Genomic DNA, 111343 nt, shown 5'->3' with positions numbered 1-111343 from the left:
CCTGGCACGCGTTCGGCAAAGATCCGCCCCGGGCAATGGCCGCAGCGGAAGCGGCGAACCTGCACCCGCCACGTCACTGACCGGTCCTGCCAGGGCAGGTCGTCGAACGTCCGCCAATACCTGCTGTGCACCCGCACTGACGCCCGCCCGCAGACCCGACAGCAGGCTTGGGCTGCCGTGGTTCGGGCGGTGATCAGCAACCCGGACGTGTCCAGCGTCAGACCATCGACGTGCAGGCCGTCCGGGACCGACGGCAACGACGGGTTCGAGATCAACATCGCACTGCCCTCGGGCCAACATGCGAATCAACGTCCAAACCACCGCTCAGCACCGAAAGTGCGGAAGAACCAAGGTTCAACGCTGTTTGACAGCTTCATTTGGACCCCGTCTGATCGGACACCTTGTACCTTCGGGGACGACGAGTGCGATCCGCCTGGACGGCTCTCGCGTCGAGCGGCTTCGAACGGGTCGCGAAGAATGGCGCCGCATCGCCGCCCGTCGGGGGAAGCATGCCACACCTCTCGAAGGCGCGGCATGGCCGACCGACTTCAGCGACCGACCCGGCCGACGAACGGTGTCAGCCGCGGGCCGCTCCCTGCTCCAGGTCGCCCGCGAGCTGCCACGGGAGGCGTCCCGGATGAACAGGTGTTCCGGAAGAGGCCGACATCCGCGACGCCGGTCTCGGTTTCAGCCCAAGTCATAGGCCGGCATGCGGCCGATCGCGTCGAAGAGAGTTTCCGTGGGGAACCTGCCGTACCGCTCGCCCTCGGTCCGGGTCGCATGACCCTGGATCGCATCGAGGATGGCCGGATCGATGCCGGCTCGGCGTCCGATCGTCTTGAACCGATGCCGCCAGCCGTGATTGGGATCGACCCCCGGATCGTCCACGCCGAGGGACCGCACCCAAGACGCGAGGCGTTCGCCAACCTTCTTGTAGATCGGGTGCGCGTCGGAGCCGCCACGCCCACGCTCCGGGTCGTAGAAGAGCGGACCGTTTCCATGGGCACGGACGAATTCAGGAAATCCCTGGGCGACCAGGTCGAGGTGCAACGGAACGTCGCGCCAGCGGCTCGTCTTCACGCGTCCCGCCTCCGGCGTGACCCGGACGATCCAGATGCCCTTCTCCAGGCGGATGTCCTCCCCACGCAACTGGGTCATCTCGTTCACACGAGCTCCACCATAGGCGCAGAGCCATGGGATCCAGCGGCGGGCGGCCGCCTTTTCCCGGGATAGGCGGGCGCCGTGCGGTCCGAGCGCAGCCCGCAGGATCGTTTCGGCCTCCGCATCCGTGAACTCCCGATCCCGTGTTCGGGGCTTTTCCGGAGCCAGAACGACGACGCCAGCGGCAGGGTTTGCGCACAGGTGTCCGTTGGCGACCGCCCAGTTCATCAATGCCTTGACCGCTGCGACGTAGGCGTCGCGCACGGTGCGCGGGTCCCGGCCGGAGGCCAGGAGAGCGGATTTCCAGGCGATGAGATCGCGACGGGTGATCTTGCCGAGATCGTCCGTCTCCATCGCGCCTTCGAGCGCGACAAGCACGCCGGTCCAGCGCTTGATGGTCGAGGGCGCGAGCTTGGCTTCCGCCGCATAGGCCTCGAAGACGGGACGCCAGGGCACGGTCGGGCGGTGGGGTTCCACCTCCTCCGGGATCGGCGCCAAGCCGACGACGGGCTCCGAACGAAACGCGATGGAGCGTCCGGGCCATCCCACGGGGGATTGGGCAACGGGAGCTTCGGCGTCTCGACGGCGGAACGTCGTCTCGGCCGCGATCGGGCCCGACTCGAGAGCCGCCTCGCCGGAGCGCAGGCGGGACCAGCGCGCCTCGACTTCGGCCGCCTTCTCGAGATAGCGGGTCCTGGCGAGCGCCGGTTCCTTCGTCCCGAGGGTCTTCCGTTCCTCGTTCCTTCCGAGAAGGAACTGCAGTTCCTTCGGGACGCGTCGCCGGTACCAGTACATGCCGGTCTTCGGGTGACGCCACGGACGGGCCATCGCCAGAACCATCGTGTGTACCACCTTTGTGTACCACCGCGACGGCCGCAAGCATCTGAAATGCCTACGATTCTTTGATTTCAATGGCTTGGAATGGATAGTGGCGGAGAGGGGGGGATTCGAACCCCCGATGCCCTTGCAGGCATGCCGCATTTCGAGTGCGGTGCATTCAACCGCTCTGCCACCTCTCCGCGAGGTGCCTCAATGAGACGGGCGGTGCGTAGCACGCGGGGTCGGGCTTCACAAGCTGCGGCGTGGGCCGGTCAGACCACGATCGTGATCGCCTGCGCGGCCCGGGTGAGGCCGGTGTAGAGCCAGCGGGCACGGTGCTCGCGGAAGGCGTAGGATTCGTCGAACAAGGTCACCCGGTCCCATTGCGAACCCTGCGCCTTGTGGACGGTCAGCGCGTAGCCGTAGGTGAACTCGTCGGTCTCGCGACGCAGGAACAGCGGGATCTCCTCGTCCGTGCCCGAGATCATCGCGCGCAGCACCTTGATGTCGGTGGCGCGGCGGCGCAGCGCCGGGTCGTCCTCGGGCACGACGTCGAGGCGGATCAGGTCCGGGCGCGGCGGGGCGCGCAGGGCCTGCACTGTCCAGGTCGAGCCGTTGAGCAGGCCCTTCACCCGGTCGTTGCGCAGGCAGACCAGCTTCTCGCCCACCGCCGGCATCGGGTCGGTGTGGCCGGCGAGTTCCCGGAGCCGGTTGTTGTAGAGGCGGCGGGTCTTGTTGAGGCCGACCAGGACTTGGTCGCATTCCAGCACCTCGGCCGGGTCCAGCGTGCGCCGGGAGACGATCCGGCTCTGCCCGTAGGTCCCGAGTTCCAGCCGCCCGCCCTCGCGCACGGTCATGGCCATACGGACGATCGGGTCGTCCTTGGCCTGCCGGTGCACCTCGGTGAGCATCACGTCGGGCTCGGCCTCCGTGAAGAAGCCGCCGCCGCGCACGGGGGGCAGTTGCGCCGGGTCGCCCAGCACCAGCACCGGCCGGTCGAAGGACAGCAGGTCGTTGCCGAGGTCGGAATCGACCATCGAGCACTCGTCGATGATGATCAGGTCGGCCTTCGCGGCCGGGCCGGACCGGTTCAGCGTGAAGGTGGGGCCGCCCTCCTCCGCCTCCTTGGTGCGGTAGATCAGCGAGTGGATCGTGGCGGCGTCGTAGCAGCCCTTCTGGCGCATCACCGAGGCCGCCTTGCCGGTGAAGGCGCCGTAGACCACGGTGCCGTCGACATCCTCGGCGATCCGGCGGGCGAGCGTGGTCTTGCCGGTGCCGGCATAGCCGAACAGCCGGAACACCTGGCTTCCGCCGGCCTTCCGCCAGGCGGCGATGGCCTTCAGCGCCGCATCCTGCTGGGGCGCGAAAGCCGCCGGCAACCCGGCGCTCAACGGAACACCCTCATGGCCAGCGCACGGTGGGCGGCAGGGACGACAGGATCGAGGCGACGTTGCCGCCGGTCTTCAGCCCGAAGATCGTGCCCCGGTCGTAGAGCAGGTTGAACTCGACGTAGCGCCCGCGCCGGACCTGCTGCTCCTCGCGATCAGCCTCGGTCCAGGCGGTGTGGACGTTGTCGCGCACGATTTTCGGATACGCCTCAAGGAAGGCGCGCCCCACGTCGCGGGTGAAGGCCAGATCCGCCTGCGGATCTCCAGTCCAGCGATAGTCATAGAAGATACCGCCGATGCCGCGGGGCTCGTTGCGGTGCTTGAGATGGAAGTATTCGTCGCACCAAGCCTTGTAGGCCGCATGGTCGATGCCGTGGGCCGCGCAGGCGCGCTCCAGGCAGGCGTGGAAATGCCGGCTGTCAGGATCGTCCTGGCTGCGCCGCCGCACCAGAACGGGCGTGAGGTCGGCGCCGCCGCCGAACCACGCCTTCGTGGTCACCACGAAGCGGGTGTTCATGTGCACCGTCGGCACATGCGGGTTCCATGGATGCGCGATCAGCGAGATGCCGGTGGCGAAGAAGCGCGGATCCTCGGCGGCCCCGGGCATCTGGGCACGGAATTCCGGGGCGAACTCGCCGTGAACCGTGGAGATGTGGACGCCGGCCTTCTCGAACACCCGGCCCTTGAGCATCGCCATGACGCCGCCGCCGCCGGGCCGACCGGTATGGTCGGTGCGGCTCCAGGGCGTCTTCTCGAAGGTGCCGGGTCCCGTGGGGGCATCCGGATGGAACGGCCCATCGGCCTCGGCCTCCAGGGCCTCGAAGGCCGCCAGGATGTGGTCGCGCAGGGTCGCGAACCAAGCCGCGGCCTCGGATTTCATGGCCGTCACGTCGGCCTCGGACAGGGGGGCAGTCAGGGCTGCGCGGGCGGCGTCCGGCATGGTCATGCGGTAGGCTTTCCCACTGCGCCGATTGGGCGTCAATCGGTGGGCGTCAATTCGCCGAACCGGAACCGGCGTCAGCGCGGGGCGCCCTCGCCCACGGGCTTGAGCAGGCCGGTGGCGCTTGCCACCAGCTCGCCCTGCGCGTCGCGGATCTCGGCCTCGCAGAAGGTCACCGAGCGCCCGGCCCGGGTGACGCGCCCCTCCGCGATCAGGGTTCCGCGCCCCGGTGCGAGGAACCGGGTCTGCATGTCCAGGGTCACCACGGGCCGCCCGGCCTTCAGGCGGGCGGCGGTCCCGAGGGCGACATCGAGCAGCGTGCAGATCACGCCGCCATGGGCGATGCCGAGGTTGTTGGCGTGCTCGGGCCGCAGGACGAGGCGCAGCCGGGTGCGGCCCTCCCGCACGTCCAGGGCCTCGATCCCGCAATGGTCCACGAACGGGATGTGGGCGCCGAAGACCGTGCCCTGCTCCGATGGTTGATCCACGCCGCCATCCCCAGATCTGATTCCGCCGACATCGTCATCGGGCCGACAGTATACAATCCCGTGACCCGCTCACGCCCCGGATCCCGCCGCGTGCGACGTGTTTCCGGTTTGTTGCGAGACCGGGCAACGATTTTCTCAGACGAAGCCGCGGAATCGACGCGTCCCAAAGGCGTAACGCCTGCAGACCGCAAGGACCGGATCTCGTTCAAGTGCGGCTCGCCGCTGTCGCGTTGCTCGGCCGACGATTTCAGCTGCACCGACGGCTTGAGTAATATGCGTGTTCATGGCCGACGCATTATGTAAGGAAACTCTCGACGACGACTTGATTTTGTTGCACAGACGATAGAACCGTGCCCCACCGTCGGATAGAGGGAGTCATCGATGGACGACATCGCCACAGATCAGCAGCAGACCTTTATCGAGCAGGCCTCGGACATCGTGTCCGCGTATGTCTCGAACAATTCCGTCCCGATCAGCGAATTGCCCGCGCTCCTGGCCGGCGTTCACGCGGCTCTGGCAAAGCTCTCCGCTCCGGCGGCTGCCGTCACCGAGACGGCCGACAAGCCCACGCCGGCCCAGATCCGCAAGTCGGTGACCCCGGACGCGCTGATCTCGTTCATCGACGGCAAGCCCTACAAGACGCTGAAGCGTCACCTGTCGCGCAACGGCCTGACCATCGAGCAGTATCGCGAGCGCTTCGGCCTGCCGCGGGACTACCCCTCGACGGCCGCCAGCTACTCGGCGCAGCGTTCCGAGCTCGCCCGCAGCCTCGGCCTCGGCCAGCAGCGCCGCAAGTCCGCGGCGCCCGTGCAGGAGCCCGAGGAGGAGCCGGCCGAGAAGCCGAAGAAGGCGAGCCGTCCGCGCAAGGCCAAGGAAACCGCCTGATCCAGCCGGTCGCCCGGTCTCGGGCGGCCCCGATCCCGGAGCCTCGATCCGACTGATGGTTCGGGCGGCGCACATCCCGTGCGCCGCCCGAACCATATCTGCGTTCCGGGGGCCGCCCCGCGCACCGTGGAAACCGATCAGGCGAAGTCGGCGAGATCGTCGGCCACATCCCCCGCGGCGCGCTCCGTCTCGGCTTTCTCGGCCTCGCTCTTCTCAGGCTTGTCGGCCTCTGGCTGACGGCCGGGCGCCGTCGACAGCCCATCCGCGTCCGGCGCATCACCGCCCTGCCCGTCCTTGGTTCGGTCCGGCATCCGGCTCGACATGCTGCGCACTCCCATGGCCCGTTCGGCTGGGGTGCAAAGCCCCCAACGACACACCCGTTCCGAACCCACCACTGCGCGTCCGGTGACGGACAGGCTCTGCGTGATCCCGTTCGAGGCGTGCCCGCGCGGCGGCGGACCGGATCTCGACCCCGCGGCTCACCGGCCTGCCCGGGGTCGGCCGCTCCGCAGACCGGGCGGAACGCACACCGTATCGTGACGGCGGCGAGCCGGCCCGACCCGGCTGGCGCCGGATCTGAGATGCACCGGATGGGACCGATCGCGAAGGCTCGCGTTGACCGCCCGGCAACACGGGACGGGAGCGTGGATTGGGCAATCGCTACGGGTTGGAGATCCGCGCCGCCGCAGGGTCCGACGCTCCGGGTCTCGCCGAACTCCTGGGTGCGGCCGGTGTCGCGGTCGGCGCGGCGGATCTGACGGTCCGGCTCGACGCGCTCCAGGGCGGCGGCGGCACGGCCCTGGTGGCGGTGGAATGGGGCCCGCCGAGCGGCCTGATCGCGCTCAGTCCCGTCCGCACCCTGGAGGCGCCCAGGGCGACGAGCCTGATCACCACCCTGATCGTCGGGGCGGAGTCCCGGCGCCGGGGCATCGGCCGAGTGCTCCTGAAGGCGGCCGGGCGGGCGGCGCGCCAGGCCGGCTGCGACCGGCTGGTCCTGAGCGTCGGGCCCGGCCAGGACGACCTGCGCGCCTTCTGCGAGGCCGCCGGGTTCGTCGCCGACGGGCACAGCCTCGCGCGGCCCTTGCTGAAGCGCGGATCCGGCGAGACTTGAGATCCGCGACACCATGGGCGCAGCCGGCAGCGGATATCGGGCGTTGACCCGGAGATACTGGAGTTCCACCGATGCTGCTGAGATCCGAAACCCCGCCGTCACCCGGAAACCTTCAGGCCGATCCGCCGCCAGATTCGAATAACCCGACCTCGGCGCAGCTCAAGGGCGATATCGACAGCGGGCGAACCGGCGACAAGATTCCCCATGTCGATGTCGGCGCCGCCCCGCTCGGCACCTGCGAGGAGGCCGGAGGCGCACCGCCGACCTCCCAGGAAGTCCGCCTGGCGCGGCAGAACGAGCGCGCGCCCTCCGAGAAGGCGGCGGCCGGGATCATGCAGACGCGCACGCCCTGGATCACCCCGGCCTTCGCGGGCGCCATCGTGGCGATCGCGGTGGTGCTGACGGTGTCCCTCTGGCTGACGCATTAGGCCCGTTCCCGATCGCGTTGCGATCCGGAACGGCTCTCCGTCCTAGATCCGACGCGCTCGCTGAGGCCGAACCGGCATCTACGCCGGCGGCGAGCGCTCCGGGCCGGACCCCGCGGTGTCCCGGGATGATGCAGGACGACACGGCACCGCTGGAGGCGGCTTAAAGGTCGATTCACGTCGATGCGGTTAGCGTGAGCTTACTGCAGTCTTGCGTAAACCGATCCTCATGCCCCCATCCGTCGACGCTCCGCCGGACCTGTCCGGGCTCCTCGAATTGGCACGGATCGAGAATCTCGATCTCAAGCCGGTGATCCTCCGCGTGCAGACCGACTTGTTCGTTCGGGCACCCGGACGGGACCGGGCCGAGATCGAGATTTTCGAATCCCTCGCCTGCGGCCTGATCCCCACGGTGGACGACGAGACCGCCGAGGTCGTCGCCCGCAAGCTCGCCCCCTTCCCCGAGACGCCACCCACCGTCCTGGAGGCGCTCGCCCTCCGCGGCGGCGCCGTCCGCGACACGGTGGTGACGCTCGCCCCGGTCCTGAGCCACAGCCTGATCGAGGCCGCCCTCGCCGACGGATCCGACATCGCCGCCCGCATCGCCACCCGGGTTGGGCTGAGCCGCGAGGCGGTCGACGGACTGTCCCGCGAGGACCGCCTCGAGATCGACGTGGCGCTCGCCGCCAATGTCGGCATCATCCTGCGCGGTGCGGCGCTCGCCCGCCTCGTGAGCCGCGGCCGCGGCGTCGCCGACCTCGCGCACCGGCTCCTGGCCCGGCCGGATGTCTCGGCCGCCGACCTCGTGCCGCTCTACCTGCACGCCGATCCGATTCGCCGCGAGGTGATCGGCCGGACCGTCGAGGCGACCGCCGCCCTGCGCCCCTGCCCGCCGCCGCCGCGCGGCCTGGGCGAGACCCTGACCGGCCTCTCGGCGGCCCAGGACGTCCCGCGCTTCATCGCGGCCCTGGCCGACAGCCTCGGAATTGCCCACGACTTCCTCGCCGTCGTCACCGATCCCGGGGCACGCTACGACTTGCTGACGCTCGGGTTGCGCGCCGCCGGCCTGCACGAGGAGGAGGCGGTCTTCATCTTCCTCACCCTCAACCAGGGCGTCGCGCGCTCGGCCGAGCGTGTCTCCGGCCTGGTGCGCCTGTTCCGGACCGTGAGCCGGCCGGCCTCCCGCGACCTGATCGCGGCGATCCTCGATACGCCGCTGGCCGAGCGCGGACGCAGTGAAGCCCACCAGCCGCTGCACGGCCCGGAGGCAACGCTGCGCCAGGGCCCCGAGCGCGCCGGGGCACAGCGCCCGCCCCTGCCGATGCGTGCCTTCCGGGCGACCGGCGGCGAGGCCGGCTGAGCCATCGCGGTCAGGGATTCAGAAGGGCTCGGCCCTTTGGAAACCCGATATCAGTGCGGATCCGACGGGCCCCGCCAGGCGGGCTGCCGGTCGGAGGCTTCCAGCGTGTCGTTCGAGGCCGGCTCGGGCTCGTCAACGCCGGCGCGTCGGCTCAGCTCCGCCATCAGGCCCCGGGCCAGCACCGCACGCACCGCCCGGTCCCGGGTCTCCGCAGGGATTGCGTCGAGGGCGGCCGGAACCGCATTCCGAGCGTTCGCGGCGGCCGCGCCCGTGAGCTTGCGGGTATCCGCGGCCGGATCCGCGCCGGTGCGCAGCAGGGCGCAGTACGAGAGCGCGCCGATCACCAGCGCGGCGCGCAGCAGGAAAGTCATCGGGCGGGCTCCGTGGCGGATGTCGCGCGCTATCGAACGCGAAAATCCGTCCGGTTTCGTGAACTCCGCCTCAACCGGTTCGGTTTTCACGCGCCATGGTGAACGAAGCCCGCGCGTAGAATTCTGGTTACCTTACGGAAAGCATCCCGCGCATTCGGCCAAGTCGCGCAACACTCGTTTAAGCCGCCCCTGCGACTGTCCGGTAGTCGTTTTGAAGTCGAGCCGGAGGCGCGGGGAATGTCGATTGGCATTCACCGCGGCGCGTGTGAGCCTTGCCTGTTAAAAAAGCCCTGACTTCTCTGCTCGACGACCGTCTCGCGGGGCTCGTCCACGAATCCGTGGCGGACGATGCGAGCGTTCGGTTCCGGCATGAGCGCTTCCTGGTGTCTCGCCTCGCCACCGGCGTGGTGATGATGGCGGCGCTGCCGCCTTACCTGCTCTGGCGCGGGGTGCCGTCGGGCATCGAGGTGGTGGCGATCGCCAGCCTGCTGCTGCCGGTGCTGGCCGCCGTGCTGCTCGCCCGCACCGGGTGCCTCTGGATGGCGCACGCGATTTCGTCGGCCGGCCTGACCGGTCTGGTGGTCTGCCTCGCGGGCCTCACCGGCGGAGCCACATCCCCGGCAGCGGTCTGGCTGGTGGCGATCCCGCTGGAGGCCCTGGTGTCCGGCTCGATGCGGGCCACCGCCGCCGCGGCATTCCTGGCCGTCCTCGGCGTCCTGGGGGTGGTCTTCCTGGGCTCCTGGGGCGGCGCCGTCCCGCTGGTGGACATCTCCGCCAGCGTCGCCCTTCCGGTCTTCGCGATCACCGCGATCGGCCACGTCGCCGCCCAGGCCCTGGAGCACATGCGCAACGAGGGCACCTGGCGCGAGCGGCTGCGCGACAACGAGGCCCGCGACCGGTTGCTGTTGTCGGCGATCGACGACCTCGTGACCTGGCACGACCGCAACGGCCGCGTGCTCGAGGCGTCGGTCTCGGCGAGCCGGATGGTCGGCAGCGACGCGGCGCAGCTGCGCGGCCACGGCCTGCTGGAGCGGGTCCACGTCGCCGACCGTCCCGCCTTCCTCAAGGCGGTGAGCGACGTCGCCGCCAGCGGGCGCCCGGCCACGCTGCCGCTGCGCCTCCACGTCGAGCCCGCCGCCGGCCGGCCCGACGGCGCCCGCCTGATCCATGCCGAGATGCGCGCTCACCGGATCGCGCACGGCCCCCACGACACGGCCATGACGGTGGTGGCGGTGACCCGCGACATGACCGAGCATCACCGCCACGCCGAGGAGCTGGAGCGCGCCCGCGCCGAGGCCGAGCGCGCCGACGCGATCAAGGGGCGGTTCCTGGCCAACGTCACGCACGAGCTGCGCACGCCGCTCAACGCGATCATCGGCTTCTCGGAAGTGCTTGCCGGTGAAGGCGCGGTCAGCCTCAGCCCGGACCAGGCCCGGGAATATGCCGGGATCATCGGCTCCTCCGGCCACCACCTCCTCGGCGTCGTCAACACGCTCCTCGACATGAGCCGGATCCAGAGCGGCAACTTCGACTACGCGCCGGAGACGTTCGATGCCGCTGCGCTGGTGCAGACCTGCTGCGACCTGATGCGTCTCAAGGCCGAGACCGCAGGGGTCACGCTGGCGGCCTCCGTGCCGGGCCCGATCGAGATCACGGCCGATCCCAGCGCGTGCCGACAGGTGCTGATCAACCTGATCTCGAACGCGGTGAAGTTCACCCCGCGGGGCGGACGGGTCGACCTGTCCCTGCGCCGTGGCCCGGATGGCCTGGAGATCGTCGTCGCCGATACCGGCGTCGGCGTCGGCGAGGGCGACTTGCCCAAGCTCGGCACGCCGTTCTTCCAGGCCGGCAGCGGCGGCTACAAGCGCCAGCACGAGGGAACCGGCCTCGGCCTCTCGGTGGTGCAGGGCCTCGTCGGCCTGCACGGCGGCGCGATGCTGATCGAGAGCGCCCCGAGTGCCGGGACCGCCGTCACCGTGACGCTGCCTTTCGTCTGCCGGGATCCCGCGGCCGCCGCCGGCCCCGCCCCGATCCGCACGGCCGTGCGCGGCGCGGCCGCCCCGCGCCGGGCGGTGGTGCGCCTGCCGCTCGGCCTGTTCGACGCGGAACCCGGCGCCGCGTCGGAGCCGGCCCTGCGCCGCGCCGGCTGAGCCAGCGATCCGCGAGAAGGAGACACGATGTCAGGCTACCGCGAGATCACCGTCCCGGGCGAGGCACGCTCCGCCCGCCGTCCCGTCCAGCGGCGCGCCGCCCCGAGCGACTGGCGCGGCGTGCTCGTGGGGGCCATGAAGGCCACGGGCGCCTCGTGCCGGAACAGCCCCGGCACGGTGGTCAGCAGCCTCGTGGCCGTGGGGGCGGCCGGCTTCATCTGCTTCAACGCCCTCGGCCATCAATCCGGCCGCCATCCGGCGCCGATCCTGCCTAAGGTCGCGGCTCAGAAGGTCCCTGCCCCGCGCGAGGCGGCGGCGGCCCCGAAGGAGGCGATCCGGGATGTCGCCAAGGAGCCGGTGCAACCCGAACGCACCGCGGCCAAGCAGGCCGTCCGCGACCCGATCGCCGAGTTGATCCGCTCCGACGAGACGACCGCCTCGGTGACGCCCAGGGCCGTCCCGACCCGGTCTGCCGCGAAGCCGGCACCGAAGGAGACCGCCAAAGAGGCCCCGAAGACGGCCAAATCCGAAAAGGACGCCGATCCGGTGTTGCGCGCGCAGAAGGCGCTGTCGAAGCTCGGCTATCCGGTCAAGCCGGACGGTGCGATGGGGCCGGGCACCCGGGCGGCGATCGAAAAGTTCGAGCGCGGCGCCAAGCTGCCGGTGACCGGCGAGGCCGCGGGCCGGACCCTGCGCGCATTGCTGTCCCACGCCGGACAGGGTTGAGGCGCTCGCCGGCGCGGCGAGGGCCTATAGGAGCCGGCGAGAACCGGGCGAGGCCCGGATCCGCCGGCTTGGCGCACTCAGTATTGCGTGCCGGTGAAGCGGCAGATCGTCTTGCAGCGCGGGCCGCCATTACCCTGCCAGGACTTCGCATGGCCGATCGACCCGGTCATGTCCTGGGTCGGATTTCCCCCGGACCGATGGACCAGGATGTTGCAGGGGTCGCTCGCGGTCCGCTGATAGCGCGGGCAGGACCTCGACTCGCGGTTGCCCAGCAGATCCATCAGCGTTTCCGCCTTGACGTCGGCCGGTGCGCTGACCGCGCAGGCGAAGGACAGGATAAGTGCAGCAATCCAAGCGAATCTCGGCATGTAGATGCTCCTTTCCGCGCCGTCTCCTGCAAATCTGAGCGGCTTATGCTCAGTTAATCATCAGAATTCGGTGATTATGTGCGCAATAACACATCGATTGATCTTATTTTAATCCCGATCTTGACGGATTATTTTCTCGGATTACTCGGCCGACTTGATCGTTGTGCATCCGGTCGGGCGAAGGCCGGGTCTGGCGCGATGCGAGCGGTCCGATCCACGGTTGCTCAAGCGGCCGCTTTCGCGCATCCCGGGCGCTCGTCCGGGAGGCCCGACACGCATGCGCCTGCGCTCCGATTTCTGGGTCTCGGCCCACCTGCGCCGCCTCGGCATCGAGGGCATCCCGGCGGTCCAGCGGCGGCGCGGCTCTCCGGAGGCCGGCGCGATCTTCGTCAAGGTCGACCGCCTCGACGGCACCGCCGACCTCTACGGCCCTGCCCCCCAGGCCCTGTTCGAGGCTGAGGACAGCGGCGACCGCCGCTTCACCGCGCTCGTCACGGGCGGCACGCCGCTCGACGTGGAGGAGCGGCTGACCAAGGAGATCCGGTTCGATTCCGATCTCTGGATCGTCGAGATCGACGATCGACAGGGACGGCATGTTTTGGAATTGGCGGAGTAGTTTAGACGCTCTCAGCCCGGGAGATCGCCAATAATAATGTGAATGATAATCGTGTTATTCAGCTCAATACCGCCACCGGATTCAGGGCGGGGCGGTGAGCCATCACCCCGATCCTGTCGCTTCCCCTACCCCCACAATTCCGGCTCCGGCGGATGCACGATGCTGCCGTCGTAGTGCAGCGGCGGGGCGCGGTCGCGGGCGAGCAGCAGGGGGCCGTCGAGGTCGACGAAGTCGGCCTGGGACGCCAGCAGCGTGGCGGGCGCCATGCCGAGCGAGGTGCCGAGCATGCAGCCGACCATCACGGACAGGCCCCGGGCCCGGGCCTCGCGGGCGAGCAGCACCGCCTCGGTCAGGCCGCCGGTCTTGTCGAGCTTGATGTTGATCGCGTCGTAGCGGCCGGCCAGCCCGTCGAGGCCGGCGCGGTCGTGCAGGCTCTCGTCGGCGCAGACCGGGACCGGGTGCGGGATCTCGGCGAGCAACGCGTCGGCGTCGGCCGGCAGGGGCTGCTCGATCAGCGCGACGCCCGCCGCCAGGCAGGCCGCGAGGTTGGCCTCGACGGTCTCCGGCCGCCACGCCTCGTTGGCGTCGACGATCAGCCGGGCTTGCGGGGCGCCCGCCCGCACCGCTGCAATGCGCTCGGGGTCGCCGACGCCGCCGAGCTTCACCTTGAGCAGCGGCCGGTGGGACGCCGTGCGGGCGGCCTCGCCCATGCTCTCGGGCGTGCCGAGGCTCAGCGTGTAGGCGGTGACGGCCGGCTGCGGCGCCGGCAGCCCGGCGATCTCCCAGGCCCGGCGGCCCTGGAGCTTGGCCTCCAGGTCGAACAGGGCCGAGTCGAGGGCGTTGCGCGCCGCCCCCGCCTTCATCCGTGCGGTCAGCTCGTCTCGGCCGATCCCGGCGGCGATCGCCTCCGCCTGCCCCTCGATTAGCGCGACGACGCTCTCGACGCTTTCGCCGTAGCGCGGATAAGGCACGCACTCGCCGCGCCCGATCCCGTTCGCGTCCGTGATGGTCGCCACCACCACGGCGATCTCGGTGCGGCTGCCCCGGGAGATCGTGAACGCGCCGGCGATCGGGAAGCGCTCGACGGAGAGGGTCAGGCGGCGGGCCATGTCAGACCTCCGGGAAGTCGGCGACGATCCGGTCGACCAGCCCGGCGACGCCGAAGCGCACCGGGTCGGTGGCGGGCAGGCCGTGCTCGGCGGCGAGTTTGTCGAGAAGCGCCTTGGCCTCGCCCTCGCTGAGCGCCTGCGTGTTCACGGCAATGCCCACCGGGCGGATCGCCGGGTTGGTCAGGCTGCCGAGCTGCACGGTGAGGTCGATCACCTGCTGGAGGGTCGGCAACGGGTGTTTCACGCCCCGCATCGTGGTGCGGGTCGGCTCATGGCAGACCACGAAGGCGTCGGCCTGCGCACCGTGCAGGAGGCCCAGGCTGACCCCCGCGAAGGACGGGTGGAACAGCGAACCCTGCCCTTCCAGCAGGTCCCAGTGATTCGGGGCGGCCTCCGGCGAGATCGTCTCGACCGCACCGGAGATGAAGTCGGCCACCACCGCGTCGATGGCGACGCCCCGGCCGGAGATAAACACGCCGGTCTGTCCGGTGGCGCAGAAATCCGCGTCGAGGCCGCGCTCGCGCATGCCGCGCTCCAAGGCCAGCACGGTGTACTTCTTGCCGACCGAGCAGTCGGTGCCGACGGTGAGCAGGCGCCGGCCCGCGCGCTTGGTGCCCTTGCCGGTGGGGAAGCGCTCATCGGTGTGGCGGACGTCGTGGAGCTGGCGGCCGCGCCGGGCGGCGGCCTCCGCGATCGCCGGGACCGCACCGAGCTTGACATGCAGGCCGCTCGCCACGTCGAGACCGGCCTCGATCGCCGCCACGATCTCCTTGATCCAATGGTCCGGCAGCGTGCCGCCGGCGTTGACCACGCCGATCACCAGGGTCCGGCAGCCCTTGGCCAGGGCCTCCGGCAGGGTCATGTCGGGGATCCCCAGATCGGCCGCGCAGCCGGGGAGACGCATCTGGCCGACGCACCATTCCGGGCGCCAATCCTTGATGCCGTAGGCGGTCTTGGCCGCCAGCGTGTCGGGCACGTCACCCAGGAACATCAGATAGGGCGTGGCGATCTGCATCGGTCGAAAAGCCTTCTGGGGAAGCCGGCGGTCCGTCTATGCGGGATCGTGGCCGCCCGGCGCAATGCACGATGGCGGCCAGGGCGGTGGACGCCGCCCCTGTCCGGCGCATCGCCGGCATGTCCGGGCAGCGGTGGATTTCCCAGGCCGCTCCGTCCTTTCGGCCCGCGCGCCGGAACGGGCGGCATCCGCGCACGATTGCCGAGGGAGTCCCGCTCGCGATGGGCGGATTCTATCCGTCGAGCCGCCTTCCGCATCCGGAGGTCATCCGATGATCTTCATGACCGACGCTACAGGCGCCCTGACGTATGTCAGCTCCGAATGGCATGGCCTTACCGGGCAGGCCAGCCGCGACGCCGTCGGGCAGGGCTGGTTCGAGCGGCTCCACAGCGAGGACGGCGCAGTGCTGCGGGCGGTCATCAAGGAGGCCGCGGAGGCGCAGGCCGAGTTCACCGTCCAGTTCCGCCTGTCCAGCGAGGGCGGCGCGTCGATCTGGGCGATGGCCGGGGCGGTGCCTTCCTACGGGCCGCCCGGTCGAACCTTTCTGGGATTCCTGGGCTCGATCACCGAGATCACCCCCGGCAGCGAGGCCCTGCAGGCGCAGGGCGGCCTCGGGCGCTTCGTCCCGCCGCCGCCGAGTCCCTCCACGGCTCCGGTCTCGACCCTCGATCTCGTAGCCGACCATCTGCTGATCGCGCACGGCCTGATCGAAGAGGATGGCGGCAAGGCCGCGCTGGCGCCCCTGCAGGAGGCCCTGTTCCGGGTCGCGCAGGAGATCGCGCGGCTGATGGCGGTCTCGCCCGACGCATCCGGCGTCGGGGACGGCGAAACGGTTCACTGAGGCCGGCCCGGGCTCACCCGGACCGGCCGCGGCCATCAGGCGGCGCGTCGTCGCGCAACCACCGCCTCGTCCGCCACGGGCTCGACCGGGGCGATGACGCCCGTTGGCCGGACCATGCCCGCGGCGCCCGCGAGCCCCCCCTTGCGGAGTTCTAGTCCGAGGAAGCGCGCGCGCTCGAACGGACCCGGCAGGGTCAGCCCTTCGGTAAGCGCCTGGTCGAAGCCGAAGCGCGCGTAGTAGGGCGCGTCGCCGACGAGCAGCACCGCGCCGTGACCCAGCGATTCCGCCCGCCCGAGGGCGGCCTGCATCATCACCGAGCCGAGCCCCTGGCCCTGGATCGCCGGATCGACCGCGAGCGGCCCCAGCAGCAGCGCCGGGCGCGCGAGGCCGGCCTCGACGTGCCACAACCGCAGGGTGCCGACGAGGCGGCCGGCCCGGGTCGCCGCGAAGGCGAGGCCGCGGGCGGGACGCCGTCCCTCGCGCAGGCGCTCCGAGGTCCGGGCGCGTCGATTGCCGGCAAAACAGGCGTCCAGCAGGCGCTCGCGCGCCGGGACGTCGTGCAGGTGCTCTGCGCGGATCTCGATCATGGCAACGCCCTCCCCGGGCCGACAAGCGGGAGAAGCTATTTTTGGATGGCGGGCCGAGCGCCCTCCATCCCTGCGGCTTTCGAGATCGACGTCCGGCGGCCGTGGGCCACCGGAACGATCCGAAAAAAATCAGATGACGATCTGCTGGAGGGGCGGGAAGCCGTTGAAGGCCACCGCCGCGTAGGTCGTGGTGTAGGCGCCGGTGCCCTCGATCAGGACCTTGTCGCCGATCGAGAGCGAGACCGGCAGCGGGTAGAGCTGCCGCTCGTAGAGCACGTCCACCGAATCGCAGGTCGGGCCGGCGATGACACACGGCTCGGTCCGGTCCCCGTCCCGGGTGGTGCGGATCGGGTAGCGGATCGACTCGTCCATGGTCTCGGCGAGCCCGCCGAACTTGCCGATGTCGAGATAGACCCAGCGCACCTCGTCGGGATCGGCGGACTTCTTCGACACCAGCACGACTTCCGCCTCGATCAGGCCGGCATTGCCGACCATGCCGCGGCCTGGCTCGATGATCGTCTCCGGGATCTGGTTGCCGAAATGCTTGGTGAGGCCGCGGAAGATCGCCTCGCCGTAGCTCTCCACGCCCGGCACCGCCTTGAGGTACTTGGTCGGGAAACCGCCGCCGAGGTTGACCATCGACAGGCCGATGCCGCGCTCGGCGCATTCGCGGAAGATCGCCGCCGCGGAGCCCAGCGCGCCGTCCCAGGCCTCGGTGTTGCCCTGCTGCGAGCCGACGTGGAACGAGATGCCGTAGGCCTCCAGACCGTGCCGGTGGGCGTGCTCGAGCACGTCGGTCGCCATCTCGGGCACGCAGCCGAACTTGCGCGACAGCGGCCAGTCGGCGCCGGCGCCGTCGCACAGGATGCGGCAGAACACGCGCACGTCGGAGGCCGCGACCTCCACGGTCTCGGCGGCCCGGGCGATCTTGTCGACCTCGGCCTGGCAATCCACCGCGAACAGGCGGATGCCGAGCTTGAGCGCACGGCCGATGCAGCGCTCCTTCTTGATGGTGTTGCCGAAGGAGATCCGGTCCGGGGTGGCGCCGGCGGCCAGCGCCATCTCCATCTCGGCCACCGAGGCGGTATCGAAGCAGGAGCCCATCTCGGCGAGCAGGCGCAGCACCTCGGGGGCCGGATTGGCCTTCACGGCGTAGAACACGCGGGTGTCCGGCAGGGAGCGCGCGAAGGCGGTGTAGTTGTCGCGCACGACATCGAGGTCGAGGACCATCACGGGTCCCTCGTCCTGACCGAGGTCACGGCGCACGCGCAGGAAATCACGGATGCGATCGGTCATGGTCGTCTCCCGGCACGGGTTCGCGAGCGCCCGACTTGCGGGCGCGCTGTCGATGTGACGGCCCAACGGGCCGTCGGCGTCAGGGGGCGATGCGTCGCGCGGACCCACGCGCTTTGGAGACGCGTCGATCCATGCGGGCGCAGAGCACCCGGAAGCTGCCGTGGATTGGAAGGGAGGACCCCCACCGCACGCCGGGCAAAGAGAAACAAGCCTCTTCGGTGCCGGCCTTTGGAGGGCCGACGAGACCAAAAAAGCCCGTTCGTCGTTGCTTTAAGCTGCGTCCCCCGTGGAGAGCGGGGTTCGCCGGTTTCGCCTCCGGCTGCCGGTTGTTGTCGGGGTCCGGTGTTGCCACCTGGATGCCGGCCGTAGGGATCCACCCTTGCGACCATCGATCCTTTAAGACCCCTGGCGGCTGTCCGGCAGTTGACCGGATGCCCACCAACCGGCACGCGGCCACAGGCACGTGCGAAATTGGGCACCGCGCATATACGGAGAACGGCCCCCGACAACAAGGGGTTTCGGGCTCGATCGAGCCGTATTCCCCCGCGCGATCCGCCCACGGCCGCCGCCGTTGCAAAAACGCCGCATCCTGGACCAGCGGCCGGGTCGCGCGGGCTTCCCAAGCGGTCCGGAAGCGGGCATCTGACCGCCGGAGCGATGTCCTTAGTCGAGCGTGTGATGGCCGGGCCGAACAGATCGAGAGCGGTGCCGGATCGTCTCGCCATCGCGCCCGGCTCCGGCGCGGCGTCCTCATCATCCATCCGCACGGACCGAACCGGCTTCGGCGCCGGCACGACGGCCCAGGCGTGAGCGCCCCCGTGAACGCCCCCGTGAACGCCCCCCTGTGCATGAACGCGCGCAATCCTAGCGGAGACGGGCTCCCGGAGCCGGAGATCCGCACGGCCGGGCTCGCCGACCTCGACGCCCTCGTCGCCCTGGAACACGCCGCCTTCGCCACCGACCGGGCCGAGCGCCGGGCGATCCGCCACGCGATCCTGTCCCCGAGCATGGACGTCCTGGCGGCGCTGATCGCGGGGCCGGAGGGGGATGGCGATCCGGTCCTGGTCGGCGCGGCGGTGCTGGAGCGGCGACGCGGGAGCCGGATCGCCCGCCTCGCCTCGATCGCGGTGGCGCCCAACCGCGGCGGCCTCGGGCTCGGCGGCAAGCTCCTCGACGCCGCGGAGGCCCAGGCCCGCACCCATGGCTGCGACCGCCTGCGCCTCGAGGTCCGCGCGGACAACGGCGCCGGCATCCGTCTGTACCAGCGCCGGGGCTACACCCGCTTCGCCGTGCAGCCCGCCTATTACGAGGACGGGATGGAGGCCTGGCGCTACGAGCGCGGGCTGTAGGGAGCCGGTCGACGACGGGCGCAGGCCTGGGTTTGCGTTCGACCCGGCGATCGAGATGGACGCCCGCTCGAGCGCCGCGGCGACCCTGGCTTGGCGCCGCAGACCGACCCGCGACCCGTATGCGTCAAGCGACGGCGCGCGATGCGTCCCGCTCGGGGCCGGAGCCATTCAAGCCCGTCCGCTGGCTACGATCCATCGGCCCCTGCCGCAGCGCCAGCAAGAAGGCGCGGACCTGAGAATCGATCTGTACCGATTGCGACCGCATCGCGCGCGCGACCTCGAGGGCGCCGCCGGCCGCGCCCGCGGTTTCGCCGGCGACCGAGCGAACGCCCGAGATGCTTCCGGAGAGCTGGCTTGCCCCGTCCACGGCCTTCCGGACGTTGCGGGCGATCTCATGTGTCGCGGCATCCTGTTGCCCAATCGCCAAAGCCACGCTGGCGGCCGAGTCCAAGATGACGGCCATGACATCTGAGACCTGATCGTTGGCGACCACCGCACGGCGCGTACCGTCTTGGATCTCGGCGACGTGCGCGACGATGTCCTGCGTGGCCTTCGCCGTCTGGGCCGCGAGCGTCTTCACCTCGGCAGCCACCACGGCGAACCCCTTCCCCGCCTCGCCGGCGCGGGCCGCCTCGATGGTGGCGTTGAGCGCGAGCAGGTTCGTCTGTTCGGCGATCGCCTGCACCGAGGCCACGACCAGTCCGATACGCTCGCCCGTCGCGGCAAGGTCCCGCACTTGCCCGGCCGTTTCTCCGGCGGTGACGCTCCCCTGACGGACCGTTTGCGACATCCGGTCGATCTGCTGCGCGATCTCCTGGATCGACCCCGACAATTCCTGTGTGGCGGCGGATACGGCCGAGACATGCGCGGCGGTGTCGGTCGAGATCGTCGACGCGCTATCCGCCTCGCGGGCCGTCTGTGTCGAAATCGCCGTCAGCGCCTCCGCCATGTCGCCCATCTCGCGGGTGTTGCGGGCAACGGTCGTGACCACATCCTGCATGGCACCCTGGAAGCCGCTGAGCGTGTCCTCGAGCTGATCCAGGGTTCTGGCTTTCTCGACAGCGGCCATCTCGGCCTCCCGTTCGAGACGCTGGCGCGCCTGAGCGTCCATCTGCAGGATCTGCACGGCGCGCGCCATGGCGCCGACCTCGTCCCGACGCTGGGTGGCGGGGATGTCGCGGTCGAGATCCCCACGGCCGAGATCGATGAGGACATGGGTCAGTCTTCTGAGCGGCACCATCGCACGGTTCAGGACGCCCCAAAGAAGGGCGACGCTGACCAGGGTGATCGCGACACCGACGAGCACGGCGTGCTGCAACAACGCATCCAGGGTCGCCAGGAAGTCCGCCTTCTTCACGCCGACGTAGAGGATGCCGATCGTCTGGCCGCCGGCGTCCTGAATGGGCTCGTACCGGGTGAGATAGGCTGTGCCGAGAATATCCACCTCGCCGCGAAAGCCCCGGCCGTCACGCAGGACCGTGTCACGGGCGGCCCCGGCGGCGAGATGCGTTCCGATCGCGCGCCGGCCGTCCGGCGCCATCACATTGGTGGCGATCCGCGTATCGCCGAGGAACACGGTGGCGGTCCCTCCGAGAATGTCGCGGACACGATCGACCGCTGGATCGTCGGCGGCAATCGCGTGGCGCCCGATCACCAGCTGTCCGGTCGTGATCGCGAAGGCCGCCCCCGCCCCGCCCTCGTCGATGAGGGCTTGGCGAAGCAGGCGAAGATTGCTGTCGAGTGCCAGCTGGGCGCGATCCCGAAGTTCGCCACGCATCTCCGTCAGCATCAGGCCGGAAATGCTTGCGATCGACAATGCGATCAGCACGGTCACCAATATACCGACGCGAAAAGATATCGAATGTCTCGTATCTATCTCAAACATCGGTTATAAATATCCATATGACTGCCAATTTCTCGCAAGTCAATTTCACAGGCTCGAATTGATGTCAACATTTGAGTCATTTATACGGCTTACTGCCCGCAAAATGGCTTAATTTAATTCTCTACTCTGATGGATTTGAGATTATTTACAGCTCGGTCATTCGACCATCAATCGACGATCGAGCTGCTGTTTGCCGTATTTTGTATATCGCGCCTCCGAGATGGCGCGCCCGCGTCGAAACTGCGCGGCAGGCGAGCGGCGGCTTGCGGCCTGCACGCGGCCCCTCGCCCTGTTCCCGCCCTGTTAGGAGAGTCTTACGGGTCCGACCCTAAGCCCTGGGGCACCTTATGAAACCTCGCCGCGCATGAGGCGCCGTCCATGGCCGTGATCGCCGCCTTCGTGATCAATGCGGGGCTCAACTTCGTCCTCGGGCTGCTGATCGCACAGCTGCTCGGGCCCGCCGATTTCGGTCGGTTCGCGCTGGCGACCACCGGGGCGATCGTGCTCAACACGGTGCTGTTCGAGTGGCTGCGGCTGTCGGCGACGCGGTTCTACTCGGGGCGCGTGCGGGTGGACGAGCCCTGGATCCGCCATGGGCTCGACCGGGCCTACCTGCGCATCGGCCTGGTGCTGCTCTGCGCCGCCGCCCTGTGCGGGGCGTTCGGCTTCGGCGGCGGCGCGAGCGGGCGGGAGGCGGTCCTGTGCGGCACCGCCCTGGCCGCGCTCGGCATCGGGGTGTTCGACTACCACGCGGCCCTGGCGCGGGCGCGGTTCGACGGGAAGCTCTATCTCGGTCTCGTGGCGGTCAAGAACGTCTTGGCCTTCATCCTGATGGCGGCGGCCGCCTGGTGGCTGCCACAACCGGCCTGGGTGCTGGCGGCGGCGGGGCTCAGCCAGTTCGTCGCCGTGGTCCTGCTGCGCCACCCGCTGCGCGACCCGCGGAGTGCGTTCGAGCGGCCGCGCCTGACCGCGACCTGGCGGGTCTTCGCCCGCTACGGCCTGCCGCTGATCGCCGCCAACACCGCCTACCAATGCCTCGCCTTCGTGAACCGAGGCGCGATCGCCGGCCATGCGGGCTTCGCCGAGGCCGGCTACTTCGCGCTCGCCGCCGACGTGACCTCCCGCTCGCTGATGACGCTGGGCACCGCGCTGGACTTGCTGCTGTTCCAGTTCGCCGTGCAGGCCGAGGAGCAGCACGGCCGCGCGGCGGCCGAGGCGCAGGTGGCCGAGAATGCCGGAACCGTGTTCGCCCTGCTGGCACCCTGCGCGGTCGGCTTCTGGGCGGTGCTGCCGGCGCTCCAGGGGCTGGTGGTGCCCGATGCCTATCGCGGCCCGTTCGAGAGCTACAGCGTCGCGCTGATGCCCGGCCTGTTCTGCCTGGCGATGATGTTCTACGCCCTCAACCCGGTCTTCCAGATCCGCCGCCGGACCTTTCCGGTGATCGCGGCGGCCCTGGTCGGGCTCGCGGTCAACGGGGCCGGCCTCCTGCTCCTGCCCGACCGGATGGGCGGGATGGGCGTCGCCCTGGCCCAGACGCTGGGCCTCGCCGCCGCCGCGCTCTGGCTCGGCTGGCGGGCGCTGACCGGCCCGGAGCGGATCGTGCTGCCCTGGGGCCAGATCGGTGCGGCGACCCTCGCCTGCGGGGCGATGGGCCTGGCGCTCGCGCCGTTCCGGCACCTGCCGCCCGCCGCCGCCCTGGCGGTTCTGGTCCCGGCCGGGGCGGTCCTGTACGGGGCGCTGGTCTGGATCTTCGACATCGCCGGCCTGCGCCGGCAGGTCGCGTCGCGCCTGCGCCCGGACCGGACGATCGCGGCGGAGTAGCCGCCCCCGATGCTCAACGTCCACGCTTCGCCAAGCCCGCGACGCCACCTCCGCTTGAATCCGCCGCGCGTTCCGGCGAAACCGGGCCTGGAACGAGTCCAAAAAGAACCGGGGCGGAGACGATGGGCGGCTACGAGCCCGGCAGCGAGGCGGAAGCAAAGGACATCGTGCGCGCGGCCGCCGGGCGCGGCGAGCGCCTGCGGCTCGCCGGTGGCGGCACCGCGTCGGGGCTCGGCCGCCCGGCGCAGGACAATGCGACGCTCTCGGCCCGGAAGCTCGACGGCGTCACGCTCTATGAGCCCGCCGAGATGGTGGTGTCGGCGCGCGCGGGCACACCGCTCGCGGAGGTCGAGGCGCTGCTGGCCTCCCGGGGCCAGATGCTGCCGTTCGAGCCGATGGACTTTCGCACTCTCTACGGCACCGGCGGTGAGCCGACCCTGGGCGCGGTCGCCGCGACCAACAATGCCGGCCCCCGCCGGATCAATGCCGGGGCGGCCCGCGACAGCCTGATCGGCGTGCGCTTCGTCAACGGGCGTGGCGAGGCGATCAAGTCGGGCGGCCGGGTGATGAAGAACGTCACCGGGCTCGACCTAGTGAAGCTGATGGCCGGCGCCCACGGCACGCTCGGGCTGCTCACCGAAGTCACCTTCAAGGTGCTGCCGGCCTGCGAGCGCGTCGCCACCCTGGTGTTTCCCGGCCTGGACGATGCCCGCGCGGTCGCGGCCCTGGCGGCGGCCCTCGGCTCGCCGTTCGAGCTCACCGGCGCGGCGCACCTGCCGGCCGGGATCGGCGCCTCGGCGGCGCGGACGCTGATGCGCCTCGAAGGATTCGCGGAGTCGATCGACTACCGGACCGGCGAGTTGCGCCGCCTGCTCAAGCGCTTCGGAACGCCCGAGCTGGTGGAGGGCGAGGCCGGCACCGCCCTGTGGCAGGCGGTGCGGGATGCCGCCCCGCTCGCCGAGCCCCGGGAGGCCGCCCTGTGGCGGATCTCGACCGCGCCCAGTCAGGGCCCGGCCCTGGTGGCGGCGATCGCGGCCGAGCGCGCGGCACGCTGGTTCTACGATTGGGGCGGCGGCCTGATCTGGCTCGCCACGGAATCGGCCGGCGATGCCGGCGCCGCCGTCGTGCGCGCGGCCGTGCGGGCCCAGGGCGGCCATGCGACGCTGGTGCGCGCCCCCGATGCGGTCCGGGCCGCCGTGCCGGTGTTCCAGCCCCTGGCGGAGCCGCTGATGCGGATCACCGCCGGGATCAAGACGGCGCACGATCCCGCCGGGGTGCTGAACCCGGGCCGGATGTACGCGGGCGTGTGAGTCCGGTCCCCTCTCCGCCCGGAGAGGAGAGCAGCAGGAAGGCATCGTGCAGACCAATTTCAATCTCGCCCAGCTCGCCGATCCCGCCATGGCGGCGTCGGAAAAGATCCTGCGGACCTGCGTGCATTGCGGCTTCTGCACGGCGACCTGCCCGACCTACCTGCTGCTGGGTGACGAGCTCGATTCACCGCGCGGCCGGATCTACCTGATCAAGGATATGCTGGAGGGCGGGAAGCCTGCCTCGCAGGAGGTGGTGAAGCACATCGACCGCTGCCTTTCCTGCCTGTCCTGCATGACCACCTGCCCGTCCGGAGTGCATTACATGCACCTCGTCGACCACGCCCGGGCGCATATCGAGACGACCTTCGCGCGCCCGACGGACGATCGGTTCCTGCGCGCGCTGCTGGCGCAGGTCCTGCCCTATCCGAACCGGTTCCGGCTGGCGCTGGTCGCCGCCAAGCTCGGCGCGCCGTTCCGGGGGCTGGTGGCGCGGCTGCCGCGGGTGGGCAACCGGCTCGCCGCGATGCTCGACCTCGCCCCGGCGCGGCTGCCCGGACGCGAGCCGACCAACCGGGTCGGGCGCTTCCCGCCGGCGGGCGGCCAGGCGACGAGGCGCGTCGCCCTGCTGCGCGGCTGCGCCCAGAGCGTGCTGCGGCCGGACTTCAACGCGGCGGCGATCCGGCTGCTCAACCGGCACGGAGTCGAGGTCGTCCATGCCGAGGAGGGCTGCTGCGGGGCGCTGACCCACCACATGGGCAAGGAGGCCTCGTCCCACGCCCACGCCAAGCGGACGATCGATATCTGGGACGCGGAGATCGCCAAGGGTCTCGACGCGATCCTGGTCACGGCCTCGGGCTGCGGCACGACGATCAAGGATTACGGCTTCATGTTCCGCGACGACCCGGCCTACGCCGAGAAGGCGAAGCGGGTCTCGAGCCTCGCGAAGGACGTGACCGAGTACGTGGCGCAGCTCGATCTGGCGGCGACCGCGGAGAGCGACCTCGTGGTGGCCTACCACTCGGCCTGCTCGATGCAGCACGGCCAGGGCATCCGGACCGAGCCGAAGACGCTGCTCAAGCGCGCGGGCTTCACCGTGAAGGACGTGCCGGAGGGCCATATCTGCTGCGGCTCGGCCGGGACCTACAACATCCTGCAGCCCGAGCTCGCCGCCAAGCTGCGCGCCCGCAAGGTCGCCAACATCGAGCGCATCCGCCCCGACGTGATCGCCACCGGCAACATCGGCTGCGCCACGCAGATCGGCAAAGGCACCGGCATCCCGATCGTGCACACGGTGGAGCTGCTCGACTGGGCGACCGGCGGCCCAAGGCCCGCCGCGCTCGACGGCGTCACGCCGCGGCTGGAGGCGGCGGAGTAGGATTGCGGCCGGATGCGGGCGGCCCTCTCCCTCCCGCAGGGGGGAGGGCAACGCGCCTGGGTTCGGCCGTTGCCCTCAATCTGTCAGCGACGCGCGAACATCGTAGCTCTGCGGGATCGGGAGCGTGCGTGACCCGAGCGTCCGCTGTCGGACGCGATCTAAAAAAATCCCCCGACCGGTCCGAAGCACCGCGACCCACCGCCGTGACGATACCGTGACATCGTCCCGCGCTTGACCCTTGCCAAATCCCCGTGCCCGTCTGTAATGATACTGACCCTTCTCCGGTCCCGCCGGCCGTCGTAACGGCTTGCGGACGCGGCCGAATTCCTTCGAGAAAACGGACGCGGCGTCGCGGCGGGCCTGTTTGCCCGCCTGGCGGCGACGGGTGTTTTCCCGATCGGGCAGGTGTCGCACGACGCGGTGGAGCTGTTCCGCCGCATCCAGATTTCACGGCCGGTCCCATCCGGCCGAGATTGTTTCGCGAGGTCGGAACCAGGATGAACGGACGCACGGCTCAGCATGGCGCTGCGCGTGCCCCGGAGGCGCAGGATCTGCGTCGCACCGGCCCGTTCAGCCTACCGGCCAAGTTCAACCCCAGGCGCCCAGGGCGCCGAACGGCGGTTGACGGCAATTTCCCCTCGAACCCAGCCGCCTCGGCGACGAGGCCGGCTCCATGCGCGACCGTTCTGAGGTCGTGCGAGGCGCCGCCGGGACCACGGGCACGGAGAACGACGTCGGCCGCCATGCCGAGAGTCCGACATGGCCAACAAAATGCTGATCGACGCGATGCACCCGGAGGAGACCCGGGTCGTCACGGTCCACGGGTCTAGGGTCGAGGAGTTCGACTTCGAAGCCGCCAACCGGCGCCAGCTGCGCGGCAACATCTACCTCGCCAAGGTCACCCGGGTGGAGCCGTCGCTCCAGGCGGCCTTCGTCGAGTACGGCGGCAACCGCCACGGATTCCTCGCCTTCAACGAGATCCACCCCGACTATTACCAGATCCCGCTGGCCGACCGGCAGGCGCTGCTGGAGGACGAGGCGCGCGATGCCGAGGAGCACCGCGAGCGCGAGGAGCGCCGTCGCCGGTCGCCCCGCCGCTCCCGCGGACGCCGCGCCGAGGCGCGCTCGCGCACCGACGAGACGGTGAGCGCCGAGGACGCGTCCGAGGCCCCGCTGGGCCTGGACGCCCAGCAGGATTCGGGCTTCCAGCCGGCCGCCGAGACCGCGCACGCCGAGACCCCGCACGCGGACGCGTCGCAGGGCGAGGATCACACTGCGGCGCACGAGGCCGGGTCCGCCCCGGACGGGACGCCCGACACCCTCGCCGAGAACCCGGAAGCCGTGCAGGAGGCGATCACCTCCGAGACCGCCGCCGGCGACATCCCCGAGCATTCTGCCGAGGCGGCGCCGGCCGTCGAGGCCCACGCCGAGGCCGGCGAGCGGCAGACGGCCGACCATGACGACACGGTCGAGCCCGAGGCCGTGGTCGCCGTGGCCGAGGCCCTGACCGTCGCCGACGCGCCGGCCGAGACGATCGCCGAGGATGCCGTCGAGGCGTCCGGCCGCGGCGCGTCCGCGACGGGCGAGGCCGACGACGAGGCCGAGCTTGAGACCGACCTTGAGACCGACTTGGAGGACGAGGAGTCCGAGGACGACGAAGACGATTCGGACGAGGACGACTCGGACGACGAGGACGAGGACGAGTCCGACGAGGAATCGGATGAGGAGTCGGACGAGGATTCCGACGACCCCGATGCCGAGCCCCGGATCGCGCAGGTCGGCGGCAACGGCGACGCGCTGGCCGAGATCCCCGAGCGGCCGCGTCACTACCGCCGCCACTACAAGATCCAGGAGGTGATCAAGCGCCGCCAGATCATCCTGGTGCAGGTGGTCAAGGAAGAGCGCGGCACGAAGGGCGCGGCGCTCACCACCTACCTGTCGCTCGCCGGACGCTACTCGGTCCTGATGCCCAACACCGGCCGTGGCGGCGGCATCTCCCGCAAGATCACCTCGGCCGCCGACCGCAAGCGCCTCAAGGAGGTCGTGGCCGACCTGGAGGTGCCGGACGGCATGGGCGTGATCCTGCGCACCGCCGGCGCCTCGCGCTCCAAGCCCGAGATCGCCCGCGACTTCGAGTACCTGATGCGGCTCTGGGAATCGGTCCGCGAGCTGACCCTGACCTCGATGGCGCCGGCCCTGGTCTACGAGGAGGGATCGCTGATCAAGCGGGCCATCCGCGACCTCTACAACAAGGACCTGGACGAGGTTCTGGTCTCCGGCGAGGAGGCCTATGCCGAGGCCAAGGACTTCATGCGGATGCTGATGCCCGGCCAGTCCAAAGTCGTGAAGCCCTATCGCGACTCGACGCCGATCTTCGCCCGCTACGGCGTCGAGCAGCAGCTCGACGCGATGTTCTCGACCCACGTCTCGCTGAAGTCCGGCGGCTACCTGGTCATCAACCCGACCGAGGCGCTGGTCTCGATCGACGTGAACTCGGGCCGCTCGACCCGCGAGCACGACATCGAGGACACCGCGCTGCGGACGAACTTGGAGGCGGCCGAGGAGGTCGCCCGCCAACTGCGCCTGCGCGACCTCGCGGGCCTGATCGTCATCGACTTCATCGACATGGAGGAGAAGCGCAACAACCGCGCGGTCGAGAAGAAGCTCAACGACTGCCTGAAGAACGACCGCGCGCGCATCCAGGTCGGCCGGATCTCGCCCTTCGGCCTGATGGAGATGAGCCGCCAGCGCATCCGCACCGGCGTGCTCGAGTCGTCCTCGATTCCCTGCGTGCATTGCGGCGGCTCGGGCTACGTGCGGGCCACCGCCTCCGTGGCGCTGCACATCCTGCGCTCCATCGAGGAGGCGCTGCTCAAGTCGGCCTCCCACAACCTGATCCTGCGCACCAAGACCGAGGTGGCGCTGTACATCCTCAACCAGAAGCGCGGGCACCTGCGCGAGCTGGAAATACGCTTCGGCGTCACGCTCACGATCGCGGCCGACGAGCGGCTGCCGGTGACCACCGCGTTCCAGCTCGACCGCGGCGAGCCGGCCCAGCGGGCGGAGGGTCCGGTGACGGGCGTACGCGCGCAGGCGATCTCGCCCGCCATGGAGTTCGAGGACGAGGACGACGTCGAGGAGACCGACCTGGCCGAGGCTGAGTCCGAGGGTGACGCCGAAGAGGTGCGGACCGAGACTCGCGAGGACGGCTCATCGCGCGAGGACGGCGCCCGCGAGGACGAGACCCGCGACGAAGGCGACGGCCGTCGCCGCCGCCGTCGGCGTCGTCGGCGCGGCGGTCGCCAGGACGGTCGGTCCGAGGAGGGCCAGGCCGACGGCGAGCGTCAGGACTCCGACGACCCGGACGAGGAGCGTGGCACCGAGGACCCGTCCGATTCCGACGAGGCCGCCGAGGCCCCGATCGCGGCCGTGGCCGCCGAGGGAGCGGGGTCCGACGAGACCGTGGCCGTCGCGGACGAGTCCACCCGGTCCGAGGAGGACGGCACGCGCCGCCGTCGCCGCGGACGGCGGGGCGGTCGTGGTCGCGCCGAGGGTCGCACCCGCGAGGGTGGCGACGCGGAGGGTTCCGCGGAGGTGGATTCCGACGCGGTCGCCCTGTCGGCCGAGGAGCCGGTGAGCGCCGAGGCGGTGGCCGAGGCAGTCGAGGCCGCGCCGTCCCCCGTCCACGACGAGGTCGCCGTCGAGTTGCCGGTCGCGGCCGCTCCGGAGTCCGCGGAACGGTTCGAGAGGCAGGCTGCGGAGCGGTTCGAGACGCAGGCCGCGGAAGCCCCGCCCGAGGCGGCGCCGACGGAGGCCGCCCCGCCGCCGGAGCCGGTTGCGGTGGTGCTGACCCAGCCCAGCGATCCGGACCGGCCCAAGCGCGCCGGCTGGTGGTCCCGCACCAAGGCCGCCCTGACCGGCGAGTGAGATATGACGGCGCCCCCGGACGGTTTTCGTCCGGGGGCGCCGTCCGGGAAACGGGCGGCTTCGCCCAATTCCAATAAGGGCGGGTTATCCTTCATCTTCGGTTGAAGGTTCCGTGCAAATATGGCTCCCGAATCGACGTTCGCAGGAGCCCTCGCATGTTGAGTTTGCGCCGCAAGCGCCCGGCCCCGGAGCTGGCCGGGACCGCGGTGACGGCCGACGCCCAGACGTCCGCGCCCGTGTCGACGACCGTCCTGGAAAGCGTCCCGCAGGCTGCTGCCGCGCCCGACCGCGAATTGTTGGCGCTCCTGGCGCGCCTGTCGGCCGCGGCCTCGGATGCCGGCACCTCGATCGGCTGGATGACGCACGACGCCTCCGGCACCGCCGAGCAGGCCCGGCTGATCGCCGCCGCCAGCGAGGAACTCGCCGCCAGCACCAGCGAGATCGCGGCGCGCTCCTCCTCGGCGGCCGAGACCGCCGAGACCGCCCGCGCCGGCATCGCCACCTGCGTCGACGACCTCCAGCGCGCCAGCGACGGCATGCGCGGGATCGAGCAGGGCACCGACGAGATCGGCAGCCGGCTCGACAGCTTCTCGGCCGCCGCCCTGCGAATCGAGGAGATGGCCGGGACCATCGCGGCGATCTCGGCCCAGACCAACCTGCTGGCGCTCAACGCCACCATCGAGGCCGCCCGGGCCGGCGAGGCCGGCCGAGGCTTCGCGGTCGTGGCCGCGGAAGTGAAGATGCTCTCCGCGCAGACCGCGAAGGCGACGGACGAGATCCGCGCCCGGCTCGGCGGACTTCGTGAAGAAATGGCGGCGATGCAGGCGGCGGTCACGCGCAGCCGCAGCGCCGTGGAGACCGGCGCAGCCGCCATGGTGCGGGCCAACGTCCGGGTCGAGGTGGAGAGCGGCGCCGTCGCCACGGTGGCGGCCCAGATGCGCGAGGCCTCCGAGATCATGGGCCAGCAGATCCAGGCCACCGGTGAGATCGCCCGGAGCGTCGGCCGGATCGCGGAGGGCACCGACAAGGGCCGCCGGGAGATCGGCGACGCGCTCGGCCAGCTCGACCGGATCGAGGATCTCGGCCGCACCCTGCTCGACCGGCAGGCCGGGAGCGACACGGCGATGCGGCTCGCCCGCATCCCGGCGGATTGCGCGGCCTGGCGCCGGGCCATGGCGGCGACCCTGGTGGGGATGCGCCCGGCCGACACGCCGCCGGTCGGCATCCCCGCCGATCCGGCCCGACCGGCCGCCGTGGAATCGGCCCTCACCCGGGCCCGGGAGCTCGCCGCGGCCTTGGGCCGCCACGTGCGGGCCCACGCCTGGGACGAGGCCACAACGGCCTTCACCGGATTCGAGGCGGCCCTGGTCGAAGCGAAGGCGGCGGCGGAGGCTTGAGCCGGGTCAGGCCGAGACCAGCCCGTCGAGGCGCATGCGCGTGATCAGGGCGACCTCCTCGAGGGCGGTCGCCTCCTCGGCGGCCGGCTCCCGGGACAGGCGCGCCTCGAAGGCGGACAGGATCTCGGCCCGCCCGCGCCCGCGCACCGCGATGATGAACGGGAAGCCGAACCGGGCGCGATAGGCCGCGTTCAGGCGATCGAAGGCCGCGCCCTCCTGTGCATCCATGCGGTCGAGGCCGGCGCTACCCTGCTCGCGCGTCGAATCCTCCGTGAGGCGGCGTGCCCGGGCCTCCGGGCCGGCCAGCTCCGGGTGGTTGTTGAGGAAGGCGCGGCGGTGTTCCGTCGGCGCGGCACGGACCGCCTGCATCATCGCGTCGTGCAATGCGGCGCGGCTCGCGAAGGGCCGATGCGGCCAGGCGGCCTGCGCGACCCAGGGCGCGTGCTCGAACACGCCCCCGAGAAGCGCCACGAAGGCCTCTTCGTCCAGCCGGTTGATCGCCGCCAGATCTGGCATGGCGTCAGCTGCCGCGGTAGGTGGTGAAGCTCGCCGGCGCGCACAGCATCGGCACATGGTAGTGCTGCCCGGCATCGAAGATCGCGAAGCGCACCACCGGGTCGTCGATGAAGACGTCGCCCGGGTCGGTGCCCGGACGGTCCCGGAAATAATCCGCGACATGGAACGCCAGCTCGTACTGCCCGGTCCGGGCCTCGCCGGCCGGCAGGATCGGCGCGTCGGTGCGCCCATCCGCGTTGGTGACGACGCTCTTCACCAGCCGCCACGTCCCGTCCTCCAGGACCGAGAAGTCGATCCGCACGCCCGCGGCCGGGCGGCCGCGATCGGTATCGAGGACATGCGTCGAGATGCCGGCCATGGATGGGGGTCCCGTAAGGTTGGGCTCAGCTGCCCCGATAGTAGGAATAACCCCAGGGCGTGAACAGCACCGGCAGGTGGTAGCGCTGGCGCGCGTCGCGGATCTGGAAGCGGATCGGCACGAGGCTCAGGAAATTCGGGCTCGGCAGCGTCACCCCGAGGGTCGCGAAATACGCCCCGACATGCAGCAGCAGCTCGTAGCGGCCGGCCTTCAGCGCGTCGTCGACGAGGAGCGGTTCGGCCGGCCGGCCGTTGGCCGCCGTGGTGACCGTCTTGATCGGCCGGTAGACGCCGTCCTCGCGGATCGAGAGGTCGCAAACCAGTCCGGCCGCCGGGGTTCCATGGGCATTGTCGAGCGCGTGCAGGGTCAGCCGCGGCCCGAGCCCCGCCTGTGAGGTCGGGGCCACGGTGAGCGCCCCGGGCCGCCGCCCCCCGTCGCCCGGAGGGGCTGGCCCCGCCTGGGATCCGCCCGCGGCAGCCGCCATGGCCGCGCCACCGAGGCCGAGTTCAGCGAAGGCCCGGCGAGTCACGGTGCCCACATGCAGCTCCGGGCATCGCTCTGTCCCTGACGTCCCGGAACGGCGAGGCATGCCGTCCACGGAGGACGGCAAGGCCGGTCTGGCAGGTTTGCCGGTTCCATTCCGTCCCCTCGACATCGCCGGTTGCCGCTGAGGGCTGTCGCGGCGACCTGTCGCAAGGCCTGCGCCATCTGGCAAACCTGCGCCAGCCGTCGAGGAGCTCAAGACGACGGATCGGCCCAAGCGAGGCGCAGGGACCGCGTCGGCCTACTTGCGGCTGCGCTCCTTGCGCAGTTCCCGCTCCGCCAGCAGCCAGAACTCGATCTCGAAGCCCTCTGGCCGGTGGTTGCGCTCCCACAACTCGTAGGCGCGCTCCCGGATCTCCTCGAACGGGATCGCGTCCGGCGCGGATTTGTCTTCGGTCCGTGACGGGGGCGGCCGCGGTCCGCTCTCCGGGACCGCCGGCTCCGGGGCAGCGGGGTCCGGAGCAGGCCGTGCGTCGCGACCGGGTTCCGACGACTCGGCTTTCATCACGAGGCCGGCTTGTCGAGATAGGCGGCGACGCTGGTGATCCGGCTCCCCACCATGGTCACGGCCTTGCGCAACCGCTCCTCGCTGACACCGAAGCGCTGCGCCCATTCTTCGCGCATGACCCGGTCGTAGATGTCGATATGCGTCTTGCCTCTGAATTCGATGGACATGGTTCACATGCTCTGGATTGCCGCCCAGCCGTGCGAGGCCGAGCCGTCTGGAGAGACAACCGGACTCGGCGGGATCGGTTGCCAGTCCTCGTCCGATCGACGGCGGCCTGTGGATGCGGAACGCGCGGGCGTCAGATGCCGCGGGAACGCCGCGTTCCGTCCCGGCCCGGCTCCTCCGGGCGGTCGGCCCCGAGCGCAACCGCCTCGCAGGCGAAGGGCGACGGCGGGGCCTCGACGCCGCGCCAGCGGGCATAGGCCCAGGGGCGGTACCAGACGCTCCCGCCGGGTAGCCGCTCGGGTACGAGATCGATGCCGTGGGTCCCGAACGGACCGCAGCGGCAGATCCGCGCGAAGCCCATCCAGGCGCCTGGCCAGAAGCCGTGCTGGGTGATGGCCTGGTCGGCGTATTCGGAGCAGCTCGGCCAGTGGCGGCACTGGCGGCCGATCAATCCCGACAGGGTCAGCTGGTAGGTGCGAATCGCCCAATGCGCGGCGCGGCGAACCATCGGACCCTACGCGTCGGCCGTCGCCGCGGTGGCCTGCTGCCCGGTGCCCTGTTCTCCGCCGGATCGGCGCTTGGCGGCGATCTGGTCGAGGGCGTCGACCACCGCGTCGAAGGTCAGCAGGGTCGAGGCGTGGCGCGCCTTGAACTCCCGCACCGGCTCCAGGACCGCGAGGTCCGCCCAGGCCCCGCCGGGCGCGGGGCCGTTGGCCTTGAGCATCGCCCGCATGGCCTCGCGGACGCCGCGCAGCTCGTTTTCGGTGGCGCCGACCACGTGGCGGCCCATCAGCGACGAGGAGGCCTGCCCCAGGGCGCAGGCGCGGACCTCCTGCGCGAAATCGGCCACGCGGCCGTCCGCGCCGAGGACGACGTCGACCGTGACCGTCGAACCGCACAGGCGGGAATGCGCGGTGGCGCTGGCATCGGGCCGCTCCAGGCGCCCCAGATGCGGGATGTCGGCGGCCAGTTCGAGGATACGGCGGTTGTAGATGTCGTCGAGCATCGGGGCCTCGGGCGGGTGCGTCATCCGATCGAGCTATTGCCCATCGGGATTCTGCCGCGCGACCCGTGCATTGCGTGTTGCCGCGCGAACAATGATATAGGCCCCCTACGGTCGCTTCGCGAGGAGGCGGTTCGTCGACCAGGGTCGCGCCCACGGCCAAGGTAGTTCCCACGGCTCTAGTCCAACCGGGGCGCCGGCTCGAATTCGTTTCGAGCCCGGGATCTCCCTCACAAGCCCGACGCGATCCGACGATGTATGCCAAGCCTGACAGCACCACGATGAAGTCCCGTGTGGCGCGGGCCGGAGATGCCATGGATGCCGCGCTTAAATCATTGTCCTATCGAGGCGAAGGACACGGTCTGGACCGGGGCGGCGTCGATGGGCGGGATCTGGGACAGAGTCTGACCGGCATGCGCAACGACAACCGACCGGTCGATGACGGCCGCCCCGCAGCGGTCGAGATCGCGCCGCAGCCCGCCTCCGCAACCCGTGTGCCCGAGGGGATCGAGACCGGCCGCCCGAGCCGCGCCGAGGCCGAGGCCGCGGTGCGCACGCTCCTGCGCTGGGCCGGCGACGATCCGACCCGCGAGGGCCTGCGCGACACGCCGGCCCGGGTCACCAAGGCCTTCGGGCAGCTGTTCGGCGGCTACGAGATGGATGCCGAGGCCTTGCTGGCCCGCGTCTTCGAGGAGGTCGAGGGCTATTCGGACATCGTGCTGGTGCGCGACATCCCGTTCTACTCCCACTGCGAGCACCACATGGTGCCGTTCATGGGGCTCGCCCACATCGCCTATTACCCGACCCGCGGCGTCGTCGGACTCTCGAAGCTCGCCCGCGTGGTCGATACCTTCGCGCGCCGCCTGCAGACGCAGGAGACGATGACCGCGCAGATCGCCGACGTGATCGAGAGCATCCTCAAGCCCCGGGGCGTCGCCGTGATGGTGGAGGCCGAGCACCTCTGCATGGCGATGCGCGGCGTGCAGAAGGCCGGCGTCTCGACGATCACCAGCCAGTTCCGCGGCGTCTTCAAGGACGATGCCAGCGAGCAGGTGCGCTTCCTCACCCTGGTGCGCGGCGGGACCAAGTAACCGCAGGCCGGATGGCCCGATCGGGCGGCCACCGTCATGCGGTCTTCATCGATCGGGCTACACCCAATAGCCTCGACTCAAGCTTCACCGGACTCGCTTCTGCCGCCATGACCGCAAGCGACATCGCTTTCGATCCCCCCGGCACCCGGGCCGAGGTCGAGGAAGGCGCGGCCTTCACCCCGCGCTTCGACCGGGACGGCCTGGTCGCCTGCATCGCGGTCGACGCGCAGGACGGGCGTGTGCTGATGCTCGCCTACATGAACGCCGAATCGCTGGCCCGGACCGTCGCGACCGGGGAAGCCTGGTACTGGTCGCGGTCCCGGCAGGAACTCTGGCACAAGGGCGCGACCAGCGGGCAGATCCAGCGCGTCGTCGAGATGCGGGTCGATTGCGACCAGGACGCGCTGCTGATCCGCGTGGAGGTCGGCGGCGACGGCGGCTGCTGCCACACCGGCCGCCGCGCCTGCTTCTATCGCCGGGTCGTCCGCGGGCCGGATGGCGCCGTCACCCTGGAGGCCGCCGGGGCATGAGCGCGTCCCTTGCCTTGCAATGGCAAGAATGTCCGGCCGTCCCCTATTTCCTCCCCGGAACCGTCGAGCCGATCCGGCCCCTGCCCGCTGCCGGCCCCCGCATCGGCCTGGCGCTCGGCGGTGGTTCGGCCCGGGGCTGGGCCCATATCGGGGTGATCCGCGCCCTCGAGGAGGGCGGCATCCATCCCACCGTGGTGGCGGGCTGCTCGATCGGCGCCGTGGTCGGCGCCTGCTACGCCGCCGGGCGCCTCGACCGCCTGGAGAGCTTCGCGCGGGAACTCACCCGGCACCGGGTAGTCCGGCTGATCGACCCGCGCTTTCCCGGTTCCGGGCTGATCGCCGGCAACCGCCTCCGTCGGCGGCTGTTCGCCGATCTCGGCACGCGCCGGATCGAGAGCCTGCCGATCCGCTTCGGCTGCGTCGCCACCGAGTTCGGCAGCGGCCTGGAGGTGAACCTGACCGAAGGGCCGACCGTCGATGCGGTGCGCGCCTCCTACGCGATCCCCGGCCTGTTCCCGCCCGTGACCCACGAGGGGCGCGTCCTGATGGACGGGACCCTGGTCAACCCCGTCCCGGTGGCGCTCGCCCGCGCGCTCGGGGCCGATCTCGTGATCTGCGTGAACCTCAACGGCGATACCGGTGGCCCGGTGGTGCACGAGGTGCCGGCGCCGGCCGCGCGCCGGAGCTTCCTCCAGCTGATCCGCGCGCGCCTGCCGGGCTTCGAGCCCCAGGAAGCCGAGATCCCGGTCCCGGGCATCGCCCGGGTCGTGCTCGGCGCCTTCAACATCACCCAGGACCGGATCTCCCGGGCGCGGCTGGAGCGCGACCCGCCGGACGTGGCCATCGGCCCCGATGTCGCGGCCTTCGGCCTGTTCGACTTCCACAAGGCCGCCGAGGGGATCGATATCGGCTACCGGGCGGCCCGGGCGGCCCTGCCCCGGATCCGCGCTGTCGTGAACGGCGCCGCAGCGCGGGCCTAGAGCATCGTTCCGAAGGGGCCCGCGGGCTTTCGGAAAAAGGCGATGCGGATCAAGGAGCGCGCATCGTGTTGACGGCTTTCGCGCGAAGGATCGTCACGCGGTTGTAACGACCGGTTGCGATGGCCCCTCATCGAATGAGAGGGCTTCCAATGTATACGAGCCGCCGCCAGATCCTCCTGTCCGGAGGCGCAAGCCTCGTCGGGATCGCCACCGGCGTGGCCCGCCCCGGCCTGAGCCGGGCCGCCGACCGGCCGCTCCTCAGCCACGGCCTCCAGTCCGGCGATGTCGGGACCGATTCCGCGGTGGTCTGGGCCCGCTCCGACCGCCCGGCCCGGGCGATCATCGAGTGGGCCACCACCGAGAGCTTCTCCGAGATCCGCGGCGGCGTCTTCGCGGATGCACTGCCCGAGAGCGACGGCACCGTGAAGGTGGCGCTGACCGGCCTGCCGCCGGGGCAGGACGTGTTCTACCGGGTCCGCCTGCAGGACGTCGCGGCGCCGACCATCGTCGGACCCGCGCAGGTCGGGCGGTTCCGCACCGCGCCGGCGGACAAGCGCTCGGTCTCGTTCTGCTGGTCGGGCGACACGGTCGGCCAGGGCTGGGGCATAGACGAGGCCCGCGGCGGCATGACGATCTACGCGGCGATCCTCAAGAACCGGCCGGACTTCTTCATCCATTCCGGCGACACGATCTATGCCGACGGGCCGATCCAGGCCGAGGTGAAGCTCCCGGACGGCAGCCTCTGGCGCAACCGCGTCACTGAGGAGGTCGCCAAGCCCGCCGAGACGCTCGCCGAGTTCCGCGGCCGCCACAAGTACAACCTCACCGACCGGAACGTGCTGGCGATGAACGCCGCCGTGCCGATCCTGGCGCAGTGGGACGACCACGAGGTCACCAACAATTGGTGGCCGGGCGAGCCGTTGACCCGGGCCGAGCACCTCAAGAAGAAGTACACGGACCCGAACGTGCTCGCGATGCAGCTGCGCGCGGCGCGCGCCTTCCACGAGTACATGCCGATGCGCTTCGAGCCGGCCGAGCCCGGCCGGGTCTACCGCAAGATCGCCTACGGCCCGCTGGTCGACGTGTTCATGCTCGACATGCGCTCCTACCGGGGCCCGAACGGCGAGAACCGGCAGACGGAATACGGCCCCGACGCGTATTTCCTGGGGCCGCAACAGATCGCGTGGCTGAAGCGGGCGCTCACGGAATCCCGCGCGACCTGGAAGGTGATCGCCGCCGACATGCCGCTCGGCCTCGTGGTGACCTACGACGTGGACCGCAATTTCGGCTCGGAGGCGGTGGCGCAGGGTGACGGGCCGCCGCTCGGGCGCGAGCTGGAGATCGCCGACCTGCTGCGGTTCATCAAGCAGGCCAAGATCCGCAACACGGTCTGGCTGACCGCGGACGTGCACTACACGGCCGCCCACTACTACGACCCGAACAAGGCGCAGTTCCAGGATTTCGACCCGTTCTGGGAGTTCGTCTCGGGCCCGCTCCACGCCGGCACCTTCGGGCCCAACGCGCTCGACAACACGTTCGGCCCGCAACTGCGCTACGTGAAGGCGCCCGACAAGGGCCAGGTGAACCTGTCACCGGCCGCCGGCTACCAGTTCTTCGGCCACGTCGCGGTGGATGGCGACACCGAGCAGATGACCGTGACCCTCAAGGACGCGGCCGACACCGACCTCTGGCACGTCACCCTCGACCCCGCGAAGGCGTAGGCGCAGGCAACGTCGCCGCCCGCCGGACTCCGCGTCCGGCCGGCGCGCGATCTCACGCCATGGTGATGTAATCGCGCAGGGCCTGGTGCTCGGCCTCGACCGTGGCGATGCGGCGCGCCACCACGTCGCCGATGGAGATCAGGCCGACGAGTCGGCCGTCCTCGCAGACCGGGACGTGGCGGAACCGCCCTTCCGTCATCAAGCCCATCACCTCCTCGATGGTGGAGCTTCGGCCGCAGGTGGTGACCGTGCCGGTCATGTGGTCCGAGACCGGCGCGTCGAAGGTCGCGCCGCCGTGGCGGGCGAGCGCCCGCATGATGTCCCGCTCCGAGATGATCCCGGCCACCGACCCGTCGGCATGGGCGACCACCAGTGCGCCGATCCGCTTGTCGGCGAGAATCTGGATCACCTCCTCGAGGGTCTTGTCGGGGCTCACGGTGACGACGGAGCTGCCCTTCTCGGCAAGGATGCGTGCGACGGTCATGGCTCTCTCCCTGTGACGCGGTGCGTGCGCCGTCAGCCGCGGCGCCTCCGTTACGCTGTCGTCCGGGTTGGCCCCGGCTCGTTCACATTATGGCGAGTGTGTGACCGATCCGGCGCGTTGGCAAGATGCCGGGACGTCGTCTCAGGGCCGGGCCGCCTCGCGCCGATCGAGCAGCGGGAACAGCAGGAAGCCTGCGATGAAGCCGCCGAGATGCGCGTCCCACGCGATGGCGGCGTTCTCGCCAACGAGCGGCACGCTGACGAGCCCGAACAGCAGGTTGGTGACCAGCCAGATCGCCAGGAAGGCCACCGCGGTCCGGTTGCGCAGGAGTTCGGGAACCGTCTCGGCCGGCCGGTGCGGCGGCAATTGCCAGGACGGGCCGGCATACCCGGAGGCGGGTGGCTGGAACACGAAGCGGGCCGCCGCCGCCATCAGGGCCGAGATTCCCGCCGAGGCGCCGACCAGCGGTCCCGCGCTCAGGGGGTCGATCATCACATGCAGCAGGCCGCCGGCCACGGTTCCGGCCAGCGCAATCAGGAAGTAGCGCCAAGCGCCGCAGCGCCGGGCCACGGGCGACCCGAAGGCGGCCAGCCAGACGCTGTTGAAGATCACGTGCATCCAGGAGCCGTGCAGCAGGGCGTAGGTCGCCAGCGTCCAGGGCAGCAGCGCGTGCTCGGAGGTGATGTAGCGGGCGAACGCCTCGCGGGCGGCCTCCATGTCGGGGTCGCCGAGGCCGGCGGCCGCCTGGATCACGTCGGCGGCCTTCCCGGGATCGAACCACACCGTCCAGCGGGCGGGCACCAGGGCGAGGTCGAGGACGACCCGGATGTCGAGCGTGTCCGGCAGCACGAACTCGCGCAGGGCCTGGATCGCCATCAGCAATCCGATCGAGAGCGTCACCACCCCCGGCATGTTGAACACGGGCACGCGGCTCTGGCGTGGGAATTCGGGGGAGGCATCCATCCTGGCACCATGTCGGGGCTGCGGGGTGTCGGGCAAGTCCCGGCGACGTATTGAAGCCTTTTCGGGTGATGTTTGGCTGCCAGGGGGTTCGAAAGAACGAATGCCGGCCGGCTCGATCGAACCGATGGCGGCGGCGTGCGCGCCGCCTACGACGAGATCCGGACCGTGATCAGCCTCATGCCGGCAGCCTCGGTCTGCCCTGCTCTCGATCCCAGGAAGCGTCCCGCGCCGGGCGGCACGGCGTATGCGCCGGACGATCCAGATCGCCCCGGATCACCGGCCCGTCCCACGCGGATGTGCCAGGATGATCCAGGGACGGACACCAGGCGTATCGATCCGGGACTCCGATGAAACATCCCACGAGCCGCATGCTCCATGCCTATTGGGAGCGCTTGCGCGGTGAGCGCGCCGCGCCCGAGCGCGCCGAGATCGAGCCGGGCGAGATCCGGCATCTGCTGGCTGACAGCCTGATCCTGGAACTCGACATGGCGACGCGCGCGGCCACGGTCCGGCTCGCCGGCACGCGGGTCTGCGCCCTCTACGGCCGCGAGTTGAAGGGCGAGACCTTCGCCGGCCTGTGGGGCGCGGAGGCCCCCGATCCCTGGCGCATCGTCGAGATCGTGGCCAGCGATACCCTGGGCGTGGTCGCGGGCCTGCGCGGCCTGAACACGGCCGGCGAGGCGGTGGATCTGGAGCTCCTGCTCCTGCCGCTGCGCCATCGCGGACGGATGCAGGTCCGGGCGCTCGGCACCATGAGCGTCGAGAGCACGCCCCACTGGATCGGCCTGCGCCCGCTGGTCCAGGCCGAGACCACCTCCCTGCGCATCCTGCCGGGCCGCAGAATGGAGGCTGCGCCGCCGGCGCGACCGGCCCTGCGCGGTCCTGCCGGCTTTCCCGGCCCGGTGCGCCGGGGGCATCTCCTCGTTCATGCCGGCGGACGGGCGTAAAACCACGCGCCGAGAACTGCATTTGGAATATTAGACATCGATTTTTCGACCGAAGATCGCGTCCGATCGGGACGAACTGGCAACTGTACAGGCCAGACCGGCCCTGGCGCTCGGTCAGGACAGAAAAATCTATGCCCCCATCGGATATTGCTGAATCGGAAAAAAGGCTTTCGTAACAGTCCCGGTCTAGCTTGCGATGACGATTGTCGCGGCGTGGAGCCCATCTCGGTATGATCGCGGTCGACGCCACCGCCGGGACGGACGTGAGCCGCGCGGCCAGCCGGGGGCGCGACGCGGCCGACCAGCGACGCCACCAGCGCGTCCGGGTCGCCGTGCTGGGCCGCTACATGCTGGCCGACCGCCGCGAATATCCCTGCCAGACCGTGGACATGTCGCCGGGCGGCGTCCGGCTGACCTGCGCTGTGGTGGGCGAGGTCGGCGAGCGCGTGGTGCTCTACCTCGAGCATATCGGCCGGATCGAGGGCGTCATCGCCCGCCACAGCGAGGGCGGCTTCGCGGTCCAGCTCAACGCCACGCCACGCAAGCGGGACAAGATCGCGTCCCAGCTGACCTGGCTCGCCAACCGGGAGATCCTGGGCCTGCCCGAGGGGCGCTCCCACGAGCGGCTCGTGCCGACCCACACGGCGGTGACCCTGCGCGTCGAGAGCGGCCGGGAGATCAAGGCCCGGCTGATCGACATCTCGATTTCCGGCGTGGCGATCTCCAGCACGGCCACGCTGCCCCTCGGGGCGGCCGTCACGGTGGGCAGCACGCCCGGGCGGCTGGTGCGCTACTTCGAGGGGGGCTTCGGCGTGCAGTTCCTGCTGCCGCTCTCCCCCGACCGCTTCCATGCCGGGATGACGCTCTAGAGCCGTCCCGACCGCGTGGGATCGTCTCGTCAGATCTTGTTGTCAGATCTTCTTGGACAGCTGCGCCGCGGTCTCCTCGGCCGGGCGGGAGAGGTCGAGGGCGCCGAGGAAGCGGTTCTGCGCGTCCATCACGTAGACGATCGCCGTGTGCTCCATCGTGTAGTCCCCGTCCTTACCGGGGACCTTGCGGGCATAGGCCCGATACGCCTTCTCGGTGGCCACGATCTGCTCAGGGCTGCCGGTGAGACCGGTGATGCGCGGATCGAAGCTCGACAGGTAGGTCTTCAGGCTCGCCGGGTCGTCGCGCTCGGGATCGACGGTGACGAAGGCGACACGCATCCGCTCGGCCTTCGGCCCGAGGGCGGCGAGCACGTCCGAAACCTGCTGCAGCGTCGTCGGGCACACGTCCGGGCAATGGGTGAAGCCGAAGAACACGAGGTGCGGCGCGCCGGAGAAGTCGCGCTCGGTGACCGTGCGCCCGTTCTGGTCGACCAGCGTGAATGGGCCGCCGATCCCGGGCACGCCCACAGGCGCCCGGTCCGGCATGAAGGCGAACACCGCCGCCCCGGTCAGGCCGACGAGACCCAGGCAGAAGGCCAGAAGCGGGATCAGGGCGCGGCGCATCTTCATCGGACTCCGACCTCCGTGCAGCGGCTGGCACAGCACGGAACGGCGCGCGAAGGCAAGCCAGCGTTATGCCGCCGGCTCGCCTTGGACCCGATGTCAGGGCTTGGCGGCGGGCTCTCCGGCGGCCGGGGCGGCGGCCGCGCCCTTCGGCGGCTCCTTGCCGAGGTAGATGTATTCCGGCGCGGCCTTCAGCTGATCCTTGGTCGTGTCGATGCGGGCCTGGAGCGTCTTGTCGTCGGTCCGGTCGAGCTTCATCACCGACGGGTCGACGGCCACGTACTTGGATCCGATCCCGAGGAAGCCGCCGACGCCGATGACCCAGGACTTCACGCTGCCCTTCTGGTCGAGGACGAAGTCCGCGATCTGCCCGATCGTGTCGTTGGCCGCGTTGGTGACGTTGGCCCCGATCAGCTTGCTGGCGACCATGTCGTCCGGGGACTGGGCCACGAAGGTCGGGCGCAGGTTGTCGGCCATGGTGGCCGGCTGACCGGCTACCGGCGCGGCCGGCGCTCCGGCATTCGGGGTGGCATTCTGCGCCGCGGCGGTTGCGAGACCGGCCAACAGAAGGGCCGAGGCCAGGAGCGGAGTGCGCATCGGGTGAGGACTTTCGGACAGCGTTCGCAAACGAAGGTGGCGCCGCCTTAAACCTTTGGCGCAGCGTAAGTTCCGCCGATTTTCTTCGGGCGCCCCGGATTACGCGCCCCTTTGCCGGCTGTGGGTCCGACGCCCGGCGCTTTGACGGCACGGCGCCGGCCCATCACAAGCCTGGCCCCATGCTGCGCCTCGTCCTCTACCAACCCGACATCCCACAGAACACCGGCACGATGCTGCGGATGGCCGCCTGCCTCGGGCTCGCGGTCGAGATCGTGGAGCCCGCGGGCTTCGACGTCTCGGACCGGCACCTGCGCCGCTCGGGGCTCGATTACCTCGACCACGTGGCGATCACCCGGCACCGCTCGTTTTCGGCCTTCGAGGCGTGGCGGGCCGAGGCCGGCCTGCGGCTCGTCCTCGCCACGACGGCGGGCGCCCGGCCCCATACGGATTTCGCGTTCGGCCCGGACGATTGCATCATGGTCGGGCGCGAATCGGCCGGCGTACCCGATTCCGTCCATGCGGCCGCCGACGCCCGGGTCGTGGTGCCGATCCGGCCGGGCCTGCGCTCGCTCAACGTCGCGGTCGCGGCCGCGATGATCGCCGGCGAGGCCCTGCGCCGGACCGGCGGGTTCGAACCGGATCGCGGCCCACCGGCTTGATAGGGCGGGGCATCATGGAGGCGGGTCCTCGGCAGCACCTGCGCCGCCAGCCCGGGAGACGCGCCGCGTGACCGAACCCAGACCCTACCGGCCGTCCCGGCGCCACGCCGATCTCGGATCCGCCTTCTACGATCCCGTGGCGGCCGCGCGCGTCCCGGCCACGATCCTGCGCTACCGCAACCAGGCCTGGGCCGCACGCGTCGGCCTCTCCGGCTTGTCGGATGAGGACTGGATCGCCCATTTCGGCCGGTTCGCGCCGCTGCCCGGTAGCTTCGAGACGCCCCTGGCGCTGCGCTATCACGGCCACCAGTTCCGCTCGTACAATCCGGAACTGGGCGACGGCCGCGGCTTCCTGTTCGCGCAGCTGCACGACCTGGAGGACGGGCGGCTGCTCGATCTCGGCACCAAGGGCAGCGGCACGACGCCGTGGTCCCGCGGGGCCGACGGGCGGCTCACCCTCAAGGGCGGCGTGCGCGAGGTGCTGGCCACGGCGCTGCTGGAGGCGCAGGGCGTCTACACGTCGAAGAGCTTCAGCCTGATCGAGACCGGCGAGGATCTGGTGCGCGGCGACGAGCCTTCCCCGGCCCGGTCCAGCGTGCTGGTGCGGCTCTCGCACGGGCATATTCGCGTCGGCAGCTTCCAGCGCTTCCTGGCGCTGGGCGAGCCGGACAACATCGCCCGGCTGCTCGACCACACCATCGAGACCCACCGGCCGGACCTCTGGCGCGAAACCCTGGAGGACCGGGGCGTCGCCTTCCTGGAGGATGTGGTCGCCCGGGTCGCCCGGCTCGGCGCGCAATGGGCGGCCGCGGGCTTCGTCCACGGAGTGCTCAACTCCGACAACATCAACGTCACCGGCGAGAGCTTCGATTACGGCCCCTGGCGCGTCCTGCCGCATTACGACCCGGACTTCACCGCCGCGTATTTCGACGAGACCGGGCTCTACAGCTTCGGCCGCCAGCCCGAGGCGCTGTTCTGGAACCTGGCCCGGCTGGCCGATTGCCTGCTGACGCTCAGCCCGCAGGCGCGCCTGGAAGCGGCCCTGTCCGGCTTCGGCCCCGCCCTGCAGGACGGGTTTGCGCAGGCGCTGTTCGGCCGGCTCGGGTTGGCTGAGGCGCCCCGGCCCGAGACCGACCGGCTGGTCTCGGCGGTCTGGCGGTTCCTGGCCGAGACCCGCGCGCCGTTCGAGCGCTTCTTCTTCGACTGGTACGGCGGCCCGGCGAGCGCCGGCCGGGCGGAGGCCGGCCCGAGCGCCGGTCATTACCGATCGGAGGCCTTCGCGCCGGTGCGGGCGGCGCTCGACGCGCTCACCCCGGCTCCGGGCGCGCGGCTCGACCATCCCTATTTCGCGGGGGAGCCCTGCACGATGCTGATCGAGGAGGTCGAGGCGCTCTGGGCCCCGATCGCTGCGGCCGACGACTGGTCGCTGTTTGCGGCCAAGCTCGCCGCGGTGGCGCAGATGGCCGAGGCCTGCGGCACCGCGCCCTCGGCCGCCTGAGCCTCCTCTTCGGCCAGCCGCCGCTGCTCCTCGGCGTAGCCGCCCGCGATCGCCATGTCGACGAGGCGCCGGGTCAGCCGGAAGGCCAGCCAGAACAGGACGAGGCAGACGGCAGTCGCGGCGGCAGCCTTGAGCGGGTCCACGGGACTCCTCGAACAATCTCCCCTATGTCGGGGCGGGCCCCTCTTAGAGCCGCCCCGGATCGCGTTGCAATCGGACTTGGCTCCGAGGCCGTCTCCCGGGACGGTTTTCACCCCGCGCCGAACCGGGCCCGCTCCGGCGGCGGGCGCTCACGATCAGGCAGGTGCCGTTGCGCGAGACGTTCCATATCGAAGTCCTCGGTCCGGAATCCGGCGAGGTCCAGACGCGGATCTCAGTGCGCGTCGGCAGCCTGGAGACCGCCCAGGAGCGGGCCCTGCGCCTGTTCGCCCGCGCCCGGGTGCCGCAGCGGTCCGGCGAGCCGGCCGAGGCCGTGCGGGTCATCGACGGCGCCGGCCGCGAGGTGTTCTTCCGCAGCCGCTTCGACGCGGCGGATTGAGGGGCCGATGCGCGCCGCCCTGATCCTGCCCGGTCTCGTCCTGCTGAGCTGCGGCCTGTTCCTGCGCAGCTACACCCTGGCGCCCGCCCCCGACCGGCGCGGCGGCACGACGCTCCAGCTGACCTGGCCCAACCGCCCGGCGTTCGGAAGCCCGCGGGCCGACTGCCTCGGAACGCCTGCGGACGAGCCGGTCGTCCCCTGCCTGATCGCCTCGGTCGCGCGCGCGCGGAGCGAGGGCATCCCGGTGATCCAGTTGCCGTTCTGCGCGACCTGCTACGGTCTGTCCGAGCGGATCGCACGCATCGGCCGCGACGACGCGGCGGTGCAGGCCCGGCTCACGCAGATCGCCCGCTTCGGCTGGTGAGGCGCGCCCGCGCCACGCGCTCGCGGGCGCGCTCCAGAGTGCGGGCCAGGGGGAACAGCGGGTCGCGGCCGGCCTCAACCAGCAGGTGGGCGATCGGGCGCCGTTCCGTCCAGAATGTCGAGCCGAGGGCGAAATCCGGCGGGGCGCAAGAATCGATCCGATCGATCCGGTCGATGCCCTCGCGGGCCAGCACCGTCTCGGTCAGGCGGTGGACGAGTTGCACCCCGGGGGCGGCCTCCGGGTCCGCCTCGTCGTGGGCGATCTTGAGGACCCAGGCCTCGGCGCCGGTGATCGGCAGGATCGCGGAGGCCAGGACGCGGCCGTCCCGGCGCAGCCGCGCCACGCGTAGCCGCCCCTCGGATCCGAGATCGGCCAGCACGGCGCGCAGGAACGCCACCTCGTCGGGCCGCTCCCCCAGGCCGGTGCCGGCCCGGCCCTTCCAGCCCGCCGCCTCGAGGGCGACGTGGTCGTCCAGGGCGCGGTCGAGCGCCGCGGGGGCGTCCAGGATCTCGAGCGCGACCGGCCCCGCGGCCTCCAGGCGCTGCCGGGCGAGGCGCAGCTTGCGCCGCCGCTTGCCGGATAGGTGGTCGAGATACGTCGCCCGTGCCTGCATCGACCGGCCGGTCACGTCGAGCAACCCCCGTTCGTGCGGCCAGTAGGCGACCCGCCGCACCCCGCACGCGGACAGCAGGTCGGCCAGGGGGCCGGTTGCGGGCGCGTTCGGCAGCAGCAGCCGCGGCGGCAGGCCGAGCGCCCGCGGCGCGGCGAGCAGTCCCGCGAGCGCGGCCCCCGGGTCGGCGGCGTCGAGCAGCGGCGCGCCGAACGGGCCGTATCCGTGGGTCCAGCCCATCAGCACGGGCAGCGGCAGGCCCCAACGGCGCCACAGCCGGCGGAACGGCCAGGCGGCCAGGATCCGCGCGCCCGGCGCCTCGGGGGGACGGTCGGCCACGATCAGGAGCCGCACGCCGTCGCCGAAGGGGGCTCGGGCCGCCAGCGCGTAGCCGGCCTCGTAGAACGGGTTGCGGACCGCGGCGCCCGCACCGAGCGCCCGCCAGGCCGGGATCCAGGCGGCGGCCGGATCGAGGGGACGGACCGCCGCCACGAGGCCGCCGGCAAGGGTCGCAGTGTCCGGCATGGCGCGCCCCTCAGGCCGCGAGCCGGTGGCGGATCGCCCCGGCGAACCCGAGCACGTCGTAGCGCCACGCGGTCGCCCCGGCCACGGTGAGGAGCAGGACCAGCCGCAGGGCCTGGCCGGGCGGCATCAGGCCACCCGGGATCAGGCCGATCCCGGCCATCACCGCGCCGCAGACCAGGGCCGCGCCGGCGATCCCCGTCATGTCGGCGAGCGGCAGCGGCATCGTGGTGCCGGCCCGATAGGCGCCGAGCACCAGCACCAGGCAGGCCGCAGCCTGCCCGCCCGCGAAGGCCAAAGCCGCCCCGGCGGCGCCGAGCGTCGGGATCAGCAGCAGGGAGAGTGCCGCCACCGCCGCCAGGGTGGCGAAGGCCGCCCCCGCCTCGAGCCGGCTGGTGCGGGTGAAGTAGATCACCTGCCCGAAATAATAGGCGCGGAACATCATCAGGATGCTGGCCAGGATCAGCACCGGGGCGAGCGCGCGGGCCTCCGCCCGGTAGGCCGGCCCGAGCAGCACCGCGACGACGAGGTCGTCGAAGCAGAGGAAGAACACCGCCCCGAAGGCGGCGATCAGGGTCATCGCCCGGGCGGCGTCGCTCAGCACCCCGGAGGCCGCCGCGATGCCGCCGACCCGCGCCTCGCGCTTGGCGATGGAGATCAGCGACAGGGCGATCGCCTCGCCGAACACGATGAAGCTCTGCTTCAGGAAGTCGGCCAGCGCCCCGTAGGCGCCCAGCCCCGCGGGCCCCACGGTCTTGGCGATGATCAGCCGGTCGAGGCTCTGGGCCAGGGCCGCCGTCCCGAAGGACAGAACCAGCGGCCAGCCATAGGCGAACAGCCGCAGAGCCTCGGCGCGGCTGCCGCGGCCGGGCATCATCGGGGCGATGGTGATCGCGGCCGGCAGCGCCGCCAGGGCGTTGGCGGCGGCCACGGCAAAAGCGAGGTGCAGCGGATCGGTCGACAGGTGCAGCGCCAGGCTGCCCAGTGCGAGCATCAGCACGGCCCGGCTCATCACCGAGGCCGCCACCGCACCGGCCTTCAGGCGCGTGCGGGCGATCTCGGTGGAGCCCTCGAACAGGGTGGTGCCGAAGGCGAGCGCCAGGATCGCGGCCGCCATATCGGCCGGGACCAGCCCGAGCCCGGCCGCGAGCGCGCTGCCGAGCCCGGCGAGCAGCAGCGTGCCGCCCAGGATCCGCACCACGGTGCCGACCTGCGCCGGCTCACGGGCCTCGTCGTAGAGGGCGAAGAACGCGAATTTCGGCCACTGGCAGGTCGCCCCGTAGAGCACCAGCGCCCAGGACAGGACGTACAGGTAGATCCCGTAGCTCTCCACCGGCGCGAGGCGCGTGAACACGGCCACGGAGGCCATGTTCAGGGCGGCGGCGAAGCCGCGCGAGCCGACATAGATCAGGCTGTGCCGGGCAATCATGTCCTACGCATCATGCGCCATCCGGGTCGCCGCTTCGGCGATATCCCTTATGCGGGCGCAAGCGTTAGGGCATCGTTCCGGCGGGTGCCGTGTGGTCGGCCCGCTCAGCGGCGGATCAGCGACCGCCCGGTCATCTCGGCGGGCTGTTCGAGGCCCATCAGGTCGAGGAGGGTCGGCGCGACGTCGGCCAGGCGGCCGTCGGCGAGCGTCACGCCATCGACGCCGACCAGCATCGCCGGCACCGGGTTGAGGGTGTGGGCGGTGTGCGGCTCGCCGGTCTCCGGATCGCGCATCATCTCGCAATTGCCGTGATCGGCGGTGACGAGCAGCGCGCCCCCGCTGGACCTGATCGCGTCGACCACCCGGCCGAGGCAGGCATCCACCGTCTCCACCGCCTTCACGGCGGCGGCGAGGCTGCCGGTATGGCCGACCATGTCGGGATTGGCGAAGTTCAGCAGGATCATGTCGTAGCGGCCGGAGCCGATCGCCTCCACGGCGCGGTCGGTCAATTCCGCGGCCGACATCTCCGGCTGCAGGTCGTAGGTCGCCACCTTCGGGGACGGCACCAGGATCGCGTCCTGGCCCTCGAACGGCGCCTCGCGGCCGCCGTTCATGAAATAGGTGACGTGCGGATACTTTTCGGTCTCGGCCATGCGCAGCTGGGTGCGCCCGGCCCGGGCTACGGTCTCGCCGAGGCCGTTCGGCAGGTCGAGGGGGCCGAACAGCGTGTCGGCGAAGGCGTCGATCTCGACGCTGTACTGGACGATGCCGAGGGCTGCGGCGAACCGGACCGTCCGGGTCCGCGCGAAGCCCGCGAAGGCCGGATCGAGCAGGGCCTCGAGGATCTGCCGGGTCCGGTCGGCGCGGAAATTGAAGCTCAGCACGCCGTCGCCGTCCTGCATGCCGGCATAGTCGCCGATGATGGCCGGCCGCAGGAACTCGTCCGACAGGTCGAGCACATAGGAGGCGGCGATCGCCTCCAGGGCGCTCGCGAACCGGGCGCCGCGCGCCGCGGTCATCGCGTCGTAGGCGATCGAGACCCGCTCCCAGCGCCGGTCGCGGTCCATCGCGTAGTAGCGGCCGCACAAGGTGGCGATGCGGGCGCCGTCGGGGAGCGCGGCCTCGACGGCCTCCAGGCAGCCGGCCGCGGAGCGCGGCGGCATATCGCGCCCGTCCGTGAAGGCGTGGAGGCGGACCAGCACGCCGGCATCGACCAGCACCCGCGCCAGCGCCACCGCGTGGTCCTGGTGCGCGTGGACGCCCCCGGGCGACAGCAGGCCGACGAGGTGGCAGGTCCCGCCGCTCGCCCGCAGCGCGTCGATGAACCGGGTCAGGGCCGGGTTGCTGGCGAGCGAGCCGTCCGCGACGGCGGTATCGATGCGTGGCAGGTCCTGCATGACCACCCGGCCCGCGCCGATGTTCAGGTGCCCGACCTCGGAATTGCCCATCTGCCCCTCGGGCAGGCCGACATCGGCCCCGAAGGTCTGCAGTCGCGCCCGGGGACCCTCGCGCATCAGGCCGTCGAAGACGGGCGTGCGGGCCTGGTGGACGGCATTGTCGGCGACCGCGTCCCGGAGTCCCCAGCCGTCGAGGATCACGAGCATCACGGGGCGCGGGGTCCTGTCGGGCACGGTCACAACACTCCAAGGCCTGCACGGCACGGCGCGGGTACTCCGGACCCTCGAGGTCCGGAGAGATGCGCGTGTCGATAATCGGCTTGGCCGCGCGAGACTACAGCCCAGGGTAGGAATTGGCGACGGAAGGGGAACGGCGACCGGTATCTGACACGGGATTCGCGGGGCCCGTTCGCAGAATCCCGGTCAGTTGACGCTCGCCGGATCCGATCCGGGTGCGACGCCGAGCAGGGGCGGCTTCCGGCGCAAGGCGGTCCGCAACAGGGTCCGGCGATAACCACGATGCGACAGGAAGCCGGCGGCCCAGGCCAGGTGCATCGCGATCGCCGCCGGGCCGCTCATGACCAGGCCCGGCTCCCGCGCCTTCAGGGCCAGCGCGAGGCCGCTGAGGCCGCAGCCCCCCGCATAGACCGCCAGCAGGATCAGCAGCATCGGGGCAACCGTGACGAGGGCCAGGGCGGCAACGCCGTAGAGCAGGACCAGGGGCGGCAGCATCTGGCGCATCCGCGGCAGGCTGGCGTGCTTCTCCAGGGTTCGGGCGCAGCCACGGCCGTACAGGAAATATTGCCGGGTCAGGCTGAACAGGGTCGCGCGGGGGTAGTAGGTCACGACGAGGTCGGCCGCGAGATAGATCTTGCCGCCGGCCGCGCAGAGCCGGCGGTCGAGTTCGGCGTCCTCGTTGTGCGAGAAACTCTCGTCGTATCCGCCGACCCGCAGGAACTCGCGCCGGTCGAAGATGGCGTGGTGGCCGTGGGCGACGTAGCCCGAGATCCCGCCCAGGCGGTGCGCCGAGCCGCCGTTGCCGAGCCGGCTGTTCTGGGCGGCCGCGATGGCACGCTGCAGCGGCGTCACCCCGATGGTCCGCAGGGGCACGACCACCGAGACGGCGTCCCACTGGCGAATCGTCCGCATCAGGTCCTGCACCCAGTTCTCGGGATAGGCCGCGTGGCAATCGGCGCGCACGAGATAGGTCGAGCCCGGATGTGCGAGGCGGGCCGCGAGGTTGAGCGCCGAGGCCTGGATGCGGCGGGCATTGTGGATCAGCTGGATTCGCGGATCCTTGTCGCTGAGCGCCTGGACGATGGCGCAGGTCGCGTCGCTGCTGCCGCCGTCCATCACCAGCAATTCACACGCGAGCGACCCTGGGGCCGGCATCACCGAGCGGATCGCCTCGGCGATGTGCTGGGCCTCGTTCAGGGCCGGCATGGCGATCGTCACCAACGGGATGCCCGCGCCGTCCGGGCCGTCGACCGAAGCGTCCTTCATGGCGGTTCTCCTGAGACCCGAGCCCGATCTTGCGCCGGCCCCGCGGTGGCCCCGTTCCGGAGGAAGCCCAGCGCCTCGGTGAGGACGGCTCGTTCGCCCGGCACGCGTGTCCGGGCCGGCCGAGCCGGCATCGACAGAGACGACGTCCCGCGCCCGGGGTCTCTTCTGTCCTCATAAGCAATCAATACGGTGGTCAACGACAACCACCTCTTCAGTCGGGAGGCTCGGTACGACGAAAGATGTAATTCGTGCCGGATGACCGCGGTGATAGCCCGGCTCAGTGGGATCGCCGATCCGGCAGCTGATGCCGCGAACGGATCCAGCAAGCACCGATCGTCGTGCGGGATCGCTTCGAATGATGGACTCTTTGGACGCGCTTGCGCTCGATGCGCCGAAACATGGCCTTGGCGGGCCCAGATCGGAACCGACCGCGATGCCGGTCACCGAAATCCTTCCCGACAATCAACTCGTCGCCTTCGATGCCGCGGGGGTCTGGCAGTATCGCGGGTTGCTGTGGGTCCTGATCCTGCGCGACCTGAAGGTGCTCTATCGCCAGACCGCCCTGGGCGCCTGCTGGGCGATCGCGCAGCCGCTTTTCACGGTGGCGATCTTCACCGTCATCTTCGGCCATTTCGCCAAGATCCCCACCGACGGGGCGCCCTATGCGCTGTTCGCCGGCAGCGCGATCATCCTGTGGACCTACTTCGCCGAGTCGGTACGCCGGAGCGCCACCGGCCTCGTCACCGAGGCGGAGCTCATCCGCAAGATCTACTTCCCGCGCCTGGTGATCCCGCTCGCCACCGTGGTGTCGCCGATGGTGGACTTCGCTATCGCCCTCGCGGTGATGCTGGTGCTGATGCTTTGCTACGGGGTGATGCCGAGCTGGCACATCGTCCTCGCGGTGCCGACGCTCGCGGTCACCGCGATGCTGGCGCTCGGGGTGAGCCTGTGGCTCGGGCCGGTCAACGTCCGCTTCCGGGACGTCAAGCACACGCTGCCGTTCCTCATCCAGATCTGGATGTACGCCTCGCCGATCGTCTACGCGGCGAGCATCGTCCCCGACTCGGTGCGCTGGCTCTACGCGCTCAACCCGATGGTCGGGCTGATCGAGGCGTTCCGGTTCGCGATCCTCGGCGGAACCACGCCCGACCTGTTCGCCCTCGCGGTCTCGGTCACGGTGTCGTCGCTGCTGCTGTTCACCGGACTGATCTTCTTCCAGCGCATGGAGCGCTCTTTCGCGGATATAATCTGATGTCGATGGCGATCAGCGTACAGGATATCGGCAAGCAATACTGGCGTGCCCCGCGGGCCACGCACGACAACTCCCTGCGCGAGGCGCTCATCGACGGCGCGCGGGGCCTGCTGACGCGCCGGTCCGAGGCACGCCCGACCAAGGAGGGGTTCTGGGCGCTGAAGGATGTCAGCTTCGGCATCAAGCACGGCGAGAACGTCGGCATCATCGGGATGAACGGGGCGGGCAAGAGCACCCTGCTCAAGCTGATCTCGCGGATCGCCGCCCCGACCACCGGCAGCATCCGGCTGGTCGGCCGGGTCGGCGCCCTGCTCGAAGTCGGCACGGGCTTCCACCGGGAGCTCACCGGCCGCGAGAACATCTTCCTCTACGGCTCGATCCTGGGCATGCACCGCCATGAGATCGCCGAGAAGTTCGACGCGATCGTCGAGTTCTCGGAGATCGGCGACTTCATCGACATGCCGGTGAAGCGCTATTCCAGCGGCATGTATGTCCGGCTGGCCTTCTCGGTCGCCGCCCATCTCGAGCCCGACATCCTGCTCCTCGACGAGGTCCTGGCGGTCGGCGACTACACCTTCCAGAAGAAGTGCATCGACTTCGCCCGCCGCCTCCAGAGCAAGGGCTCGACGATCCTGCTCGTCTCGCACAACATGTTCAGCGTGAAGACCATGTGCGAGCGGGTGATCTACATCAAGAACGGCCGCGTCGCCTTCGACGGCCCCACCGACGAGGGGCTGCACCACTACGAGCGCGACAGCTACCTGGCCGACGCACCCTGGTTCCGGCCCGAGGGCGGCCACCACCCGGTGGAGATCCAGGACGTCACGGTCGCCGACGAATCGGGCGCTCCGAAGACGCTGTTCCGGCACGGCGAGCGGATGCGGATCACGGCGCGCTACACCGCCTCGGAGCCGATCACCGACCCGCATGTGCTGTTCTCGATCACGCGATCGGACGAGCTGCTCTGCTGCAACTTCAGCACGATGACGGATCGCGCCAAGCTGCAGACCCTGTCGGGCGACGGTACGATCGAGCTGCTGACGCCGCCGCTGACCCTCACCGCGGACACCTACAAGGTCTCCGTGGTGGTCCGGCAGCGGGGCTTCGAGCGCCTGCTCGCCGCGCGGATCGGCGCCCGCTTCCACGTGGAGCACCCGGTCTTCGCCCCCGACGTGTTCGGTGTCTTCCACACTCCCGGCACCTGGACGGCGGATCCCGCACCGCATCGCTGAAGCCCGGAGGGCACGATGGCCATAGTTGCGTCAGAGCTCCGCCATGACGGACGCCGAGACATCGACGACGAGACCGCCCGGCGCGCCGGGCGGATCCAGGCGAATTTCTCGGCCTTCGATGCCCGGGTGCGGGAGGCCGAGCGCCGGGCGGCTGCGGGCGACCTCGAAGGCGCCGCCGTCGAAGCCGCCATTGCGGCGACGATGGCGGCCCATCGCCATTGCGGCGTCTTCGCGAGCCCGCGCCTGGAGCGTCTGACCGCCGAGATCGGCCGGCGGCTCGAGCCGGAGGCCGGCCCTCGCACGGCCCCGGAGCCGGCCCCGTTCCGGCGCGTCCTCCACGTCTGCACGCAGCTCGCCCCGGTGGGCGGCCTCACCAAGATGCTGGCGTTGTGGATCGGCGCCGACGCCCACCGGACCAACGGCCTCGCCCTGACCCAGCATCGCGGCCCGGTCGATGGGCGGATCGCCGAGGCGGTCCGCGCCAGCGGCGGCGCGATCCACCACCTGAACCACCGCCAGGGCGGCAAGCTCGCCTGGGCGCGGGAGCTGCGCCGCGTCGCGCGGGATTACGATGTCGTCGTCCTCCACATCCATTGCGAGGACGTGGTCCCGCTGATCGCCTTCGCGGATCCGGGCAAGCACCCGCCGGTCCTGCTCCTGAACCACGCGGATCACCTGTTCTGGATCGGGACCCGGATCAGCCACGCGGTGATCAACCTGCGCGAGGCCGCCCGCCGGCTCGCGATCACGCGGCGCGGCGTCGATCCGGCCCGGAGCTTCCTGCTCCCGACCCTGATCACGCTGCCCGAGCGCCAGCGCAGCCGTACGGCCGCCAAGCGCGCCCTCGGGATCCCGGACGACGAGGTCCTGCTGGTCTCCGTGGCGCGCGGCGCGAAGTACCGCAACGTCGGCGACGTCACCTACGCCGACCGGCACGTCGATCTGCTGGCTGCGCATCCGAAGGCTCGCCTGATCGTGGTCGGCGCGGGCGAGCGCGCGGACTGGGCCCGGGCGCAGGCCGCGACGGACGGGCGGATCGTGGCCTATGCCGAGCAGTCGGATCCGCGGGCCTTCTTCGAGGCGGCGGACATCTACGTCGATTCCTACCCGTTCGTCTCGTCGACCTCGATGCTCGAAGCCGCCGCCTACGGGCTGCCGCTGGTGACGCGGTTCGAGGCGCCCGCGGCGGCCGAGATCGTCGCGATCAACCATCCCGGGCTCGACGCCACGGCCCGGGTCGCCCGCGACCAAGCGGAATACGAGGCTCACCTCACCGCGCTGATCACCGACGCGGAGGACCGCCGGACCACGGGGGCCGAGATCAGCGCCGCCATCGCGCGCCTCTACGCGCCGGCGAGCTGGGCCGCCGGGCTCGACGCGGTCTACGCGCAGGCCCAGGCGCTGCCCCGGCTCGCGCCGGGTGCCGGGCCGGTGACGGTCGAGGCGCCTCATCTGGGCGAACCGGACCTGCGCCATCAGGACATGTTCGGCTCGGACTTCCCGATCTCCGGCATGACCAAGAACTACATCGGCATGCTGCCGCTCCGGCAACGCGTCGCCTCCTGGGCGGCCCTGCGCCGCGCCGGCGACTTCTCCAGCCCCTGGGAGCGGGTGCGCCTGCTGCTGCCGGAATGGCTGGTGCGCAACGTGAAGGACCGGCCGGGGCTTCTGCGGGCCGGTTGAGAAGGCGTATCCATCGGATCACGCAAAAACAGGCCCGGGAAACCCTGCGGTTTCCCGGGCCTGTTTTCTTCTCCGTTCCAATGCCCTCGGCACGTCAGGAACCCGCAGCGGCGCCCGGAATCACGGGTTGGATGCCTGGACGTCCCTGCGACGGGCAAGCCCGATCCGTCAGCGCGTCCCCGGCCCGGCCGCCGCGAGGGGGCGGCTTGCCTGGGCGACGGCCACCAGGGCCGCGCGCAGATGGGTCGGCCGGATCGCGTCCTTGACCGCCCGGTGCGGCATCAGCCGGAAGGCGGAGAGCAGCGCGCCGGCGGCGGCGCGCCGGTCGCCCCGGGCCGCATGGGCCTGGGCGCCGTCCAGGAAGGCGTCGTAATACCCCTGCACGGTCGCGAAATAGAGGCGCAGGGCCTGAAGGCGCGAAACGCCGAGGGCCGGCGCGTGCCGCCGGAAGACCAGCCGCGTGAAGCGGATCCGGCGGGCGATCAGGCTGTCGAAGGTCCCGGCCGGCCGTTGCCGGAAGTGGACACCGGGCACGGCCACGAAGGCGGCCCCGTGCCGGCGCACCGCCCGGATCTGCCAATCCCAATCCTGGTCGCCGAGCAGCGCCTCGTCGAACAGGCCGACGCTGTCGACCAGGCTCCGGCGCACCACGGTCGCGCCGACCTGCGGGAAGTAGCCGCTCAACATCCGGCGCAGCAGCGCGGCCCCGTCGGCCGGGAGCTCCGCCGGCCAGGGACCGTAGACCGGCTCCAGTTCCGGGGAGGTGGTGATCACCTGCCCGAAGACGATGCCGAGACCGGGCTCCGCTTCGAGCCGTCGGAGATGGGGGCGGATGTGGCCCGGCAGCCAGACATCGTCGTCGTCGAGGAACGCCACGAAGGGCGCGCTCGCCCGCAGCAGCGCCGCGTTGCGGGCGGCCCCCGCTCCGGCACGCGCGACCGGCACGTGGATGGCGCCGAACGCGGCGGCGACCTCGGCGGCCGGACCCGCCTGACCGTTGTCGCCCACGATGATCTCGAAGGCGAGATCGGGCGCCTCCAGGGCGCGGATGCTCGCCAGGGCCTCGCGCAGCAGGGCGGGCCGGTTGCAGGTGGGGACCACCACGGAAACCGTGGCGCGGGGCGCGGGCTGCATCATGTCCATTCTTCCCAGGCGTCGTAGACGCCGTTCAGGAGGGCCCCGAAGACCAGGTCGTTGTCGAAATGCGTGACGAAGCTGCGCCCGATGGTCCCGAGCGGCCGCGTCTCCACGGCCTGCGCGTAGACGATCCGGTAGCCGGCCTGCTGGGCGGCGCGGGCGGCAGCCGGTGTCCAGTTCGCCGACTGCCCCAGCGGGATCGCGAAGCTGTCGGGCCGGATGCCGAGCCGGGCTGCGATCGCCCGGCGCGAGCCGTCGAGCTCCTCGGCCGCCCGCTCGGCGCTGAGGCCCCCGAAATTCGGATGGGTGATGGAATGGCTGCCGATCTCGGCGCCGGCCGAGGCCAGGGCCTCGACCTCGTGCCAGCCCAGGATCCCGCGCGGGCCGGTCCCCGGCCGGTCGAGCCAGCCGGAGACGACGAACAGCGTCCACGGAATCCCGTGATCCCGCAGGATCGGCTCCGCGGCGTCGAGCACGCTGCGCCAGCCGTCGTCGAAGGTGATCGCGAGGTCACAGGGTTCGCCGCTTCCCTCGGCGATGGCGGCGGCCGGCACGAAGCGGTAGCCGAGGCGCAGGGCCAGCTCGATCTGGTGCCGGAAGCGCTCGGGTGTGACGTCGTTGACGCCGCATTCGGGCTGCCCGATCGAATGGTAGCAGAGGATGCGCCCGCCCGGCCGCTCACGGCGCGTCCCGGCGACCGCCAGGGTGGTGCGTTCGTAGGCCATCCGGGCGGCCGCGAACCGCGGACGGGTGAGCCCCACGGTGCGGGCGAGGCTCTTGACCGGTCCGGGGATCATCGCAGGGCGTCGCGCAGGCCGGCGACGACCTGGTCCTGCATCGCGTCGTCCATGCCGGCGTAGAGCGGCAGCAGGATCGCATGGTCGCGCGCCCGCTCCGATTCCGCCAGGGCGAAGCGCCGGGGCGCCTCGGCGTAGGGCGGCTCCAGGTGGGCGCACATGATGCCCCGGCGGGTGGCGATGCCCTGATCGAGCATCGCCTGCATCACGGCGCCCTGGTCGGCCGTCTCCGGCAGGCGGATGCAGAAGCTCTGCCAGTTGCTGCGCGAGCCCATCGGCTCGGGCGGCGGCGTCACCTCCGGCAGGTCCGCGAGCCGCGCCCGGTAACCATCCGCGAGGGCGCGCCGACGGGCGATCAGGCCGGGCAGCCGGGTGAGCTGCGCACGGCCGATGGCCGCCTGCACGTCCGTCATCCGGTAGTTGAAGCCCGCGACCGTGTATTCCTCGGCCACCACCCGGGCGCTGCCGTGGCGCGCCACGTCGGACACGCTCATCCCGTGCTGGCGCCACAGCCTGAACTTGCGGTCCCATTCGGGATTGGCCGTCGTGATCATGCCGCCGTCGCCGGTGGTCAGGACCTTGCGCGGGTGGAACGAGAAGCAGGCGACGTCGCCTGCGGGTCCGCCGATCGGCCGCCAGACGTCGCCCTGGAGCCGCTCGGAGCCGATCGCGCAGGCCGCGTCCTCGATCACCGGGATGCCGGACCGGCGCCCGAGCGCCACGATGGCCTCAAGGTCGCAGGGCATGCCCATCTGGTGGACGCAGACGATCGCCCTGGTCCGCTCGGTCACCGCCGCGGCGGCGGCCTCCGGGGCCATGTTGAAGGTCGCCGGGTCGATGTCGACGAAGATCGGCGTCGCCCCGCACTGGGCGATGGCGTTGGCGGTGGCGATGAAGCTGTGGCTCACCGTCACCACCTCGTCGCCGGGTCCGACCCCGGCGGCGAGGAGCGCGAGATGCAGCGCGGTGGTGCAGTTCGAGACCGCGCAGGCATGGGGCGCGCCGACGATCGCGGCGAACTCCGCCTCGAAGGCCGCGACCTGCGGCCCCTGGGTCAGCCAGCCGGACCGGACGACGGCGGCGGCGGCCTCCGCTTCCGGCTCGCCGACATCGGGTTTCGCGATCGGGATCATGCCAGCGCCCGCCTCAGGTGATCCGAACCGGCCTCGTCGCTCCACCAGGACACCAGGTCGGCGAGGCCCTCGGCCGCCCCGATCTCGGCCTCGAAGCCGATCAGATCCCGGGCGAGGCTGGTGTCGCACAGGCGCCGGGGCACCGGGTTCACGGCGCGCTCGGCCTCATGGATGAGCGGGGTGCCGTCCCGGCCCATGATCCGGGTGAGATGGCCGGCGAGATCGACCAGGGAGGTCTCCACGCCGGTGCCGACATTCAGCACCACGTCGGTGGCCGGTGCGGTCGCCGACAGGATGTTGGCCCGGGCGATGTCGCGGACATGGACGAGGTCCATGGTCTGCAGGCCGTCACCGAACACGATGGGGGACTGACCCTCGGCCAGGCGCTGCATCCAGCGCACCATCACCTCGGTGTAGCGGCCGGTCAGGTCCATGCGCGGCCCGTAGGCGTTGAAGTAGCGCAGGGCGACGTAGTCCAGGCCGTACATGTCGTTGAACGAGCGCAGCAGGCCCTCGCCGAACGACTTGGCCGCCCCGTAGAGGGTGCGGTTGTCGTATGGGTGGTGCTTCTCCGTGGTCGGGAAGCTCTCGGCCATGCCGTAGACCGACGCGGACGAGGCCATCACCACCTTGGCGACGCCGGCCTCGACGCAGCGCTCCAGCAGGTCGAAGGTCGCGGTCGCCATCACCTCGAAGGCCTGACGCGGCTCGGCGGCGCATTGGGTGATCCGGAGGGCCGCCTGGTGGAACACCACGTCGGTGCCCTTGACCAGGCCGTCCATCAGGGCCCGGTCGCGGATGTCGCCCTGCACCAGCCGGACACGGCCCGAGCCGAGGGCGTCCTTCAGGTTCTCGGGCCGCCCGCGGACCATGTTGTCGACGGCCACGATCTCGTCGCAGCCGGCCTCGACCAGCAGGTCGATGATGTGGGATCCGATGAAGCCGGATCCGCCGGTGACGAGGATCCGGGTCCCGCGCAGGTCGCCGGCGAAGCGGCGTCCCTTGCTGACATCACGCAGCTTTTGCATCGGCGACCTCGCAGTAGCTCGAGACGGCCCGGCAGACGCTGTCGATCTGGCTGGACGTCAGTTCCGGGAACATCGGCAGGGACAGGGTCCGGGCGGCCAGGCGCTCGGTGACCGGCAGGCGGCCGGTCCCGTCGTCGAGGTGGCGGTAGGCGGGCTGCCTGTGGACCGGGACGGGGTAGTGGATCCCGGTGGCGACGCCGGCCTCGGCCAGGTGCTGGCGCAGGCCCTCGCGGTCGGGGGTGCTGACCGCGTAGACGTGGAAGGCGTGGTCGCGTCCGGCCGCGCCCGGCAGGTCGAGCCCGAGGCCTGCGAGCCGCGCGCCGTACTCGGCCGCCACCGCCTGCCGGGCCCGGGTCCAGCCCTCCAGGTAGGGGAGCTTGGTGCCCAGGACCGCGCCCTGGACCCCGTCCATGCGCAGGTTGAAGCCGTGCCGGACGTGGTTGTACTTGCCCTGCTGGCCCCAATCGCGCAGGCACCGCGCCGCCTCGGCGAGGTCGTCCCGGTCGGTGACGATGGCACCGCCCTCGCCGTACGCGCCCAGGTTCTTGCCGGGATAGAAGCTGAAGCAGCCGATATCCCCGATCGTGCCGGCCTTCCGGCCGCCGCGCTCCGCGAGATGCGCCTGCGCGGCGTCCTCCACCAGGGCGAGGCCGTGGCGCCGGGCGATGGCCCCGAGTGCGTCCAGATCGGCCATGCGGCCGTGGAGGTGCACCGGCAGGATCGCCTTGGTGCGGGGCGTGATCGCCGCCTCGACCAGGGCCGGATCCATGGTCCAGGTCACCGGGTCGATGTCGACGAGGACCGGCGTCGCGCCGGCGTAGAGCACCGCCGCGACGGTGGCCACGAAGGTGGCCGAGACCGTGATCACCTCGTCGCCCGGGCCGATATCCAGGGCCAGCAGCGCGAGATGGAGCGCCGCGGTGCCGCTGCTGACGGCGACCGCGTGCTTGGCGCCGCAGGCCTCGGCGAAGGCCGCCTCGAACGCGGTGACCGCCGGTCCGAGGACGAAGTCGCCGCTGCGCAGGACGTTGAGGACGGCGGTCTCGACGTCGCCGCCGATGGCCGCGTATTGCGCCTTGAGGTCGAGAAACGGGATCACGAGGCCCTCGCAAGTGGCATGAGGTCGATCGGGTGGCCGTTCTGGCGCAGGGAGCGCATCGCGGCCTCGAGGAGTTCGACCACGCGCAAGCCGCTGTGGCCGTCGGTCTTCGGCGCCTTGCCGGTCTCGATGCAGTCGACGAAGTGCTCGATCTCGACGACGAGCGCCTCGCGGAAGGAGAGGTGCGGCGACCACATGTCCCCGGTCCGGTAGGAGACCATCAGCTCGGTGATGTCCCCGGAGCCGTCGCCGACGGTGACGCCGCGGTCGTAGACCTTGACCTTCTCGATCGGGTCCAGGTCGTTGTAGACGATCATCTTCTTGCTGCCGCCGATCAGCGTCTGCCGGACCTTCACGGGGGCCAGCCAGTTGACGTTGATCTGCGCGACGACGCCGCGCGGGTAGAAGATCGTCAGGTGGGCCATGTTCTCGGGGCGGCCGCTGAAATGGCCGGTGCCGCTCGCCGAGATCGCCACCGGGGCGAGGTCCAGGACATGGTCGAGGATCGCGAGATCATGGACCGCGAGATCCCAGATCACGTTCACGTCGCGCTGGAACAGGCCGAGGTTCACCCGGGTCGAGTCGTAGTAGAAGACCTCGCCGAGCGCGCCGTCCTTGATCAGGTCGTTGATCTTCTCGACCGCGCCCGTGTAGACGAAGGTGTGGTCGACCATGAGGGTCAGGTTGCGCTTGGCCGCCTCCTCGATCAGCAGCCGCGCCTCGAAGGCCGAGGACGTGATCGGCTTCTCGATGAAGACGTGCTTGCCGGCCCGGAGCGCGTTGATGGCGATCTCGAAATGCGAGCTCACCGGGGTCGCCACCATGACGGCGTCGATCTCGGGATCCGCGACGAGGTCGCGCCAATCCTGGTGAAGCTGAGCGGCGGGATACCGCTTGCCCGCCCGGGCGAGCGCCGCGGCCGACTGGTCGGCGATGGCCGCGAGCCGGCACTGCTCGGTCTCCGACGTGCAGCGGGCCAGGTTCGGCCCCCAGTAGCCGTAGCCGACGATTCCGATGGCGATCATGTGCGTGTGTCCCCTCAAGCGATCTGCAGAGGCTCGGCCGCCGCCGGCCGGGACGGCCGTTGGGACCGCGCGCGCTTCTGGCGCGTGTCGCCGATGACCCGGGCGGGGCATCCGGCGACGATGGCGTAGGGTGGGACGTCGCGGGTCACGACCGCGCCTGCGCCGACGAGGGCGCCCTCCCCGATGGTGATGCCGGCCACGATGGTGGCGTTGGAGCCGATCGAGGCGCGATCCCCGACCAGGGTCTCGACGAGCTCCCAGTCGCCGTCGCGCTTCAGGCTGCCGTCCGCGTTCGTGGCCTCCGGATAGCGCTCGTTGGTGAAGACCACGCCGTGCCCGACGAAGACTTCCGCGCCGATCGACACGCCTTCGCAGATGAAGGTGTGCGAGGAGATCTTGCAGCGGGGGCCGATGGTGCTGTTGCGCTGGATCTCGACGAAGGGCCCGATGCGCGACCCGGTCTTTATTGCACATCCGTAAATATTAACGAGATCCGGGTAGAAGATACCCACGTCTCGCTCAATATCCGCATCGGTAATCGGCATCCCCGCAACTCCTTCTGCCGAACTTCTGTGCGGCAAAACTGCGCGGACCTGCGGACGATCGGGAACCCAGGCTTTCGATACCCGTCCCTCCCCCGAAAGGTGCACCGTCCTTCCCCGGGGCGGCGCGGCCCCCGGGGGCCTACCTCGAAAGGCGCAAGGCGCCGCGCCGGAGCGGAACGCCGGCCTCCTTTTGGACGAGTCCCGGCGAACTGCGCCGCTGCGCATCATGCCGGCTGAGCTGTGCCCGAGCATGAAGGGACGACGCGTTGAACACCTGGTCCCATCCGGCCTGCCCCAAAGTCTTCGCGGCCAGTGCGCTTGCCGCCGAAGCGGATACCGGTTCGACGACAGTGCGCGCGTCGAATCACAGACCCAGAGCCGTCCGCAGGGGGGCGTCGCTGCGAAGTGTCTTCGCAACGGGCGCGGCGATCCTGCTGACGCTGGCCGCGCAACCGGCCTTCGCCGAATACCGGATCGCGGCGGGCGATTCCCTCGAGGTGACGGCGCTCAGCATTCCCGGGTTCAAGCAGGAGGCCACGGTCGGGATCGACGGCACCGTCATGGTGCCGCTGCTCGGCGAGGTGCCGGCGGTCGGGCTGACGGTGTCGGAGTTCCGCAAGACCCTGCAGAAGGCGCTGCCGGCCAAGGCGGTGCGGCAGCGCAACGCGGAGGGCAAGGAATCGATCGCCGTGATCGAGCCCGACGAGATCGGGGTGCGGATCGCGAAGTACCAGCCGGTCTACCTGAGCGGCGACGTGACCAAGCAGGGCGAGCACCCGTTCCATCCCGGCATGACCGTCCGGCAGGCGGTGGCGCTGGCGGGCGGCTACAACCTCCTGCGCTTCCGGATGGAGAACCCGGTCGTCGAGAGCGCCAACCTGCGCGCCGAGTACGACAGCGTCTGGGCGAGCATCGCCCGGGAGAGCGCCAACGTCTGGCGGCTCAAGGCGGTCATCGCGGCGGCAAGGGCCGACAAGGCGGCGCCGGCCGGGGCGGACCCGAACGTCCCGCCGGTCCGGGCGAGCGTCGCGCAGAAGCTCGCCGAGCAGCAGCTGCGCGTGCAGATGTCCGACATCGCCAAGGAGAAGGAGTACCTGCAGCGCTCCCTCACCCGCTCCCAGAACCAGCTGGTCAGCCTGACCGAGCAGCAGGCCAAGGAGAAGGAAGGCGTCACCGCCGACGCGGACGATTACGACGCGGTGCGGGCGCTGTTCCAGCGCGGCGCCGTCGTGACGACGCGGCTGACGGATGCCCGGCGGGCGGTACTGCTGTCCTCGACCCGGGCGCTCCAGACCACCGTCCAGGTGGCGCAGCTGGAGCGCGACAAGGGCGAGCTGACCCGCAAGCTCGAACGGGTCGACGACCAGCAGGCCATGGATGCCATGGAGAAGCTGCAGGTTTCGGAAGACAACCTGACCGCGCTCCGCTCGCGCCTGAACAGCATCAACGACAAGCTGGTCTATACCGGCGCGCTGCGCAGCCAGCTCCTGTCCGGCAGCCGCGCCCGGGCGTCGATCGCCGTCTTCCGCCCCAACAGCACCACCCCGAGCGCGGTCGACGCCGCCGAGGACATGGAGCTCCAGCCGGGCGACGTCGTGGAGGTGGTGCTCAAGCCGGACCCCGCCATGCGGGGGATCGGCGACGGCGCCGGCCAGAACTGACGCCACCGGATGCCCATCGCGCCGGACGGCGACCGCCGGCCTTCGGGAAAAAATATTCCAGAACAAACGCTTAGCCCGTCGTTCAGGATCCGGGATCCGAGACGATGCGCAAACCCCGCCCCGGTGAGGGACACGCCATGAACAGACACTCGACCAGCGCGGCCTTCCTGCGGGCCGACCCCGTGGGCACCGGCGCCGGCAGGCCGTGGCGGGACGCGCCGCGGACGCCCGATCCCGATTCCCAGGTCGCGATCCTGACGATCATGCGGCGGAACTGGCGGTCGATCCTGGCGCTTAGCGGCGTCGGGCTGATCGCCGCGATCATCTACGTCGCCACCGCGCCGTCGATCTACACCGCCAGGGCGCGGGTCTACATCGAGAGCCGGTCGAGCCCGGTCACGGCCCGCGACACGCCCGGCGCCGCGACCCCCCTGGAGATCCCCGAGGTCGAGAGCCAGGTCGAGTACATCCGCTCCGAGAAGATCGCCCTGGCCGCGGTGCACCGGCTCGGCCTGGCGCCGACGCAGGACCTGTCGGTGCCGCCGCACCCGCTGGTGGCGAAGGTCCGGGAGGGCATCGGCGCGGTCAAGCTGTTCGTCGCCGGCCTGATCGGCCTCTCCCCCGCTCCCAAGCCGGGCGTCGCGGTGGGCCCGGACGAGCGCCAGGCCGCGACCGTGCGGGAGAACCTGGAAGCCGCCCGCATCGGCGCGGCCTACGTCATCGAGGTCGGCTACAGCCTCGACAACCCCACGACCGCGGCCGCCGTCGCCAACGCGGTGGCGGACGCCTACGTGGCCACGCAGTTGGAGAACCGGTCGCAGATCTGGAAGGTCGCCGGCGAGTGGATCCTGCCGCGGCTGAAGGAGATGCAGCAGCGCGCCAGCGCGGCCTCCCGCGAGGCCCAGACCTACAAGGCCGAGCACGCCATCATCGATCTCGGCAAGCGCGGCCTGGTGGGCGAGCAGCAGCTGGAGGAACTCAACACCGCGGTCGCCTCCGCCCGATCCAGGACTGTGGACGCCCGCTCGACCCGCGACCAGATCCGCGCACTGCTGGCCTCCGATATCGCCGATCCCGGCATCACCGAGGCCTTCAAGGACACGGTGATCATCCAGCTGCGCAAGCAGTACGTCGACCTTGTGCAGCGCGCCGACGACCTGAAGCGCCGCCTCGGCCCCGACCACGACGCGGTCACGGCGATCCAGAAGGACGTGCTGGCGGCCAAGCAATCCCTGCGGGCCGAGCTGGAGCGCCTTGCCGCCTCCCTGGACCGGGACTACGAGGTCGCCAAGGCCCGCGAGGACAGCATGTCGGCGTCCTTCGACGCGCTGATCTCGAAGACGCTCGTGACCAGCGAGGCGCGGGTGAAGGCGAAGGAGCTCGACCGGGCGGCCGAGACCTACGACCAGATCTACACGAACCTGCTCAGCCGCTACATCGACGCGGTCAACCAGCAATCCTACCCGCAGCCCTCCGCGCACGTGATCACCCCGGCGAGCGTCCCCGAGCGCCCGAGCGCGCCGCGCGGCGGCCTGATCGTGATGCTCGGCATGCTGGTCGGGGCCGGCCTCGGCGTCAGCGGCGCCTTCGCGCGGCACTGGTTCGACCGGACCCTGCGGTCGCCCGGGCAGATCACCGGCCAGGGCCTGTCCTGCCTGGCCGCCCTCCCCGAGCTGCGGCGCGAGCCGGGCTACCGGGCCGCCCTGGCGCTGGCGCAGAGCCACGCCGACGAGGCCCTGCGGCCGGCCAGCGTCGAGGCGTTCAAGGCCGGCGCGGTGCGGTACATGCCGCAATCGATCTTCGTGGAGCGGCTGCACAGCCTGAAGTCGCACCTGATCGGCAACGACCGCCGCGGCCCGGTCTTCGCCATCGGGGTGACCTCGGTCGGGGCCGGCACCGGCAAGACCACCTTCGCGAGCAACTTCAGCCAGTTGCTGGCCCGGTCGCGCGCAGCCTCCTCGAGCCGGATCCTGCTGATCGACGCCGACGTGCGGCAGGCGACCCTGTCGCGGCTCAGCCAGGCCTCGGACCAGCGCGGGCTCCTCGACGTCCTCGCCGGCCGCTGCTGCGCCGAGGAGGCCGTCCGGCCCCAGCCCGGGGACGTCCGCCTGCTCGCCTGCGGCAGCCTCCACCCGGGCGACCCGCATTTCAGCGACCTGATGACCCCGGAGGCGATCGCCAGCCTGGTCCGCGACGAGCGCACCAACCTCGACCGCATCGTGGTGGACCTGCCCCCAGCCGACGATCTGCCGACCCTGCGGCCGCTCCTCGATATGCTGGACGGGGTGATCCTCGTGGCCGAGGCGGGCAAGACCAACATCGACGACGTGATCGCGGCCGTCCAGGACCTGGAATCGAGCGGCTGCACCGTCCTGGGCGTCGTGCTCAACAAGACGAACGCCACGCCGGCGGTCCGGCGCGGCACCCTGGTGGACGCCCTGGTCCGCCGCGCCGCGGCGATGCGGCCGTCCGCCCAGCCCCGGGTCGCCCGGTCCTGGCGCCGCCGCCCGGGCGCCGAGGCGACGGATGCAGGAGCCTCCGTGTGACGGCGTTTCGCGCGGCGTCGGGTTCGCGGTCGCAAGGAAGGTTGAATGGGCCGCGCGCCATGACGCCGATTGCGCCGGATGCCGCGTTGCCCGGCGCCGGGCCGGTGGGCCGTGTCGCCTTCTTCGGCCACGACCGGATCGAGCCGACGATCCGGAAGCGGGTCGGCGCCATCCGGGAGACCGGCTGGTCGGTGGTCGAGTACATGTTCGTGCGGGCGCGGGTCGGCCTCGCCGATCCCGGGACCGCCGGCGACGTCGTGCCGCTCGGGCAGACCGTGGATCGGCAGTACGGACGGCGGCTCCCGATGCTGGCGCTCGGGATCGTCCGGGCGCTGGCACGGTGGCGGGACCTGCGCGCCGCGGACGTGGTCTACGTGCGCAACCTCGACATGGCGCTGGTGGCCTGGGCCTCGACCCGGCTCGCGGGCAGCCGGGCGCCTCTGGTCTACGAGGTGCTCGACATCCAGCGCCTGATGGTGCGGCCGGACCGGGTCGGACGGGTCGCCCGGGCGGTGGAGCGCTGGATCCTGGGCCGCAGCGCGCTGCTGGTCGTTAGCGCGCCGGACTTCGTGGGCCGCTACTTCGGGCCGGTCCAGGGTTTTTCGGGCCCCTGGCACCTCCTCGAGAACAAGGTCATGGCGCACCGCCTCGCCGAGGTGGCGCACCGGATCGACCGCGACCGCAGCGCCGGGCCGCCCTGGGTCATCGGCTGGTTCGGCACGCTGCGCTGCCGCCGGAGCCTGACCATCCTGGCGGCGGTGGCGCAGGCGCTGGGCGACGCGGTGCGGGTCGTGATCGCCGGCCGGCTCTCCGAGGAGGATATCGACCCGCAGGCCTTCGCGGAGACGCTGCGCCGGCATCCGAACATGTCGTTCCGCGGCCCCTACGCCAATCCGGAGGAGCTGCCCGACATCTACGGCGGCGTCCACTTCAGCTGGGCGGTCGATTACCTGGATGACGGCCTCAACTCGGACTGGCTGCTGCCGAACCGGCTCTACGAGGGCGGCCTGTGCGGGGCGCTGACGCTCGCGCGCGCCGAGACCGCCACGGGCCGCTACGCGGTGGCCGAGCAGCTCGGGTGGGCCTTCCCGGAACCGCTCGAGGACGCCGTCATCGCGTTCCTGCGCGGCCTCGACGGGGCGACCTACGCGGCGATGCACGGCGGGCTCGCTACCCGGGCGATCACGGACTTCGTCGACGTCCACGGCATGCGCGACCTGCTGGCCCGGGTCGCCTGATTGGTTTTCTCGCGCGGCGCGGCGATTTACGCCGCGCCGCCGGACGCGGGCTGGGGCCGGATTCGGGCGCATCGTCTCCGCCCCGCGACCGGGCGCTGACGGACTCACACATCCGGTGGTGCGCGACGGCCGCACGAGGAAGCGCGGATCCTCGCCCGTTGCAGGAAATGGGGCCTGTCGCGCTCTGGAAGCGAGACTGCCTCGAGCCTGTGGGGCCCGCAGCGGACGGGCACGCCCGGATCGGGGGGCGCCGGTTACGTAGTTCCGACGGGCGCCCCCGCGCGGGGGCGAATCGATCGGCTCAGAATGCGGCGTGCCGGCCACCGAAAGCCCTGATTCGGGGGTGATTCGCCATCGGACCGGCGGTTCGAGCCTCCAAACCGTCATCATATCTACAAAATCAGTCCAGCAACTCAGTTTCAGCGGCGAAAACTGGATTCGCCACCGCGCTGGAGTGCGAGATAGGCGGGGCAATTAGACATCAGTCGAATAGGCTAAACAATTTGGCCAAGGCCGCATCCGGTGACGGAATCCGATCCCCGAACCGGCAGGCCGCCGAGGCGGAAATAGCCGCCGCGACATTTCAATTCTTTGGTTGCTAAAAACTTGCGATCGACCGCCTGGATACGGTCGATCGACCGCAATGAACCAGACCAGACACCAGAAGATCGCACGGATGCAGGACGAGATCTACGATCCGGATCGGCGGTCACTGCACCAGTAGCTACGTACGTAGTTTGTGACTGTTTTGATATGCGTAGAAATTTAATCAACCCGGAGCAGATAGGGTATTTACAGCCGATTTTACGAAAGTTAGCATTATATCCACGGTCATCGAGAGCCTTTCAATAAGGCGCCGAACAGACCGCCATCCGCTAGTGTCATGTCGACGGCGAGTTCGTGGGTTTCCACGCCCTCGCCTGACAACGGGCTTCCTGCGAAAGGAGGTAATTTCCTATGGCCAGTCTTGGTACTCGAGACGAGCGCGTCATCGTCGAGCGGGATAGTCCCAGGAGCCGCAGCGGCTTTCCGGGAGCGCAGGGCGGTGACGGTTCGGACGTCATCGAGCGGCGGGACCCGACCCTGGCCCGCACGAACCGCATCGTGATCATCGATCGCCGGCAACTCGTCGGTCGGTGCCTGGCCGCATCCCTCCGGGAGGCCGACAAGGACACCGTGTTCGAGGTGTTCCCGGACATCGAGTCGTGGAAGCGCCAGACCCCGTTCGCGGCCGCCAACGTGGTCGTGCTGTGCCGGCCGGACGGCAACCTGTCGGAGACCGAGTGGGCCGAGGTCACCCGGGAGCTGGCCCTGCTGCAGGGCGAGGTCGACGCGCCCCCGGTCGCGGTCATCTCGGACGGGGAAAACCTCGACCAGATCGTGCGGACCATCAAGCTCGGGGTGAAGGGCTACATTCCGACGACGACCTCGGTCGACATCGCCCTGCAGGCGCTCCAGCTCGTCCAGGCGGGCGGCGTCTACATCCCGGCGGAATGCCTGTTCCCGCTTCTCGCCAGCATCAAGGTCGAGGAGCCGGTCGAGCCCGGCGAGGACGAGATCTTCTCCCCGCGCCAGCTCTGCGTCGCCCGGGCCCTGCGCAAGGGCACGCCGAACAAGATCATCGCCTACGAGCTGAACATGTGCGAGAGCACTGTGAAGGTTCACGTCCGCAACATCATGAAGAAGCTGAAGGCGAAGAACCGCACCGAGGTCGCGTACCTGACCAACAAGTACTTCCTGCGCGAGGATTCGAGCCTGGCCGCCGTGAAGGCCCCGGCGGCCTGAACGCCGCCCGGCCGCGCCGGCCCCGACAGAGCGCCGTGCCCGATCCATCCGCGATCGGGCACGGCGCTCTGTTTTGAGCCGGACCGCCCCGCAGGGCGGCCGCCTCAGCCGACGGCCAGCAGCGGCCGGGCCGCGGGCTCGACCCGGGGCGCGGCAGGCTCCTCGGCGCGGCCGACGCTGGTATAGGCGAACCCGTGCAGCCGGGCCTCCTCGGGCCGGTAGACGTTGCGCAGATCGACCAGGACCGGAATGCGCATCGTGGCGTGGAGCCGCGGCAGGTCCAGCGCCCGGAACGCGTTCCACTCGGTGACGATCACCAGGGCGTCCGCACCCTCCGCGCACGCGTAGGCATCCTGCGCGAAGTCCACGCCCGGCAGGAGCGGCCGGGCCTGCTCCATGCCCTCCGGGTCGTAGGCGCGGACATGGGCGCCGGCATCCTGCAGGCCGGCCACGATCGCGAGGGCGGGCGCATCGCGCATGTCGTCGGTGTTCGGCTTGAAGGTCAGCCCCAGCACCGCGATCGTCTTGCCGCGGACCCCGCCGCACGCCTTGATGACCTTGCGGGCCATGCCGCGCTTCCTCTGGTCGTTGACCGCGACCACGGTCTCGACCAGCCGCAGCGGCGTCCCCGCATCCTGGGCGGTCTTGACCAGAGCCAGCGTATCCTTGGGGAAGCACGAGCCGCCGTAGCCCGGCCCCGCATGCAGGAACTTGCCGCCGATCCGGTTGTCGAGGCCCATGCCGCGGGCGACCTGCTGCACGTCGGCGCCGACCTGCTCGCACAGGTCGGCGATCTCGTTGATGAAGGTGATCTTGGCGGCCAGGAACGCGTTGGCGGCGTATTTCGTCAGCTCGGCGGTGCGCCGCGACGTCACCAGGATCGGCGCCTCGTTGAGGTAGAGCGGCCGGTAGACCTCGCGCATCACGGCCTCGGCCCGGGGATCCTCGGTGCCGACGACGATCCGGTCCGGGCGCTTGAAGTCGGAGATCGCCGCGCCCTCGCGCAGGAATTCCGGGTTCGACACCACGGCGAAGTCGGCGTCCGGCCGCAATTCGCGGATGATGCGCTCGACCTCGTCGCCGGTGCCCACCGGGACCGTCGACTTCGTCACCACCACGGTGAAGCGGGTCAGCGCCCGGGCGATGCTGCGGGCCGCCTGGTACACGAAAGAGAGGTCGGCGAAGCCGTCGCCGCGTCGCGAGGGGGTCCCCACCGCGATGAACACCGCGTCGGCCTCCGCGACGGCGAGCTCCAGGTCGGCGACGAAGGACAGCCGGCCCTGGCGGACGTTCTCCGCCACGAGGGCACCGAGCTCGGGCTCGTAGATCGGGATCTGCCCGGCATTCAGTGCATCGATCCGGTCGCGGTTGGTGTCGACGCACACGACGCTGTGGCCGAAATCGGCCAGGCACGCCCCGGAGACCAGCCCGACATAGCCCGACCCGACCATCGTGATGTTCATGCTCGCCTCGTCGCACCGCGCGCCCTGTGAGTCCGGTCTACGGCGGCGGGAGCGGGGCGGCACCTCATGACTTAGGCGTAGGGCCGGTCGGCGGGACGGGGTACGGGCGCGGTCGCGGGGCTGCCCGGCCCCAAGGCCGGCCGGATACCTCGCTAGGCTTAGGTCCGGCCGCTCCCGCGGTGTTCCCCGGCCATGCAAGAGACCAGGCAGCCTAAAAGCTAAGTCTTTTTCCCTTCTATTAGGCCGGATCTCATGGGGTTTAGACGGAGACGATCGCAGGGACGAACTCTCTCGGGGATTTTCGCAGGGGGAGAGCCCGTTTGGCCGCACGCTTCTACTTCGAGCTTGCCAACGCCGAGATCACGCTCCACGACCCGACGGGCGTCGAGGCCACCGACCTCGAGGAAGCCCTGTTCGAAGCGCGCAGCGTCATCGCCGAGATGGCCGACGAGATCGCCGACGGGCATCCGGGGCCGCCCTGGACCCTGCTGGTGCGGGACGAGGCCGGATGGCTGGTCGGGCGCTTTCCGATCCGCAAATGACCGGACGCGCGGCCTTTACCGGTTGTTAACCCTTCGTTCGGAGGATCGAGACGCCTTCGATCAGGGACAACCATGGCCAGACCGACGTCCTCGCCCGATCCGCGCGTCGCCGCGCTGGCCGACGCCACCGCCGCCGGCCTGGCGCAAGCCGCACAGGCCCTGGCGGAGCGCGGCGATCCCGAGACCGCCGAGACCCTGCGCGCGATGGCGCGGCACAACCGGGTCGCGGCGCTCAAGCTGCGGACGATGCGGGGCGTGGCGCAGGACCGGATGGGCCTGGCGCGTACCGCCTGAACCCGGGCGATCCGATCGTCCGGACGACTGCTCTCCCGCACGACGGATCGGGCCGGACGCCCCTCCCTGCGGGGAAGGGCGTCCCGGCGGGCGATGGGTGAGGGACAGCGTCGGCGGCCTCCGGCGCTCGAACCGGCGGGAGCCGTCACGCCGCGCGCATGGTGGCCAGCAAGCGGTCGACCTCGGCGGTGAGACGCTCGGACTGGCGTGACAGGCCGGTCGCGGCCGAGAGCACCTTGCCGGCGGCTTCCCCGGTCTGCTCGGAAGCACCCGCGACACCGACGATGTTGCCGGTCACCTCCCGGGTTCCGGCGGTGGCCTGGGCGATGTTGCGCACGATCTCCTGGGTCGCCGCGCCCTGCTGCTCGACCGCGGCGGCGATCGAGCTCGCCACCCCGTTCAACTCACGGATCCGGTTGGTGATCGTGCCGATCGCGCCGACGGCCTCGCCGGTGACGCCCTGGATCCGGCCGATCTGGCTGGCGATCTCCTCGGTCGCCTTGGCGGTCTGGCCGGCCAGCTCCTTCACCTCGGAGGCCACGACGGCGAAGCCACGGCCCGCCTCGCCGGCGCGGGCAGCCTCGATCGTGGCGTTGAGCGCCAGCAGGTTGGTCTGGCTGGCGATCGCCGAGATCGTCTGCACCACGTCGCCGATCCGCGTGGCCGCCGCACTCAGCTCGGCAACCAGGGCGGCGGTCTGGTCGGCCTCGCCGACGGCCCGCTGGGCCAGATCGGTGGACCCCTGCACCTGCCGGCCGATCTCCTGGATGGAACCACCGAGTTCCTTGGTGGCGGCCGCGACCGTGTTGACGTTGGCGGCCGCTTCCTCGGCCGCCATCGCCACCGCGCCGGATTGGGTGCCGGCCTCCTGGGCGATGTCCGTCATCGCCCGGGCGGTGACTTGCAGCTCCGTGGCCGAGGACGCGACCTGATCGACGATGCCGGCGACCGCCTGCTCGAAGCCCTGGGCCAGGTCCAGCCGGGCGCGCCGGCGCGCCGCGGAGGCCGCGGCGTCGGCGGCCAGCTTGTGCTCGGCTTCCTCGGCCGCGCTGCGGGCGACGCTCTCCTTGATGCGCTCGACCGCGCGCCCGACCGCACCGATCTCGTCGCCACGGGGCGCCTCCGCGATGACCGCGTCGATCTCGCCTTTCGCCATCCGCTGCAGGACGGCCACGAGGCTGCCGAGGGGCCGGGTCACACCGAACACGATGATGGCGCCCGAGAGGGCCAGGGCGGCGAGCAGCCCCGCCGCGGTCGAGCCGATCAGGACCAGCCGCGCCTGCTTGGCCGCGGCCTCGGTGGCGTTCTTCCCGTCGGAGAGGCGGGCATCGACCCGCCCCTCGTAGACCCGCGCGGTCCGGTCGAACCGCTTCGCGACCTGCTGGCTCGTCCCCATGGCCAGCTGCGTGGCGGCGGCCTGATCGTTCTTCAGCGCGAGCGCGTTGGATCTGTCGAGGACATCGTAATACTCGCGCGTGATCGTACCGATCTCGAGCAGCAGGTCCCGCACCTCCTTCTTCAGCGCGCCCTCGGCGAGCGTCGCGATATCGTCCGCCGTGCCCTTCACCGCATCGCGATACGCCTTCTCGAAGTCGGACATCTCGTTCTGCGGCTGACCGATGATGATCGCGCGGTTCATGAGGCCGGCGGTCTGCACGTTCTGCCGGACCCGCGCGAACGCCTCCAACCGCGCGACGTAATAATCCACCAACACGTGGTTACGCTCGGTGATATCCCCCAACATACTGAGCGTATAATAGATCGTTCCAACGCTCACGAGCGCCGTGATTAAGATCGGCACAAACATCTTGTGCAGTATTCTTAAGCGTTCGAAGATTTTCATATGGAAAGATTCTCTAACCCGGCATTGCGCCGACCTTAAAAACGTGCCCTGAAATTAATCAAGTGGGTTGACATGATCATTTGTTACGTACCAATATGTAAAAAAATTTACCGGCAGATCTGAATCATATAACTTTACACAATAACGCCCATCGTTTCGGATCATAACTTCTAATAGTGCGGGTGATCGAACCATATTTCGCGCTGGCTGAGAAATTGAGGTGTTAAATCTTATGATGACGGTCCAGCCACTTGGCACACACGCACAAGGCGTCTGCGCATCGCGCATACTTGGGCCCGACGTCATCCAGCGGCCACACGAGGAACAGTATCCGGCCAGCTTGCGAGCGATCAACAGCCAAAAATTCAATAAAAGCACCCGCACAAGTGTTTTTGCTGATTGTTTACACCCGAACAGCCTGGTAGATTTGCAAGATAGAGCTTGACAAGGAACTCACGCGCCGTGCCCCCGACAGACAGCGAGATGAGCGCCGGCCTCGCGCTCGACATGGTCGGTCGCGCCTATCTCGCCCTGGCCCTCCTCTACGAGACAGCGCACCCGGGCGAGTTCGATGGCGTCCAGCAGAAGATTCGCGCGTTCGTCGAAGACAATTTCCGTATCATCCAGGAGACCAGCGGCCGCGAGACCCTGGCGGCGGGAACGGTCGAAGGCGCGGCTCACCTCGTGAACGGCGTCCTGCTCGAGGTCGAAAGCAAGATCGCGACGATGATCCGGCCGACCCGATACATGCGTGGCTGAGCCGCGCGCGGGACACGACGGGGTGCCATCGAATCGTACCGGGCCGATCGACCGCGCCCGCTGAGGCCTGCCTTCGGGTGTGGACAGAGCCATACAGAATGGGGACGATCCCGCGCCCCTCCCCGCACGCGGACGCCTCGAAGAAGCCCTTCGGCCGGCTGCGCGAACGCAAAGGCCTGCGCTTCGCTCCCTCGCCCCCGGATGACGGGAGTGGGGTGGAACCGCGCCAACCCGGACCAGGCGAGCCTCCGCTCCGTACCGCGCACGGGGTATCCGAAGGCCGAATACCGGACTGTTGCAGTTGAGCCATGAGGCCGCGCTAAATCTCTCACCACGCTTGGGCGGCGACACTGGCCCTAGCTTGAAGCATCGACAGTGTTAACGGAGCATGTTAGTCCCCAACTAGGGATGGAAACAAGATTATCGGCGCGATGAAGATCAGCGATGATTGTGACCAGGGCTCACGTAGTGCGGATGTTGCACTCGAGGTTTTGGCGCGAGCCTATCATGCCCTGGCAGTCGTCTATGAACTCTCGAACCCCGGCGCCTACCTGGCACTTCATGGAAAGATGATGCCGTACCTGCTGGACAGTTTCCGGAACGCCGAGGCGGCGCGGACCGGCGATCCGCACACCACCGCGTTGTTCAGCGCCGCGCTGGAGCGGGTCCGCTGCGCGCTGGACGACGTCCAATGCGACGTGTCGGCCGTCCGGCCCCGGAGCGGCGAGCGGGATCACTGACGAAGCCGGCGGCGGCGCGTTCTCAGGGCGCCGGCCGCAGGCGCTCGCTCGGCCCGAGCAGCAGGCGCGGAGCCGTATCCCCGGTCGCGGCACGGTTCGGGATCAGCCGGGCCAGCTTGGCCTCCAGGGTCTCGGACGCGATGTGCCGCCAGGCCCGCGGGGCGTACAGCAGTTCGCGCAGGGCCGCCGCGTAGCCGTGCGAGCGCCGGCGGTCGAGGACGCGCCGGTGCTGCCATTTCCGCATCGTGGCGTCGCGATGGGACCGCAGGGCCTTGCGGGCGCCCGGCGCGAGGTCCGGACGGGCCAGCATCGTCTCGTCGAACGCGATGATCGCCGCGAGGTCCTCGGTCCGGTGCTGCGCACTCAACGAATCCGCGCGCTCGACCGCCACGTAGCCGCATGGCGCCGTGACGGCGAACACGGCGCCCGCCGCCAGGGCCTCGACGTAGAGGGCGTAATCCTCTCCGAGGCGCAGCCGGGCGTCGTAGCGCAGGCCGTGGCGCTGCAGGAACGAGCGCCGCATGATCGGCTTGAGGAACCCGAGTTCCCGCCGGTGCTCGCCCGCCCGTCCGATGTTGCCGGAGACGAACCCCGCGAGCGACAGCAATTGTGGCCGGCCGGGCCCCGTCACGAGGCTCCCGGCCGCGGCCGCCGCGCTCCCCCGGACCAGGATGATGTCGTCGGCGATCAGGTCCCAGCTGCGGGGGGCCGACAGCAGGCGGCCCAGGCGCCCGTCCAGGAAAGTGTCGTCGGCATCGAGGACGCAGAGCAGCCGCGCGGTCGCCACCGCCAGCGCCGCGTTGCGGGCAGCGGCCGGTCCGGCGTTGCGCGTCAGCCGGAGCAGCTTCAGCCGGCCGGTCCCGTCACCGGCGGCCTCGGCGGCCGCGCTGGTCCGGTCCGTCGAGGCATCGTCGACGACGATGACCTCGGCGACCTCCGGCTGGCGCAACGCCGAGGCGACCGCGGTCGCGATGGTGGCCTCGGCGTTGCGCGCCGCGATGATGACGCAGACATCCGCTCCGTCGCTCTGGGCCTGGACGCTTCGCACCGGACGACTCCGAAGACTCCCCGCCCGGCAGGGGCCGGACGGCCATCCCGCACCGTAGGCGGCCCGCGCGCGGCACGCGACATCGTCCAAAAGGAGGGCGCGGGCGCCGGATCCGCTCGTCCGAAAGATCACCGCCGCCGCGGCCGGACGCGCCGATACTGCGCCGGATTCCGTGAACCGGCCAAAGCGAGACGATGAGCATGACGAGACCGCGCCGCCCGATCCGCACCGGCTGCCTGGCCGCGGCCCTGTTGCTGCCGGTCCTGCCGGTCGCGGCCGGGGACGATCCCGCCCCGGCTTCCGGCGACGCGCCGGCGTTCCGGGGCGGCGGCTCCTTCGTGGAGACCTTCGCGACCCTCGGCGATCGACGCTGGTACGTGGCCGACGGCTGGGTCAACGGCGACTTCCAGAAGTGCACGTGGTCGCGCCAGCGCGTGCAGATCCCCAGCCCCGGGGCGCTGACCCTCACCCTGGCCGACAGCCCCTACAAGGAGCGCGCCTTCAGCTGCGCGGAGATCCAGACCAAGGAGCGCTACGGCTACGGCACCTACGAGGTTCGGATGCGGCCAGGCGCGGCCTCCGGCCTGGTCTCGGCGTTCTTCACCTATAACGGCCCGGACGACGGCGACCGCCGGACGAACGACGAGATCGATTTCGAATTCTTGGGCAAGGACACGAAGGGCGTCCAGCTCAACTACTTCACCGGCGGTACCGGCCAGCACGAGAGTGTCGAGGCGCTGGGCTTCGACGCCGCGACGACCATGGCCGACTACGCGCTCGAATGGCTACCCGACCGGATCCGCTGGTCGGTCAACGGCCGGCTGCTGCGTGAAGTGCGGGCCGCGCCCGACCGGCCGATCCCGTCGCATCCCGGCAAGATCATGCTCAGCATCTGGACGGGCCAGGGCCGCGACTTCGAATCGTGGCTTGGGCCGGCCACCTATCCGGGACAGCCGGTCTCGGCCGCCTTCGAGCGCGTCGCCTTCACCAAGCTGGGCGACCCGTGCGGCTTCAAGGGCTCGATCCTCTGCCGGTAGGGCGGCACGACGCCGCCGGCTTATCGCGGAACCCAAACGAAACATTAACCTTGTCCCCCGCACGTTCACGATTGCGGTCACTACGGGGCCAAGTTTGATGTCCGGGTTCAGCCTTCTCATCGCTGTGTATGCGGTCGGCTTCGTGGAGTTCTGGCGCCTCTGCGTCGTGGCGCCCCTGGACCAGGACGACCCGGCCTGAGGGCCTGCCCGACCCGACGCAGCCCACACCCGACGCCGAGAGCCGTCCCGGATCGCGTTGCAATCGCCAACAGCTCTCAGCCCTTGATGCAACGCGCTCGCTGACGCCAAACCGGGATCCACCTCGGCGGCGAGCGCTCTCGCGGCGTCCCGTCGTCGGCTCGCGGCGCTACTTGCTGCCGCGCTGGGCCAGCACGGCCGGAATGGTGCGCAGCATGATCGCGAGATCCCGGCGCAGGCTCCAGCGGCTGGCGTAGTCCAGGTCGAGCGCCACGCGCTCGGCGTAGCTGGTGTCGGAGCGGCCCGAGACCTGCCACAGACCGGTGACCCCGGGCGGCACGGAGAAGCAGAGCGTGAACGCCGTCCCGTAGCGGACGACCTCCCCCTGCACGATCGGGCGCGGGCCGACCAGGCTCATCTCGCCGCGCAGCACGTTCCAGAGCTGCGGCAGTTCGTCGAGCGAGGTCTTGCGCAGCACCTGGCCCAGGGTGGTCACCCGGGGATCCCGGGTAAGCTTGTGGGTCGCCTCCCACTCGGCCCGGGCCTCGGGATGCGCCGCCAGGTGCGCGGCCAGGACCGCGTCGCCGTTCGCGATCATGGACCGGAACTTCAGGCACCCGAACGGACGCCCGTTCCGGCCGAGCCGCCGATGCCGGAAGATCGGCGCGTGGCCGTCGCTGGCCCAGATCAACAGGGCGATGAACAGGAGCAGCGGCAGCAGCAGACACAGGGCCGTCAACGCCACCCCGGTATCGAGCGTGCGCTTGGTGGCCCAGCCGAGCCGGAGCCCGAAGCGCGCTGGAGAAGCCGTCGGCAGCGTCATGACCAACGCTTCGTTGATCGTCTCGACCATATGGTGCGGCGACGACGGGGTGATGGAGGTCGGGGTCCCAACCGGACGCAGCATGGCGGCGGCTCCTCACTCGGTGCGAAAGGTGGATGCGACAGTGCGAGATGCGATCGAAACCCGCGGGCCGGTGCGGCCGGGACGGGGACAATATTTGACACGCGAAAGTCTTGAGCCGTTGGCACAGCGGAAAACTTGCGGGATAAAGCCGGGGCAGGACCACCGAATCACCAGTGGAGATAAGTAATTGCTGGTCCTTCTGGTCTTTGCTGCGCTGATCGGGGGCGCGATCGGTTTCGCGGTGGGCCTGCTGCAGGGCTGGCTGGTCGCGTTGCTGGCGGCCCAGGCCGGAGCCGCGATCGGCGTGGGCCTCGTGGTCCTGCTCGGGATGCGTCGGTGAGCGCCCCGGCCGGGCGGAGCCCCGAATCCGCGCCGCGTGCGGCGGGCCCCCGGGACGGCCTGTGGCATGGCGTGGCGCGAGACATCGCGCTGCACGGCATCGCGTCGTCTGCAAACCGGTGCGTGTGAGCGATGACCGTTCACATCAGTGTTCCACCCGGAATCGGACGGGCCATCGCGACCATACCCCACTTCGATATTGTTAAACAACCCTAAACACGAAGGGTCTAAGGCCGAATACAGCAATGCGGCAGATGTTCAGGCGACCCGGCCTACGCCGATCGAGGTAGGCCGCCCCCCGCGTCCGGCCGGCCTAGACCGGGCGCTCGATCCGCTTCGACCGCGCCCGCGCGGCGGGACGGGCTCCGGCATCGGACGAGGCGTGCATGGTCCCGGCAGAGCGCCGCATCATCGGGTTCGACGGCCTGCGGGCGGTGGCCTTCCTGATGGTCTTCGCCAGTCACAAGGCGCCGAGCCCGCGCACCGAGGCGCTGGGCAGCGCCGGGGTCTGGCTGTTCTTCGTGCTGAGCGGCTTCCTGATCGTCCGCATCCTGGCGGCGGCCCGCGGGCGCATCGAGGCCGGCGCGGCGACGCCGATGGACAGCCTGCTTGCGTTCTACCGGAACCGGCTCGCCCGCATCGTGCCAGTGTATTACGTCTTCCTGTTCGTGCTCTACACCACCCGACTGGGCGGCCCGCTGAACCTCGGCGACGACGCGTTCAAGCTTTCGACGTGGCTGTACCTGACCAACGTCTATATCGAGCGGAACGGCTGGGGGACGGAGCTGGGCCATCTCTGGAGCCTGGCCGTCGAGCAACAGTTCTACCTGCTGTTCGCGCCGGCGGCCCTGTTCCTGCCCCGGCGCCGTCTCGGGGCGCTGTGCGGCGCGCTCGTGGGCGCCAGCGTGCTGATGCACGTCGCCCTGTGGTCGGCCGGCGCCTGGCCGGTGAGCTTCGACGTCGACACGGTGGCCAATCTCGGGCTGATCGCCCTGGGGGGTCTGGCCGGCCTGCGCACGCAGCCCCTGCCGGGCTGGCTCCGGAGCGACGCCGCCCTGCTCGGCGCGCTCGCCCTGTTCCTGGCCCTGCCGCTGCTCGCCGGGGAGACCGGCCGGTGGCTGATCCTCGGGCGGCTCAGCGGGGTCCTGGCGGCGCTCGTCCTGCTCCAGATCGTCCAATCCCCGGGCAACCGCATCGTCGCGCTGCTGGACACGGCCTGGCTGCGCCGGATCGGCGTCATCAGCTACGCCGCCTACCTGTTCCACGTGCCCCTGCACGCGGAGCAGGTGCTGGCAGCCGTCGGTCTGCATCTCGCCGGGCCGCGCTCGGTCACCCTCGCGCTCGACCTGGCACTGACCCTGCTCCTGGCGGAAGCGTCGTGGCGGCTCCTCGAATCCCCGGCCCGCCGGATCCTGCGGAGCCCGCCCCGGGCGGCCCGGCGTCCCGCGTTGATCCATCCGCTGTAGACGTCACGGATTCAAAAGGTCCTCGACCTTTTGCGGGTGCAGGGCGGAGCCCTGCGGTCGTGCGAAGCCGCGCTCCAGCGGGACGCTGTCCCGAACCCTGCCAAAGGGCTCGCCCTGTGGGATCCGGCGCCTTTCCATGAGACGGCCGACCAGGGCCGCAGCGACCGGGGCGAGGCGCTTTCGCGCGCGCAAGGACGGGCTCTCGATGCCGTGCCACGACGCGGCGGCGGCGAGGAGCGTCGGGCCGATGGCCAGCAGGACCAGCGGAGCCGTCGAATCGATCCCGGGGACCAGGGAATAGACCGCGTTGAGGATCGGGCAGTGAGACAGGTACAGCCCGTACGAGTAGTCGACCTTGTACGGCCCGAGCCGCCCGCCGAAATCGCTGACGCCGATCGCGACGGCGATATAGGCCAAGCAGAGCCCCGACAGGGCCGGATCGGCCAGGTGCCACCGGTCCGGGCCGAGCCCGTAGACGAGGCCGCACCCGGCCACCGCCGCCGCGAACAGCCGGCCATCGAGCGGCACGGCGTGGCGCCAGACATACAGCAGGCAGCCGCTGAGGAAGGTCGAGAACAGGATCGCGCCGCGGCCGAGGAAGAACAGGCGGAACAGCCCGTTCCGCTCGAACAGGGGCAGCCCCCCGCACGCGGCCAGCAGGGCGGGCGTGACCGCCAAGGCGACGAGTACGGCCAGGAGCACCCGGGGCCGCCGCAACAGCCCCGCCACGATCAGGGCCGCCGCCAGCCCGTAGCAGGCGAGTTCGTACGCGAGCGTCCAGAGCGCGGCGTTAACGATGCCGGGCTGCCCGTTCTGGGTGAACACCCCGGGCAGCTGCGCGCGGAACAGGCCGATGCTGTTCGCGCAATACTGCCAGACCCCCGCCTGCGCGAAGTAGGCCGCCGGAGCATCGGTGGAAAACACCGGGCCGATCACGAAGGCCGTGACCAGGGTCACGGTGGTGAGGGCGGGCAGGATCCGCACGGCGCGGTTGATCAGGAACGGTCCGGCCGGGAGCCGCGACGCGCTGCCCGCGACCAGGAAACCGCTGACGCCGAAGAACAGCGGCACGAGGCTGCCGGTCAGCGGCGACAGCGTATCGGTCCAGAGCGTGCTGCCCACCGTGGCGCCGGCATGGAACAGCATCACCAGCAGCGCGAGCACCAGGCGCAGGGTATCGAAGCCGGCGCCGTAGCCGCCGCCGGCCGCGAGCGTCCCTCCGATCGTCCGCCCGCGACGGGGCATCTGTTGACGCATGAGAGAGCCTCGTACGGACACGCGCCGGGGCGCGGCGCCTCCGATCCATGCCACCGGTTGGCCCGAGGCGAGGGACGGGGCCGAGCACACAAAAGGAGGGATCCGGCGCCGGATCCCTCCCCGCTGTACGGCGACGGGCCACCCGGGCGGGGTCAGAACTCCTCCGAATGGCGTAGCAGAGCGCAATGTCGCCAAGGCCCGCCGGGCCACACGCCTCCCGAGCGGCCCGCTACGAGGCCGTCCTGGCGGTGTGGCCGCGCTCGTCCCGTCTCGCCGCCGGCGGGGGTGACGCGCCTACGGGTTGGACAGGTTGGACTTTCGACCTCTCCCGAGGGGGGGGGGAGAACTAAGTCTACTTCAAGTGAAGGTTTGACCCTTGCCGCCATGCACCGTCATCCCGGGGCCGCGCAGCGGAGCCCGGGATCCAGAGACGCCGACGCGTCAAGCTCTCGAGCCAACGGCGTTTCTGGATTTCAGGCTCGCCTGCGGCGGCCTGGAATGACCGCGCGGATAATCCAGTCTGGGGCTTACCCCTCGGGAGATGAACCTTCCACCCTGTGGAACCCGTAGCGGGGACGCGCTGCAGCAACGGTGGCGGCAGGCCTCGCCTACGACCTGATCGGCAGCCGCGCCACCACAATCCCGGCGGCGTCCCGCACCACGAGCGTCCAGCCGCCACCGAGGTCGTGGGCGCAGACGTCGTCCGCCATCTCCCGGATGACGCTGCGCGCCTCGGCCAGGGCCTCGGTCAGATCGGTGGCGTCCACGCCCTCGTGGTCGCGGATCGTCTCCCTGCCGTTCTCGACGTCGAAGTAGAACCGGATGGGCAAAGACGATCCCCCGTGATTGATGCCCTCGGAGGGCCGTCCCGTCCTGGATGCGCGGCCCGACGCGCCCGACGGAAATCATCTGGAGACATAAAGTTTAATAAATATCAAAGCTGATTTCGCCTGGTCCGTTGCAATAATGTCTGAATTTTCTCGCACTCGTACAATATAGGTATCGATCATTGCCCATTTGATCATGGCGGCGTGGCGAAAGGCGGTACCGCGCTGCGCCTGCCCTGGCCCCCGGGTCACCGTCGGGGATCCCGGCCGGCGCGAATAAATCCGCCGCCCTGGGACGGTGCGGCGCGCGCCTACGTCCTTTGAGTGTCGTGCGCCGGGCGCGCTTCACGCCATGGTCGGCCAGGGCCCGGGAGACCGCGAATCCCGGGGGCGGCGGCAGGACGAGCGATGGCGAAGCAGATCGAGGCCGATGCGCGGACGGCGCCCGTGGACATCTCGTTCCTCATGGCCGCCCACAATGCCGCCCCGTGGATCGAGACCGCGATCCGCTCGGCCCTCGACCAGGCCGGCGTCGCGGTCGAGGTCCTGGTGGCGGACGACGGGTCGACGGACGGGACCGCTTCCGTACTGGCGCGGCTGGCGGCGGCCGACCCGCGCATCCGCCCGATCCCCCTCGACGCCGCGGGAACGCACGCGCCGCGGGGTCCGTCGGCCGCCCGGAACGCCGCCCTGGCCGCCGCACGGGGACGCTGGGTGGCGATCCTCGACGCGGACGACCTGATCGTCCCGGACCGGAGCCGCACGCTCCTGGATCTCGCCGCCGCCACGGATGCCGACCTCATCGCCGACAACCCGATCCCCTTCACCGGGGCCTTCGATCCGGGCGGGGCCGGCATGCTGGATCGCGGCCGCGAGCCCTACCTGTTCACGATCGAACTCGCGCAGTACCTGACCTGTAACCGGATGCTCACCCCGGGGGTGAAGCTCGGCTATCTCAAGCCGATGCTGCGGGCCGACTTCGTGCGCCGGCACGGCCTGCGCTACGTGGATACGGTCCGGGTCGGCGAGGACTTCCTGTTCTGCGTGGCGGCCCTCGCGGAAGGCGCCCGCTTCGTGGTGAGTTCCTACGCGGGCTACGGGTATCGGCGGGGGCCGGCCTCGCTGTCCCATCGGCTGCGGCTCGCCGACATCGAACACCTCGACGCGGCCTTCGCGGCCTACGCCGAGGACGGCGCCCTGGCCGGGCACCGGGCGCGCTCCGCCGGGATCCGGCAGGCCAGCCGCGCCTATCGCGACAGCCTCGCCACCGCGCAGGTCATCGCCCGGGTGGTCGAGGCCGCGCAGGGCGGCCGATGGCTCCGGGGCGCCGCCCTGGCGCTGGCCCGGCCCCGGGCCTGGCGGTTCCTGACCGGCTCGCTGATGGCGGCGGCCCGCAAGCGCGTCGGCAGGCGCCTGCGCCCCGCGATGCCGGACGCCCTTCCGGCCGGACCACGGTGAGCCCCATGCGCCTGTGCCTCTGCATCTGCACCTGCGAGCGTCCGGCGGGCCTGGCGCTGCTGCTCAAGGCCATCGACCGGCAGCGGCTCGGCGACCTCGCCGAATCCGCCCTGCGGATCCTGGTGGTCGACAACGGGCGCAGCGACGCCGCCATCCCGGTGGTGGAGGCCTACCGCACCGCGGGCCGCTTCCCGATCACCTACGCCCGGGAGGCGGTCCGGGGCCTGGCGGCGGTGCGCAACCGCAGCCTCACGGCGGCCGCCACGCTCGGCGCCGACTGGATCGCCCTGATCGACGATGACGAGGTTCCGGACCGCGACTGGCTGCGCAGCCTGCTCGACACGGCGCGGCGGACCGGCGCCCCGGCCTGCGTCGGCCCGGTGGTGCCGCTGTTCGACCGGGTCCCCCCGGCCTGGGCGACGACCGGGGGCTTCTTCGCCAAGACCCTGCCGGTCCGCGACGGAATGGTGGCGGACGCCTACACGGCGAACGCGCTGCTGGACCTCCGGGTGGTGACGGCGCTGGGCCTGTCCTTCGACATGCGCTTCAACACCCTGGGCGGCGAGGACACCATCTTCTTCCGGTCGCTTCTGCTTGCCGGGCACAGGATCGCCTGGGCGCCCGACGCGATCGTGTACGACAGCATCCCGGCGCACCGGATGCGGGTGCGCTGGCTGCTGGCGCGCTGGTACCGCAGCGGCAGCGTCGAGGCCTATCTCGGCCGCCTCCGGCCGGAGACGGTGAGCGGGCGGCTCAGCAACGCGGCCCGGGGCCTGGCCCGCCTCGGCGGGGGCGCGCTCCGTCTCGGGATCGCCGGGCTGTCGCTCCGGCCCGCCACCCTGGTCGGCGGGTTCTACACCCTGTGCCGGGGCGCCGGGCTGCTCGCCGCCGTGCTCGGCCTGAGCTACCGGGAATACCATCCCTCCCGGCACCGGTAAGTACGGGCTTCCAAGGGGTTCGGCCCTTTGGCGGGGTGATGGGGCGGCACGTTGAAGGCGCGCGCGGCGGTGTCGAACGCCGACGCGGCCGATCCCGCCTGCATCATGCCCGCCTGCGCCATGTCCCCTCGCGTCACGCCCCCTCGCGTCGTGCCCGCGCGCAATCGTTCCGCAATGCAGCGTGTTTGATCGCACCGCACGCACCCGGCCGAACCGGCATCATCGTTGCAGATGGTTTGCAGGGCCTCATCCGAGGCCCGCCGCACGATGAAAGGGGTGCACGCTATGGTCCTGAAGGGTTTCTCTTACGCGATGATCGGCGCCTTCGCGGGCGGTCTCGCCATGACGGTGGCCGGTTCGGCCGGAGTTCTGTTCGGCCTGTAAGCCCGCACGGGCGGCCGGCCACGACGCATCGGATCCGCGGCGGGGTGAGAGCCCCGCCGTTTCCATGAGCGGAGACAGGATGAGGCGCGCCTGCCGAAGCGGTCCGCGTTGCGGCTCACGGATGGATCGGCCCGCCGTGCTCAACGACGATGGGTATCGCAGCGCAGGAGCCGTTGTCGAACAGCGCGAAGACGCCACATTGCGAGCCAAAGATTTGAGAACTGTGGTGGCCGACGCCCGGCACCTCCAACAAGGATTGCCGCAGCGCCCCGGCCGCAGCCATCGTCTTCACGAACGCGATCCCGCGCTGGAGCCGGCTCAGACCTTGCGCTTCAGCCGCACAGCTTCGGTCGAGTTGAGGATGATTTGGATCGTTGTCGTCTGTTCCAAGCAGATAAACGATGTCTTTGGCTAAATATTCCGTCCATAAAGACTCTGGATCTGACAACTGAGTCGCGTAGCGTGGCAAGCCAGTGTCCAGTCCGTATGCCCAGCGGTTGACGGCGCTGCATCCTGGCGCGGGTGCGAACGGCCGCGCGGCATCAAAATAGAGGTAGTCGGAAGGATTGGCGACGACGTAGCGGATGTGGACACCGGCTGTCCGCAGTGGGGCCTGCCCATGCCCGACGGCCGCGTAACGTTGAACGAACCTGCCACCGGCCGAATGACCGGCGACGACGACCTTTCGCAAGTTCGGGAAAGTCTGCCGATCTGCGAGCCGGTCGAGGATCGCATCGAGAACATCGAACGAACTGATCGAGGCCGGTGCCGCGGCGTCCCGTCCGATCGCCCAGTCATTGGGCCCCCAACGCAGGGTCGTGTCCGGGAGATGGTGGGCTGCGATATCGGCCTGGATCAGGAACTGTGGCGTGATGACGAGTGCATCGTCAGCAGCCATCCCGGCTCGAGCGACAGCATACTCCCCCGAGCGCAGGTCGCGACGTGGCCACCCATGGATGACGATCACTGCGCGCCGGATGCCGGGCTGCGACACGGTCCAGTCTTGCGTCACATGCAGCGGGACCACTCCAACGCCCTGCCGCGCCCTGACTTCCAGCCGAGCATCTTGCACGACTGGCACAGGCGTCAGAACTTCCGGGTCCATCTCGGCCTGGGCCGATTGTAGGGCACTCATCACCCCCACAATCAGCATCAAGGGCGTGAGCAGACAGCGAGGTGAGCGCATGGGCATCGCCAAGTGAGCCTTGTCCTGGACCGAGTCCTGCTCCGACCGCCCACTACCTGCAAATGTCCGGCGACGCAGTCCTGCTGCTGAAGGCCGAGATCTTGCGAAAACTCCAGCGTTTTGCACCGAGTCAAAACAGCCATCTATGGCGGCGCATTGAAGATTCACCTCGGGCCTGAAACGGATCCAGAGTGGGTAAACTGAGTCGTATACGGACGCGATATTTTAATGCAACCGTCTCTACGGCAAATCAGCTTGCATGCATTCCAACTTTCCTCGGGAATATCTTGAAACATCTCCAGATCACCCGATCGCGAATCAGTTTTGTTGCCGACCTGCAATAGTCCGGTGCGGCAGGATGAACGGCTGGTCCGGGCCGGGGATTTTTCCGACCGGCCAGCGCACCCCGAACACCCGGGCGATCAGGTCGTCGCGGAGCACGTCCGCGGGCCGCCCGGTGGCGACCAGCCGGCCGGCTTCGAGCACAAGCAGCGTGTCGGCGTAGGCCGCCGCGAGGTTGAGGTCGTGCAGGATCGCCACCACGGCGACGCCCGAGGCCGCCAGCGCCGCGGCGGCCTCGAGGAGAGCGCCCTGGTGGTTCAGGTCGAGGCTCGCGGTGGGCTCATCGAGGAACAGCACTTGGCCGTCCGCGACCGTGCGGCCGGCCTCCATCTGGCACAGCACCCGGGCGAACTGCACCCGGGCCTGCTCGCCGCCCGACAAAGTCGGGTAGGCCCGGGTCGCGAGATGGGCGACGTCGGCCCGGTCGAGGGCCCGGGCCAGGATCGCGTCCCGGTCGCGGGCCTTGAGGCCCCGCCCGATGCCGTCGAGGCCGATCCGGGCCACGTCCGCCGCGGCGAACGGGAAGGCGAGGCGCGCGGCCTGCGGCAGCACCGCCCGCATCGCGGCGAGCCGCCAGGCCGGGATCCGCTCCACCGCCTCGCCGCCGTAGGCGACCTGCCCGCTCGTCGGGCGCAGCTCGCCGCAGAGCAGGCGCAGCAGGGTCGACTTGCCGGCGCCGTTCGGGCCGACGATCACCTGCAGGGAGCCGGCCGCCACGGACAGGGACACGTCGCGCACGAGGTCGCGGCCGGCCACCGTGACGGTGAGGTCGCGGGCACGGAGCAGGGTCGGCTCAGGCATCGGCGGCGACCCGCGCCCGGCCGAGCAGCAGCCACAGGAACACCGGTGCGCCGACCAGAGCGGTGACGATCCCGATCGGGAGCTCGGCCGGTGCCGCGACCAGCCGGGCGACGACGTCGGCCAGCACCAGGAACGCGCCGCCGAGCAGCGCCGAGGCCGGCAGCAGCAGGCGGTGCTCGGGGCCGATCGCCAACCGCAAGGCGTGCGGCACCACGAGGCCGACGAAGCCGATCACCCCGGCCCCCGCCACGCTGGCGCCGACCGCGATGGCGACCAGAACGATGCAGGTGCGCTTCAGACGCTCCACCGGGATCCCGAGATGGAACGCCTCCGCCTCCCCGAGCACCAGCGCGTTGAGGCCGCGGCCCAGGAACGGAACGGCGAGCAGCACCGGCAGGATCAGCGGTGCCGAGGCCGCGACCTTGCCCCAGGTGGCACCACCCAGGCTGCCCAACGACCAGAACGTGAGATCGCGGAGTTGCCGGTCGTCGCTGGCATAGGTCAGCAGGCCGGTGAGCGCGCCGCTCAGCGCCCCCAGGGCGATGCCGGCGAGCAGCATCGTCGCCACCGCGGTGCGCCCGGACCGCGTCGCCAGCCCGTACAGGATCAGGGTCGCGCCCAAGCCCCCCACGAAGGCCCCGGCCGGCAGGACCAGGTAGGGCAGCGGCCCCGGCAGGCCGAAATGGGCGAGCAGCCGGTCGCCCAGCACGATGATGCAGGCGGCGGCCAATCCCGCCCCCGACGAGACCCCGACGAGCGCCGGGTCGGCCAGGGGGTTGCGGAACAGCCCCTGCATCAGCGCCCCCGAGACCGCGAGCCCCGCGCCGATCATCAGCCCCAGCAGGGTCCGGGGCAGCCGGATGTTGAGCACCACCAGGGCGTCGCGCGCCAGCGCCGGATCGCTCCCGCCCCCGGTCAGCACCGCCAAGACCCGCTCTGGCGGGATCCGGATCGCCCCGAGGCTCACCGACAGCAGCGCGACCGCCAGCATCAGCCCGGCGAGCGCCGCCAACACCCACGGCAGGGCGGCGCGGCGGCTCAGCATCCCAGCGGCCCGCTCACGACTCGGGACGCCTTGCGGGACATCCGCTCCGCTCTCTCAGGCAAAACAAGCGCGGCCCCCTCACTCACCCGGCAGGCCCGGGTAGATCGCGCGCATCAGCTCGGTGGCGGCCTGCGGGGTGCGCGGGCCGAAGCCGAGGAGATAGAGGCCGTCCATGGCGATCAGCCGGCCCTGTGCGGCGGCCGGGGTCCGGCCAAGGGCCGAATCGGGGGCGAACACGGTCTCGGGCTTGGGCGGCTCCGGGCCGTTCTGCATCATCACCACGGCGTCGGGGGCGGCGGCCACGATGGCCTCGTCGGTCATCGGCTTGAACCCGGCGACGCCCGCGGCCGCGTTGGTGATGCCGGCGAGCGCCAGCATGCCGTCGGCCGTGGACCCGGTGCCGCCCACGACCGTGCGGCCGCCCTGGAGGGAGAGGACGAGGATCGCCCGGGCCGGCGTCTCGATCCGCGCGCGCCTTTTCGCGACCTCGGCGAAGCGGGCGCGGACCTCGGCGGCGAGGGATCCGGCCTCCCGGTCCAGGCCGACCAGACGCCCGATGACGGCGATCTTGTCGAGGACGCCCTCGGGGTTCGGCGGCTCGGTCACGGTCTCGACGCGCAGGCCGGCCTCGCGCAGCTGCGCCAGCACCGCGGGCGGGCCGGCGCCCTCGGCAGCGATCACGAGGTCGGGTCCGCAGGCGAGCAGCCCCTCGGCGGAGAGCGCCCGCAGGTAGCCGACATTCGGCTTCTCGCGCAGGGCCTCGGGCGGATACAGGCTGGTGGTGTCGACCGCGACGATCCGCGGGCCGGCGCCGAGGCGATACAGGATCTCGGTGACGGCGCCCCCGAGGGCGGCGATGCGGCCGGCCGGCGCCGGATCGGCTTTGGCGGCGCCCCCGCGCGGGGCGAGCGCGGTCGCGGCGGCGGCGGCCAGGAGGAAGCGGCGCGACCAGGCGGGGGATGGCGTCATTTGGTCAGGATCAGCTTGTCGTTGGCGGTGATGCGGAGCCGGTACCGCTGGCCGGCGTGGCGGATGATGAGCTCGCGGCGCCCCTGCAGGAGGCTCGCCGGGACGATCTCGCCGTCCCGGTCCAAAGCCAACGCTTCAAAGGCCAACGCTCCCGTGGCCAACGCCCGAACCCCGGTCCGCGGAACCCCGCGGCCCGGGACGCGTGCGCCCAGATTGTCATCCCCGTCCGGACCGGACATCTTTGGAAGGCCTCGGCTTCGTTCTTTGTAACACTTCAAAATACAAAGAGACATGGCAGAGATCGAACCATAGGGGCGATCAGCGGCAGATACCAGAGCCTTCCCGGCCAGGATAAGCTTGCGCGGATATCAGTCTCATCTGTCCGATCTTCGCGGCGATCATCGCGGCACGTCCGGGCCGGAACGGCGCAAGACTGGACCACGCGCCGCGAAGCGCGTCCCGTGGTCGGTCGATACGGCGATGCCGGCGTCGAGGACCGCCGCGGTTTTTCCGGCGCACGCGGCCCATCAAGGCGCGGCGCAAGCGGGCTCGACAGAGATTCGCGGCCGCAGGTGCCGGGGCGGCGCCGGGACGCTGACGGACCGAGCGGCGCCGCCTCAGCCGAACAGGGGCAGGCCCGCGCCGATGATGACGAGCCCGAGCACGATCAGGCTGCCGCCCGCACTCTCCAGGGCCGCCTGCTGCACGGAGCGCTTCGGGGCGATGCCCGCGAGGGTCGCACCGGTCACCAAGCAGATCACGCTCAGGATGGTCATGACAGCTGCCCCGGCGGTCGAATTGGACACGCGCAACGGTTTCGGTGCCGATATGGATGCAGAGCCGACGTTAACGAATGGCCTACACCGGCTCCCGGGTGCGGGGCGACGGCCCGGTCCGAGGGCCGGCATAGCGCCTCGATCCGGCGGGCGGTTTTGCGGGCGGATGCGGCTAGAGCCGGTCCCCACTTCGGCGGCGCACGCCCTAAGCTGACGGGAAGCGCCCGGGATCGACCTCGATGGCGACGCGGTCGGCGCCGAGCGCGGAGAACCGGATGCCGGCGCCCTCGAAGGCCTGGCGCACGGCCTGGCGGATCTTCGGACGCGGGCCCTCGCCGAACTCCTCCATCCGCCGGACGCTGGAGCCCGAGACCCCCGAGGCCGCGGCGAGGTCCTGGATCGACCAGCCGAGGACCGCCCGCCCCCCCCGGATCAGCGGCCCGATCGCGGCATCCGGCACCGCGTCGCGCGCGTCGTCCGGCACGGCGAGCACGAGGCCGAACCATTCACGCACCGCTCCGTCGGGCCCGGCCTGCGCCGCGCCGCGGCTGCTGAACCGGCGATACGTCCCGTCCGCACCGCGGACGCGGTACTCTGCGCGGTAGGGCGCGCCGGTGGTCCGGGCGGCCTGCCAGGCGGCCAGGGCGACGCGGCGGTCGTCGGGATGGAGCGCGTCGAGCCAGCCGAACCCCGCCATCTCGGTGGCCGTCTGCCCGGTCAGGCGCTCCCAGCCGGCCGCCATCTCGATCTCCCCGGCGGGATGGGCCGACCAGGTCGCGGCGGTGATCGCGCGCAGGACGCCGGTCTGGCGCCCCTGCATCCAGGCCGCGATCTGCCGGGCTTCGTGGGTGGCCGTGGTGTCGAGCAGGACGCCGTCCGTGCGGGCGGGCAGCGCATCCGGTCCGAGCACCACGCCGGTCTTCAGGGCGACCCACCGGACCGTCTGGTCGGGCCGGATGATCCGGAATTCCCGGTCGACCACGTGGCCGAGCTGGATCAGGTCCCAAAGGTCCGCCTGGGCGGCCTGGTCGTCGGGATGGATCAGCCGGCGGAACAGGCCGCGCAGGTCGTCCGTGGCCGGAAGCCCGGTCACCCGGTGGAAGCCGGGGGAGCCCCACAGCCCCCGGGTCGCGATCTCGAGCGACCAGAAGCCGACCCCGCCGCGCTCCTCAACCAGCTTCAGCATCTGGTAGGACGACAGAGGAATTCCCTCGATGATATTTTCGTTATCGAACGCAGAAACAGGATCATGCCTCATCTAAAATAACTCAAACTCAGCATTTAACGATCAGATCAGGCCGTATAAAGATCTATATTTAGCGCACAGCGATGTCCGCCGAACAGTATTTCATCCCTGGATCTAGTAACGCAGCCACGACCGTCTCCGCTAGCGCAAGCTGAGCAGTGCTTCGCTGCGGTGCCGGCATGCCCCCGGGTGCCCCATCCCATGAGGTCCGGGCGGATGGCTCGGCCGAGGCCGGCCGACGGGCCGTCTACTTAAAGTTCCCGATCGCGTCCAGGCTGCAGCAATCTCCACCAGTGATCCGGAGCGGTCACGTGTGCCGTTGGCTAAGTGAGCCGATTCTGATCAATCTCAAGGGGGGACCAACATTTTTATGAACCGTCTGAGCAGATTTCAATCAGAAAAAAACTTGTGACTCAGCGCATTCTTGATAAAGATTATGAGGTCATTAGTTTATGCGTGTCACATTATATTCACGTAACCGTAATTCACGACAATATGTATTATGTACCGGTAAATATAGATTCAGAACCATCCGAAAACTCGCACACCCGTCACGCGTCTACTTGAATACCAGCACACCCGCTTCTTCCGAGGAGCGGGAAACCCTCTGACCCCGATACCAAGGCGTCGACACATGGCTCTCGCGAAGAAATCCGCCATCCACTCCTTCCCGGCCGCGACTGCCCCGCGGGAGAACGTGCCGGCCTCCGCGGGTCGATCGCACCTCGTCGCCGAGGCGGAGAAGCGCAAGGCCCGGACCTTCGCGCGCCAGCAGAAGGCCGCCGAGCGGATCGCCTCGGCCACCGCCGAGCTGTCCAGCGGGATCGCCGAGGCGGCGGCCGCCGCCGAGGAGCTGCGCAAGGCCTCCGAGCAGATCGGCGTCGGCGCCGAGGAGGCCGCGGGCGCCGCCCAGGAGACCATGAAGGCGGTGAGCCAGGGCGGGGCCCTGATCCAGGCCGCCAAGGAGAACGCCACCAACTCCCTGCGCAAGACCGAGGCCCTGTCCGGTCTCGTCGTCGAGACCGCCGCGCAGATCGGCGCGTCGGTCGCGGCCATCGTCAAGGCGTCCGAGCGCCAGGAGGCATCGGTGAAGCTGGTCGAGGAGCTCGACCGGCAGGCCAGCGCCATCGGCGAGATCGTGAAGGCCGTGGCCCGGATCGCCGACCAGACCAACCTGCTGGCGCTGAACGCCGCCATCGAGGCGGCTCGGGCCGGCCAGCACGGCAAGGGCTTCGCGGTGGTCGCCGACGAGGTGCGCACCCTGGCCGAGACCAGCGAGAAGTCCGCCCGCGACATCCAGGCGCTCGTGGCGCAGATCCAGGCCGACGTGAAGGTCGCGGCCGACGGGATCAGCCAGTCGGCGAGCTCGGCCCGCTCTCAGGTCGAGACCGGCCGGGCGGTCAGCGGCCAGCTCGCGCGGGTCCGCACCGACATGGCCGAGATCATCGAGGGCTGCAACGAGCTGGCCCGGGCCGCCGAGGAATCGGCCACCGCCGCCACCGAGGCGCAGAAGGGCGCGGAGATCATCGCGGCCGCCGCCGAGGAGCAGAGCGCGGCCTGTCAGGAGGCCGGCAAGATGGTCGAGCAGCAGACCACGGCGCTGTCGCAGAGCGAGGATGCCGCCCAGGAGCTGTCCGGCCTCGCCGAGGAGCTGAAGAACAGCACCAATATCGGCAAGAGCGCCGAGGAGGTCGCCTCCGCGGCGGAAGAGCTGTCCAGCGCCGTCGAGGAGATCAACCGCGCCGCCGGACAGGTCACGATCGCCCTCGACGAGATCACCAAGGGCGCGCAGCAGCAATCGGCCGCGACCCAGCAATCCTCGGCGGCGATCGCACAGATCGAGCGGCGCGCCCAGGTGACCCAGACCCTGGCGGCCGCCGCCGTGGAGAAGGCGCAGGTGATCTCGGAGTCGCTGGCCGAGAACAAAAACCTGGTCGACGCGATGATGGAGGGCCTGCAGCAATCCGTCGAGGCGGGCCGCGTCAGCCGCGATCAGGTCGCCGCGCTGGAGCAGGTCAGCCGGCGCATCGACAAGATCGTCGACGCGATCACCACGGTCTCGATCCAGACCAACATGCTGGCGGTCAACGGCTCGGTCGAGGCGGCCCGCGCGGGTGAGTTCGGCAAGGGCTTCGCCGTCGTCTCGACGGACATCCGAAACCTCGCCCGGGATTCCGCCGAGAACGCCGAGCGGATCAAGGACACGGTCAAGGCCATCCAGGACACGATCGTGTTCGTGCGCGGCGATATCCAGGAGATCGCCGACGGCGCCGCCAGCGAGGTCGAGAAGAGCGGCGCCATCTCCCGCAACTTCGACACTGTGATCAAGGACATGGCCGAGGTGCTGGGCGGCAACCGGGAGATCCTGAGCGGCGCCGACGGCATCACCCGCATGGTCCGGGAAGTCCAGACCGCGATCGAGCAGGTCGCCGCCGCGGCCCAGCAGGCCGCCCGCACCTCCGCGGAGGCCGGGATCGCCGCCAGCGAGCAGGGCAAGGGCGCCGAGCAGCTCGCCGCCGCGATCGAGGAGATCGCCTCGCTCGCCGACGAGCTCCAGGCCGCCTGAGCCGAACCGCCCGGGGAGCGAGAGACCGACCATGGCAAACGCAGCAGCTCAGGCGGTGCAGGCGCCGGATTCCGGGTTCACGCCCGATCCGGGGGAGGCCGCCGCGCAGCCGGACCACGCGGACGGCCGCAGCGAGGCCCGCCAGTTCGTGATTTTCCACGTCGAGACGGAGATGTTCGCCGTCGCGCTGGCCGACGTGCAGGAGATCATCCGGATCCCCGAGGTGGTGCGGGTGCCGTTCAGCCCCGCCTCGCTGCTGGGGCTGGCCAACCTGCGCGGCACGGTCCTGCCGGTGCTCAACCTGCGGGACGTGTTCGCCTTCCCGCCGGTGCTCAACGACGACGCCACCCGGGTGGTGGTGCTCGACCAGGGCAATCCGATCGGCCTTGTGGTCGACCGGATGGCGAACGTGGTCACGGTCGATCCCGAGCGGATCGAGCCGACCTCGGCGATCGAGGGCAGCGTCGACACCAGCCTCCTGACCGGGATGATCAAGGGCGAGGACGGCCGGTCCATGGTGATGATCCTGGACGCGGCCCAGCTGGTGAGCCGCGAGTTCAGCCAGATCGCCACCAAGGTCCGCCGGGCCGCCGGCCAGGTGCATGGCGCCGACCCGGCTTCGTCCGCCCGGGCCGAGGTCGAGGCGGACGAGGACCAGCTCGTGAGCTTCGAGGTGGCGGGGCAGGAATACGCCTTCCCGATCGAGCGGGTGCAGGAGATCGTGCAGCTGCCCGAGCGCCTCACCCACGTCCCGAACGCGCCCTCCCACGTGCTCGGGGTGATCACCCTGCGCAACCGCCTGCTGCCGCTCGTGTCCCTGCGCGAGATGTTCGGCCTCCCGGCCAAGGAATTCACCGAGACCAACAAGGTCGTGGTGGTGTCGCTGGGCGAGGGCGGGACCCTGTCGGTCGGCGTCGTGATGGACAGCGTCAAGGAGGTGCTGCGGGTCAGCCGCAACCTCGTCGAGGCGATGCCGGCCCTGCTGTCTCAGGACGGTGGCATGGACGAGATCCAGGCGATCTGCCGGCTGCAGGAGGGTCGGCGGCTGGTCTCCGTCCTGTCGGTCGAGAAGATGTTCGACACCACCGAGCTGCGCAAGCTGGCTGCCACGGAGAACGAGGGCATGAGCGCCGACGGACGACAGGACGGAGACGAGCGCCAGGACGCCGCCGACGAGGAGCAGTTCGTGGTGTTCCGCCTGATGGGCGAGGAATACGGCGTGCCGATCGAGGCCGTGCAGGAGATCGTCCGCGTGCCGGACGAGCTGACCCGGATCCCGAAGGCGCCGGCCTTCGTGGAGGGGGTGATCAACCTGCGCGGCATCGTGCTGCCGGTGGTGGACCAGCGCCGCCGCTTCAACCTCGCCGAGGCGGAGCGCAACGACCGCCAGCGGATCATGGTCTTCACCGTCCGCGGCGTCCAGACCGGCTTCATCGTCGATTCGGTCTCGGAGGTGATGCGGATCTCGGCCAAGGCGATCGGCGACGCGCCCAACCTCTCGGACACGCAGACGCGCCTGATCCGCCGGGTCGCCAACCTGGAGAGCCAGAAGCGCATGGTGCTGCTGCTCGACACGATGCAGCTCCTGGACACCCAGGAAGCCGCCGCCGTCCGGCTCAGCACCCATTGAGCGCGGGTCCGGGCCCCGGCTCGGCCCGACGCCCCCTCATCCCGTCACCCTGGCGAGACCCCGCATGATCCGAGCCCTCGTGGCCGATGATTCCGCGTTGATGCGCAGGCACCTCACGCAGCTCCTCGAGTCGGCGGGCGGCTTCACGGTCCAGACGGCCCGCAACGGCCTCGAGGTCCTGGAGGCGCTGCGGACCTTCGATCCGCACGTGATCACCCTCGACGTCAACATGCCCGAGATGGACGGGATCACCTGCCTGTCGCGGATCATGAGCGAGGATCCGCGGCCGGTGGTGATGGTCTCGTCGCTGACCGAGCAAGGTGCCGAGACGACCCTGCAGGCGCTGAGCCTCGGGGCGGTGGACTTCGTGCAGAAGCCCGGCGGCACGATCTCCCTGTCGATCGACCGGATCCACCGCGAACTCCTGATGAAAATCCGCAGCGCCGCGACCACCCGGGTCCGCCGCAGCACCGGCCTGCGCGGGCGCCTGGCCGCCCAGCGCCGGCGCGCCACGCCGGAGCCGCCGCCCCGGGTCTCCTTCGCGCGCGGGGGGCCGACCGGGTTGGTGCTGGTGGGCGTGTCCACGGGGGGGCCCGGGGTGCTGGAGGAGATCCTGCCCCGCCTGCCGAAGGATTTCCCCTGGCCGGTCCTGGTCGCGCAACACATGCCGAGCAGCTTCACCGGCGTCTTCGCCCGCCGGCTGAACGACCTCTGCGCCGTCTCGGTGGTGGAGGTCGCCCGGCAGATGCCGATCGAGCCCGGCACGGTCTACATCGCCAAGGGGGATGCCGACCTCGTCGTCACCCGCCGGGGCACCGGCTACTCGGCGACGCCGCTGCCGCAGAGCAACGAGCATATCTGGCATCCCAGCGTCGCCCGCATGGTCGAGAGCGCGCTCGCGCATCTCCCGGCCAACCGGCTGATCGCCGTGCAGCTCACCGGCATGGGCGACGACGGCGCCGAGGCCATGGCCCGGGTGCGGGCCGGCGGCGGCATGACCATCGCGCAGGACGAGGACACCAGCATCGTCTTCGGCATGCCGCACGAACTCATCAAGCGCGGCGGGGCCAGCCTGGTCCTGCCGAGCGACGCGATCGCAGAGCAGCTCGTCGGGTGGCTCCGTGCCCCGGAAGCCGGCGCTCGAGCCGGGGAACGCCGCCGTGGCCCTTAAGAAACCGACCCTGCCGAAGCCCGACGCCGAGGCGCCGCCGCACGCGGATCTCGACGCGCTCACGGCCGCCCTCGCCTCGCCGGAAAGCGGCGAGCGGCGCCGGGCCGCCCGCGAACTCGGCGCCTTCCCGGAGGCCGGGCCGCTGCTGTGCGCGCATCTCGGCCGCGAGCCCGCCGCCAGCGTCCGCGCCGTGATCCTGACGACGCTGATCCGCCTCAAGTCCCCCGCGGTGGTGGAAGGCCTGCTGCCCTTGCTCCGCAGCGAGGACAGCGGGCTGCGCAACGCCGCGATCGAGGTGCTCCAGGAGATGCCCGCCGAGGTCGAGCCGCACGTCGCCGACCTGCTGGCCGATCCCGACAGCGACGTCCGCATCCTGACGGTCAACATGCTGAGCCTGCTGCCGCACCCGAAGGCGCCGGACTGGCTGGCCGAGGTCGTGGCGCACGATCCCCACATCAACGTCTGCGCGGCGGCGGTGGACGGCCTCGCGGAGATCGGCAACGAGGCCGCCGTCGCGCCGCTCCAGGCCCTGGCCGCGCGCTTCCCGGAGGTGCCGTTCATCCGCTTCGCGGCCGCCGCGGCGATCCGCCGGATCGGAGGCGCATGATGCAATCCTCCCGTTCCCTCGGGCAGACCGCCTCGGCGATCCAGATCAGCGAGGACGAGTACGAGAAGTTCTACGAGTATTTCTATCGCCGCACGGGCATCTCGTTCAGCGGCAAGAAGGAGTATTTCGTCGAGAAGCGACTCCTGGAGCGGATCGCCAAGACCGGCAGCGACAGCTTCAAGGCCTACTTCACCCTGCTGCGCTTCCAGGCGTCGGGGGAGGAGCTGCAGCATCTCGTCAACCTGATGACGGTCAACGAGACCTACTTCTTCCGCGAGGACTATCAGTTCGATGCCCTGGTTCGGGGCATCCTGCCCGAGATCACCCGGACGCGCCGGCCCGGCGCGACGCTGCGGATCTGGTCGATGCCCTGCTCGACCGGGGAGGAGCCCTACTCGATCGCGATCCAGATCCTCGAACACTGGTCGCGGGCGGACGAGTTCGCCATCGAGATCACCGGGTCGGACATCGATTCCCGGGTGCTGGCCGATGCCCGCAAGGGGATCTACGGCAACCGCTCCCTGCAGCGGTTGTCGCCGGAGCTGCGCAAGAAGTATTTCCGCCGTCTCGGCGACGACCAGTTCGAGATCCACGAGGAGCTGCGCAGCTCCATCGAGTTCTCGATCGCCAACCTGTCCGACCCGATCCACATGCACCGCTACCGCGCGATGGACGTGATCTTCTGTCGGAACCTGCTGATCTACTTCGACGACACGTCCCGACGCGCCGCGGTCGAGGCGCTCTACGAATGCCTGATCCCGGGCGGGTTCATCTGCCTGGGCCATTCGGAGAGCATGAGCCGCATGTCGTCGATGTTCCTGCCGCGCAAGTTCGGCGACACGATCGTCTACCAAAGACCGATCGAACAGGATTGAGACGGGCATGTCCGGGAAACGAATACTTGTCGTCGAAGACGGCATCACGATGCGGATGTTCTACCAGGACGTGCTCGGCCGGGCCGGGTTCGTGGTCGAGGAGGCCACCAACGGGGTCGAGGGCCTGGAGAAGGCGCTGCTCGGCGGCTACGACCTGATGATCGTCGACATCAACATGCCCAAGATGGACGGCTACGAGCTCGTGTCCCGGATCCGGCGCGAGCCGTCGCTCCAGGCGACCCCGGTGGTCACGATCAGCACCGAGGCCCAGGACGCGGATGCGAGCCGGGCCTACGAGGTCGGCGCCAACTTCTACATCGTCAAGCCGGCCGATCCCGTGCTGCTGGTCGAGACCGCGCGCCTGCTGACGGGCGCGCAGCCATGACCAACCCCCTGCTGGCTCGGTTCATCCCGGAGGCGCGCGAGCTGCTGCAGGTCTCGGCCAGCGGTCTGCTGAAGCTGGAGCGGAACCCGACGGACGAGACCGCGATCAACGAGGTGTTCCGGGCGGTCCATACGATCAAGGGTTCGTCCGGCCTGTTCGACGCCATGGCCCTGACCCGGCTGGTCCACGCCGCCGAGGATCTCCTCGGGGAGGTCCGGTCCGACGCGCTCCAGATCGACTCCGCGCTGATCGACATGCTGCTCGACAGCCTGGACCAGGTCGGCCAGTGGATCGACGCGCTCGAGCGGCGCGCGGCCTTGCCGGCGGATGCCGACGGGGTGGCGCACCGGATGGCGACGCAGCTGCGTCAGCGCCTGGGATCGCAGGACGACGCGGGGGCGCCGGCGGCGGACGCGCGGCAGGAGGCCGATCCGGCACCCGCCGGAGCGGTCGCGACGGTGCCGCCGGCGCTTCTCGCCCGCCTGCCGGCCGCCGCCTGCCTGGACGCGTTCCGCCGCGCCTGCGGCGGCCAGGCCGTGCATCTGGTCCGCTACACGCCGGAGCCGGGCTGCTTCTTCAACGGCACCGACCCCCTGCTGACGATCCAGCAGGTGCCGGACGCGCTCGCCCTCGACATCGCGGCGACCGAGCCGTGGGGTCCGCTGGAAGATCTCGACCCCTACCAGTGCAACCTGCACTTCGCCCTGCTGAGTACGGCGCCCCGGCCCGAGATCGAGCAGGCGCTGCGCTACGAGCTGGACCAGGTCACCATCGCGGCCGTGCGGCCCCGGGACCTGGTGCGGATCGACGGCGCGGCCAGCGACGGTCCGATCTGGGACGACTTTCGCGAGGCGGCCTCGGGGTTCCTGGCCGCCGGGCGCCACGACGATCTGCGCAAGGCCGTGGGGGCGCTGCGCAGCGTCGCCGGGCCGATGCTGTGGCGGCGGCAGGCGCTGGACTGGCTCGACGCCGCCCTGTCGGCGGGATCGCCCGATGCGGGTCTCGTGGCGGCCCTCGTGGCGGCCGCCGGCTCGGGCCGGCTCGATCCGGCTCCGGCCCTCCCCGCGCCGGCCGCGCCGGCGCCCGAGCCGACGCCAAAGCCGGCCGCGCAAGCCGCCGATCCACGGCAAGACCTCGCCCGCTTCGTCCTGGCGAGCCAGCATCGGATCCTGGAGCGCACCGGCTACGACGCGGAACGCCTCGCCTCGGTCGGCACCGTGGTGGGGAACGTGCTCCTGAGCCTCGGCCGCGACGCCGACCGCGCCGCGGTCCAGGCGGCCCTGGCGGAGGCCCGGGCGTCCCGCTCGGTCGCGCCCGTGCTCGACGCCCTCTCGGCTGTGCTGGCCGGCGCCCCGCTCCAGCGCGCCGAGGCCGCGCCGGACCTTGCCGGGACGCTGCCGCAGACCTTCGCCGAGGAGGCCGCGCCGGTCGCAGCCGCCGCCGGCAAGGAGCCCGAGGGGCGCATCGCCGCGAAATCCCTGAAGGTCGATCAGGCCAAGATCGACCTGCTGATGAACCTGATCGGCGAACTCGTCGTCTCGAAGAACGCCCTGCCGTTCCTCGCCAAGCGGGCGGAGGAGACCTACGCCTCGCGCGAGATGTCCCGCGAGATCAAGGAGCAGTACGCGGTCATCGACCGGCTCGCCCAGGAGATGCAGGGCGCGATCATGCAGGTCCGCATGCTGCCGGTGGCCGAGATCTTCGACCGCTTCCCCCGGCTGGTGCGGGACCTCGCGCGCAAGCTCGGCAAGCGGATCGACCTCGTCCTCGAAGGCGAGGACACGGCCGCCGACAAGACCATCGTCGAGGCGCTGGGCGACCCGCTGCTGCACATCGTCCGCAACTCCCTCGATCACGGTATCGAAACCCCGGACGAGCGCCGGGCGGCGGGCAAGTCGGCGACCGCCCGGATCCTGCTCAAGGCCCGCCAGGAGGCCGACAGCGTCGTCATCGAGGTCCAGGACAACGGCCGCGGCATCGATCCGGCGCGGATCCGCAGCGCCGCCGTCGCCAAGGGCGTGGTCGGCCAGGAGGAGGCGGACCGCCTGTCCGACCAGGAGGCGATCAACCTGATCTACCGCCCGGGCTTCTCGACGGCGGCGGAGATCTCGGACCTGTCCGGCCGCGGGGTCGGCATGGACGTGGTGCTGACCACCGTGGAGAAGCTCGGCGGTCAGGTCTCGGTGAGTTCCCGCCTCGGCGAGGGGACGGCGACGCGCCTGGCCCTGCCGCTCAGCATGGCGGTCACCCGGATCATGATCGTGGAGGCCGCCGGCAGCCTCTACGGCGTGCCGATGGACATGATCGTCGAGACCGTGCGGGTGCCACGCGCGCGCATCCGCAGGATCAAGAAGGCCGAGACCTTCGTGCTGCGCGAGACGATCATCCCCCTGCTGCAGCTGTCGCGCCTGCTGCACCTGCCCGAGCAACAGCAGCAGCAATCCCAGGGTGAGGACGACGCCGCCGTCCTGGTCTGCCACGTCAGCGGCCGACGGGTCGGGCTGATCATCGACAACTTCCGGGAGGGGATGGACGTGATCCTGAAGCCCCTGGAGGGCGTCCTGGCCGGCATCGGCGGCTATGCCGGCACCACGCTGCTGGGGGACGGCCGGGTCCTCCTGGTCCTCGATCTCAGGGAGTTGCTGTGATGGGCATCCGGATCGCCCGCAAGACCGTCCATCTCGAAGGGCACTGCACCGTCGAGGAGGCCCTGCCGCTGCTGGAGGCCCTGCGCAAGCCGGGCCCCCACAAGGTCGTGCTGACCAAGTGCCTCGGGCTCCACGCCGCGATCCTGCAGGTCCTGGCCGCAGCGCGGCCGGCCGCCCTCACGCCGCCCGCCGACCCGGCGCTGGCCGGGGTCGTGATGCCGTTCCTACAAGGGGCCGCGGAGGCCGCCCCGCCTGCGCCCGGAGCGGCCGCTTGACCAGGATCCTGGCCATCTCGAACCGGAAGGGCGGCAGCGGCAAGTCGACGACCTCGGTCAACCTGGCCGCGGAATGCGGCGCCCGCGGCCGGCGTACCCTGCTGGTCGACCTCGACACCCAGGGCCATGCCGGCCTCGGCTTCGGCATCGTGCCGGAGCGCGATGCCCCGACCGCCCACCACATCTTCACGGACCCGACCTTCGACCTGCAGGATGCCATCCGGCCGACCGCCTTCGCGGGCGTGTCGGTCGCCCCCGCCGACCAGCTGTTCGACGGCACCACGGCCGTGGACCGCAGCGTCTCGGCCCTGCAGCGCTGCCTGCGCGCGCCGGAGATCGGGGCGCGCTTCGACCTCGTGATCGTCGACACGCCGCCCTCGCTGGACATGATCCTGGTCAACGCCCTGGCGGCGGCCGACGGCGTGCTCGTCCCGATGATTCCGCACGCCCTGTCGGCCGAGGGGGTGCGGCAGCTGGCGCGGCTGTTCTTCCGCATCGCCACCACGGTGAACAGTGACCTGACGGTGGTCGGCCTGCTGCCGGTGATGCTGAACGTGCACACCAATCACCACCGCGAGACCATGCAGGAGATCGCCCGGGAATTCGGAATCGAGCGCGTGCTCACCGGGATCCGGACTGACATCCGCCTGGCGGAGGCGTTCGCCGTCCGCAAACCGATCCGGGACTACGCCCCGTCCAGCCGCGGCGCTGCCGATTACAGCGTGCTGGCCGACGAGCTGACCGCATTCTGGCAGGCCGAGGCGGCGCCCGCACCCCACGCAGCACCCTAGGAGACCGTGTTGGCTACGACGATCATGATTGTTGACGATTCCCCCACGATGCTGATGAGCATCGAGGGCATCCTGGGCAAGGCCGGGCTCGGCGTCGTGAAGGCTGCCAGCGGCGAACAGGCCCTGGAGACCCTGCAGGCGGGCACCAAGCCGAACCTGCTGATCACCGACCTGAACATGGGGGCGATGAACGGCATCGACCTCATCCGCCGGGTGCGCAAGCTCCCGGGCCTGCAGTTCATCCCGATCCTGATGCTGACCACCGAGTCCCAGCAGGACAAGCGCAACGAGGCCAAGTCGGCGGGCGCCACGGGCTGGATCGTCAAGCCGGTGGATCCGGAAGCCCTGCTCAAGGTGATCCGCCAGCTCGTCCCCGGAGCCTGACCATGGCCTGTGCGATGCCGCCGCGCGCGATCCGATGGCTCGGCCCGCTCTGCGCGGTGCTGGCCGCCGTGGCGCTCGCCGCCGTCGGCACGGCCGCGTTCGGCCCCGTGCCGGGCGTCGCCGCCATCGCGGCGGTCGGCTTCGCGGCGACATGGGCAGCCAGTTGGGCAGCCAGTTGGGGAACCGGTTGGGCCGCGGCCCGGGCCGCGGCTGCGGCACGCCCGCCGGCCGGCCCGGAGGCGCACGGGTCTCAGGAGACCATGCCGGCGGCGGCGGCGGCGCCCCCGGAGGATCGGCGGGATGGGCCCGCCGGGCGGGACGGGGCGGACCCCGCGGAGATCCAGGCCACCCTGGCCGAACACCTCGCGGTCTACGACCGCCTGTTCGAACGCGCCGCCACCGACACCGCCTCGGTCACCGTCGAGACCGAGGCCGCCGCCTACGACATCATGACCAGCCTGCGGGAGGTCGACGGCGCGATGACCGAGCTGCTGTCCTTCCTCGACCTGTCCGGCTCCAACGCCCGGGTGATCGAGATCGTGGACCAGACCGACCAGCAGCTCACCACGAACCGCCAGCTGATCGGCGACTTCCTGGTCCGGCGCGATCAGGACATGGCGGAGTGCCGGCAGCGGCTCGACGAGCTCGACGTCGCCACCGCGCAGCTGACCCGGGCCACCGACGGCGTGCAGTCCATCGCCCGCCAGACCAACCTGCTCGCCCTGAACGCCACCATCGAGGCGGCCCGGGCCGAGGCGGCCGGCGCGGGCTTCGCCGTGGTCGCCAGGGAGGTCAAGGAACTCTCGAGCGCCTCGGCCGACACCGCGACCCGGATCGCCCGGGACCTCGCCTCCTTACGCGAATCCATCCGGGAGAATTTCTCCACCCTGGTGACGGACCGCGTCGAGGAGGAGCGCGGGGAATTGATGAAGATCGCCGCGGCGATCGCCAGCTTGACCGAGAACATGGAGCGCCTGGTCGCCCATCAGCGCGACACGCTGGTGAAGGTCCAGGAGGAGAGCGCCCGCATCGCGCAGCCGATCGTACGGCTGATCGGCTCGATTCAGTTTCAGGACGTCACGCGGCAGCGTCTTCAGCATCTCGAAGGTATTTTCGCCGCGGCGCGCACGCATCTCCAGGCGCTGGATCTATCGAATCCCTTGACGAAATCTTGGCCCGACGTTAAGTCTTTTGCAGACATCGCGCTCTCAGAAGGACCATCTCCTCCCAAAAGAGACGTCAATGCGATGAACGATATCGAATTGTTTTAGGAATTAGTGACATCCCAATATTACTAACGCGCATACGTCCTGTAATCAGGTCTTTCGATGCGCCATTCCCACAGACACGCCAGGAGGATTGATCGATGGCATCGATCCTCCTGACGGATGACGTTCCGGTCGTCAGGATGACGGTCCGGCGGTTTCTCGAGCGCGGTCAGCACCGGGTCGAGGAATGCAGCTCCGCCGCCGAGGCGGAGACGCTGCTGGGCGGCCGGCCGTTCGACCTCCTCGTCACCGACCTGTGGATGCCCGGCCGGGACGGCCTGACGCTGATCGGCTGGGTCAAGGCGAACCGGCCCGGCCTGCCGATCATCGCGATCACCGGCGGCGCCCCGCGGGCGCCGCATCTCTTCTCGATGGAGGAGGCCGCGCGCGTCGGAGCCGACCGCGTGCTCATGAAGCCGGTGGGCATGCAGGAGCTCCTGGCCGCCGTCTCCGCCCTCGCGCCATCGGCCGCCAAGGAGTGACCGAACTTATGTACGGCGTCGGACAAATCCTCCTCCAGAATCGGGCAGGCGTGCTGGACGCGTGGCTCGCGCACCTGCGCGACGCCGCCCCGGCGGCCCAGCCGGCCTCGCTGCAGCTGCTCAAGCTCGAACTGGGCACGCTGGTCGAGAAGCTCACGGCCTACTTCCTCGCCAGCGAGGGCGAGGGCGCCGGAGCAGCCTTCAGAACCGTCGAGCAACAGGCCGCCACCATCAGCGCGGCCTGCGCCCGGGACGGCCTGACGCCGATGGAGACCGCCGAGCTGATCCTGGCGCTGAAGACGATCGCGGGCGCGCTGCTCAACCGCCAGGCCGGCGACGGGATCGCCGAGCCGGACCAGGCGCGCGCCGCCTTGGACGCGGCGGTGGACAAGCTGGCCCTCATCACCTTCGCGACCTTCGTCGAGACCCGCGAGGAGATCATCAAGCGCCAGGGCCGGGCCCTCCTCGACCTGGCGACCCCGGCCCTGCCGATCTGGCGCCACATCATCCTGATGCCGCTCGTCGGGATCATCGACACGCAGCGGGCCCGGCAGGTGATGGATTGGCTGCTGGAGGCGCTCGCCCGCGAGGAGGCGCATATCGCGATCCTCGACGTGACCGGCGTGCCGCTGATCGACAGCCGCGTCGCCCTGCACCTGACCAAGACCGTCGAGGCCGCGCGCCTGCTCGGCTCCCGGGTGATCGTCACCGGCATCAGTCCGGACGCGGCGCAGACCCTCGTGAAGCTCGACGTGGACCTGTCGAGCATGATCACCCGGGGGACCCTGCGGGCCGGCCTGGCCGAAGCCTTCCGGCTCCTCGGCGAGAATGCCAAGGGCCCGATCGAGACGATGCTCTGATGCGCGTCCCCATTCTCCGGCTCGGCCGCGTCCTCCTGACTTCCCTGCCGGCCGACCTGACGGACCAGCAGGTGATGGACCTCCAGATCGACGCCCTCGCGCTGATCCAGGCCGGGAAGGCCGACGGTCTCGTCATCGACATCACGGCCGCGGACGTGGTGGATTCCTACATGGCCCGGATCCTGTCGGAGACGGCCAAGATGGTGAAGATCATGGGCGGGGTCGCGGTCCTGGCCGGGATGCAGCCCGCCGTGGCCCTGACCCTCGTGGAGATGGGCCGGGGCATGATCGACATGGAGACCGCCTTCGATCTCGAGGGCGGCGTGGCCAAGGTCGGTCGGATGGTGGCGTCCCGCGGAGGTCGCCATGACGAAGTCCCGGCCGCCTGATCGCGACGGACCGGAGCCGGAGGTGTCCGGCACCGCGACGTGCGCGGTCGTCGACATCCGGGGCCAGGACGACATCCTGCGGGCCCGCCAGGCGAGCCGCGCGGCCGCGGCGGCGATCGGGTTCGGCACCGTCGACCAGACCCGCCTGGCCACGGTCGTCTCCGAACTCACCCGCAACACCCTGACGTATGCCGGCGGCGGCGCGTGCCGCGTGCTGACCCGGGTGACCGCCCACGAGCGGAGCATCGTGATCGAGGTCGAGGATCAGGGCCCCGGGATCGCCGACATCACCGGCGCGATGACGCGCGGATACTCCACCGGGGGCGGCCTCGGGCTCGGCCTCGCCGCCGTGCACAAGCTGATGGACGACATGACGATCGAGACCCGTCCGGGCCGCACGCTGGTCCGGACCGGGATGACGAGGCGCCGATGAGTCCGGAGCCGGACGTGGTGACCGTCAGGGTGACGAGCGAGATCGACGCCGCCGAAGCGCGGCAGGAGGCCCGCCGGCTCGCGCTGCGGCACGGCTTCACCACCGTGCGGGCGCACGGCCTGGCGACGGCGGTCTCCGAACTCGCGATGAACCTCGTCCTCCACACCGACCGCGGCGGCCTGATCCGGCTGACCGCGCAGGATGCGACCGGGGCGGCCGTGATCGAGCTGGTCGCCGAGGATGACGGCCCGGGGATCCGCGACCTGACGCTGGCCATGGAGGACGGCTACTCGACCCGCGGCGGCCTGGGCTGCGGCCTCCCGGGGACGCGCCGCCTGGTCGACGCCTTCGCGATCACGTCGCATGTCGGGGAAGGAACCCGGATCGTCTGCCTGGTGCGGCGGCCATGAGCGCGCGTCCGCAGATCCCAACACCCGTGATCGCCGCGGTGACCCGGACCTATCCCGGCGAGACTGCGTGCGGCGACATGGTCGCGTGGTGGCAGGAGGGGGACGCCACGCTGGCCTGCATCGTCGACGGCCTGGGCCACGGGCCGGACGCCCACCATGCCGCCCGGAGCCTGCTCGCCCTGGTCGAGGGACAGGTGGGCGTCGAGCCGACGCAGCGGCTCGCCACCGCCGACCGCGCCATGCGCCACACCCGCGGCGCCGCCGCGGCCTTGGTGCGGATCGACCCCGCCGCCGGGACCATCACGACGGCGGCGGTCGGCAACATCCAGGGCGCCCTGTTCGCCAAGCGGACGCTCCGGTTCGACGGCATGCCGGGGATCGTCGGGGCTGGCCTGCGCCCGCTCAAACCCCTCGTCGTGCCGTTCGTCCCCGCCGACATCCTGGTTCTGTGGACCGACGGCCTCCGGCCAGTGGACCTGGAGGCCGATCCGCCCTCCCTGCGCGGCGATCCGGAGCGGCTCGCCGCGGACCTGATGGCCAGCCACGGACGCGCGAGCGACGATTGCGGCGTCCTGTGCGTCGCCTTCCGGGGGTGAGGCCGGATGGAACACCTCCTGCGGCGCTACACCGACGGCATGGCGCGCTACGTCGCCACGGCCGCCGAGGCCCCGCTCCTCGACATCGAGGAACTCGGCCGCCTGGCGATCACCGACGACATCTCCCTCGACGAGATCGCCGGCCTGCATGAGGGCGCGGCGCTGGCGCTGTCCGACCGGGGCGTGCCGATCAACCAGCCGGAGATCATCCGGCGCATGTCGGCCTGCCTGAGCGCCTTGATGGTCTCGGCCGCGGTGGCGTACCGGACCAAGATCGACCTGCTCGAGCAGCATCGGCAGCAGGAGCGCGATCGGACCGAGCGGGACCGGCAGCGGCTGGAGACGCTCGGCCAGTTCGTCGGGTCGGTGGCGCACGAGCTGAACAACCTGCTCCAGCCGGTGCGCGGGATGACCGAGCTCATGCTGGCCGACCTGACCGAGGGGCGGCCGCCCGAGCGCGCCGACCTCGAGACCGTCGAGGCCTGCGCGATCCAGGCGGTCGGCGTCATCCAGGGCATCCTGGGCTATGTCCGGCGGGAGACGATCGCGCCCCAGAGCCTCGCCTTCGGGGCCGCCGTGGCGACGTCCTGCACCTTCATCCGGCCGATGCTGCGCGAGCCGTTCGCGGTCGTGATCCGGGACCGCGACACCGAAGTCCTGGCCCTCCAGGGCGAGTTGACCCAGATCCTGCTGAACCTGCTCCAGAACGCCGTGCAGGCCGGCGCGACGGACATGCGGGTCGCGGTCGATCGGGTCGAAGTCGACCGGGTCGGCGGCGACTGGGCCGGCGCCGGATCGCGGCCGCGGATGCGGCTCCGGGTGATCGACGACGGGCACGGGATGTCGGCCGACGTCGCGGCGCGCGCGCTGGACCCGTATTTCACCACCAAGGCGAGCGGCCAGGGCACCGGCCTCGGGCTCGCGATCGTCCGAAGCATGGTGCTCGGCTGGTCGGGCGACCTGCAGCTCCAGTCCGAGCCCGGGCGCGGAACCACCGTCACCCTGCTGCTGCCGGCCTCGGCCGGCTGAGCCGCCCGGGGGCGGACGCCGTAAGGCCGCGCCGCGGCTGGACTTTCCGGCATCGATCAACAGCCCTCCACCGCAATCGCCGGCGGGGCGCGCGAAAGAGTTGAACCGCCGCGGTTTCCGCGCTTTGTTCGCTATATGTTCTCAACAGGACGGATTGGCGATGCACACGAACCCGCACGAACCGCCGGTGGAGATTCGGCTGAGCGAGGCCGAGGCGATCGCGCTGGCCTATCATCGTGCCGCCCGGGGTGACGCCTGGACCGCTCTGGTCGCGGCGATCACGGACGCCCTGACCGATCTCGGCGAGGCCGAACGACGGGCGGTTCTCCAGGGCCGGCTGATCTCCCGGGGCTATGCCCGCTGCCGGACGGGGGCCGCCTGAGCGCGCGCGCTGGCGGCCGCAGGGGAGCGCTCACCAAGCCGCCATGGCATCGGTGCCTTGCAACCGGATGCAATTTCTGGTAATATTTCCTGCGTTATGAATATAAACTTGGATTCGCCCGCACGGGAGCCGGCCATGGGCGACATCAACGATGAACGGCGCCGCCTGTCGGCGACGTGGCTCAACACCATCGCGTCCGGCGTCGTCTCGGCCGGCTCCTGCGGCTCGCTGCTGGCCTACAGCTTCGGCCCGCGGCCCGGCATCAGCGGCCTTCAGGTGCTGGTGGTCTCGACCTGCGCGCTCGGCCTCGGGGCGACCCTGCACCTCCTCGCGCGCGCGCTCCTGAACAACCGGTGACGGGACCGCGCGGGACAGGACCGCCGGCAGGATCTAAGACACCGACGAACCTGCCGATCCGGGACCCATCATGACGCCGGCTGAGCGCGACCGCTTCGAGAAGTGCCTCGCCCTGGCGGCCCGGGGCGCGACCGCGGGCGAGCGGGAGGCGGCGCGGTCCGCCGCCGAGCGCATCGCGGCCGGCGCCGGCCTGACGCTGGCCGAGGCGACCGCGGCCTTGCGCGGGTCCCAGCCCTCGGCCGCCCGGGAGCCGCCGCACCGGCCGCCGCCCTCCCCGCGGCGGCCCTTCGCGTGGGCGCAGCCGAAGGAGCCGGTGAAGCCGATCACGGTCGAGGAATTGCGGCGCCAGAAGGCCGAGACGGACGCGTGGAAGAAGCGGGCGGCCGCCTCGGCCGAACTCAAGCGGAAACGGGAACGGGCCGAGCAGGAGGCCTACGCCGCCCTTCAACGCGCCGAGCAGGCCGAGCGCGACCGGGAATGGGCCGCCGCACGGGCCCGCCGGACTGCGCCCTGAAGTCCGCAATCGCCCGGCGGATCACGACGTGCCGGGGCCGGAGGCCAGGGTCTGGCAAGTGAGGGTTTGGCCTGCGAGGTCGGTGGCGTCGTCCGCGTGGCGGCCGGCCGCGAGGGCGCGCTTGACCGTGGAGCGGGCCGCGTCGATCGCGATGGCCGCCGCCGACAGGGTCCTGGCCTCGGTCGGCCGCTCCAGGGCGTGCTTGGCGATGTCGCCGGCGAGGTCGTCGATCTCGCGGGCCAGAGCGGCGAGGCGCTCGGGCTCGGTACGGCCGCCCCCCTCCGTGTCCTGGACCTCCTGCCGGATCGCCAGGAGCCGGTCGGTCGCCTCCTCGATCCGCTCGCGCCGCAGGCGGGACAGGCGCTGCCCGACCCACGCGAAGGCCGAGCCGATGCCGCCGCCCAGGAAGGCGACGAGGTAGATCCAGGTCTCGTAGCGCTCCACGAAGCTCTGCTGCTCGCGCTCGAAATAGTCGACCGCGCCCGGATGGATCGGCAGCCGCGCGCTGGTGGCTCCGGCCGTGCTCTCGTAGGCGGGGGCCTGGACGTAGTCGGCCGCCGGGGCGACGTTCGCCATGCCGCTGCGCAGCTCGAACAGGTGCTGGGTCACGTCCGCCGCCACGGAGCGGGGCAGGCTGGAGCGTGCCATGAGCCGGTAGGACGCCCCGACCGTGTGGACGTCCGCGTCCGGCACCTTGGGGCTGCCCCCGAAGGTCTCGGCCGGCATGCTGACCATCTGGAGACGCGGCATCCGGGCCACGATGGCGTCGGCATTCTCCACGTCCACGAACGCGACCTTGCGGCTGCGGCTCGCCGCCTGGACGCGCTCCACGATGCGCTGCGCCGTCGGGGCGGTGGGGGCGATCACCGAGACGACGGCATCGACCTGCTTACCGGTCAGGGCGTTGGTGAGGTCGGCCTCGCCGACTTCCACGAGGGCGACCTGTCGGGACGGAAGCGGCCCAGTGATGTCCCGGCCGGCCAGGGTCAGGCCGTAATGCGCCAGCATCGACCGGATCAGCGTCTCGTCGGCGTCCCGGTGGGCCAGGATGGCGAGGCGCTTGCGGTCGAGGTCGGGGAACTTGGTGATGCCGGACGCCTCGGGCGACGCGATGATCATGGCCTGATCGCGCAGGATCGCGAGCGTCAGGCCGTTATCCGGCAGCGCGACATCGGGACGGACCACCGCCAGGTCGGCGCGACCGTCGCGAAGCGCCTCGGCGCTGTCGCGCACGTCGTCGAAGGGCAGGATCGTGAGGCGAATTTCCTTGTGCCGCTTCGCCAGGGCCTCCGCGTAGGCCTGGATCACCGCCGGCTCGGTGCCGTCGCGCGGGGCGACCGCGACCGTCAGCACCGTGGCGCGCGAGGCCCAGTAGGCGACGGCGGCGGCAAGCCCGAGCCCGATGGCGAGCGCCAGGAAGACGATCTCCGGACGCAGGAGGAGTTTTCCGAACCGCCTCATCGGCCGCGCCCTCCCGGGGCCTCAACAGGACGGCGCCCGGCCCCCGGGGAGGCCGGGCGATGTCGGTCGCCGATGCTTTACGACCGCCCGACGGTTGCGGAAAGACGCGTCCGACGTGTCCGGATCGGACGCGCGATCAGCGGCCGCGGCGGGTGAGCCAGCCGGCCGCGAAGGCCAGGGCGGCGAGGCCGAGCAACGTGCTGGTGCGGTTGCCGTCGGCGTAGCGGACCGCCTGGCGGCCGTAGACTTCACCGCGGCGGCGGGCTTCGCGGGCGAGATGGCGACCGTCGTCGATCAGGCCGTCGGCCCGCTCGTAGGCGGCGTGGGCCAGGTCGCGGCCGTCCTCGGCGAGATCCTCGGCGCGGTCGCGGGCGCGGCCGTAGGCGTATTGCGCCCCGCCGGCCACCTGGTTCACGGCGCCGCGGACCTGGCGGGCCGGATCGCCGGTGAGGCCGCCGAGGGTGGACTGGGCCCGGCCCTTCACGTGCCGGGACGCGCCACGGATCTGGTCGCGGTTCATGCTGCTCTCCTGGTTTCGCGGTTGATCGGGGCGGGACCGGGCTGGCCGGCCCCGCCGCTCGGGCTCAGTGCTTGCCGGTGATCTTGTCGGCGAGGTTCTTGGCGCCGTCCTTGGCGTCGCCGACGGTCTTCTGCGCTTCGCCCTT

The 111343-nt window shown here is 70.7% G+C and carries 111 protein-coding genes, 1 tRNA gene and 1 pseudogene; 61 read left to right on the top strand and 52 right to left on the bottom strand.

What is annotated here, in order from left to right:
* The 6 genes from AC0IY0_RS21655 to AC0IY0_RS21630 form a co-directional block, all read right to left on the bottom strand.
* On the bottom strand, positions 1–257 hold a 257-nt coding region (locus AC0IY0_RS21655; RefSeq protein WP_471765469.1), incomplete at its 3' end, for a transposase family protein.
* Positions 258–687: 430 nt separating this feature from the next.
* Positions 688–1989, bottom strand: coding sequence for a DUF6538 domain-containing protein (locus AC0IY0_RS21650; RefSeq protein WP_471765461.1), 1302 nt, complete (start codon positions 1987–1989; stop codon positions 688–690).
* A gap of 101 nt (positions 1990–2090) precedes the next feature.
* A tRNA-Ser gene (locus AC0IY0_RS21645) sits at positions 2091–2180 on the bottom strand.
* Positions 2181–2252: 72 nt separating this feature from the next.
* On the bottom strand, positions 2253–3371 hold the full coding sequence (locus tag AC0IY0_RS21640; protein ID WP_147906460.1) for an ATP-dependent DNA helicase: 1119 nt from the start codon (positions 3369–3371) through the stop codon (positions 2253–2255).
* Between the two features lie 10 nt (positions 3372–3381).
* The gene (hemF, locus tag AC0IY0_RS21635) at positions 3382–4314 is read right to left on the bottom strand and encodes an oxygen-dependent coproporphyrinogen oxidase (protein ID WP_471765459.1); all 933 of its coding nucleotides are present in this window, start codon (positions 4312–4314) and stop codon (positions 3382–3384) included.
* A gap of 71 nt (positions 4315–4385) precedes the next feature.
* Positions 4386–4796, bottom strand: a complete 411-nt coding sequence (locus AC0IY0_RS21630; RefSeq protein WP_147855614.1) for a PaaI family thioesterase — start codon at positions 4794–4796, stop codon at positions 4386–4388.
* A 381-nt stretch (positions 4797–5177) separates the two neighbouring features.
* Here AC0IY0_RS21630 and AC0IY0_RS21625 point away from each other — a divergent pair, with 381 nt between their 5' ends.
* Entirely contained in the window at positions 5178–5681 is a 504-nt protein-coding gene (locus AC0IY0_RS21625; protein ID WP_147855615.1) for a Ros/MucR family transcriptional regulator, read from the top strand.
* 137 nt (positions 5682–5818) lie between these two features.
* On the opposite strand, the gene AC0IY0_RS21620 is transcribed toward AC0IY0_RS21625, so the two are convergent.
* Positions 5819–6004, bottom strand: coding sequence for a hypothetical protein (locus AC0IY0_RS21620; protein ID WP_147940367.1), 186 nt, complete (start codon positions 6002–6004; stop codon positions 5819–5821).
* A 326-nt stretch (positions 6005–6330) separates the two neighbouring features.
* On the opposite strand from AC0IY0_RS21620, the gene AC0IY0_RS21615 reads away from it, so the two are divergent.
* The 3 genes from AC0IY0_RS21615 (at position 6331) to AC0IY0_RS21605 (ending at position 8577) form a co-directional block, all read left to right on the top strand.
* Positions 6331–6792 carry a GNAT family N-acetyltransferase gene (locus tag AC0IY0_RS21615; protein WP_471765456.1) on the top strand — a complete coding sequence of 154 codons (462 nt, stop codon included), beginning with the start codon at positions 6331–6333 and terminating at the stop codon, positions 6790–6792.
* Between the two features lie 71 nt (positions 6793–6863).
* A complete protein-coding gene (locus tag AC0IY0_RS21610; RefSeq protein WP_147906463.1) occupies positions 6864–7220 on the top strand; it encodes a hypothetical protein in 357 nt (118 codons plus the stop codon).
* 226 nt (positions 7221–7446) lie between these two features.
* Positions 7447–8577: a hypothetical protein gene (locus AC0IY0_RS21605; RefSeq protein ID WP_471765454.1), complete on the top strand. Its 1131-nt coding sequence runs from the start codon at positions 7447–7449 to the stop codon at positions 8575–8577.
* 50 nt (positions 8578–8627) lie between these two features.
* On the opposite strand, the gene AC0IY0_RS21600 is transcribed toward AC0IY0_RS21605, so the two are convergent.
* Complete coding sequence (locus tag AC0IY0_RS21600; protein WP_461230131.1) at positions 8628–8948, bottom strand: hypothetical protein; 321 nt, start codon at positions 8946–8948, stop codon at positions 8628–8630.
* Between the two features lie 272 nt (positions 8949–9220).
* Here AC0IY0_RS21600 and AC0IY0_RS21595 point away from each other — a divergent pair, with 272 nt between their 5' ends.
* Positions 9221–11098 (top strand): sensor histidine kinase, encoded by a 1878-nt coding sequence (locus AC0IY0_RS21595; RefSeq protein WP_147906466.1) that lies wholly within the window; start codon positions 9221–9223, stop codon positions 11096–11098.
* A 27-nt stretch (positions 11099–11125) separates the two neighbouring features.
* Positions 11126–11824 carry a peptidoglycan-binding domain-containing protein gene (locus AC0IY0_RS21590; protein WP_471765451.1) on the top strand — a complete coding sequence of 233 codons (699 nt, stop codon included), beginning with the start codon at positions 11126–11128 and terminating at the stop codon, positions 11822–11824.
* A 77-nt stretch (positions 11825–11901) separates the two neighbouring features.
* Here AC0IY0_RS21590 and AC0IY0_RS21585 read toward each other — a convergent pair whose 3' ends face one another.
* On the bottom strand, positions 11902–12192 hold the full coding sequence (locus tag AC0IY0_RS21585) for a hypothetical protein (protein WP_471765449.1): 291 nt from the start codon (positions 12190–12192) through the stop codon (positions 11902–11904).
* A 277-nt stretch (positions 12193–12469) separates the two neighbouring features.
* Between AC0IY0_RS21585 and AC0IY0_RS21580 the strand changes: the two genes are divergently transcribed.
* Positions 12470–12808, top strand: coding sequence for a DUF1491 family protein (locus AC0IY0_RS21580; RefSeq protein ID WP_471765447.1), 339 nt, complete (start codon positions 12470–12472; stop codon positions 12806–12808).
* A gap of 125 nt (positions 12809–12933) precedes the next feature.
* Here AC0IY0_RS21580 and dgcA read toward each other — a convergent pair whose 3' ends face one another.
* Entirely contained in the window at positions 12934–13917 is a 984-nt protein-coding gene (gene dgcA / locus AC0IY0_RS21575) for an N-acetyl-D-Glu racemase DgcA (RefSeq protein ID WP_471765445.1), read from the bottom strand.
* A gap of 1 nt (position 13918) precedes the next feature.
* Positions 13919–14932 (bottom strand): N-acetyltransferase DgcN, encoded by a 1014-nt coding sequence (gene dgcN / locus AC0IY0_RS21570; protein WP_147906470.1) that lies wholly within the window; start codon positions 14930–14932, stop codon positions 13919–13921.
* 271 nt (positions 14933–15203) lie between these two features.
* Here dgcN and AC0IY0_RS21565 point away from each other — a divergent pair, with 271 nt between their 5' ends.
* Positions 15204–15773, top strand: a complete 570-nt coding sequence (locus AC0IY0_RS21565) for a PAS domain-containing protein (RefSeq protein ID WP_147906471.1) — start codon at positions 15204–15206, stop codon at positions 15771–15773.
* 35 nt (positions 15774–15808) lie between these two features.
* Here AC0IY0_RS21565 and AC0IY0_RS21560 read toward each other — a convergent pair whose 3' ends face one another.
* Positions 15809–16360: a GNAT family N-acetyltransferase gene (locus AC0IY0_RS21560; protein ID WP_471765443.1), complete on the bottom strand. Its 552-nt coding sequence runs from the start codon at positions 16358–16360 to the stop codon at positions 15809–15811.
* 129 nt (positions 16361–16489) lie between these two features.
* Positions 16490–17656: a type III PLP-dependent enzyme gene (locus AC0IY0_RS21555; RefSeq protein ID WP_471765441.1), complete on the bottom strand. Its 1167-nt coding sequence runs from the start codon at positions 17654–17656 to the stop codon at positions 16490–16492.
* 848 nt (positions 17657–18504) lie between these two features.
* Here AC0IY0_RS21555 and AC0IY0_RS21550 point away from each other — a divergent pair.
* Positions 18505–19005, top strand: a complete 501-nt coding sequence (locus AC0IY0_RS21550; RefSeq protein WP_471765467.1) for a GNAT family N-acetyltransferase — start codon at positions 18505–18507, stop codon at positions 19003–19005.
* A 124-nt stretch (positions 19006–19129) separates the two neighbouring features.
* On the opposite strand, the gene AC0IY0_RS21545 is transcribed toward AC0IY0_RS21550, so the two are convergent.
* Positions 19130–20839, bottom strand: a complete 1710-nt coding sequence (locus AC0IY0_RS21545) for a methyl-accepting chemotaxis protein (protein ID WP_471765439.1) — start codon at positions 20837–20839, stop codon at positions 19130–19132.
* 429 nt (positions 20840–21268) lie between these two features.
* On the opposite strand from AC0IY0_RS21545, the gene AC0IY0_RS21540 reads away from it, so the two are divergent.
* The 5 genes from AC0IY0_RS21540 to AC0IY0_RS21520 all read left to right on the top strand — a co-directional run bounded on the left by AC0IY0_RS21540 (position 21269) and on the right by AC0IY0_RS21520 (position 30720).
* Positions 21269–22711 (top strand): lipopolysaccharide biosynthesis protein, encoded by a 1443-nt coding sequence (locus AC0IY0_RS21540; RefSeq protein WP_147906475.1) that lies wholly within the window; start codon positions 21269–21271, stop codon positions 22709–22711.
* A gap of 122 nt (positions 22712–22833) precedes the next feature.
* Complete coding sequence (locus AC0IY0_RS21535; RefSeq protein ID WP_471765437.1) at positions 22834–24021, top strand: FAD-binding protein; 1188 nt, start codon at positions 22834–22836, stop codon at positions 24019–24021.
* 46 nt (positions 24022–24067) lie between these two features.
* Positions 24068–25396 (top strand): glycolate oxidase subunit GlcF, encoded by a 1329-nt coding sequence (gene glcF, locus AC0IY0_RS21530; RefSeq protein ID WP_147906477.1) that lies wholly within the window; start codon positions 24068–24070, stop codon positions 25394–25396.
* A 759-nt stretch (positions 25397–26155) separates the two neighbouring features.
* A complete protein-coding gene (locus AC0IY0_RS21525) occupies positions 26156–29323 on the top strand; it encodes an Rne/Rng family ribonuclease (protein WP_471765435.1) in 3168 nt (1055 codons plus the stop codon).
* Between the two features lie 155 nt (positions 29324–29478).
* Entirely contained in the window at positions 29479–30720 is a 1242-nt protein-coding gene (locus AC0IY0_RS21520) for a methyl-accepting chemotaxis protein (RefSeq protein WP_471765433.1), read from the top strand.
* Between the two features lie 6 nt (positions 30721–30726).
* On the opposite strand, the gene uraD is transcribed toward AC0IY0_RS21520, so the two are convergent.
* From uraD to AC0IY0_RS21485, 7 genes are all read right to left on the bottom strand, one after another.
* Complete coding sequence (uraD, locus tag AC0IY0_RS21515) at positions 30727–31236, bottom strand: 2-oxo-4-hydroxy-4-carboxy-5-ureidoimidazoline decarboxylase (RefSeq protein ID WP_471765431.1); 510 nt, start codon at positions 31234–31236, stop codon at positions 30727–30729.
* Between the two features lie 4 nt (positions 31237–31240).
* Positions 31241–31594 carry a hydroxyisourate hydrolase gene (uraH, locus tag AC0IY0_RS21510; RefSeq protein ID WP_147857696.1) on the bottom strand — a complete coding sequence of 118 codons (354 nt, stop codon included), beginning with the start codon at positions 31592–31594 and terminating at the stop codon, positions 31241–31243.
* 25 nt (positions 31595–31619) lie between these two features.
* A complete protein-coding gene (gene uraH / locus AC0IY0_RS21505) occupies positions 31620–32132 on the bottom strand; it encodes a hydroxyisourate hydrolase (protein ID WP_471765429.1) in 513 nt (170 codons plus the stop codon).
* 246 nt (positions 32133–32378) lie between these two features.
* Complete coding sequence (locus tag AC0IY0_RS21500) at positions 32379–32642, bottom strand: DUF2934 domain-containing protein (RefSeq protein WP_147941089.1); 264 nt, start codon at positions 32640–32642, stop codon at positions 32379–32381.
* Positions 32642–32812, bottom strand: a complete 171-nt coding sequence (locus tag AC0IY0_RS21495; RefSeq protein WP_147906482.1) for a DUF3606 domain-containing protein — start codon at positions 32810–32812, stop codon at positions 32642–32644. The genes AC0IY0_RS21500 and AC0IY0_RS21495 overlap by 1 nt, the downstream gene beginning before the upstream one ends.
* 131 nt (positions 32813–32943) lie before the next feature.
* Positions 32944–33318 (bottom strand): membrane protein insertion efficiency factor YidD, encoded by a 375-nt coding sequence (yidD, locus tag AC0IY0_RS21490; protein WP_147906483.1) that lies wholly within the window; start codon positions 33316–33318, stop codon positions 32944–32946.
* Positions 33319–33324: 6 nt separating this feature from the next.
* Positions 33325–33816, bottom strand: coding sequence for an iron-sulfur cluster assembly scaffold protein (locus AC0IY0_RS21485; protein WP_147906484.1), 492 nt, complete (start codon positions 33814–33816; stop codon positions 33325–33327).
* Between the two features lie 251 nt (positions 33817–34067).
* Here AC0IY0_RS21485 and folE point away from each other — a divergent pair, with 251 nt between their 5' ends.
* From folE to AC0IY0_RS21465, 4 genes are all read left to right on the top strand, one after another.
* A complete protein-coding gene (folE, locus tag AC0IY0_RS21480; protein WP_147906485.1) occupies positions 34068–34904 on the top strand; it encodes a GTP cyclohydrolase I FolE in 837 nt (278 codons plus the stop codon).
* Positions 34905–35011: 107 nt separating this feature from the next.
* Complete coding sequence (hisI, locus tag AC0IY0_RS21475) at positions 35012–35434, top strand: phosphoribosyl-AMP cyclohydrolase (protein WP_147941081.1); 423 nt, start codon at positions 35012–35014, stop codon at positions 35432–35434.
* Positions 35431–36414, top strand: coding sequence for a patatin-like phospholipase family protein (locus AC0IY0_RS21470; RefSeq protein ID WP_147941080.1), 984 nt, complete (start codon positions 35431–35433; stop codon positions 36412–36414). The genes hisI and AC0IY0_RS21470 overlap by 4 nt, the downstream gene beginning before the upstream one ends.
* A 149-nt stretch (positions 36415–36563) precedes the next feature.
* Positions 36564–38135, top strand: a complete 1572-nt coding sequence (locus AC0IY0_RS21465; RefSeq protein ID WP_471765425.1) for an alkaline phosphatase D family protein — start codon at positions 36564–36566, stop codon at positions 38133–38135.
* Positions 38136–38187: 52 nt separating this feature from the next.
* On the opposite strand, the gene AC0IY0_RS21460 is transcribed toward AC0IY0_RS21465, so the two are convergent.
* Complete coding sequence (locus tag AC0IY0_RS21460) at positions 38188–38619, bottom strand: CBS domain-containing protein (RefSeq protein ID WP_461230143.1); 432 nt, start codon at positions 38617–38619, stop codon at positions 38188–38190.
* 141 nt (positions 38620–38760) lie between these two features.
* Complete coding sequence (locus AC0IY0_RS21455; protein ID WP_147906490.1) at positions 38761–39582, bottom strand: rhomboid family intramembrane serine protease; 822 nt, start codon at positions 39580–39582, stop codon at positions 38761–38763.
* 347 nt (positions 39583–39929) lie between these two features.
* Here AC0IY0_RS21455 and AC0IY0_RS21450 point away from each other — a divergent pair, with 347 nt between their 5' ends.
* Entirely contained in the window at positions 39930–40529 is a 600-nt protein-coding gene (locus tag AC0IY0_RS21450; RefSeq protein ID WP_471765423.1) for a PAS domain-containing protein, read from the top strand.
* Positions 40530–40759: 230 nt separating this feature from the next.
* Positions 40760–41398, top strand: a complete 639-nt coding sequence (locus tag AC0IY0_RS21445; RefSeq protein WP_147852858.1) for a PilZ domain-containing protein — start codon at positions 40760–40762, stop codon at positions 41396–41398.
* 42 nt (positions 41399–41440) lie between these two features.
* On the opposite strand, the gene AC0IY0_RS21440 is transcribed toward AC0IY0_RS21445, so the two are convergent.
* A complete protein-coding gene (locus AC0IY0_RS21440; RefSeq protein WP_471765465.1) occupies positions 41441–42022 on the bottom strand; it encodes an SCO family protein in 582 nt (193 codons plus the stop codon).
* 99 nt (positions 42023–42121) lie between these two features.
* Positions 42122–42619, bottom strand: a complete 498-nt coding sequence (locus AC0IY0_RS21435) for a PRC-barrel domain-containing protein (protein ID WP_147906492.1) — start codon at positions 42617–42619, stop codon at positions 42122–42124.
* Between the two features lie 179 nt (positions 42620–42798).
* Here AC0IY0_RS21435 and AC0IY0_RS21430 point away from each other — a divergent pair, with 179 nt between their 5' ends.
* The 4 genes from AC0IY0_RS21430 to AC0IY0_RS21415 all read left to right on the top strand — a co-directional run bounded on the left by AC0IY0_RS21430 (position 42799) and on the right by AC0IY0_RS21415 (position 45678).
* Positions 42799–43278 (top strand): tRNA (cytidine(34)-2'-O)-methyltransferase, encoded by a 480-nt coding sequence (locus tag AC0IY0_RS21430; protein ID WP_147906493.1) that lies wholly within the window; start codon positions 42799–42801, stop codon positions 43276–43278.
* A gap of 67 nt (positions 43279–43345) precedes the next feature.
* A complete protein-coding gene (locus tag AC0IY0_RS21425) occupies positions 43346–44776 on the top strand; it encodes a protein adenylyltransferase SelO (RefSeq protein ID WP_461230146.1) in 1431 nt (476 codons plus the stop codon).
* 310 nt (positions 44777–45086) lie between these two features.
* A complete protein-coding gene (locus AC0IY0_RS21420; protein ID WP_147897275.1) occupies positions 45087–45314 on the top strand; it encodes a hypothetical protein in 228 nt (75 codons plus the stop codon).
* A gap of 7 nt (positions 45315–45321) precedes the next feature.
* The gene (locus AC0IY0_RS21415) at positions 45322–45678 is read left to right on the top strand and encodes a hypothetical protein (RefSeq protein WP_147906495.1); all 357 of its coding nucleotides are present in this window, start codon (positions 45322–45324) and stop codon (positions 45676–45678) included.
* Here the strand turns inward: AC0IY0_RS21415 and AC0IY0_RS21410 are convergent.
* The 4 genes from AC0IY0_RS21410 to AC0IY0_RS21395 all read right to left on the bottom strand — a co-directional run bounded on the left by AC0IY0_RS21410 (position 45650) and on the right by AC0IY0_RS21395 (position 51139).
* Positions 45650–46813 carry a GNAT family N-acetyltransferase gene (locus AC0IY0_RS21410; protein ID WP_461230147.1) on the bottom strand — a complete coding sequence of 388 codons (1164 nt, stop codon included), beginning with the start codon at positions 46811–46813 and terminating at the stop codon, positions 45650–45652. The two genes, AC0IY0_RS21415 and AC0IY0_RS21410, sit on opposite strands and share 29 nt — an antisense overlap.
* Before the next feature lie 10 nt (positions 46814–46823).
* Positions 46824–48239 (bottom strand): lipopolysaccharide biosynthesis protein, encoded by a 1416-nt coding sequence (locus tag AC0IY0_RS21405; RefSeq protein WP_147906497.1) that lies wholly within the window; start codon positions 48237–48239, stop codon positions 46824–46826.
* A 104-nt stretch (positions 48240–48343) separates the two neighbouring features.
* The gene (gene gpmI, locus AC0IY0_RS21400) at positions 48344–49843 is read right to left on the bottom strand and encodes a 2,3-bisphosphoglycerate-independent phosphoglycerate mutase (RefSeq protein WP_471765463.1); all 1500 of its coding nucleotides are present in this window, start codon (positions 49841–49843) and stop codon (positions 48344–48346) included.
* A 216-nt stretch (positions 49844–50059) separates the two neighbouring features.
* Positions 50060–51139, bottom strand: a complete 1080-nt coding sequence (locus tag AC0IY0_RS21395) for a glycosyltransferase family 2 protein (protein ID WP_147939454.1) — start codon at positions 51137–51139, stop codon at positions 50060–50062.
* Between the two features lie 433 nt (positions 51140–51572).
* Between AC0IY0_RS21395 and AC0IY0_RS21390 the strand changes: the two genes are divergently transcribed.
* Genes AC0IY0_RS21390 through AC0IY0_RS21380 form a run of 3 tightly spaced genes read left to right on the top strand, consistent with a single transcriptional unit; the run spans position 51573 to position 55306 of the window.
* Positions 51573–52391 carry an ABC transporter permease gene (locus AC0IY0_RS21390; RefSeq protein WP_246692058.1) on the top strand — a complete coding sequence of 273 codons (819 nt, stop codon included), beginning with the start codon at positions 51573–51575 and terminating at the stop codon, positions 52389–52391.
* Positions 52391–53623: an ABC transporter ATP-binding protein gene (locus AC0IY0_RS21385; RefSeq protein WP_147906500.1), complete on the top strand. Its 1233-nt coding sequence runs from the start codon at positions 52391–52393 to the stop codon at positions 53621–53623. Before AC0IY0_RS21390 ends, AC0IY0_RS21385 begins: the two co-directional genes overlap by 1 nt.
* A gap of 15 nt (positions 53624–53638) precedes the next feature.
* Positions 53639–55306, top strand: a complete 1668-nt coding sequence (locus AC0IY0_RS21380; protein WP_471765418.1) for a glycosyltransferase — start codon at positions 53639–53641, stop codon at positions 55304–55306.
* 168 nt (positions 55307–55474) lie between these two features.
* On the opposite strand, the gene AC0IY0_RS21375 is transcribed toward AC0IY0_RS21380, so the two are convergent.
* Genes AC0IY0_RS21375 through AC0IY0_RS21345 form a run of 7 tightly spaced genes read right to left on the bottom strand, consistent with a single transcriptional unit; the run spans position 55475 to position 62070 of the window.
* A complete protein-coding gene (locus tag AC0IY0_RS21375; protein ID WP_147939452.1) occupies positions 55475–56443 on the bottom strand; it encodes a glycosyltransferase family 2 protein in 969 nt (322 codons plus the stop codon).
* Positions 56440–57240: a polysaccharide deacetylase family protein gene (locus AC0IY0_RS21370; protein WP_471765416.1), complete on the bottom strand. Its 801-nt coding sequence runs from the start codon at positions 57238–57240 to the stop codon at positions 56440–56442. Before AC0IY0_RS21370 ends, AC0IY0_RS21375 begins: the two co-directional genes overlap by 4 nt.
* Positions 57237–58373, bottom strand: coding sequence for a DegT/DnrJ/EryC1/StrS family aminotransferase (locus tag AC0IY0_RS21365; RefSeq protein WP_147906504.1), 1137 nt, complete (start codon positions 58371–58373; stop codon positions 57237–57239). The genes AC0IY0_RS21370 and AC0IY0_RS21365 overlap by 4 nt, the downstream gene beginning before the upstream one ends.
* A complete protein-coding gene (locus tag AC0IY0_RS21360; RefSeq protein ID WP_147906505.1) occupies positions 58370–59401 on the bottom strand; it encodes an SDR family NAD(P)-dependent oxidoreductase in 1032 nt (343 codons plus the stop codon). The genes AC0IY0_RS21365 and AC0IY0_RS21360 overlap by 4 nt, the downstream gene beginning before the upstream one ends.
* Positions 59385–60500 (bottom strand): DegT/DnrJ/EryC1/StrS family aminotransferase, encoded by a 1116-nt coding sequence (locus AC0IY0_RS21355; protein ID WP_147939448.1) that lies wholly within the window; start codon positions 60498–60500, stop codon positions 59385–59387. Before AC0IY0_RS21355 ends, AC0IY0_RS21360 begins: the two co-directional genes overlap by 17 nt.
* Positions 60497–61525, bottom strand: a complete 1029-nt coding sequence (locus AC0IY0_RS21350) for a Gfo/Idh/MocA family protein (RefSeq protein WP_147906507.1) — start codon at positions 61523–61525, stop codon at positions 60497–60499. Before AC0IY0_RS21350 ends, AC0IY0_RS21355 begins: the two co-directional genes overlap by 4 nt.
* Positions 61526–61539: 14 nt before the next feature.
* A complete protein-coding gene (locus AC0IY0_RS21345; protein ID WP_147939447.1) occupies positions 61540–62070 on the bottom strand; it encodes an acyltransferase in 531 nt (176 codons plus the stop codon).
* Positions 62071–62420: 350 nt separating this feature from the next.
* Between AC0IY0_RS21345 and AC0IY0_RS21340 the strand changes: the two genes are divergently transcribed.
* The 4 genes from AC0IY0_RS21340 (at position 62421) to AC0IY0_RS21325 (ending at position 69300) form a co-directional block, all read left to right on the top strand.
* Positions 62421–63731, top strand: a complete 1311-nt coding sequence (locus AC0IY0_RS21340; protein WP_471765413.1) for a polysaccharide biosynthesis/export family protein — start codon at positions 62421–62423, stop codon at positions 63729–63731.
* Positions 63732–63868: 137 nt separating this feature from the next.
* Positions 63869–66277 carry a GumC family protein gene (locus AC0IY0_RS21335; RefSeq protein WP_471765411.1) on the top strand — a complete coding sequence of 803 codons (2409 nt, stop codon included), beginning with the start codon at positions 63869–63871 and terminating at the stop codon, positions 66275–66277.
* 59 nt (positions 66278–66336) lie between these two features.
* The gene (locus tag AC0IY0_RS21330; protein WP_471765409.1) at positions 66337–67515 is read left to right on the top strand and encodes a glycosyltransferase family protein; all 1179 of its coding nucleotides are present in this window, start codon (positions 66337–66339) and stop codon (positions 67513–67515) included.
* A 957-nt stretch (positions 67516–68472) separates the two neighbouring features.
* Positions 68473–69300 carry a LuxR C-terminal-related transcriptional regulator gene (locus tag AC0IY0_RS21325; RefSeq protein WP_147906511.1) on the top strand — a complete coding sequence of 276 codons (828 nt, stop codon included), beginning with the start codon at positions 68473–68475 and terminating at the stop codon, positions 69298–69300.
* Positions 69301–69404: 104 nt separating this feature from the next.
* Here AC0IY0_RS21325 and AC0IY0_RS21320 read toward each other — a convergent pair whose 3' ends face one another.
* Positions 69405–70763 carry a UDP-glucose dehydrogenase family protein gene (locus AC0IY0_RS21320; protein ID WP_147939442.1) on the bottom strand — a complete coding sequence of 453 codons (1359 nt, stop codon included), beginning with the start codon at positions 70761–70763 and terminating at the stop codon, positions 69405–69407.
* A 320-nt stretch (positions 70764–71083) separates the two neighbouring features.
* On the opposite strand from AC0IY0_RS21320, the gene AC0IY0_RS21315 reads away from it, so the two are divergent.
* Both AC0IY0_RS21315 and AC0IY0_RS21310 read left to right on the top strand, forming a co-directional pair.
* Positions 71084–71305 carry a DUF6894 family protein gene (locus tag AC0IY0_RS21315; RefSeq protein ID WP_471765406.1) on the top strand — a complete coding sequence of 74 codons (222 nt, stop codon included), beginning with the start codon at positions 71084–71086 and terminating at the stop codon, positions 71303–71305.
* 72 nt (positions 71306–71377) lie between these two features.
* Positions 71378–71599, top strand: coding sequence for a hypothetical protein (locus AC0IY0_RS21310; protein ID WP_147939441.1), 222 nt, complete (start codon positions 71378–71380; stop codon positions 71597–71599).
* A gap of 145 nt (positions 71600–71744) precedes the next feature.
* Here AC0IY0_RS21310 and AC0IY0_RS21305 read toward each other — a convergent pair whose 3' ends face one another.
* The gene (locus AC0IY0_RS21305) at positions 71745–73442 is read right to left on the bottom strand and encodes a methyl-accepting chemotaxis protein (protein WP_471765404.1); all 1698 of its coding nucleotides are present in this window, start codon (positions 73440–73442) and stop codon (positions 71745–71747) included.
* Positions 73443–73925: 483 nt separating this feature from the next.
* Between AC0IY0_RS21305 and AC0IY0_RS21300 the strand changes: the two genes are divergently transcribed.
* Together AC0IY0_RS21300 and AC0IY0_RS21295 are read left to right on the top strand one after the other, a co-directional pair.
* Positions 73926–74201 (top strand): hypothetical protein, encoded by a 276-nt coding sequence (locus tag AC0IY0_RS21300; RefSeq protein ID WP_147906516.1) that lies wholly within the window; start codon positions 73926–73928, stop codon positions 74199–74201.
* Positions 74202–74632: 431 nt separating this feature from the next.
* Complete coding sequence (locus tag AC0IY0_RS21295; protein WP_147906517.1) at positions 74633–74941, top strand: hypothetical protein; 309 nt, start codon at positions 74633–74635, stop codon at positions 74939–74941.
* Between the two features lie 22 nt (positions 74942–74963).
* On the opposite strand, the gene AC0IY0_RS21290 is transcribed toward AC0IY0_RS21295, so the two are convergent.
* Positions 74964–75989 carry a glycosyltransferase family 2 protein gene (locus AC0IY0_RS21290; RefSeq protein WP_147906518.1) on the bottom strand — a complete coding sequence of 342 codons (1026 nt, stop codon included), beginning with the start codon at positions 75987–75989 and terminating at the stop codon, positions 74964–74966.
* Positions 75990–76189: 200 nt separating this feature from the next.
* Here AC0IY0_RS21290 and AC0IY0_RS21285 point away from each other — a divergent pair, with 200 nt between their 5' ends.
* Positions 76190–77026: a family 16 glycosylhydrolase gene (locus tag AC0IY0_RS21285; protein ID WP_471765401.1), complete on the top strand. Its 837-nt coding sequence runs from the start codon at positions 76190–76192 to the stop codon at positions 77024–77026.
* A 367-nt stretch (positions 77027–77393) separates the two neighbouring features.
* Here AC0IY0_RS21285 and AC0IY0_RS21280 read toward each other — a convergent pair whose 3' ends face one another.
* On the bottom strand, positions 77394–78131 hold the full coding sequence (locus AC0IY0_RS21280) for a sugar transferase (RefSeq protein WP_147939439.1): 738 nt from the start codon (positions 78129–78131) through the stop codon (positions 77394–77396).
* 187 nt (positions 78132–78318) lie between these two features.
* Here AC0IY0_RS21280 and AC0IY0_RS21275 point away from each other — a divergent pair, with 187 nt between their 5' ends.
* Together AC0IY0_RS21275 and AC0IY0_RS21270 are read left to right on the top strand one after the other, a co-directional pair.
* Positions 78319–78471 carry a hypothetical protein gene (locus AC0IY0_RS21275; RefSeq protein WP_187193450.1) on the top strand — a complete coding sequence of 51 codons (153 nt, stop codon included), beginning with the start codon at positions 78319–78321 and terminating at the stop codon, positions 78469–78471.
* A gap of 385 nt (positions 78472–78856) precedes the next feature.
* A complete protein-coding gene (locus tag AC0IY0_RS21270; protein ID WP_471765399.1) occupies positions 78857–79936 on the top strand; it encodes an acyltransferase family protein in 1080 nt (359 codons plus the stop codon).
* Positions 79937–79939: 3 nt separating this feature from the next.
* Here the strand turns inward: AC0IY0_RS21270 and AC0IY0_RS21265 are convergent, their stop codons facing one another.
* Both AC0IY0_RS21265 and AC0IY0_RS21260 read right to left on the bottom strand, forming a co-directional pair.
* On the bottom strand, positions 79940–81193 hold the full coding sequence (locus AC0IY0_RS21265; protein ID WP_471765397.1) for an acyltransferase family protein: 1254 nt from the start codon (positions 81191–81193) through the stop codon (positions 79940–79942).
* A gap of 608 nt (positions 81194–81801) precedes the next feature.
* Positions 81802–82023: a DUF6894 family protein gene (locus tag AC0IY0_RS21260; protein WP_147906523.1), complete on the bottom strand. Its 222-nt coding sequence runs from the start codon at positions 82021–82023 to the stop codon at positions 81802–81804.
* Between the two features lie 405 nt (positions 82024–82428).
* Between AC0IY0_RS21260 and AC0IY0_RS21255 the strand changes: the two genes are divergently transcribed.
* On the top strand, positions 82429–83478 hold the full coding sequence (locus AC0IY0_RS21255) for a glycosyltransferase family 2 protein (protein ID WP_471765396.1): 1050 nt from the start codon (positions 82429–82431) through the stop codon (positions 83476–83478).
* Between the two features lie 5 nt (positions 83479–83483).
* Positions 83484–84416 carry a glycosyltransferase family 2 protein gene (locus AC0IY0_RS21250; protein ID WP_471765395.1) on the top strand — a complete coding sequence of 311 codons (933 nt, stop codon included), beginning with the start codon at positions 83484–83486 and terminating at the stop codon, positions 84414–84416.
* A gap of 499 nt (positions 84417–84915) precedes the next feature.
* Here AC0IY0_RS21250 and AC0IY0_RS21245 read toward each other — a convergent pair whose 3' ends face one another.
* The 7 genes from AC0IY0_RS21245 to AC0IY0_RS21215 form a co-directional block, all read right to left on the bottom strand.
* Positions 84916–85992: an alpha/beta hydrolase gene (locus tag AC0IY0_RS21245; RefSeq protein WP_246692443.1), complete on the bottom strand. Its 1077-nt coding sequence runs from the start codon at positions 85990–85992 to the stop codon at positions 84916–84918.
* Positions 85993–86304: 312 nt separating this feature from the next.
* A complete protein-coding gene (locus AC0IY0_RS21240; protein WP_471765393.1) occupies positions 86305–87129 on the bottom strand; it encodes a heme ABC transporter ATP-binding protein in 825 nt (274 codons plus the stop codon).
* Positions 87122–88174 (bottom strand): FecCD family ABC transporter permease, encoded by a 1053-nt coding sequence (locus AC0IY0_RS21235; RefSeq protein WP_187193451.1) that lies wholly within the window; start codon positions 88172–88174, stop codon positions 87122–87124. Before AC0IY0_RS21235 ends, AC0IY0_RS21240 begins: the two co-directional genes overlap by 8 nt.
* A 78-nt stretch (positions 88175–88252) precedes the next feature.
* Positions 88253–89143: a heme/hemin ABC transporter substrate-binding protein gene (locus AC0IY0_RS21230; protein ID WP_471765392.1), complete on the bottom strand. Its 891-nt coding sequence runs from the start codon at positions 89141–89143 to the stop codon at positions 88253–88255.
* Positions 89140–89304 (bottom strand): hemin uptake protein HemP, encoded by a 165-nt coding sequence (gene hemP / locus AC0IY0_RS21225; protein ID WP_471765391.1) that lies wholly within the window; start codon positions 89302–89304, stop codon positions 89140–89142. Before hemP ends, AC0IY0_RS21230 begins: the two co-directional genes overlap by 4 nt.
* A gap of 456 nt (positions 89305–89760) precedes the next feature.
* Positions 89761–89919 carry a hypothetical protein gene (locus AC0IY0_RS21220; RefSeq protein WP_187277971.1) on the bottom strand — a complete coding sequence of 53 codons (159 nt, stop codon included), beginning with the start codon at positions 89917–89919 and terminating at the stop codon, positions 89761–89763.
* A gap of 205 nt (positions 89920–90124) precedes the next feature.
* Positions 90125–91105, bottom strand: coding sequence for a PAS domain-containing protein (locus tag AC0IY0_RS21215; protein WP_471765389.1), 981 nt, complete (start codon positions 91103–91105; stop codon positions 90125–90127).
* 694 nt (positions 91106–91799) lie between these two features.
* Between AC0IY0_RS21215 and AC0IY0_RS21210 the strand changes: the two genes are divergently transcribed.
* The 21 genes from AC0IY0_RS21210 to AC0IY0_RS21110 all read left to right on the top strand — a co-directional run bounded on the left by AC0IY0_RS21210 (position 91800) and on the right by AC0IY0_RS21110 (position 109217).
* Positions 91800–93731 carry a methyl-accepting chemotaxis protein gene (locus AC0IY0_RS21210; protein WP_147906531.1) on the top strand — a complete coding sequence of 644 codons (1932 nt, stop codon included), beginning with the start codon at positions 91800–91802 and terminating at the stop codon, positions 93729–93731.
* Positions 93732–93762: 31 nt separating this feature from the next.
* Complete coding sequence (locus tag AC0IY0_RS21205; RefSeq protein WP_471765387.1) at positions 93763–95361, top strand: chemotaxis protein CheW; 1599 nt, start codon at positions 93763–93765, stop codon at positions 95359–95361.
* Between the two features lie 64 nt (positions 95362–95425).
* The gene (gene cheB / locus AC0IY0_RS21200) at positions 95426–96532 is read left to right on the top strand and encodes a chemotaxis-specific protein-glutamate methyltransferase CheB (RefSeq protein ID WP_147906533.1); all 1107 of its coding nucleotides are present in this window, start codon (positions 95426–95428) and stop codon (positions 96530–96532) included.
* Positions 96522–97139: a HEAT repeat domain-containing protein gene (locus AC0IY0_RS21195; protein WP_147906534.1), complete on the top strand. Its 618-nt coding sequence runs from the start codon at positions 96522–96524 to the stop codon at positions 97137–97139. Before cheB ends, AC0IY0_RS21195 begins: the two co-directional genes overlap by 11 nt.
* Positions 97136–98014 (top strand): CheR family methyltransferase, encoded by an 879-nt coding sequence (locus AC0IY0_RS21190; RefSeq protein ID WP_306440333.1) that lies wholly within the window; start codon positions 97136–97138, stop codon positions 98012–98014. Before AC0IY0_RS21195 ends, AC0IY0_RS21190 begins: the two co-directional genes overlap by 4 nt.
* A gap of 7 nt (positions 98015–98021) precedes the next feature.
* Positions 98022–98399 carry a response regulator gene (locus AC0IY0_RS21185; protein ID WP_147906535.1) on the top strand — a complete coding sequence of 126 codons (378 nt, stop codon included), beginning with the start codon at positions 98022–98024 and terminating at the stop codon, positions 98397–98399.
* Positions 98396–101047: a chemotaxis protein CheA gene (locus AC0IY0_RS21180; RefSeq protein WP_471765386.1), complete on the top strand. Its 2652-nt coding sequence runs from the start codon at positions 98396–98398 to the stop codon at positions 101045–101047. The genes AC0IY0_RS21185 and AC0IY0_RS21180 overlap by 4 nt, the downstream gene beginning before the upstream one ends.
* Positions 101047–101322, top strand: coding sequence for a hypothetical protein (locus AC0IY0_RS21175; protein ID WP_471765385.1), 276 nt, complete (start codon positions 101047–101049; stop codon positions 101320–101322). The genes AC0IY0_RS21180 and AC0IY0_RS21175 overlap by 1 nt, the downstream gene beginning before the upstream one ends.
* Positions 101319–102113, top strand: coding sequence for a ParA family protein (locus tag AC0IY0_RS21170; protein ID WP_471765384.1), 795 nt, complete (start codon positions 101319–101321; stop codon positions 102111–102113). Before AC0IY0_RS21175 ends, AC0IY0_RS21170 begins: the two co-directional genes overlap by 4 nt.
* A gap of 9 nt (positions 102114–102122) precedes the next feature.
* The gene (locus AC0IY0_RS21165) at positions 102123–102497 is read left to right on the top strand and encodes a response regulator (RefSeq protein ID WP_147906539.1); all 375 of its coding nucleotides are present in this window, start codon (positions 102123–102125) and stop codon (positions 102495–102497) included.
* 2 nt (positions 102498–102499) lie between these two features.
* Positions 102500–103768: a methyl-accepting chemotaxis protein gene (locus AC0IY0_RS21160; protein WP_471765383.1), complete on the top strand. Its 1269-nt coding sequence runs from the start codon at positions 102500–102502 to the stop codon at positions 103766–103768.
* A gap of 95 nt (positions 103769–103863) precedes the next feature.
* The gene (locus tag AC0IY0_RS21155) at positions 103864–104247 is read left to right on the top strand and encodes a response regulator (protein WP_471765382.1); all 384 of its coding nucleotides are present in this window, start codon (positions 103864–103866) and stop codon (positions 104245–104247) included.
* Between the two features lie 50 nt (positions 104248–104297).
* Positions 104298–105107, top strand: coding sequence for an STAS domain-containing protein (locus tag AC0IY0_RS21150; protein ID WP_471765381.1), 810 nt, complete (start codon positions 104298–104300; stop codon positions 105105–105107).
* The gene (locus AC0IY0_RS21145) at positions 105107–105496 is read left to right on the top strand and encodes an STAS domain-containing protein (RefSeq protein WP_147910769.1); all 390 of its coding nucleotides are present in this window, start codon (positions 105107–105109) and stop codon (positions 105494–105496) included. The genes AC0IY0_RS21150 and AC0IY0_RS21145 overlap by 1 nt, the downstream gene beginning before the upstream one ends.
* Complete coding sequence (locus tag AC0IY0_RS21140) at positions 105474–105929, top strand: ATP-binding protein (protein ID WP_147910768.1); 456 nt, start codon at positions 105474–105476, stop codon at positions 105927–105929. Before AC0IY0_RS21145 ends, AC0IY0_RS21140 begins: the two co-directional genes overlap by 23 nt.
* Positions 105926–106339, top strand: a complete 414-nt coding sequence (locus AC0IY0_RS21135) for an ATP-binding protein (protein WP_147910767.1) — start codon at positions 105926–105928, stop codon at positions 106337–106339. Before AC0IY0_RS21140 ends, AC0IY0_RS21135 begins: the two co-directional genes overlap by 4 nt.
* Positions 106336–106935, top strand: coding sequence for a SpoIIE family protein phosphatase (locus tag AC0IY0_RS21130; RefSeq protein WP_147910766.1), 600 nt, complete (start codon positions 106336–106338; stop codon positions 106933–106935). The genes AC0IY0_RS21135 and AC0IY0_RS21130 overlap by 4 nt, the downstream gene beginning before the upstream one ends.
* A 6-nt stretch (positions 106936–106941) precedes the next feature.
* Positions 106942–107964 (top strand): sensor histidine kinase, encoded by a 1023-nt coding sequence (locus AC0IY0_RS21125; protein WP_471765379.1) that lies wholly within the window; start codon positions 106942–106944, stop codon positions 107962–107964.
* Between the two features lie 160 nt (positions 107965–108124).
* Positions 108125–108346: a hypothetical protein gene (locus AC0IY0_RS21120; RefSeq protein WP_147910764.1), complete on the top strand. Its 222-nt coding sequence runs from the start codon at positions 108125–108127 to the stop codon at positions 108344–108346.
* A gap of 135 nt (positions 108347–108481) precedes the next feature.
* Positions 108482–108703, top strand: a complete 222-nt coding sequence (locus AC0IY0_RS21115; RefSeq protein ID WP_092038138.1) for a hypothetical protein — start codon at positions 108482–108484, stop codon at positions 108701–108703.
* Between the two features lie 70 nt (positions 108704–108773).
* Positions 108774–109217 (top strand): hypothetical protein, encoded by a 444-nt coding sequence (locus tag AC0IY0_RS21110; RefSeq protein ID WP_471765378.1) that lies wholly within the window; start codon positions 108774–108776, stop codon positions 109215–109217.
* Positions 109218–109238: 21 nt separating this feature from the next.
* Here the strand turns inward: AC0IY0_RS21110 and AC0IY0_RS21105 are convergent, their stop codons facing one another.
* The 3 genes and pseudogenes from AC0IY0_RS21105 to AC0IY0_RS21095 form a co-directional block, all read right to left on the bottom strand.
* Positions 109239–110678 (bottom strand): TAXI family TRAP transporter solute-binding subunit, encoded by a 1440-nt coding sequence (locus AC0IY0_RS21105; RefSeq protein WP_471765377.1) that lies wholly within the window; start codon positions 110676–110678, stop codon positions 109239–109241.
* 136 nt (positions 110679–110814) lie between these two features.
* Entirely contained in the window at positions 110815–111198 is a 384-nt protein-coding gene (locus AC0IY0_RS21100; protein WP_147910978.1) for a CsbD family protein, read from the bottom strand.
* Between the two features lie 64 nt (positions 111199–111262).
* Positions 111263–111343, bottom strand: a pseudogene (locus tag AC0IY0_RS21095) (CsbD family protein); the annotation flags it as partial.

The sequence above is a fragment of the Methylobacterium sp. AC315 genome, assembly GCF_979253755.1.
The sequence above is the reverse complement of the archived record's forward strand: the minus strand, read 5'-3'. Positions and strand labels throughout refer to the sequence as shown.

Coding starts and splice junctions, on each gene's coding strand:
- AC0IY0_RS21650 (WP_471765461.1), bottom strand. CDS start 1,989: ATGGCCCGTCCGTGGCGTCACCCGAAGACCGGCATGTACTGGTACCGG.
- hemF (WP_471765459.1), bottom strand. CDS start 4,314: ATGACCATGCCGGACGCCGCCCGCGCAGCCCTGACTGCCCCCCTGTCC.
- AC0IY0_RS21625 (WP_147855615.1), top strand. CDS start 5,178: ATGGACGACATCGCCACAGATCAGCAGCAGACCTTTATCGAGCAGGCC.
- AC0IY0_RS21620 (WP_147940367.1), bottom strand. CDS start 6,004: ATGTCGAGCCGGATGCCGGACCGAACCAAGGACGGGCAGGGCGGTGAT.
- AC0IY0_RS21610 (WP_147906463.1), top strand. CDS start 6,864: ATGCTGCTGAGATCCGAAACCCCGCCGTCACCCGGAAACCTTCAGGCC.
- AC0IY0_RS21605 (WP_471765454.1), top strand. CDS start 7,447: ATGCCCCCATCCGTCGACGCTCCGCCGGACCTGTCCGGGCTCCTCGAA.
- AC0IY0_RS21600 (WP_461230131.1), bottom strand. CDS start 8,948: ATGACTTTCCTGCTGCGCGCCGCGCTGGTGATCGGCGCGCTCTCGTAC.
- AC0IY0_RS21590 (WP_471765451.1), top strand. CDS start 11,126: ATGTCAGGCTACCGCGAGATCACCGTCCCGGGCGAGGCACGCTCCGCC.
- AC0IY0_RS21585 (WP_471765449.1), bottom strand. CDS start 12,192: ATGCCGAGATTCGCTTGGATTGCTGCACTTATCCTGTCCTTCGCCTGC.
- AC0IY0_RS21580 (WP_471765447.1), top strand. CDS start 12,470: ATGCGCCTGCGCTCCGATTTCTGGGTCTCGGCCCACCTGCGCCGCCTC.
- dgcA (WP_471765445.1), bottom strand. CDS start 13,917: ATGGCCCGCCGCCTGACCCTCTCCGTCGAGCGCTTCCCGATCGCCGGC.
- dgcN (WP_147906470.1), bottom strand. CDS start 14,932: ATGCAGATCGCCACGCCCTATCTGATGTTCCTGGGTGACGTGCCCGAC.
- AC0IY0_RS21565 (WP_147906471.1), top strand. CDS start 15,204: ATGATCTTCATGACCGACGCTACAGGCGCCCTGACGTATGTCAGCTCC.
- AC0IY0_RS21560 (WP_471765443.1), bottom strand. CDS start 16,360: ATGATCGAGATCCGCGCAGAGCACCTGCACGACGTCCCGGCGCGCGAG.
- AC0IY0_RS21555 (WP_471765441.1), bottom strand. CDS start 17,656: ATGACCGATCGCATCCGTGATTTCCTGCGCGTGCGCCGTGACCTCGGT.
- AC0IY0_RS21550 (WP_471765467.1), top strand. CDS start 18,505: ATGAACGCGCGCAATCCTAGCGGAGACGGGCTCCCGGAGCCGGAGATC.
- AC0IY0_RS21540 (WP_147906475.1), top strand. CDS start 21,269: ATGGCCGTGATCGCCGCCTTCGTGATCAATGCGGGGCTCAACTTCGTC.
- AC0IY0_RS21535 (WP_471765437.1), top strand. CDS start 22,834: ATGGGCGGCTACGAGCCCGGCAGCGAGGCGGAAGCAAAGGACATCGTG.
- AC0IY0_RS21525 (WP_471765435.1), top strand. CDS start 26,156: ATGGCCAACAAAATGCTGATCGACGCGATGCACCCGGAGGAGACCCGG.
- AC0IY0_RS21520 (WP_471765433.1), top strand. CDS start 29,479: ATGTTGAGTTTGCGCCGCAAGCGCCCGGCCCCGGAGCTGGCCGGGACC.
- uraD (WP_471765431.1), bottom strand. CDS start 31,236: ATGCCAGATCTGGCGGCGATCAACCGGCTGGACGAAGAGGCCTTCGTG.
- uraH (WP_147857696.1), bottom strand. CDS start 31,594: ATGGCCGGCATCTCGACGCATGTCCTCGATACCGATCGCGGCCGCCCG.
- AC0IY0_RS21500 (WP_147941089.1), bottom strand. CDS start 32,642: ATGAAAGCCGAGTCGTCGGAACCCGGTCGCGACGCACGGCCTGCTCCG.
- AC0IY0_RS21495 (WP_147906482.1), bottom strand. CDS start 32,812: ATGTCCATCGAATTCAGAGGCAAGACGCATATCGACATCTACGACCGG.
- yidD (WP_147906483.1), bottom strand. CDS start 33,318: ATGGTTCGCCGCGCCGCGCATTGGGCGATTCGCACCTACCAGCTGACC.
- AC0IY0_RS21485 (WP_147906484.1), bottom strand. CDS start 33,816: ATGCTCGACGACATCTACAACCGCCGTATCCTCGAACTGGCCGCCGAC.
- folE (WP_147906485.1), top strand. CDS start 34,068: ATGTATGCCAAGCCTGACAGCACCACGATGAAGTCCCGTGTGGCGCGG.
- hisI (WP_147941081.1), top strand. CDS start 35,012: ATGACCGCAAGCGACATCGCTTTCGATCCCCCCGGCACCCGGGCCGAG.
- AC0IY0_RS21470 (WP_147941080.1), top strand. CDS start 35,431: ATGAGCGCGTCCCTTGCCTTGCAATGGCAAGAATGTCCGGCCGTCCCC.
- AC0IY0_RS21465 (WP_471765425.1), top strand. CDS start 36,564: ATGTATACGAGCCGCCGCCAGATCCTCCTGTCCGGAGGCGCAAGCCTC.
- AC0IY0_RS21460 (WP_461230143.1), bottom strand. CDS start 38,619: ATGACCGTCGCACGCATCCTTGCCGAGAAGGGCAGCTCCGTCGTCACC.
- AC0IY0_RS21455 (WP_147906490.1), bottom strand. CDS start 39,582: ATGGATGCCTCCCCCGAATTCCCACGCCAGAGCCGCGTGCCCGTGTTC.
- AC0IY0_RS21450 (WP_471765423.1), top strand. CDS start 39,930: ATGAAACATCCCACGAGCCGCATGCTCCATGCCTATTGGGAGCGCTTG.
- AC0IY0_RS21445 (WP_147852858.1), top strand. CDS start 40,760: ATGATCGCGGTCGACGCCACCGCCGGGACGGACGTGAGCCGCGCGGCC.
- AC0IY0_RS21440 (WP_471765465.1), bottom strand. CDS start 42,022: ATGCGCCGCGCCCTGATCCCGCTTCTGGCCTTCTGCCTGGGTCTCGTC.
- AC0IY0_RS21435 (WP_147906492.1), bottom strand. CDS start 42,619: ATGCGCACTCCGCTCCTGGCCTCGGCCCTTCTGTTGGCCGGTCTCGCA.
- AC0IY0_RS21430 (WP_147906493.1), top strand. CDS start 42,799: ATGCTGCGCCTCGTCCTCTACCAACCCGACATCCCACAGAACACCGGC.
- AC0IY0_RS21415 (WP_147906495.1), top strand. CDS start 45,322: ATGCGCGCCGCCCTGATCCTGCCCGGTCTCGTCCTGCTGAGCTGCGGC.
- AC0IY0_RS21410 (WP_461230147.1), bottom strand. CDS start 46,813: ATGCCGGACACTGCGACCCTTGCCGGCGGCCTCGTGGCGGCGGTCCGT.
- AC0IY0_RS21405 (WP_147906497.1), bottom strand. CDS start 48,239: ATGATTGCCCGGCACAGCCTGATCTATGTCGGCTCGCGCGGCTTCGCC.
- gpmI (WP_471765463.1), bottom strand. CDS start 49,843: ATGCTCGTGATCCTCGACGGCTGGGGACTCCGGGACGCGGTCGCCGAC.
- AC0IY0_RS21395 (WP_147939454.1), bottom strand. CDS start 51,139: ATGAAGGACGCTTCGGTCGACGGCCCGGACGGCGCGGGCATCCCGTTG.
- AC0IY0_RS21390 (WP_246692058.1), top strand. CDS start 51,573: ATGCCGGTCACCGAAATCCTTCCCGACAATCAACTCGTCGCCTTCGAT.
- AC0IY0_RS21385 (WP_147906500.1), top strand. CDS start 52,391: ATGTCGATGGCGATCAGCGTACAGGATATCGGCAAGCAATACTGGCGT.
- AC0IY0_RS21380 (WP_471765418.1), top strand. CDS start 53,639: ATGGCCATAGTTGCGTCAGAGCTCCGCCATGACGGACGCCGAGACATC.
- AC0IY0_RS21375 (WP_147939452.1), bottom strand. CDS start 56,443: ATGATGCAGCCCGCGCCCCGCGCCACGGTTTCCGTGGTGGTCCCCACC.
- AC0IY0_RS21370 (WP_471765416.1), bottom strand. CDS start 57,240: ATGATCCCCGGACCGGTCAAGAGCCTCGCCCGCACCGTGGGGCTCACC.
- AC0IY0_RS21365 (WP_147906504.1), bottom strand. CDS start 58,373: ATGATCCCGATCGCGAAACCCGATGTCGGCGAGCCGGAAGCGGAGGCC.
- AC0IY0_RS21360 (WP_147906505.1), bottom strand. CDS start 59,401: ATGCAAAAGCTGCGTGATGTCAGCAAGGGACGCCGCTTCGCCGGCGAC.
- AC0IY0_RS21350 (WP_147906507.1), bottom strand. CDS start 61,525: ATGATCGCCATCGGAATCGTCGGCTACGGCTACTGGGGGCCGAACCTG.
- AC0IY0_RS21345 (WP_147939447.1), bottom strand. CDS start 62,070: ATGCCGATTACCGATGCGGATATTGAGCGAGACGTGGGTATCTTCTAC.
- AC0IY0_RS21335 (WP_471765411.1), top strand. CDS start 63,869: ATGAACAGACACTCGACCAGCGCGGCCTTCCTGCGGGCCGACCCCGTG.
- AC0IY0_RS21330 (WP_471765409.1), top strand. CDS start 66,337: ATGACGCCGATTGCGCCGGATGCCGCGTTGCCCGGCGCCGGGCCGGTG.
- AC0IY0_RS21325 (WP_147906511.1), top strand. CDS start 68,473: ATGGCCAGTCTTGGTACTCGAGACGAGCGCGTCATCGTCGAGCGGGAT.
- AC0IY0_RS21320 (WP_147939442.1), bottom strand. CDS start 70,763: ATGAACATCACGATGGTCGGGTCGGGCTATGTCGGGCTGGTCTCCGGG.
- AC0IY0_RS21310 (WP_147939441.1), top strand. CDS start 71,378: ATGGCCAGACCGACGTCCTCGCCCGATCCGCGCGTCGCCGCGCTGGCC.
- AC0IY0_RS21305 (WP_471765404.1), bottom strand. CDS start 73,442: ATGAAAATCTTCGAACGCTTAAGAATACTGCACAAGATGTTTGTGCCG.
- AC0IY0_RS21300 (WP_147906516.1), top strand. CDS start 73,926: ATGAGCGCCGGCCTCGCGCTCGACATGGTCGGTCGCGCCTATCTCGCC.
- AC0IY0_RS21295 (WP_147906517.1), top strand. CDS start 74,633: ATGAAGATCAGCGATGATTGTGACCAGGGCTCACGTAGTGCGGATGTT.
- AC0IY0_RS21285 (WP_471765401.1), top strand. CDS start 76,190: ATGACGAGACCGCGCCGCCCGATCCGCACCGGCTGCCTGGCCGCGGCC.
- AC0IY0_RS21280 (WP_147939439.1), bottom strand. CDS start 78,131: ATGCTGCGTCCGGTTGGGACCCCGACCTCCATCACCCCGTCGTCGCCG.
- AC0IY0_RS21270 (WP_471765399.1), top strand. CDS start 78,857: ATGGTCCCGGCAGAGCGCCGCATCATCGGGTTCGACGGCCTGCGGGCG.
- AC0IY0_RS21265 (WP_471765397.1), bottom strand. CDS start 81,193: ATGCGTCAACAGATGCCCCGTCGCGGGCGGACGATCGGAGGGACGCTC.
- AC0IY0_RS21255 (WP_471765396.1), top strand. CDS start 82,429: ATGGCGAAGCAGATCGAGGCCGATGCGCGGACGGCGCCCGTGGACATC.
- AC0IY0_RS21250 (WP_471765395.1), top strand. CDS start 83,484: ATGCGCCTGTGCCTCTGCATCTGCACCTGCGAGCGTCCGGCGGGCCTG.
- AC0IY0_RS21245 (WP_246692443.1), bottom strand. CDS start 85,992: ATGCCCATGCGCTCACCTCGCTGTCTGCTCACGCCCTTGATGCTGATT.
- AC0IY0_RS21240 (WP_471765393.1), bottom strand. CDS start 87,129: ATGCCTGAGCCGACCCTGCTCCGTGCCCGCGACCTCACCGTCACGGTG.
- AC0IY0_RS21235 (WP_187193451.1), bottom strand. CDS start 88,174: ATGCTGAGCCGCCGCGCCGCCCTGCCGTGGGTGTTGGCGGCGCTCGCC.
- AC0IY0_RS21230 (WP_471765392.1), bottom strand. CDS start 89,143: ATGACGCCATCCCCCGCCTGGTCGCGCCGCTTCCTCCTGGCCGCCGCC.
- AC0IY0_RS21220 (WP_187277971.1), bottom strand. CDS start 89,919: ATGACCATCCTGAGCGTGATCTGCTTGGTGACCGGTGCGACCCTCGCG.
- AC0IY0_RS21215 (WP_471765389.1), bottom strand. CDS start 91,105: ATGCTGAAGCTGGTTGAGGAGCGCGGCGGGGTCGGCTTCTGGTCGCTC.
- AC0IY0_RS21210 (WP_147906531.1), top strand. CDS start 91,800: ATGGCTCTCGCGAAGAAATCCGCCATCCACTCCTTCCCGGCCGCGACT.
- AC0IY0_RS21205 (WP_471765387.1), top strand. CDS start 93,763: ATGGCAAACGCAGCAGCTCAGGCGGTGCAGGCGCCGGATTCCGGGTTC.
- cheB (WP_147906533.1), top strand. CDS start 95,426: ATGATCCGAGCCCTCGTGGCCGATGATTCCGCGTTGATGCGCAGGCAC.
- AC0IY0_RS21190 (WP_306440333.1), top strand. CDS start 97,136: ATGATGCAATCCTCCCGTTCCCTCGGGCAGACCGCCTCGGCGATCCAG.
- AC0IY0_RS21185 (WP_147906535.1), top strand. CDS start 98,022: ATGTCCGGGAAACGAATACTTGTCGTCGAAGACGGCATCACGATGCGG.
- AC0IY0_RS21180 (WP_471765386.1), top strand. CDS start 98,396: ATGACCAACCCCCTGCTGGCTCGGTTCATCCCGGAGGCGCGCGAGCTG.
- AC0IY0_RS21175 (WP_471765385.1), top strand. CDS start 101,047: ATGGGCATCCGGATCGCCCGCAAGACCGTCCATCTCGAAGGGCACTGC.
- AC0IY0_RS21160 (WP_471765383.1), top strand. CDS start 102,500: ATGGCCTGTGCGATGCCGCCGCGCGCGATCCGATGGCTCGGCCCGCTC.
- AC0IY0_RS21155 (WP_471765382.1), top strand. CDS start 103,864: ATGGCATCGATCCTCCTGACGGATGACGTTCCGGTCGTCAGGATGACG.
- AC0IY0_RS21145 (WP_147910769.1), top strand. CDS start 105,107: ATGCGCGTCCCCATTCTCCGGCTCGGCCGCGTCCTCCTGACTTCCCTG.
- AC0IY0_RS21140 (WP_147910768.1), top strand. CDS start 105,474: ATGACGAAGTCCCGGCCGCCTGATCGCGACGGACCGGAGCCGGAGGTG.
- AC0IY0_RS21135 (WP_147910767.1), top strand. CDS start 105,926: ATGAGTCCGGAGCCGGACGTGGTGACCGTCAGGGTGACGAGCGAGATC.
- AC0IY0_RS21130 (WP_147910766.1), top strand. CDS start 106,336: ATGAGCGCGCGTCCGCAGATCCCAACACCCGTGATCGCCGCGGTGACC.
- AC0IY0_RS21125 (WP_471765379.1), top strand. CDS start 106,942: ATGGAACACCTCCTGCGGCGCTACACCGACGGCATGGCGCGCTACGTC.
- AC0IY0_RS21120 (WP_147910764.1), top strand. CDS start 108,125: ATGCACACGAACCCGCACGAACCGCCGGTGGAGATTCGGCTGAGCGAG.
- AC0IY0_RS21115 (WP_092038138.1), top strand. CDS start 108,482: ATGGGCGACATCAACGATGAACGGCGCCGCCTGTCGGCGACGTGGCTC.
- AC0IY0_RS21110 (WP_471765378.1), top strand. CDS start 108,774: ATGACGCCGGCTGAGCGCGACCGCTTCGAGAAGTGCCTCGCCCTGGCG.
- AC0IY0_RS21105 (WP_471765377.1), bottom strand. CDS start 110,678: ATGAGGCGGTTCGGAAAACTCCTCCTGCGTCCGGAGATCGTCTTCCTG.
- AC0IY0_RS21100 (WP_147910978.1), bottom strand. CDS start 111,198: ATGAACCGCGACCAGATCCGTGGCGCGTCCCGGCACGTGAAGGGCCGG.